The sequence below is a fragment of the Leptotrichia sp. oral taxon 847 genome (assembly GCF_001553645.1).
Classification (GTDB): domain Bacteria; phylum Fusobacteriota; class Fusobacteriia; order Fusobacteriales; family Leptotrichiaceae; genus Leptotrichia.
Window position 1 is genome coordinate 1,787,814 of the sequence record NZ_CP014231.1, and the last position, 115,343, is coordinate 1,903,156.

Sequence of the window (115,343 nt, forward strand, 5' to 3'; positions counted from 1 at the left end):
ATATTAAAATGTTCTAGTGTATCTGAAGAAAGTACGTCTGAAAATCTGGCAAAAAATGAAACAGCAATAAACAATAGTGGAACAGTAAATTCTAATGAAATAACATTAAAATGTTCAAATATAGTTAGAGTCATTGACGGAAATAAGGTTTTTCCAGACAATCCCGAGAATAATGATGCAGTAATATTAAATTGTTCAGATACGACAGTAGCGCCAGTGAACAATGTTGTTGGAACGGTAGGACAATCAGGTGGAAGTACGGGACTGTCAGGAGGAGGTATAGGCGGAGTATCGCCTGTTGTACCTATTATTGGCGGAGCTGTTCCTGCTGTTGGAGCAATTATTGGTGCGACTAGACATCACGGCGGAGGTGGAGGAGGTAATGGCACTTCTAAACCTAAAAAAGGTGGTGGCGGAAACAATAAATTTAAGCCTCAAAAAGGTGGAGATGATAATTCTAACCCTAAAAAACGGAAAAAAGAAGATTCAAAGATACATAATGTGAGAGGAATTGGAATACAACCTGTTAATCCATTTTGGAGAAGTAATCTTCAAGAAGCAGAAGACTCTTATTCAAAAGCAGCAAGAGTGGGATTTCAATGGGTAAGAATCACAGCTTCGTGGAATAGAATTCAATCTCAGAAAAATGGAGGATATGACTGGCAGGATATAGATGACGCCGTTGCTCTTGCAAGAAAATATAACTTGAAAGTTTTAATGCAGATAAGTGGTGCTCCAGAATGGGCAACAGGAGCGGACAGTCTTTCAGCTGCTCAAAAAAATGCATTAAATGCAAGAAAAATGTGGGTTGCTTCGTTTGCACCGCTTCCACAGTATAATAATGAGTTCTCAAATTTTGTAAGTGCATTAGTAAAAAGATATGCTCCAAAGGGAGTAATAGACTATGAATTTTGGAATGAACCAGGAAATCCAGAATTTTGGCATGATACTATTCAAAATCCTAGACCGAATCCTGAACATTATACTGATTTACTAAAAATAGCGTATACAGCAGCGCATGATGCTCATAATGATGTAAATGTTATGGCGGGTGGAATGACAGTAGGTGCTAGTAATAGCGCAACAGGATATGTTGGACCTATGGAATTTTTAGAAAGAATGTACGGAGCTGGGGCGAAAGGCTATTTTGATGGTTTGTCGCACCATCCTTACGGAATTTATGCCAGAACTTTTCGGGATAATGGCTGGGCAAACATGATAGGTGATGTTGTAGCACCTGGAGGAGGAGAAAAAACATTATATCAGATAATGTCAGAACACGGTGATGGAAATAAAAAAATATGGATAACAGAAGTGGGAATAGATGCTGCATATCCAGGTGTTGAAGAAACAAAACAAGCTAATGTGATAAGTAAAATTTTAGATCAATATCAAAAATCAAATATATATGGGCCTCTTATTTTTTATCAGGCAAAAGACAGAAAGCCTTACATTACTTCGGGAATATTAGATAGGGACAGTAATGGTGATGGATGGCTTGACGTAAATATTGATACAAATGGAGATGGTGTTCCTGATGCGAACATTGATACTGATCATAATGGACGTCCTGATATACTGGATGCAGCAGATCCTGAAAATTATTTTGGAATTTGGAAATCAGACGGCACTGAAAAAAAAGCAGTGGATGTAATCCGAAGATTCATTAATAATAATCATCCGGCACCAGCACCTACTCCAGCTCCACTTACAAATGGATGTGATAGTGCAACTGATGCTTCAGGACAATGGAAGAGTGTAAAATGTTGGGAATTTAAAGACAGAAATATTCCTTCTGATTGGGTAAGTAAAAGAATTATCAATCATTTGGGTAGCCATTTGACTTATTTGCCAAGCAGTATCAGTTTAGATGGTGATCACGCAATACTTACTACACGACGTCATTGTGTCAACAGAAAAGGTGATCCTTTAACTGATGCAAATGCCACTACAGGTGTATGTCCTGCAGGTAAAGTTACTCAATATTCAAGTGGTAGACTAGAATCTGGTAATATTGTGGATGCCTCTAAACCGTTCCGTGCAGAAATACGTGCTAAAATGAATTGGAATCATTTGCAAGGAATGCGTACAGCTCTTTGGATGCAGAAACAGCGAAATGATGTGGATACACCTGCCTGCAAAGTTCCTGGTGGAAATGCTCCTTATGGTTCACTATTGATTTTGGAATGGTTTGCGTCTACACCTGATTATGGATGGCCTGCATCTAACATCAGTTGTTATTATAGCCAAACTAATCATGAATGGACTCCTCGTGGATTTACGCATCGTTTAGAAAACCGTGTTGGTTCGGGTTCTAAACCGTTAACAGATGAATGGCACGTTTGGACAATTGAGTATGATGGAACCAAAGTACGTTATTATATGGATGGAAGATTGGCTCCTGTAGTTCATTATCGTATTCAAGATGCTAGACGTATCAGTGTAGTTGACAGTACTCGATACGATCAGTATGGAAGTTATCTTTCAACTATGCCAGATGAAGATTATAGTAAGTTAAATATTCCTTCTTCTTTGGTTAAACAAGGATTCGAAAATGATAGATGGCATTTCATTATTAATGACTATGTAGAATGGGAACCTGGCTTGAATCCGCCTTCTGACGGAGCTCCATTCCCAGTTCAAACCACAGAGATTGATTATGTGCGTTTGTACCAGAAATAGTGATGAAAAGAATAAATAATAAAGTCTTAGTATGGTAATAGATGAGTACTAAAAATTATTTTGAATACATGCAAAGATAGTGAAAGACCACAGTCAATATAAGTTTTAAATTTTTTTCAAACTAGAAAATTTAGCTTTGGATAAAAAAGGGGCTGTCTCACAAGAATAATTTTGTGAAACAGTTTCCTTTTTATTTATTAGAAAAACAAATTTATTTTTAAGAATTTAAAAAATATAAACTGATTAAATATTAATATATTTAGAAGATAAAAAAAGCATATTTGAATTTTTAAAAATTTTTTGAAATATTTCTAGACACGAGGATTCCTATACAGAGAGCTTAACGTATTAAAGGTAATTGAAATTAATATTTTTTTCTTGAAAAATTCTAAGAAATTTAGTAAAATGTATTTGATAAAAAAGATAATTTCAGTTAAAATATAACATTAGATATAACATTATATAATATTTTTTATAATTTTTTATAGATTTTTGGTGTGAAATCATAAAAAAGACATTTGCAAAAAAAAGGAGAACGGAAATATGAAAAAATTACATATTTTAAGTACAATGATGCTATCAACGATTACGGCAATGGGTCAGGAAATTAAAATAAATGGGGGTTGGGATTTTGACAGAGCGTATAAAAATGATTTAACTAAACATCAAAAAGGACTTTCTAACACCAATTATGATTATAAATTTAAAAATGGTCCTGTTGCGGGAATTGAGTGGCTATTTGATAATCAGGGAAGACTCGAATTAGGAATCGGTGCAGAACATAAATTTTCTGTAAAATCTTCAGCCTTAAAAGATAAAAATGAAATGAGAATGTACGAAATAACACCGATGTATCTGACAGGTAAATATAATTTAATAACTTCTAAAGCTGGAAATGACTTACTCTATCTTATTGGAAGAGGGGGATATGCTTATGCCAAAGCTGGAAAAGATAATAAAGAAGATTTAAAAGATAAAAATTTTCGTGGTGGACTTTATTATGCAGGTGGTTTAGGTACTCAAGTTGGACCAATTTCCGTAGAAGCTTTATATGAAAGATCAAATTTACGATACGATAAAGTAAATTTAGGTAATATAAACAGAAATAATATAAGTACCCTAAATAATTTTAAAAAGACCAAAGATAATATAAATACAGTTGGTGTAAGAATAGGATACAGTATTGGAAATATTAAAAATTTACCAAAGAAAAAAAATGATGTTGTGCCTTTTGATCCTTTCAGAACAGATATTTTTGCTAAAACTGGAGATATGCAGTATACTACAGACAAAATTATGAAAAGAAAGTGGAATGGCGGGGAACTTAGATTAAATGTAGGATATAATTTCAAGGACAGATACAATGTTCATCCAAAGCAATTTTTGGGAACGGGTATGAAAAATAATAAATGGCAGTCTGCAAAATCAGATTTTGATGTTAAAGGAATGCCTGTTGTCGGGTTGGAATATTTATTTGATAATCAGGGAGCTGTTGAACTAGGATTGGGTGTAGAGCAAAGATTCCTTGATATTTCTCCTTTTTTTAACAATAAAGAGGAAAAGCACGTTTTAAGAACTTATCCTGCTTACGCTACAACAAAAATTAATTTGGTAAATAATAAGGGAAACAATCTGCTTTACGCTGTTGGACGAGTAGGATATGTATATGGTGAAATAAAGGAAGAAAATTTTAATAAAAAGGATCTTCGTGGTGGGCTTTATTATGCAGGAGGATTAGGTACGGAGTTAGGTCCAATTTCCCTAGAAGCTCTTTATGAAAGATCAAATTTTAAATATGAGCCAAAAGACACAATTAATCCTATAAAAGTTAAAAGTAAAATTGATACATTCGGCATAAGATTAGGATACAGACTGGGAAGTATCAAGAATAAGCCAAAAATAAAAGAGGTAAAAACAGCAGCGTATGCTTATAACAGTGTGCCTGAAGAAGACAGAATAAACATAGCTGGTAATTTAAAAGGAAAAAATGACAATATTTTAACTTCTAGAAGTAGTACTGCAAAAAACAAAAAACATTTTGAAAATGAAATAATAAAAGAAGACGAAGCAACAACCTATAGTTATGATATACCTGAGGAAGATAGAATAGATATAATTAGTAATCTGAAAGGAAACAATAATGTAGAAAACGTAAAATATTCTGAGGATAAAATAAAAGGAGAAAGTAATAAAACTATATCTGAAAAGGATGCTATAGATATAATTAGTAATTTGACACCCAATAGACTATAAGTTATGTTTATTTGATTTCTAAAAGTATCCAAGATATGTAAAAAAACATTAAATATATGTTGAAAAAGTGCTGAAAACTTCTGGCTTTTTCGACTTTTATAAATGTCAGTTTTTAGAGAGGAGAAAAAAATGGCCAGAAAAATCAGTATAGAAGCTGATAGTTTAAAAAAAATATATAAAAAGCGAGAAGTTGTTAAAGATGTCAGTCTTGCTATGGAAAAAGGTGAAGTCGTAGGACTTTTAGGACCAAATGGTGCAGGAAAAACAACAACGTTTTATATGATTACGGGAATTGTCAGACCAAATTACGGTCGTGTGATGTATAACGGAGAAGAAATTACAAATTTTCCAATGTATAAAAGAGCAAGGCTTGGTCTTGGGTATTTGCCACAAGAAGCTTCAGTCTTTAGAAATTTAACAGTTGAAGAAAATATAATTTCGGTTTTAGAGATGCGTGGTGTGAACAAGAAAGAAAGAATTGCTACAACGCAAAGTCTTATTGAGGAGTTTAAATTATCACATGTAGCAAACAGTCTGGGTTACGCACTATCAGGTGGAGAGAGAAGAAGGGTTGAAATTGCTAGAACGATTTCTACAAATCCTGATTTTATATTACTTGATGAACCTTTTGCAGGAGTTGATCCGATTGCAGTGGAAGACATTCAAAATATAATAATGCAGTTAAAAGAGCGTGGACTTGGAATTTTGATAACTGATCACAATGTGCGTGAAACACTTAGAATCACCGAAAGAGCGTATATAATGGCAGAAGGAACAATTTTAATTTCGGGTACAAGTAAGCAAATTGCAGAAGATGAAACTGCGAGAAGAGTTTATTTGGGAGATAAATTTAAGTTGGATTAAATAAGAAAATAGAATAATTATGTAAAAGTTTTTGCTTTTACGGTTAAAAATGTTAAGAATAAAGGAGAAATTAAAAAAAATGACAGGAAATGAATTGAGAAAAAGTTTTATTGATTATTTTAAAACGAAAGAGCATAAACATTTTGAAAGTGCATCGCTGATACCTGATGATAAAAGTTTACTTTTGACAGTCGCTGGGATGGTTCCGTTTAAGCCATTTTTTTTAGGGGAAAAGCAAGCGCCGTTTCCAAGAATAACGACTTATCAAAAATGTATAAGGACAAATGATTTGGAAAATGTAGGAAGAACTCCCAGACATCACACTTTTTTTGAAATGCTTGGAAATTTTTCGTTTGGAGATTATTTCAAAAAAGAAGCAATTGAATGGTCTTGGGAATACATAACAAAAGTTTTGAAATTAGATCCTGAAAGACTTTATGTATCAGTATTTACAACGGATGATGAAGCGTATGAAATTTGGAATAAACATATTGGAGTTCCGGCTGAGAGAATAGTTCGGCTTGGGGAAGAAGATAACTGGTGGGCAGCAGGGCCTATTGGTTCTTGTGGTCCGTGTAGTGAAATTTACTACGATACTCTAAGAATGGGGGAAAATAACGAAGAAATTAATAGTAAGCCGGGAGATGAAGGAGATAGATTTTTAGAAATCTGGAATCTCGTGTTTACTGAGTGGAATAGACTTGAAGACGGAAGTTTAGTGCCGCTTCCACAAAAAAATATTGATACGGGAGCAGGACTTGAAAGAATTGCTTCAGTTGTTCAAAACAAAGATAATAACTTTGAAACTGATATATTTATGCCAATAATAAAAGGAATTGAAACAGTCTTAGGTATAAAAAAAGAAGATTTTGATATCACGGTAAAAGTTATTGCAGATCACATAAGAGCATCAGTATTTTTAATAGCGGATGGAGTTTTGCCGTCAAATGAAGGTCGTGGATATATTTTAAGAAAAATCATAAGACGAGCTTTTGGTGCTGGAATTGTTGCAAAGCAGAATTTAGAAATAACAAAAGATGATCTGTTCTTGTATAAATTAGTACCTTATGTCGTGGAAAATATGAAAGAGGCTTATCCAGATCTGGTGGAAAAACAGGAATATATCGAAAAAGTTTTGAGACTTGAACAGGAAAGATTTGCACTAACACTAAAAAATGGAATTGAAATGTTGGCTGAAGAAATTGAAAAAATGGATAAAGCAGGAATTAAAAAGCTTTCTGCTGATGCTTCATTTAAATTATATGATACATTTGGACTGCCTTTTGAGCTTACAGAATTGATTTTGCAAAATCAAGGGTATGAAGTTTCTGAGGAAGAGTTTAATAAAAAACTGGAAGAGCAAGTACAAAGATCGAAAAATAGTAGAGTTACAGTTTCAGATATGATAAAAGATGAATTTATTGATAAATTTTTTGAAAAACACGGAAAAACTGAATTTACAGGATATGAAAAATATGAGGACAAAGGAAAAATTTTGCATATTGCTAAAAGTGAAGGAATTTCGGGTTATGAAGTAATTTTTGATAAAACGCCGTTTTATGCGGAGTCAGGCGGACAGGTTTCTGATACGGGAACGGTAACTGCTGGAGAATTTGAAGGAAAAGTTGTTGGAGTTGCTAAGAAAAAAGATATTTTTGTTCATCAAATTGAAGTTGTAAAAGGAATTGCACCAGTTGTGGGGACAGAAGCGGAATTGAAAATTAATGTGAAAAATAGAAAGGATATTCAGAGAAATCACACTGCAACACATATTTTACACAGAGTTCTAAGAGAAAATCTGGGAAGTCACATAGAGCAATCAGGGTCGCTTGTGGATGCGGAAAAATTAAGATTTGACTTTTCACATTTTGAAGCAATTTCAAAAGAAATGATTGAAAAAATAGAAAAAGACACAAATGACATAATTTTGGCAAACATTCCAGTAAAAATTGGTTATGAAAATATACAAGATGCTAAAAATAGAGGAGCTATGGCGTTGTTTTCTGATAAATATGGAGATGTGGTTAGAGTTGTGGAAATTCCTGGATTTTCAATTGAATTGTGTGGTGGAACGCACGTTAAATCGACTGGGGAAATTGGACTTTTCAATATAGAATCTGAAAGTGGAATTTCATCTGGAGTTAGAAGAATTACAGCGACAACTGGACATAGAAGTTTAGATTATGTAAATAATTTAGAAGAAAAACTTGCAGAACTTTCAGCACTGCTTAAAACGGATGAAAAAAATGTTGTAGAAATTGCCAAAAAATATGTAAAAGAAGCAAAGGAAATAGTTAAAGAAAAGGAAAAATTACAAAGTAGACTTATAAAATATGAAATGGAAAGTATGTTTGGCGATGTTGAAGAAATCTCTGGTGTAAAAATATTGGCTAAAACATTTGAAGATAAAAGTATTGATAACTTAAAGGAAATTGTGGACAGAGGAAAAGAAAAACTGCAAAGTGGAATTGTAATTTTGGGAGCAAATAATGGTGAAAAAGCAGTATTTGTCGTAGGAGTTACAAAAGATTTGACTAAAAAAGTTAAAGCAGGAGAAATCGTGAAGACAGCAGCTGTAGTTGCCGGTGGAAATGGTGGAGGAAGACCTGATTTTGCACAAGCTGGTGGGAAAAATGGAAACGCAGTAAAAGAAGCAGTTAAAAAAGCTTTGGAATTTACAAAAGAAAAATTGTAAATTGTGTTTCTAAAGAAGAAAAACATTTTGTTATAAAATGGGTTGTAAATTTATAAGTTACTTAAATAGATATATTGAATAAACCTAGAAATGAGAAAAAAATGAAAAAATTTATTGGACTTGATGTCGGTGATGTGAGAATTGGGGTCGCAAAATGTGATCCTTTGGGAATACTTGCAACGGCACTAGAAGTGATTGATAGAAATAAAACCAATCCTGTTTCTCGAATAAAGGAAATATTAAATGACGAAAATACAAAAAAAGTAGTTGTTGGTCTTCCAAAAAGTCTGGACGGAAGTAAAAAAAGGCAAGTTGAAAAAGTCGAAGAGTTTGTGGAAGAATTAAAAAAAGAAATACCTAAGATTCAGATTATTTTTATGGATGAGAGGTACACAACGACGGAAGCTGAGCATTATTTAAAAAATTATTCTAAAAAAAATGGAAGAGAGCGAAGAAAAGTTGTGGATATGGTGGCAGCCTCGATAATTTTACAAAAATATTTAGATACATTAAAATAAAAAAGAAAGGATTTTAAAATGGAAAATAGTAAAAAGCACTATATTTGGCTACTTATTATACTTGTTGTTCCAGCTATCATCTTGTCGATGAACAAAATAAAGCTGGGACTGGATTTACGTGGAGGAACTTCAGTTGTATTGCAAGCACAAGGGAAAATTGACAAAGATACGATGAATAAAGTAAGAGACATTATTGAAAGAAGGGTAAATAGCCTTGGAGTATCAGAACCTGTAATTCAAATAAGCGGGGACGATAAATTAATCGTGGAACTTGCGGGAATTAAAGACCCTAAAAAAGCGGTTGATTTAATAGGAACAACAGCAAAGCTGGAATTTAAAATAAAAGATGCAAATGGAAATTACGGACCAACACTTTTAGAAGGTTCGGCGCTTAAAAATGCGGGAATTGGACAAGATAATTTGAGCCGTCCAGTTGTAACTTTTGAGCTAACTTCTGATGGAGCTGAAAAATTTGCAAAAATTACAAGGGAAAATAAAGGTAAACAACTTGCGATTATGCTTGACGGAAAAGAACAGTCAGCACCTCGAATTAATGAAGAAATTGCAGGTGGGAGTGGAAGTATAAGTGGAAACTTTACAATGGAATCAGCAAACGATTTGGCAAATTTATTAAAATCTGGTGCACTTCCTGTGGAAATAAAAATTGTTGAAAATAGAACAGTTGGAGCAACACTTGGAGTGGATTCAATCAAAAAGACTGAAATAGCTGGAGTAATTGCGATGATAGCAATTTCGATTTTTATGATAGCAATTTATAAAATACCTGGAATTGTGGCAGATATTGCACTACTTATAAATGGATTTTTGGTTATGGCTTCACTTAGTATGGTTGGAGCGGCATTGACACTTCCAGGAATTGCAGGGTTTATTTTGACACTTGGAATGGCAGTCGACTCGAATGTAATTACATATGAAAGAATAAAAGAAGAGATGGCGCAGGGAGATTCCCTTCACGATGCTATAGAAAAAGGATATAGTAACGCTCTTCCAGCGATAATTGATGGAAATATAACGACATTATTAATAGCAGCAGTCCTATTTTTCTTGGGAACAGGACCAATAAAAGGATTTGCCGTAACCTTATCGCTTGGGGTTGTTGTTACAATAATAACGGCGGTATTCGTTTCAAAAGTAATACTTCGTTTTGTAGTAAAAACATTTAATTTGAAAAAAGAACAGCTGTTCTGGAAGGGAGTTCCAAAAAATGACTAAATTTCGAGTGATAAAACATCAAAAATATTATTTATCATTTTCAGCAATAATGGTAATATTGTCCATAATATTTCTTTTTACTATAAAATTAAATTTGGGAATAGATTTTAAAGGTGGAAATCTTATTCAATTAAAATATCCACAAAAAGTGGAACAGATAAAAGTGAATGGAACATTGAATAGTTTGATAAGTGCGATTCCACAACTAAAAACAAAAAGAGTTCAGTTTTCAGAAACAGATAATAGTGTTATAATTAGAACAAGTCAATTGACAGATGCACAAAAAAGTGAAATGTTAACACAGCTTGAAAAAAACACTGGAAAATATGAAATTACAAAAGATGACACAGTTGGAGCAGTAATTGGAAAGGAATTGACTGTAAATGCAATAAAAGCACTTTTAATTGGAAGTATATTTATTGTGATTTACATAACTATAAGATTTGAACTGGTATATGCGATTGCTGGAATTTTGGCACTGCTTCATGACGTAATTATTTCATTTGGACTTATTGCGCTTTTTAGATACGAAATTGATACTCCGTTTGTTGCTGCAATTTTAACGATTTTAGGATATTCAATAAATGATACGATTGTAGTGTTTGACAGAATTCGTGAAAATGAAAAGAAAAACAAAAAAAATAGAGAAAATAAACCTTTTTCAGAAATTGTTGAAACAGGGATAAATCAAGTATTTACTCGTTCAATTTATACTTCGCTAACTACATTATTTTCAGTTATAGTGTTACTTATATTCGGTGGAGACTCGCTAAAAACTTTTAGCATGACATTATTTTTAGGAATGTTGTTTGGTACTTATTCATCAATATTTGTTGCAAGTCCACTAGTATATTTGATGAGAAAAATGAAAAAAAATAAAAATAATGATAAAAAACAGGAAAAATCAACTGGAACAACTAAAACAGTAAACGGATATGACGAAAAGGACAAAGTATTAGTTTAATCATAAAATAGGGGCTTTTTGCTCCTATAATAATTATAGAGGTGAATTTAAAATGCGATGTTGGGCGGAAATAAACATTAAAAATCTATATCACAATATAGACGAAATTGAAAAAGTGGCGCCAAAGGAAAAGATGATAGCGGTTGTGAAAGCAGATGCTTACGGACATGGAATGTTAAAAATATGTGAGTCGTTGATTGAGAAAGGAATCAAGCATTTCGCTGTTGCTACCGCGGAAGAAGCACTGAAAATAAAAGAGTTTGATGAGGATGTGAGCGTTCTTATATTAGGACCGATAGAATATGAATATATGGATAAAATTTCTGAAAAAAATATTTATTTTATGGTTACCGATTTTGAAGAAATCAGATATTTGGAAAAATCTCAGATTCCAACGAATGTTTTTTTAAAAGTAGATACAGGAATGGGAAGAGTTGGGTTTCAAAAATATGAAATTGATGAATTAATAGAAAAACTAAGAAATTGTAAATTTGTCAAACCAATTGGAATTTTTTCACATTTTTCATCTTCAGATACGGATGAAAAATATACTGAGTTTCAAGAGAAAAACTTTGAAGAAATTAGTAAAAAAATAATTTCAAAATTGCCGTCAGTTAAATATAAACATCTGTTAAATAGTTTTGGAAGCTTAAAATTAAAAAATGACAAATATGATTTTATAAGAGTGGGAATAATAATTTATGGTGGTGTTACCGACGAAGAGACAAGACCTTACAAATTTAAGCCTGTGATGTCGCTATTTGCTAAAATTAGCTATATTAAAACATTAAAAAATGACAGCTTTATTAGTTATGGAAATACCTACTTGGGAAAAGCAGGGCAGACTTATGCGACTGTTTCAATAGGATATGCTGACGGAGTGAGACGTGATTTGTCAAACAAAGGGTGTGTCTATTACAAAGGACATAGATGCAATATTGTGGGAAGAGTCTGCATGGATCAGCTTATAGTGCATATTCCAGATGAGTTAGTAAATGAAGTGAAAAAAGGTGATGTAGTTGAGTTTTTTGGAGAAAATATAAGCGTTTCAGAAGTTGCAGAATTATGTAATACGATTTCATATGAAATTTTATGTGGAATCAGTCAGAGAGTTCCAAGAATTTATGTAAAATAGGAGATTTTTATAATGTTGGACGTAGTATTTATAATGATGTTAGTAGTATTTCTTGTATTGGGGTACGGATATGGATTTGCTTTAGGATTTTATGATATGTTTAAATGGGTATTTATTTTATATATTTCAAAATTATTATTTAATACAGTGATTAAAAGATCTAAATCATCGTTATCTAATCAGTTGATCGTCTACATGATATTAGTGTTTTTACTGTATTTGACAATTACAATATTTTTATTTACAAAATCAAAATTTTTGAGAAAAATAAAAATAGATAAAAAATTTGAGGGAGCAGCTGGAATGTTGTTTGCTGGTGTAAAAATGTTTTTAGTTGTACTAATTATTTATGCTATAGTTGTAATAGGTGGAATGAAGAGTAAAAGAGTTAGAATATTGTGCGAAAAGAGTCAAGTAATACAAACTGTATCAGATTTTGCACCCGAATATGTAGATTTATTTCCTAAATTTATGCGATATTCCATTAAAAATTACACAGAAACAAAAAAAGAAAAAGAAAAAATAAAAGAAGTGCTGGATTATTACAGAAGAAATAATAAAGACGGCAGTTTCAAATTTTAAAAAAATAAAGGAAAAAATATGAAAACGATAGATAGATATATTTATAGTTCATTACTTTTACCGTCGCTATTTGGTATTAGTATATTTACGTTTATTATGATGCTAAATGTCGTAATGGAAGTTATGGAGAAATTATTTGCGAGTGATTTACCAGCCATGTCAATAGTGGATTATGTGTGTTATGCTATGCCTGGCGTACTTGTCCAGACTATACCGATGGGAGCGTTTTTAGGAGTGATGCTAGTTTATGGTGGACTTTCTGAAACTAATGAAATTGTTGCGATGGAAGGTTCGGGGATAGGACTTTTTAGAATAATCAGACCAGCGTTTGTTTTTGGAGTTATTCTTACAATAATTGGTTTGAGCTTAGAAATCTATGTAAATCCCAGAGCGCTCGCAAAGATTAACGCACAGACAAAGCAGATATTAGCTTCTAAACCAAATTCCTTGACGGAAGAAAAAATATTTTTGACAAATGAAGAAAAAGGATTCGGCTTTTATATTGACGAAGTAAATAATAAAACTGCAACGGCAAAACATTTTCTGTTTATAAATAAAAGAGGAGATAATCCGTATCCAATAGTATTTTTAGCAGAGAATGCAAAATTTGACCCAGGGATAATAAAATTTAAAAATGTAGACGGGTATTTGTTTCAAAAGGATGGAAGTAGCCACGTTCAAGCAAGATATCAACAGCAGGAAATCCCAATTACTACATTTTTCAGATCAGAAAAAAAACTGAAAGAAAAAAGTAGAAAAGAGATGAATTTGAAAGAATTAAAAAAATATTATAAAACAAATATTAAAGAAAAAGATCTGGAAAAAAAGGAAAATGCACTAAAAGCACTGGTAGAAATTTATCAAAGACTTATCGGACCTCTTGCAAGCACATTTTTATGTTGGCTTGGAGTATTGCTTTCAGTGGGGCATAAAAGAAGTGGAAGAGGAATAAGCTTTGGTGTCAGCTTGATTGTCATTTTTGGATATATTGGTTTAGCTAGTTATGCTAAAATTTTGGTTTTAAAAAATCATATTCCAGCAAATATTGCAATGTGGACACCAAATTTCGTACTTTTTTTACTTTGTATTTATTTTTCTATAAAAAAAATGAAGGGAAATTAAGCCAGAGAAGGAGAAATATTAAATGATAAATAGATTGGATAAATATATAATTGTAAATTATATAAAAAGTTTTTTTTTGGGTATGATGATGTTCTTTTTAATATTTTTACTGGCAGAAAGTATCAATATTACAGGTTGGATTATGGATGGGAAGTTTAAGTTTCATGATGCAATAAAATACTTAAGATATGGAATCCCTGAAATTGTAACAAATACTGCTCCATTAGGAGTGTTATTGGGAAGTCTTCTATGTATAAGTAAAATGGCAAAGCAGCTGGAAGTTACTGCAATGAAGACAAGTGGAATAAGTTTTGCAAGGGTAGTTTTATTTCCAGTAATATTTTCATTTTTGATAAGTGCAGGCGTATTTTGGTTAAATTATAGCTATTTAGGGAAATCGAATACAAAAAAGGAAAATTTAAAAGAACTAAAAGTTAATGAAACAGATGTTCAAAAGTCTAAATCTGAAAGAAATTTTGTTTTTGTAAAAATTGATAAGAATACGGTTCTTTTTAGTGAATTTGCAAGTCGTGCAACAGGTGAAATGAAAGATATTATAATTATAAAGATGGAAAAGGGATTTAAAAAAATAAGAAAAATGTACACGGCAAAAAGTGCAAAAATTAATCCAAAAACAAACAGATGGAGATTTGTTGATTTAAAAGATTATAATCTTGCAACGAATCTGACAACTCCGATAGATAACTCAAAATTGAATTTTACAGCTTCGATGGATTATGTGCTGGCAGGTCCTGTAAAAGTAAAAAATTTGACAATGCCTGAATTACGGGAAAAAGTTGTCTATTTCACAAGGGTTGGAGCTGATTCACTGGATTTACGAATAGAGTTTTATTATAGAATAGCTTTTTCACTGTCATCATTTGTCATGTGCTTTATTGGACTTTCGCTTGGAAGTAGGTATGTCAGAGGTGGAGCTGCGGTAAATATTGGATTATCGGTTATTATTGGATATGCTTATTATGGAGCTAGTACAATTTTACGTTCACTTGCTGTGTCTGGAACTATACCTATTTATTTAGCGTGTTTTTTACCTCTGGTAATATTTTTTGTCATAGGATTAAAATTATTTAAAGATGCTGAATATTAAAGAATGGAAAGGATAAAAAATGACGGAAAAAATTAAAACAAAATCAGGAATAGAAATTATTTTTGATAAATTAGAAAATATTTCAACCTGTTCGGTCGGAGTTTTTGTAAAAACTGGTTCAAGAGATGAAAGTGATAATGAAGAAGGAATTTCTCATCTTTTGGAACATATGATCTTTAAAGGGACTAAAAAGAGAAATTATTTTGAAATATCGAGTGAAATTGATTATTTCGGAGCAAGTATAAATGCACATACGACAAAGGAAGAAACAGTCTTTTATATAAATGCACTGACTGAATTTTTGGGAAAATCGGTGGACATTTTGTTTGATATAGTTACAAATTCGATCATTGATAAGGATGAACTGGAAAAAGAAAAAGACGTGGTTATTGAAGAGATAAAAATGTACAAAGATACCCCTGATGATTTAGTTTTTGAGTTAAATTATGGAGATTGCATAAATGGTCAATACAAAAAGCCGATTATTGGGACAAAAGAAAGCGTGAAAGGATTTAGTTCTGACAAAATAAAAAAATATTACAGTGAAAGATACACAAAAGACAATATTTTTATCGTAGTCTCAGGAAATTTTGACAAGAATGAAATTGTTTCAAAAGTTGACGAATATTTTGATAAATTAGGCGAAAAAAAAGTTGATAGAAGGGATAAAATTGATTTTTCATTTAATGAAGGAAAGAGAATTGAAAAGAAAGACATTAATCAAGTAAATATTTGCATATCTTTCGAAGGGCAAAAATATGACAGCAAAGACAAAGTTTATTTGGATATTTCTTCAAACATTATTGGAGGGTCTATGAGTTCCAGACTTTTTCAACAAATTCGGGAAAAAAATGGACTTGCTTACTCGGTTTACACTTATAATCAATACTATATTTCAGGAGGAGTTTTGTCGACTTACATTGGGACAAATGTTCAAAATTATGAAAAGGCAATAGAGATTACATTAAATGAATTTGAGAAATTGAGAGAAAATGGTATTTCTCAAGAAGAGCTGCAAAAGGCTAAAAATAAATATGTGAGTAAAATTGCGTTTTCATTTGAAAATCCTCGTGCAAGAATGAGTATTCTTGGAAGTTATTATTCCCGTAAAAATAAAATTTTGAAGCCTCAAAAATTAAAAGATGAAATAAATAGTGTAAAGTTAGAAGATATAAATAAATTTTTAAAAAATCAATACATCAAAAAAAATATTACAATTTTAGGAAATATAAAATAAAATTAGGAGATGAAAATGTTACAAAATCAGAGATTATTAGAACAGATAAAAAGTAGTTTTTCTCAAATGGACAAAACAATTTTACTAATAACGTATGCACTTGTAACACTTAGTACAATATTTGTATACAGTGCGACAAGAAAAGGTGGATTTGTTGGGAAAAATATTATGTGGATTACAATAGGGACAATTTTAGTAATTATTATATCGTTTATTGATTATAGGGAAGTAAAAAAATATACTGGTCATATATATGGGATATGTGTAGTTCTTTTGCTTGTTGTAAGGTTTTTAGGAAAGAAGACATTGGGAGCACAGCGTTGGATCTCACTTGGACCTTTCCAGTTGCAGCCTTCAGAATTTGTGAAAATTGCAATTATCATAATGATTGCATGTAGGATTGCAAAAGAATATAAAGATGGAATTAATAATTTAGCAGATATTGTAACAGCGATTTTACCTGTTTCACCGCTTATTCTTTTGATTTTGATTCAGCCAGATTTGGGAACAACTTTAATTACGGTTTCAGCTTATATATTTATGATATTTTTGTATGGCGCGAACATGAAGCCAATTTGGATAATTGGAACAGTTATTTTGCTTTCTGTTTATCCAGTATATAGATTTGTACTTAGCGAATATCAGAAATCAAGAGTGGAAGCATTTTTAAATCCAGAAAAAGACATCAAAAAAAGTGGTTGGCACGTTACTCAGTCTAAAATTTCAGTTGGAGCGGGAGGAGTTCTTGGAAAAGGAGTTTTACAAGGAAGTCAAAGCCGATTAGAATTTTTGCCAGAAGCACAGACAGATTTTATTTTCTCGGTGTTATCTGAAGAATTGGGATTTGCAGGTTCGGTAATGACTTTATTATTGTATTTTGGACTTATATTCAGGACGATGAGAATAACTCGGGTCATTCACGATGAATTTGGGAAATTGATTCTCTATGGAATTTCAGGAGTATTTTTTATGCACGTAATTGTAAATGTCGGAATGACAATAGGACTTGTGCCAGTTACAGGAAAACCGTTGCTTTTTATGAGTTATGGAGGAAGTTCGTTTCTTGCAGCTTTTGTAATGATAGGATTAGTTGAAAGTGTAAAAATTCATGCAGATTAGGAGAAAAATTTGGAAGAAAAAAAAGTGGTTGTAAATTCTGAAATGGAAAATATGCGGCTTGATAGATACTTGCGTAAACAGTTTAAAAATGAATCTCTTAGTAAAATTTTTGCAGCTATTAGAAATGGAGATGTGAAAGTTAATGCCAAAAAATCTAAAGAAAATTATAGACTTTCTTTGGGCGATGTTCTGACAATAAAAATATTAAAAACTTCTGAAAACAATGAAAATAATTTTGAAAAAATTAAAATAAAAAAAGAAGACATGGAAAAATATAAAAAAATGATAATTTATGAAAATGAAGATTTTTTTATTGTAAATAAGAAGGAAAAAATAGCGATGCATAAAGGAACAGGACACAAGTACGGTCTTTCTGAAGTTTTTAAAAAAATTTATGAAAATGAAAATATAAATTTTTCTAATCGCTTGGATTATGATACATCTGGACTCATAATTGGCTGCAAAAATTTGAAATTCTTACGATATATTTCAGAAAAAATTAGAAATAATGAAGTTAAGAAAAAATATTTTGCGATTGTTCAAAATAATAATAGAAATGTTGAAAATCTAAAAAAGGAAAATAAATTAAATTTTAAAATCGAAAATTATTTAACAACGACAAAAAACGGAGTAGTTGTAAGTAGTAGTCCAATTTCAAAGGATTCCAAAAAGAGCATCACATATTTTAAAGAAAAAGAGCTTGCACATTTAAAAAATTCTGAGCTATTAAAAAATAAAAAAATATAGTTTTGGATATTGATTTGGTAACTGGAAGAAAGCATCAGATAAGAGCACAGCTTGCAAGTGTAAGTATGCCAATAATTGGGGATTCTAAGTACGGTAAAAAAGGAGATAGATTTTATTTGTGCTGTTATTTTGTTTCTTTCGACAACTACAAATTTTCAATAGAAAATGAAATTTTTAATGGGATCTAGAAAGAAATTTTCTATTTTCACAAATTAAGAAAGTTTATATAATATGATTTAATAATATTAAAAAAAGTTTTTTCTAATTAAAATAAGGTATCATTTTTATTGTAACGTATGTTATATGTTGTAATTTCAAATAAAATCAATAAAAAATCAATATGTGAGAGGTAAAAAAATGGGATTATTTTCGAGTAGAAAATCAAAAAAAAGTATGTGACACTTACATCCAAATCAAAATTAACACTTGACATCGTCGATAACAACAAATGGCAAAAATGCAAATGTTGTAATGAAATTATTTACAATGAAGATTTAAAAAACAATTTAAATATTTGTCCAAAATGTGGAAATTATTTTAGGCTTACGGCATTTGAGCGAATCGAACTTTTAATTGACCACAATACATTTTTTGAAGAAGATATGACAGTTCATTCAAAAAATATTTTAGATTTTTCAGGGTACGAAGAAAAGTTGGAAGTGGCAAGAGAGAAAAGTAGAATGCTTGACGGAGTAATTAGTGGAATTGGTAAAATAAATGGGATAGAAGTCAGCATCGCAGCAATGGAATTTAATTTTATGGGTGGTAGTATGGGTTCTGTCGTCGGAGAAAAAATAACTCGTGCGTTGGAACGTGGACTTGAGGAAAAAATACCAGTTGTAATTGTCTCAAGCTCTGGTGGTGCTAGAATGCAGGAAGGAATTATTTCACTTATGCAAATGGCAAAAACTTCTGGTGCGGTAAAAAGGTTAAATGAAGCGGGAATTCCTTTTATTTCAGTTCCAGTTGATCCAACTACAGGTGGAGTTACAGCGTCATTTGCAATGCTTGGAGATGTGATTGTAACCGAGCCAAATGCATTAATCGCATTTGCGGGACCTAGGGTAATTGAACAGACGGTCAATCAAAAATTACCAAAAGGATTTCAAAGAGCAGAGTTTTTATTAGAACACGGAATGGTGGATGTTATTTCTGAAAGAAAAGATCTGAAAGAAACAATCTATAGAATAATTGAAAAATTAATATAATTTAATAAGTTTTATTAAGATTAGAGAGGAAAAAATATGAGTAGTTTAAAAGATGAAATAAAAGAATTAGAAAATAACATAGCAGAATTAAAAGATTTTTCCAAAGAAAAAAACATTGACTTTTCGTCTCAAATTTCTGAATTGGAAAAGCAGTTGGAAGAAAAATATAAAAATTTTGAGGAAAATGATATGGATGCGTGGGCTAGAATTCAAATTTCAAGAAATCCGCAAAGACCATATACGCTTGATTACATAAATGAATTGTCACAGGATTTTGTTGAACTTCACGGGGATAGATTATCCAAAGATGATCATGCAATTGTTGGAGGACTATCTACTACAGTGGATGGTCACAAGATTATGATAATTGGACATCAAAAAGGTAGAGACATAGATTCAAATATTTATAGAAATTTTGGAATGGCAAGTCCAGAAGGATATAGAAAGGCGCTAAGACTAATGAGAATGGCCGAAAGATTTAAACTTCCAATTTTGACACTGATAGATACAGCTGGAGCCTATCCGGGAATTGAAGCCGAAGAAAAAGGTCAGGGAGAGGCAATCGCTAAAAATTTGGCTGAAATGTTTGGATTAAAAGTACCTATTGTATCTGTTGTCATTGGAGAAGGAGGAAGCGGGGGTGCACTTGGAATAGGAGTTGCAGATTCTGTACTTATGCTTGAAAATAGTGTATATTCCGTTATTTCGCCGGAAGGATGTGCTTCAATACTTTTCAATGATGCTTCAAAAGCTCCAGAAGCTGCCAAAAATTTAAAAATGGATGCGATAAGTCTAAAAAATTTAGGAATTATTGATGGGATAATTAAGGAGCCACTAGGTGGTGCTCACAGAGATTTTGAAAAAACAGTAGAAAATTTAAGAATGGCTGTTTCGGAAGAATTTAAAAAAATAGATAAATTTTCTATCGAGGAATTACTTGAAAGAAGATATGAAAAATTTAGAAAAATGGGAGAGTTTTTTGAGTAACTGGATTAAAAAATCTATAATTTAAAAAATAAAAATAATTTTAAATTTTAAAATACGTTATTTCAAGAATTACACGATACTACAAACAAAAGTTTTTGTAAAATTTAGTAACAATTTTGACATATCTATGTAGTGATTTACTTTTTTCTATATTTTACAAAAATGAATAATAAAAAATGGGAGAAATAATGAAAGCAGAAATTATTTGCGTTGGGACAGAATTACTTGTCGGAGATATTGTTAATACAAATTCACAATATATATCTAAAAAATTTACAGATACAGGAATAGACTTATATTATCAAACAACAGTTGGAGATAATTATGAAAGATTAAAAGAATGTCTTGATATAGCGTTTAACAGAGTGGATTTAGTCATTACAACAGGTGGACTTGGACCTACAATTGACGATATTACGAAGGAAGTGGTCGCCGATTATTTTGGCGTTGAATTGGAGATGATAGAAAGATACTATGATCTGATTGTGAAAAGATATAGTGAACGAGGATTTTTTGAAGTTGCAAGTGGCGGAGAAAAAGAAGCTTCAATTTTAAAAGGCTCAGTACTTTTGGAAAACGAAGTTGGACTTGCACCAGGATGCTTTTTTGAAAAAAATGGTAAAAAAATAATAATTTTACCTGGACCTCCAAAAGAAATGACTCCGATGTTTGACAATTATGTATTGCCACTTTTAAAACAATATTCAAGTTCAGTTTTACTTATGAAAACTTTGGAAATAAAAGGTGTACCGGAAGGAAAAATTGATGATAGACTAAAAGATTATTTTCAGATGGTTAATCCGTCAGTTGCGCCATACGCCAAAGAAAAATGTGTTCACGTGAGAATTGCTGTAAAAGGAAAAAGAGAAAAAGAAGAGGTCTTATGGGAAAAAGTGGACAAAATAGTAGATGAAATAAAGGATATTTATCCACAGGCAACGGAAATAAAATAATAAATTTATAAAAATAGAAGTAGAGAAAGTTAATAAATATAATATTTTTTGTAAAGAATAAAAGAAAGGAGTGTATGGTATTTACCATACAAGAAAAAAATGTTTTGTACATTAATTTGCTGTATGGATGGGAGATTTATTCACATTCTTAATGAATATATAAGAAACAATTACAAATATAAATATGTGGATACAATTACAGATGCAGGACCTGTAAATAAAATTATTACACATGAAAATTATTTAAAATCTGTGGAAGACAAAACTGTGATGATTTCAGTCAACAAACACAAATCAGATCACATATTTATTGCTGGACATAGTGATTGTGCTGGATGTCCGATAGATGACGAAACTCAAAAAAATTATATAATTCAAGCTACAGAAAAAATGCACTTAGATTTGCCGCATGAATCAGTAACGGGACTGTTTGTTTATGAAAATGGAAAAATTGAGATCTTGTCGGATTTCAAAAAAAGTTAAGAATTTAAAAATTGAAAAATAAAAACCCATTTAAAATTATTCTAAATGGGATTTTTATTAAAAAATTAATAATGATGTTTTGCGTTTAACATTTTTTCAGCATTTTTATAATTTGGCATATACTTTTCCACATAGTTATAAAATCCTTTAGCGTGGTTAGGGTATTTTAAATGAGCAAGTTCGTGTAAAATTACATATTCAATTTCAAATGGAGTATGCTTTATAAGTTCCACATTTAAAGTTACATATTTTTTTATGTAATTACAAAATCCCCATTTTTTGTTTAAAGGCTTTATTGAAAATTTTTTTACGTCTTCATTTAAAATTTTTATCCATTTTTCCAAGAGTTTAGGAAAAATTTTTTTTGCATTTTCAAAATACCACTTTTCCAAAATTTTCTTTTTTTCATCTGAATTATTAAAAATACTACTATTAACCATCAAAATAATTTCATTTTTTTTATCATTATTTAAAGCTACTCGATTAACATTTCCAATTTTTACAGTTAAAATGTATTTTTGTCCCAAAAATTTGTGGGTTTCACCTGTGGTGTATTTAGGTTCTTTTTGTTCTTCTTTTATTTTTTCGAGTTTTTTTAGGACATTTTTTATCCAGTTTTCTTTTGAAATTAGGAAGTTTTTTATATAGTCGCTGTGTAAATTTTCTGGAGCGGAAATATAAATTTCCATATTTGGTTTTATTCTCAAATTTATGTTTTTAACTTTTTTTCTATGAACTTCATACCCTAATATTTTTTCAGTTTTCATAATTTAATTGTCTAAACTTTCTAAATTTTTTTGCTGCAAAATTTTATTGGAATTTTCTAAAACTTCCTTTTGCAGGCGGTAAGTTATTGTTTTTAGTGCTTCTTCAAAAGAGCACCATTTATATGCTTCGATTTCGTTTTTGTCGATAACTACTTCTTCATTGTCCGTTGCTCCAATAAAAAACGTGACTTTTTTTATTGTAGTTTCGTTTGGAATATATTTTATTTCATATTTTTTGTCAGAGACAATATTTATTTTAATTCCAGTTTCTTCCAAAACTTCTCTTTTAGCTGTCTCAATTTGAGTTTCATATTTTTCAATATGTCCTTTTGGAAATCCCCAATTTCCGTTAAACATTTTTACAATTAAAAATTTTTTTATTTTATTGTTAAAAACAATGGCGCCACAAGAATTTTCATATTTAAAATTTTGACACAAATTATATTTTTTTGCCAAATATTTTATTAGTTCCTCTTTTTCATTTTTTAATTCGTCTGAAAGAACAAGTTCGTACAATTCATTTTTTATTTTTCCGATTTCTCTATTTTCAAATTTTAAATTTATCAAGTCAATTCCTGTCAAATCTAAATCTTTTATACTTGGAATATTCCCTTGTTTTTTCAAATTTTCAATTCTATTAAAAAAATCATCTAAAATTTTTTGATTTTCTTCTTTTGATTTTATATTTTTAGAATTTAAATCGGCAGAAAGTAAATTAAATAGCCGCTTTAAATTTTTCTCTTCAAAATTAATTATTAATTTTTTTAAAGCTTTATCAGAAACTTCCTGATAGATTAACATGTGATTTAAAATAATTTTTTTTACTGAATTTATGAATTCTTTTGGTGCTCTCAATTCTCGCAGCTCTTCTTCAGCAATTAGGGCACTTTCTTTTTCGTGTCCATAAAAATGAAATATCCCTTTTGCGTCAATACTTTTTGTATTAATTTTTCCCAAATCGTGAAAAAGTGCTGCAAATCTCGTAATTAAATCTTTGTCGCAAAGGTTCACAACTTTAATTATATGATGGAACAAATCATCGGTATGGTATGGATTATTTTGGTCAAAGTTGTAAGTATAGCGAAATTCGGGAATTATAAATTCTAAAATTTTTAAAGATTTCATTTTTTTTAGAGCCTTCACAGCATATGGAGCAATCAAAATTTGACTTAATTCATCAAAAATTCTCTCGTGAGAAATTTTATTTAAAAATTTTCTTTTTTCGCAAATTGCTTCAGCAGTCTTTTTATCAAGATTAAAGCCTAATTTTGCCATAAATCTGAAAGCTCTTAAAATTCTTAGCGCATCTTCTTCGATTCTCAATTTTGGATTTCCAACAAATCTTATAGTTTTAGTTTTTAAATCCTTTAATCCGTCGAAAAGGTCAATAATTCCAGTTTTTTCACTGTATGCCATCGCATTTATCGTAAAATCCCGACGGGACAGATCATCTTCAATTTTTTTTACAAATTTAATTTCTTTTGGGTATCTGCTGTTATAAACTCCAGTTTCACGACGAAATTTTGCAATTTCATAATCTACGCCATTTAAATGAATCATTAAAATTCCAAAGTGAGCGCCGACTTCTTTTGGTGAATAATCGGAAAAAATCACCTTTAGAGCTGAATATTCAATATCAGTAGCAAAATCGAAATCTCCAGGATCACGATGTAAGATTAAATCTCGTAGTGCTCCTCCAACAAGAAATCCACTTCCATTTGCATTTAACTTTTGCATTATAAATTTTATGTCGTCACTAAAATTAAATTGCATACTAACATATCCTTTCTGTTCTATTAATTAATCACCGTCATATTTTTTTATTTTTTTAAATTTTGCTATATAAAATCCGTCTAAATATTCATTTTCATAAGAAATATAAATGCCGCCAAATTCATCTTTTAAAACTTTGACATTTTCTGGAATTACAACTTCTTCAATTTTTAAATTTTTATATTTTTCCAAAAAATATTTAACATTATTAGTATTTTCATTTTTGGAAAAAGTACAAGTGCTGTAAACAATTTCTCCATCATTTTTTAAGGAATTAAATGCACTTTCGAAAATTTTCTTTTGAATTTTTTTTAGATTTTTAAAATCGCCTGATTCTAATTCATATATTTTTTCAGGCTTTTTTCGGAGTACTCCAAGTCCACTGCAAGGCATATCTAAAAGAATTTTGTCAAATTTTTTATTCAAATTTTCAATTTTTGTGGCATCATTTAACTTCACTTCAAAATTTTGATATGCATATCTATTTTTTAAATCTTGCAGAATTTTAATCTTATGCTCGTGAATGTCAGTAGAAATAAGTAATTTTGGATTAAAAAGCTGTAAAATCGCAAGTGATTTTCCGCCTGGAGCGCTGCAAGCATCTAGAACAATGTCATTTTGAGAGGCTTTGAGGTTTTTTACTGCCAAATACGAAGAAGCATCTTGAATTACTATTTCTCCATTTTTAAAACTTTCAGTTTCAAAAATATTTGCATTGGATAAATAATAAACTTCTCCGACTGAAAATAAAATCTGAGTATCAATTTTGTTTAATAAATTTTCAAATGTTTCTTTTGTAAATTTATTTTTGTCGTATCTCACAGAAAGATAACTTCTCTTTTTATAAGATTTCATAATTTCTAGATAATCATCTGGAAAATCCAACTTTAACTTATTTACAAACCACTGTGGGTATGAGTAAATTATGCTCTCTTTTTTAGTTGGTAAAATTTCTTTGTCAAAATTTTCTTTATTTTTTAAAATATTTTGCAAAGTTGCATTTATGAATCCTACTTGGTGTGAATTAATTATTTTTGCAATTTCTCCTGCTTCAAATACAACTCCCGAATTGTCGGAGTTCATAAAAAAAAGTTGCGCTACAGAAATTCTCAAAAGCTGTTTTATTTTTCTTTTTTTTATATTTTTAGTACATTTTTCAATTAGATAATCAACATAAATTAAATTTTTTATCACAATATTTATAATATTAGTAATAAACAATTTTTCTTTTTTAGAATATTTATTCTTTGTAAAGTAGTAGTTAAGTTGAATATTACTATATTTTTTTTCATATAAAATATCATCTAAAAGATTTACTATATCAAGTTTTATATTATTTTTTTTTGTTTTAATCAATGTTTTTATTTCCTTACTGTTTATATTTCATATTATATTTTTTCTATTTCCATTCCCATTTTTCAAGTTTTACTTTCGTTTCATTTGGGGCAAAAACAATAATTTTATCAGCATTTTCTGAAGGGAAAATTCTTGAAGAAAACACTTCTTCCCCATTATTTACAAAAATTTCTACAGAAGAATTATCGACAAAAATTCTAAGTTCTAAATCTTTTCTATCGTCTAAAAAAACTTTTCTTACGCTTTTGTCAGCTTGTGCTCCGCAACTTCTGTCAAGAACTAACTTTTTAGCTTTAAAGTCAAATTTTACAACAGTTTCACTATCTTTTCCAACTCTCAATTTTAATCCAAAGTCTGAAGAAATATCACTAAATTTGGCAATTAATTCGTAAGTTTTCCCTTTTCCAATTTCTTTTTCTCCTTTAACCAAACCTTCAAATTCAGTTTTTTTACCTCTTATCGAAACCATTTCAGAAATCGGCTCTTGATAAAGCTTTCCATCTCTCACTTTTAACTCTCTTGGCAAAGTCAAGCAATGTATCCATTCATTCTTAACTGTGGGAAAATCTTCGTTTTCAGGAACTCCCATCCATCCCACAACAATTCTTCTTCCTTTGTCATCTTCCATTGATTGTGGTGCGTAAAAATCGTGTCCTCTATCAATTTCCACAAATTCTGAACTAATTTCAAATTCTGGTTTTTCGTAATTTAATTTTCCAAAAAAATATCCTGTCTGATATTTATTGTTGTATAAATCTCCTTGTGGTTCCAATCCTTGTGGCGAAACTACCAATAAATCGACAATTTTTCCAGTTTTTTCATCTTTTAACTGAAAATAATCTGGGCATTCCCACATAAATCCAAAGTCTTTTAATTTTCCGTGATTAGCTCCAGCAATTTCGCCTTTAAATTTCCAATCTTTTATATTTTCTGAAGAATAAAGTACAACTTTTCCTTCCAATTTTTCACTTTGAATTCCAAGAACTGCATAATATTTTCCATCTTTTTCCCAAATTTTGGGATCTCTTATATGTCTTGTATATCCATCTGGCTGATTTATTATGCTTGGCTCCCATCTGTCAAAATGTTCACCATCTTCTGAAACAGCAATACATTGATAAGATTCTCTGTTTCCTTTTTCATCTTTTACATTTCCAGTGTAAAATAAATAAAGTTTTCCGTCAATCACAATTCCACTTCCAGAATATACTCCGTTTTTCGAATACCAAGTATCAGGTCTTAGCGCAGTTTCGCATCTTTCCCAATGCAACAAATCATGGCTTACGCTGTGAGCCCAAGTTTTGTTTTTATGTTCCGTACTAAGTGGATTCCATTGATAAAACATATGGTATTTGCCTTTAAATTGAGAAAATCCGTTGGGATCATTTATAAGTCCCACAATTCCTTGAATATGATATTTTTGTCGCCAGAAGTCACTGTCAACAACATCCTTATTTTTTAAAATAGCTTTTTCTTCATCTTCTTTCACTTGTTTAAAATCCATAATATTTCCCACTTTCACTAATAAAGTCATATTTAATATTTTACCACATTTTATTTGTTTTTCCAAATTTTAATAATTAAAGGGACAGTGTAAAAATTTTATTAGGTGGACAAAAAATAAAAAATAAGTTATAATATAAACAAAATATATGATTGGAGAAAGTTTGAATGGATATACATCATTTGAAAATTTTTTTTGAGGCGTGTCGGGAAAAAAGTTTTACAAAAGCAGCAAAAAAACTGTATATTAGTCAATCAGCGGTGTCTATACAAATAAAAAAATTGGAAACAAAATTAAATATACAACTTATAGAGAGAAATTCAAAAAATTTTAAGTTGACATTTGCGGGAAAAGAATTGTATCGAATGTCAAAAGATATTTTTGATAAAATTTTGAGAATGGAGACAGAAATGCAAAGAATTGCCTATTATGGCAAGGGAAAAATATCAATTGGAGCGACTCACAATATTGGAGAGCCGGTTCTACCTAAAATAATGGTTGAATTTAAAAAAAAATATCCTGAAATAGAGTTTGATTTGTATATAAAAAATAGAGAATCACTTATGCGCCATTTGAAAGAGGGAACAGTTGATGTTGCTTTGATGGAAGAATATTTTATTGAAGACAAGGAGCTTAAAATCATTGAAACTGAAGAATATCCATTTGTAGTTATAGCAGGAACCCAGATTTCCAGTTATGAGGAACTAAAAAATTTAAAATTATTAAAGCGAGATACGATTCTTACAAACAAATATTTAGATTTATTTGAAAAAATTATAGGTTTTAATTTAGAAAATCGCATTATAATTAACGGAAGTATTGAAACAATGAAAAGTATGATAGAAAGCGGAATAGGCTTTGCAGTTTTACCATATTACTGTGTTTATGAAGAAATACTTCGTGGCTCGTTAAAAATTGTTCATAGCTTTGAAAAATGGGAAGAAAAATTTCAAATTGTATATATAAAAGAAAATGGTGAAAAAGAAGGAATAGAAAAGTTTGTAAATTTTGTAAAAGATTATAAAATTAATAGAAATTATTCTGAAGAAAAAGTAAATGATTTGATATTCAAAAATGTTGAATAAATAAAAATAATAAAATTTATCTTGTCGATTGCACAAATATTGTTCTATAAATTTTTTAGATGAAAAATTTTTAATATAATGCAATATGTGATTGTTAGAATAAATTGTTTAATATAATTTATTTAAGAAGTTTTCTGCTTTTAACTTAGTGGGAATAGTTATAGTTCACTTTTTAAGGTAGATTTTAAATTTGGAGGTAAAAAATGTTAAAAGAAAATATAAGAAATTCGTATTTGACTGCTTACGAAACTGTCAAAAACTTTGTGGAAAATGACGAAAACATTGAAAAAACAACTAAAATTTCAGAAGAATTGGCAGCTGCTTACAGAGATGGGAAAAAGTCGTTAATTGCTGGAAATGGTGGAAGTAATTGCGATGCCATGCATTTTGCAGAAGAATTTACAGGAAGATTTAGAAGTGATAGACGTGCTTTGCCATCAATTAGTATAAGCGATAGTTCACACATCACTTGTGTTGGAAATGATTTTGGATTTAATTTTATTTTTGCAAAAGGAGTGGAAGCCTTTGGTCAAAAAGGAGATTTTTTCTTCGGAATCTCAACTTCAGGAAATTCTCAAAATATAATTGAAGCGATGAAAGTGGCAAAAGAAAAAGGTTTAAAAACAGTTGCACTTTTGGGAAAAAACGGCGGGAAATTAAAAGGTTTTTGTGATTATGAATTTATTATTCCAGGAGAAACTTCTGACAGAATTCAAGAAGTTCATATGATGATTTTACACATCATTATTGAAGGAGTGGAAAGAATTTTATTTCCAGAAAATTATTAATAAATTTATTTAGTCAATTTATTTTTTTATTTAAAGCATAAATAAAATATATGTATTTATATAAAACTTATATATTTAAATTATTGAAATTTTGTGATAAATATGGTATATTAATGTTGTAAAATAAATTAAATGGAATGGAGTGAAATATTATGAAATTAGTTAGAAGGATAAGGGAAAGAAAAATAATGACAATTTATTCGTGCAATCCTTTATCATTGCTAATTTTTTAATATTTTTTAGGAATATAATATAAAAGTCAGCAATTTTGAAGTTGCTGGCTTTTTTTCCTTTAATTTAAAAATATTTAAAGAAAAAGGCCTAAAAACTAGGCTTTTTTTATTTAAAAAAAAGTAGGAGGAGAAAGAGATGATAAAAGCAGGAATTGTAGGAGCAACAGGGTATGCAGGACAGCAGTTATTATGGATTTTAAACAATCACAAAGAAGTGAAAGTGGAATTTATTTCATCGCATTCATTTACAGGAGAGAATATTGGAAATATTTATAAAAATTATAAAAAATATTTTGAAAAAAAATTGATTTCGTTGGAAGAAATTAAAGAAAATCTGGATAAAATAGATGTACTATTTTTAGCACTACCTCATGGAATGTCAGAAAAGATAACAAAATCAGCGCTTGAAAACAATGTAAAAGTCATAGATTTGGGAGCAGATTTTAGATTAGATGATTCAGAAATTTATGAAAAATGGTATAAAGTGAAACATAATTATCCAGAAATCAATAAAAATGCGGTTTATGGTCTTCCAGAACTTTATAAGGAAAAAATTAAAAATACGAAAGTTGTGGCGTCTCCTGGATGTTATCCGACTTCAGCAATTTTGGGAGTGGCACCATTATTAAAAAATGAACTTATTGATACGAAAAAAATTGTTGTTGACTCAAAGTCAGGAGTTTCGGGAGCTGGAAGAAATGCTAAATTGGATTTGATTTATGCTGAAGTAAATGAAAATTTTAAGGCTTATAATGTTTTGAAGCATAGACATACATCTGAAATAAAGCAAGAGATGGATAAATTAGCGAATGGGAATATTAATTTAGTATTTACTCCGCATTTGTTGCCGATAAATAGAGGGATTCTTTCGACAATTTATTTGGATGTGAAAGATGAGTTTAAGGAAAGTTTGACAGAAAAAAAAATCTATGAGATTTATAATGAATTTTATAAAAATGAGTATTTTGTGAGAGTTACAAAAGATTTGCCAGAGATAAAAAATGTGAAAAATAGTAATATTTGCGAGATTGGGGTTCGATATGACAAGGAATTTGGGAACATCGTTGTCGTGTCGGCGATTGATAATTTAATAAAAGGTGCTGGTGGACAGGCGGTTCAGAGTATGAACATTTTATTTGGATTTGAGGAAAGTGAAGGATTAGAATTTTTGTCGATGTATTTATAAAAATATTTTGTTAATAAGATTTTATTAATAGGATTTTACAGATAAAAAAGAAAGGAGCGTGTGATTTATAATTTTTAGAAAATAATTGAAAATTATTTATCATACAAAAGTTATATGAAAATAATAGAGAATGGTACGATTACTGACGTTAAAGGGATTAAAGCGACTGGAATATCGGCAAAATTGAAAAAGAGCGGGAAAAAAGATATGGCTTTGATTTATAGTGAAGAAAAGGCGGTTTCAGCTGCAGTTTTTACAAAAAATTTGGCAAAGGCTGCACCAATCATTTTGGATATCAAACATATAAAAAATGAGAATACACAGGCGATTGTGGTAAATAGTGGGAATGCAAATTCTTGCACGGGAAATACTGGACTTGCGAATGCTAAAAAAATGACTGAGCTAGTTGCGAATAAATTGGGACTTAAAGCTGAGGAAGTTTTAGTTCAATCAACTGGGATTATTGGAGTTCAGCTTGATATGGAAAAAATTGAGAATGGGATTGAGAAAGTTGTGGAAAACTTGTCGGAAGATGGCGGAATTGATGCGGCTACTGCGATTATGACGACTGACACTTTTGTCAAGCAGATTTGCTTGGAAATTGAGATTGATGGGAAAAAGGCGAAAGTGGCTGGAATGTGCAAGGGTTCTGGAATGATTCATCCGAATATGGCGACAATGCTTTCATTTGCTGTAACTGATGTGAATATTGAAAAATTACTGTTGCAAAAAATGTTTTCTGAAATTGCTGACAACACTTTCAATATGATTTCAGTCGATGGAGATACGAGCACAAATGATATGGCTTGTGTTTTAGCGAATGGACTTGCAGGAAACGAGAAGATTGTTAATGAAGATTCGGTTGGATATGATGAGTTTAAAAAGGCATTGTATAAAGTGAATGAAGAATTGGCAAAATTGATCGCAAAAGATGGAGAAGGTGCGACAAAATTGATTCAAGTTACAACAAATGGAGCGAAAATGCTGGAAGATGCGAAAAAAGTTTCAAAATCAGTTATCACTTCAAGTCTTTTCAAAGCGGCAGTTTTTGGTGGCGACCCAAACTGGGGAAGAATTTTGTGTGCGGTTGGATATTCAGAAGCTGATTTGATGATTGACAAGGTTAATATTTTCTTAAAAGATGGAAATGATATGGTTCAAGTTGCAAAAAATGGGATGGCACAGGATTTTGATGTTCCAAAAGCTGAGAAAATTTTAAAGTCTGAGACAGTTGAAATAATTATTGAATTAAATGATGGGGAGTTTGAAGCGACTGCTTGGGGATGTGATTTGAGTTATGATTATGTGAAAATTAATGCGGAGTATCATACTTAATAATTTTTAAAATAAAATTTATGATTTTAAGAATTATTTGTTAGTAAGTTTTTCAAGATAAATTTTTAAAAGAATTATTTATAAAATTAAATTTTTGAAAAATTAAAAAAGAAGAAAAATTTTAATAATGAAGAAAGGGAAAATATGATTTCAAATTTAGATAAAGCAAAAATTTTGGTAAAGGCATTGCCGTTTATAAAAAAGTATCATAGTAAAACGATTGTGATTAAATATGGTGGAAGTGCGATGGTTAATCCTGTTGCACGTGAGCAGTTTATTCAAGATGTAGTTCTTATGAAATATGTTGGGATAAATCCTGTGATTGTGCACGGTGGAGGGCCTGAGATAAACGAGATGCTTCAAAAAATTGGGAAAGAGAGCAAATTTGTTGCAGGAAATCGTGTGACTGATGAAGAAACAATGGAGATTGTGGAAATGGTGTTATCTGGGAAAGTCAATAAAGGAATTGTGTCAGACATCAATAAATATGGTGGGAAAGCTGTTGGTCTAAGTGGAAAAGACGGAAATATGGTGTTTGTTGAGAAGAAGTTTGTTGAAGTTAATGGAGAAAAGGTTGATATCGGATTTGTCGGAGAGATTAAGGAAATTAATACGGAAGTTATAAAATTGTTGGAGATAAATGATGCAATTCCTGTGATTTCATCGATTGGAGTAGACAAAAATGGTAAGACATATAATATTAATGCGGATTATGTGGCAGGTGCGATTGCTGGGAAATTACAGGCAGATAGATTGATATTTTTGACAGATGTTGATGGAATTTTGCTTGATTACAATGATAAACAGACACTTATTGATGAAATTGATGTGGAAAATGTGAACGATTTAATCGAGCGAGGAATTATTAGTGGTGGAATGTTGCCAAAAGTTACAACTTGCTTGAATGCGATTGAAAATGGCGTGGAAAATGTTGTTATTCTAAATGGAAAATTGGAACATTCTGTGATTCTTGAGTTGTTTACAGTCGAAGGAGCTGGAACACTTATAAAAAAGGATAATTCTATTGACTAAAAACAGTATTTAAAAGGAGTAATAGAAACGAATGAAATAAAAAAATATAGTGAGAGGAGTGTCTGATATTTTATATAATTATTTATATATTTATTATACGAGAATATTATGAAAAAAAGATGTATTTTATTTTTATTAGGATTAATAATTTCAATAAATGGTCTAGCAGAAACAAATATGGAGTTGGCAAAAAAATATTATGAAAAAGGAGATTATACACAAGCAATTAAATATTATAAATTAGTTGAGAAGGAAAATAGCGATGATTCAGAGTCTGCAATATTTAGGTTAGGATATATTTACCAGAAGCAAAAAAATTATGATGACGCTGAAAAATATTACAAAATATTAGCGGATAAAGGATACACAACAGCAATGATTAATTTATCAAATGTTTATAAAGAAAAAAAAGATTTTGGAAATATGGAATTATATCTTAGGGCAGCGGCAGATAAAGGGAATTTAGATGCTATGTATAATTTAGGAAATTGGTATGGAAAATCAGGATTATTTTCTAAAGCAGAAGCATATTTAAAAACAGCGAGTGAAAATGGACATTTAAAAGCGACTTATAATTTGGCACTTTTATATTCTAGAGCAGGTTCAAAATATTATTCTCAAAGTGAAAAATATTTTAAATTGGCTAGTGAAAAAGGTCTTATAGAAGCAACAAACAATTTAGGAATACTTTATAAAAATAAAAAAAGTATGCTGAAGCTGAAAAATATTTAAAAAACGCATTAGAAATATTAATTCAAAAACCTGATTATAAAAGTGATACTGAAAATTTAGAAGGTCTTATAAATGATAATTTAGGTGATTTATATAAAGAAATGAAAAAATACGATGAATCGGAAAAATATTATAAACAAGCGATAAAAACTAAATTTAAAAAAGCAGAAGAAGATTTACAGGATTTATATAAACTGATGAAAAATAAAAAATAAAGGAGAAAATTAAAAATGTTATTAAATGTGTATAGCCGTTATAATAAAATATTTGAAAAAGGAAAAGGGATGTATATTTACGACAATGAAGGAAATGAATACTTAGACTTTGTATCAGGAATTTCGGTAAATTGCTTGGGACATGCAAGTCCCGTGATTACAAAGGCTTTGACGGAGCAGAGTCAAAAACTGGTGCATATTTCTAATTTGTATTACAGTCAGCCACAATTGGATTTAGCGAATAAACTTACTGAAAATAGTGAAATGGAGAGAGTTTTTTTTACAAATAGTGGAACTGAAGCGATTGAGTTGGCTTTAAAAATTGCTCGAAAATATGGGAATAATTTGTCGTACGATAAAACTGGAAATAAAATTGCTGATAAGACAGAAATAATCTATATGAAAAATTCGTTTCATGGAAGAAGTACTGGAGCGTTGGCAGTTACTGGTCAGCCGAAGTATCAAAAACCATTTGAGCCGTTGATGAAAAATGTTACTGAGTGCAATTTTAATGATGTTAAAGATTTAAAAGCTAAAGTAAGCAAAAAAACTGCTGCTATTATTTTGGAGCCAATTCAAGGAGAAAGTGGACTTGAGAGTGCTACGCCTGAATTTATGGAACCTATAAAAGAATTGAGCAAAAAATATGATACACTCGTAATTTTTGATGAAATCCAATGTGGAATGGGAAGAACTGGGAAATTATTCGCATATGAAAATTTTGATTTAGTTCCAGATATAGTTACAATTGCGAAATCACTTGGTGGCGGAGTTCCAATCGGAGCTTGTCTGACAAAAGGGAAAGCAAATGATGTGCTGGTTCCTGGCGACCACGGTTCAACTTATGGTGGAAATCCTTTGGTTTGTGCCGTTGCAAATGCTGTTTTACACGAATTAATTGACAACAAATTAATTGAAAAAAATGTTGTGGAAAAAGGCCAGTATTCTGTGGAAAAATTGGAAAAATTAAAAGTAAAATTCGATTTTATCGAAGAAATTCGTGGAAAAGGACTTCTTTTGGGAATAAAATTTGATGAGAAAAAAGTTTTGGCAAAAGATGTTGTTTCAAAAGCACTAGAAAATGGGTTGTTGCTAGTTGGAGCTGGAAATAATGTTGTGAGATTTTTTCCGCCGTTTAATGTGACAGATGGGGAAATTGACAAAGCTATTTCGATTTTGGAAAAAGTTTTGAAAAAATTCTAATTTTAGGAATTTTTTATAATTCAATTTTTTGATTTAACGAAAATCAATTCTGATTTTTTCATAATATTTGTTTCATTAAATTTTCAATTTTTAAAATAATATAATTTTCGAGTAATCCTATTTTTAAAAGACAAAAGTTTTTGAAAAAAATTTCTTCTTATAATTGTAAATTAGAAATTATTAAGGTAAAATTATACTAAAAAGAGCAAAAAAATTTAGAGTTAAAGGGGAGACTTTTATGAAAATTTTTAGAAAAATTGCAATCCTTTTTATTTTAGCTAGTTTGACGAATTTCAGTGCGTCAAATATCGAAGGGAAAATCACTCAGATTAGGAAGGATTTTGCAAGTACTAATGCTGTAAAAGATTATGTGATTAAGGAAGTTGAAGATTCGGAGCAGAGTACAGATGGCGGCGTTGTGAAGTATTATTTTCAAAATGGAGTTGTTAAAAAAATTGTGGTTGAACATTTTGGGGAAAGTTGGAATAGTTTGACGGAATATTATGTAAAAAATGGAAAAGTTTATTTTATTTTTGATAAGACTGAAAAATATAATGTGCCATATTATGTGGATTCTAAATGGTATAAAGAAAATAAGATAAAAAATGGAGAAGTCTTTGATAAAAGAAAGTCGAAATTTTCTGAAAAACGATACTATTTTGATGAAAATGAAAAATTGATTCGGTATATTGGTGAGAATAAAAAAATTGTTGAAAATGGACAAAAATTGAGGGAAATTGAAAAAAATGTGTTGAATGAGTATTACAGAATAAAAAAATAACATAGCTAGTTATAAAAGTAAAAATTGTAAAAATTGAATAATAGCAAGGGGTCTTGGCCCCTTGTCGTGGAATAATAAAAATTAAGGAGAATTTTATGATAAAAGGAAAATCATTTTTGAAATTATTAGATTTTAGTAAAGGCGAAATTCAATATTTAATTGATTTGGCTAAAAAGTTAAAAAAAGATAAGAAAAAGGGAATTGAGAAAAAAACATTGATTGGGAAAAATATTGCGTTGATTTTTGAAAAAACATCTACTAGAACGAGATGTGCCTTTGAAGTAGCCGCTTATGATCAAGGTGCAAATGTTACTTATCTTGGACCTTCAACTTCACAGATTGGAGATAAGGAATCAATGGAAGATACGGCGAAAGTACTGGGAAGATTTTATGATGGAATTGAATATCGAGGATACGGTCAAGAATTGGTCGAAACTTTGGCTAAGTATTCAGGTGTGCCTGTGTGGAACGGACTTACAACAGAGTTTCATCCAACGCAAGTTCTCGCAGATTTTTTGACAATCTTGGAAAAAAAAGGAAGATTAAAAGGAATAAAATTTGCATTTTTAGGTGATGGAAAAAACAATATGGCAAATTCTTTAATGATCGGTGCTGCCAAGTTTGGAATGGATTTTAGAATTGTTTGTCCGAAAGAATATTTTCCTGAAGAAAAATTAGTTGAAGAAGCTAGAAAAATTGCCAAAAAAACTAGTGGAAAAATTTTGCTGACAGAAGATAGAATTGAAGGGGTGAAAGATGCCGATGTCGTTTATACTGATGTTTGGGTATCAATGGGAGAGCCAAAAGAAATTTGGAAAGAAAGAATTGATAAATTGTTTCCATATCAAGTAAATTCTGATTTAGTAAAGCATTGTGCAAACGATTACTTGTTCATGCACTGTTTACCAGCGTTTCATGATTTAAATACGAAAGTTGCGAAAAACATTGAAAAAGAATATGGCTTGAAAGAAATGGAAGTTACTGACGAAGTTTTCAGAAGTAAAAATTCTGTTGTGTTTGATGAGGCGGAAAATCGTATGCATACGATAAAGGCTGTGATGGTGGCGACATTGGGAGATAGAGAATATCCGATGTAATTTAAGAAAAAATGTATCTGATATATCGAAAAAATGCAGTGGTTATTTTATATTGACCTTAAATAAAATGGAATTTAAGAGTCAAATGAATAAATCGGAGTTTTATTTAGAACTACAAAAAAGAGAATTATCAAAAAAAATAATGCTTTTTTCAAAATTTATAAAGAAATATGGTAAGAGACTCAATTGTTCCAAAGTTACATGCAGTTTTAGTAATTGGGTATACGAATGAATGGAGTTTACCTAAAACTAAAACACCATATGTAGAATTGCAAGGATTGGTTTCTGTTCCAAGTTATAATGCTGTAACAAATGATTATAGCAGAAATTATGATATATTTTATCGTTCAATTTCAAAAGAAGACTATAAAATATTGAAAAATACAGGTAATTTAAAAGGAACAGGAGAAACGTCAACATCACCTAATTTAGGATTTACAGAGGATTATACTGGAATTCAACTGAAATTTTATACAAAACAAGGAACTATAGGCGAAATGGAAAAAATAGGAATAAGATCAAAAGGTAATGTTGTTAAAGATAAATATCCTGATATGCCAATGCCTGAAAAAAGTCCTGGCCGGGGATATAAATTTGTACGTTTTAAAGAAGAAATGAATAAAGTAACTAGAAAAAAGGTAATAAATATACAATTAGGAAAAGGATTAGAGATTTTTAATAAAAATTAAAAAAAATATGAGATGATAAAGGAAAATAAATAAAATGAATTTAGAAAATAAAAAGAAATTAGATAAATTATTAAATATGATGGAAGAATATTGGGGAGAAAAAATAACTAAAGAAGAATTGGTTAATGAATCTTTTTTTTCAAGAGAAGAAAAAATTAATTTATTAAATGAGGGATTTAAAGAAGCATTTTTTGATAAATCTGGAGAAAAAATTGATTATTTAATAAGTGCTGTCGGAGTATATGAATTAGATTCAGAATTTGTTAAGACTTTTTGTAAATTATCAAAAGAAGAATGGCATGATGAGCATGAAACAATAGCTTCAATTTTTCAATGGATACATTTACCCCAAACAATAGACTGTATATATGAACTAGCAACTTCAAATTTTGAAAAATACCGTTGGGATGATAATTTTGCACTGGTTAGAAAATGCTGCTTTGCTTTGGGAGACATAAACACTCCTAAGGCGAAAGAAAAATTGGAATTATTATTACAAAGTGAAGAAGAGACTATAAGAGAACATGCAATGGAACAGCTGAACAGATGTGACTTTACAAATAAGGATGTCGAATGAAAGGATTAATTATGAAAAAAGAAGAGGAAAGAAATATTTATGCAGTATTTGATGATAAAACAATAAGAGTTTATCAGGCATATAACAATGAAATAGCAGACGAGGCTTTGAAGTTAGGAAGGTTTGGAAGTAAGTTCAGTTTAAACAGAATGACTTGGATAAAGCCGTCATTTCTTTGGATGATGTATCGTTTAAATTTTATTTATGGTTTAAATACTTGTTTTGGCTTGTTTTCATTTTTCCAAAAAAAGTCAAAAACTTTAAATTTTAAATATTTTCACAAAAAAACAGTACCTTTTTAGTACTGTTTTCTATAAGTTGTTTAGTATATCTTTGATTAAATCATCGTCTTCTTTTAGAACGTGTGAATATATATCTAAAGTAGTTGATACTCTTTCGTGCCCTAATCTTCTTGAAAGTGATACTATATTAACACCTTTTGATAATAAAAAAGTTGCATGAGAATGTCTTAAATCGTGAACTCTGATTTTTTTCAAGTTGGCTTTCCGAGAATAGACGTTCACATCGTTTTGAAATTTAGACTTTGTAAACCCCTCAAATAGTCTAGTTTTTGACGTAGGCTTATACAATACTTTGATGTAGTCTTGTATAATGTCTATAACAAATTTAGGACAATCAATAGTTCTTTTGGACTTAGGAGTTTTTGGGGTTGATATGACATCAGTTCTTTTTATTCTCTGGAAAGTTTTATTTATTCTTATTTTACATTTCTCAAAATCTATATCTGATATTGTTAATGCTAACATCTCCCCTATTCTCATACCTGTGTAGAACAGTATATTGAATCCAACCACGGCTTCTTTTTTATGTTTGATTGCTTCTATAAATTGTTTAAATTCGTCTAACGTCCATATGTTCATTTCTCCAGCGTTCTTTTTTCCAATTCTCCCAGCCGCTGAACAAGGATTTTTATTTAAATTATAAAATTTAACTGCATAATTTAATATAGCAACAAGTTGTTCGTGAATAGCCCTTAGATACGTTTGAGCAAGATTCCCTTTTATTAGTTCATTTTGCCATTTTCTAACCAGTAAGGGAGTTATTTCTTTTATCTTATATTTTTTAAAAAACGGTAATATTTTTTTATCAAAAATATATGTTTTACTTTCTATCGTGCTTGGTTTTAATCTATTTTTTTGATCATCCATATAAGATTTATATAGATTTTCAAATGTTATCTCAGTATCGGATACGAAAGAATTTATGTAATTTCTTTCATATTCCATTGCTTCTTGTTTTTTGCTAAATCCCATTTTTTTAACTTTTTTAGAAATTCCGTTTTCTTTTACATAAAAAGAAACATACCATTTTTTGCTTTTTTTATCTTTATATGCTGGCATAAAAATCACTTTCCTATATTGTAACGTTCATTGAAGTATTTGGCATTTACTTTTCCTTGTTGTGTTAAAAATCCTTTTTCTTTCAACTCTCCGTTCAATTTTCTTATAATCTTATATGCCTTACCTTCTTTAACTCCAATTATTTTCATAATATCTTGACATTCATAAAACCATTTTTTCATCATTCCTCCATTCTGTCATATCAAAGTAATTCGATATGACACAATCTTCTAAAATATGTTTAGCAGTTTCTTCAAATGTTGAACTACTAAAACTTTCATCTTCTATTTCTTCTCTGTCAATATAAACTTTTGCTATATATCTTATTTCATTTTCAATTTTGATTTTGTGTATTTCGGCGTGTTTAATCATTGTTATTCTCCAATAGTTCAAGGTTTTCGTAAATATTCCCCAAAACCTCAATATCTTTTGCCCAACTCTCTAATCCTGCATAACTGGTGCTCCTTAATTGTTTTCCCTCGAATCCAGAATCAAACCAAACTACTAAGTATCTTATATTTTTATCTCCTACATGGTAAATATCCCCTTCATAAATTTCTTTGCCGTTTTTATCTTTTACTCCTGTATATTGCATTAATTCCAAATTTTGCATTCTGAAAAAATGATATGTTCCATTTTCTTTAACTGCTATTTCTTTATTTTCTAAACTTAATGATGAAATTTTTACTATTTTCTCGTTTATTTTGTCCCAAGCTCTAAATTTTATTTCTCTACTCATTATCATCCCTCTTTTCATGCCATTCAAGGCTACATTTTTTCATATACTTTGCATATTCTAATGCTTCTTCTTCTGTTTCAAAATAATTCCCAAAACAATATCTTGCTTCATCTTCATAATAATCCCTATCACCAACAATAGAAATCCTACAGTAATCATCTATATAAAAATACTCTTCCCCCGTTTTCGCTCTCCAACGTTTCTTAATACCGTATTTTTCGTTTATCGCTCTTACTTTTTCTTCTATTAATTCTTTTTCTTCTGATGTACAAAACTGAATATCCTCATCTTCTTTTTTAGAAGAACCTCTTATAAATAATTTATCCTGAATTGTATAAAATTCTGGAGAACGAAAAGATTCAACATTCAATTCTTCATCTAAAAATTCCTCTCTCTCAAGTACTTCTTCGTTCTGTTTTGTAATTTTCCAAGCCCATTTATCCCAAACAGGCTTAAATTCTATTTCTAACACACTTTCTCTTTCCATTTTTATTCTCCCTTATTTTATTTTTAATTTGTAACATTCTTCTTTTTCAAAATCTCCAAATACTTCCTGAAATGGCTTTTTATCAATGCTCACTTCACTTATCTGTAATTTTTCTTTCAAACTGTCAGGAAGTTGTGAGTATTCCTCAAAACTAAGCTGAAATGGCTTAAATTTATATATTTGATATTCACTAGGCACATCTTCCAGATTTGGTTTTATTTCACGAGTACTTTTTCTCAAAAAAATTATTCTTCCGCTTTCTGTCTGCACCCCGTTTGATTGTCCTGTTTCAATACCGCAACTTCGCATTGTTTCGGCAACGTTTTTTGAAAATCTATCAAACCCTTTTGAATAAAATTGTTTCAAATTTTTCAATCTTTCAATTTCTCTGTCGATTGCTCCGACAATTTTGTTTGCTCCAGTCCCTTGTCCTAAATAATTTATAAATTTATTATAAATTTGAACAATCGTATCTCCTTCGTTCTCAATTTCTACTGCCAACATCTCCCTTGTATCTTTTAATGTCTGCTCGTCAATTTCGTCTTCTAAAAATGCTCTTTCAATATTTTTTCCTGCTGCACTCAACGGATATAAATTTAATTCTCTACTCATTTTATTTTCTCCTATCTCTATTTTTATAATTTATAATTTTTTTATTTATTTCTATAATTGCTATCAAAAAGGAAAACTTTCGTCCTCATCAGAATCATAATGATTTCTGTTATTATTTTGACTGTTGCCACTGTTTTTGCTGTCAATAAATTCAAATCTGCTTACTAAAACATCAGTTGTATAAACGGTTTGACCGTTCCTTTCGTAACTTCCTGTTCTAATACTTCCTTGAACTAGAATTCTTTGACCTTTTTTGAAATACTCAGCTATTGTTTCAGCTGTTTTTTCCCAAGCAACACAGTTTATAAAGTCAGCTCCTTCTCCGATTCTGTTTACTGCTATTGCAAATCTTGTAAATGCTTTTCCGTTTTTGCTGTAATTTAACTCTACATCTCTTGTTAATCTTCCCATCAATATCACACTATTCATATTTTTTTATTCTCCTTTTTCTCTTTTTAATATTCCACGTGCTAAGTTGCTCACTTCCTCATCAGTTAAATCTTTTATTGATTCGGCTTTATTTATTTCCAAAAAATTATCTATCAACTGCTGATATTTTTGAGTATGTTTTGCTATGTAATCTTCCATATTTTTTCTTTTTTCCTCAGCAGTAGCGGCTTTTTTTGTATGTTGTTTCTTATCTTTGTTAATTGTTGCATTTATTTCATCATCTTCAATGATTTCTAAAGCATTTAAGTAGCAATATCTTTTTAAGTATGTGTGTGTCGAGCCTATCATTTGCAAAGCATTTTGACCTTTCAACGTTATTTCCGCTTTAGGTGATTCAAAAACCACAAGTTCGTCTATTTTTTCGGCATTAATTATAGTTAAAGTTGCCTTTTCTTCTAACAAATCAAATTTTGAAAAAAGTTTTAATTTGCTAAAGATAGTGTTTACTTCTGGTAAAAAATCTTTTAAATCATAATATTTAAAATTAGCAAATTTATTAAATCCGCTTTTTTTTAAGTTCATCTCTTGCAATTCAATTCTTGCTTGTTGTATTTTTTCGTAAATATTCATATCTTTATCCTTTCATTTCTTTCAATTTTTCTATTAAATTATCTAATTTTTCAACGCAATCGTCTTTGTCCAAATATAAATAACTTTCATTTAATTTTTTTCTTCCTTCTCCAGTTTCTCTCCAATGTTCCCACCCTCTTTCATAAGTGTGAACACAAATTTCATTTGTGTGACCAGAAAACTCAACAAAAATTGTATTTTTCTCTCTCGAATTAATCTCAAGAGCTAAATCCATTATTTTCATTACTTTTTCCTTAATTTCTTTTTTCATTTATCCACTAATCCTTTCGTATTTTTTTCTAGCTTTTAACGCTTCTTTTCTGCTATATCCTACCCATTTAATTTCTATTCCAGCTTCTTCAAATTCTAACAAACTTAAAGCTTCTTCTTCGTGATTAACTTCCCCACCTTCCACGATGACCTCTTCCATTTCTACGAATTTTTTATCTGTTTTTGTTATCAAAGTTTTGATATACATTCTATTTTTTTTATCAAAATCTTTTATTTTGTTGCAAATTTGTGCTTTAAATATGTTATAGTATGCAAATATTACAAGTATCTGTTTTAGCGCATTTTCTGTTTCTTTGTATCTAGTTTTTAGATATTTATCAAATTTAATTTTTAAATTTATTAATTCTTTTTGATAAATTTTTGAAAATTCGACGACTACAAATTCATTTTTAAAGTCTTTTATTTTTCGCTGATTTGGATTTTGCAAATCTTCATAATCATATTCCTCTATGAGTCTTGTCAATGTCCTGAAACTTCGTTGTATGATGTCCTCAAGTTCAAAGCTGCACCATAAAGTTTGTTCTTCCGGCAGTTTTGATATTTTAGTATCACCTTTTACAAGATTTTTGTCTGTGATGTTTGGAATACTGAAGTAGTTTCTATAATATTTACACAAATTTGACAACGCCATCATCGAGAAAACTTTTGTCTTTTCGTTTTCATCTAGCACAAATTTTGTGTAATCCATTGCTTTTTCAGTTATTTCCTCTTTAAACTTTTTCTTTTTAATTTTTCTCAAACTACTCATAATTTTCTCCTACTTTCTCAACATCTCTTTAATCATTTCTGGAAAGAACCAAAATAACATTATACACAATATTGGCATAAACGTTTCTCCACCGCCAATTACTCCTAAAAAATATCCTCTTTCTATCGCAGCATATTTATAAGCTGCAATAGTTAATGTGATAGTCAAAATCACTTTTACAGTATTTTTAAATATTCTCTTTTTCATTTTTCCTCCTGTTTTCCTTTATTTTCTATCAAATCAGTTCTTAGCTTCATTAATACAAAAAATGCTTCCGCCTTAGTTTTAAAATAATTTCCTTCTTCTTTTCACTCTTTATCTGATGTTCTGTCTTTATCCACAGTTGAAGAAATAACAAATCTATTTTTGTGAAGATTAATAAACCAGTAAAGATTTTTATAGTCTTCTGAATAAATAAGGCTTGATTCATCATCTAAAATAATACGTATAATACCTAGCATGCCATGTAAACTTTGCACTTCAGGATCTTTAAAAGTTTTTCCTTGTCTCATTAACAAATCAACTTCTCTGTGAAGTATTTCTTCCATTTTTCTAATTTGTTCTTCTGTTTTCATAAATTCCTCCTAAAATAAATTTAATTGTTTCACTTTTTCCTCTTTTAACATTTCTGTAGTCGCTTTTTTATAAAATTCCTTTTCCACTTCAAATCCATAACTGTTTCTTTTTAGTTCTTTTGCCGCTCTTAATGTGCTGCCGCTTCCTGCGACTGGATCAATTACTGTATCATTAATATCCGTAAATATTTTAATTAGTGTTTTTAACAGATTCACTGGCTTTTGTGTCGGATGTACTTTTGGGTATATTGCTTTTGGATCAGGCTTCCATTCAAACCAGTTTTTTATCATTTTGCCATTATTATTGAATTTTGGTAATTTATTTCTGTAAAATACTAGTGCATATTCTGTTGCTCCAACTATTTTCATATTAGCCTTTAACACCTGCGAACTGCTATGCTTTATAAACACTAACGGATAATAGTTGTTAAATCCGTGCATTTTAGCATACTTTACTAACGTGCTGATTTGTTGGAATGCACAGAATATTATCATTGCTGGTGCTTTTCCTTTTTCCTTTGGTTCCTTTATCAGAAGTTTTGAGCAAAAGTGCATATATTCAGCAAGGTTAAAGTTCACATCAGTTTTGAAAAAACTTGAGTTTGCCTTTTTGCTTTCGCCTTTTTTGTTATCTCCGTCAACATACCACTCTGGACTGCTTGCAAAAGCATTATTTCCTAAATTATATGGAATATCTGCTATTACAAGCTGTGCCTTTTTAGGTATGTGATATTTTTTATAGTTTTGAAAATTATCATTATATAGTTCACATTTTATTTTTTTAACATATTCTCCGTCCATATTCCTCCTATTTTTTTATCTCAAATCAGCAATTTAGACTAGCTTAAATGCTTTTTGATAAGCTCTTTTGTTACTCAGATATGTTCTTTATACTGATTTTAAGATTATTTTATATTGACTTAATTGTGGTGCCTGCGAAAAATTGTAATAAAATATAATAAAACAACATATATTGGAGAATATAACTAATATAACTATATACCAGAAAGGAAACGCCTTGTGCGGTGTATATAGTCAAAAACAAGCACCACGATTAAATCAATACCGATATTTAGGTATAAAAAAATCACAGATATAAAATCTGTGATTAACAATCGTTATTCATCTTTTTTAGATTTGATATAGATTCCAAAACCTGTACCGCCAAGAAAACCTACAAATATTTTTAAAATATCAATCAGTATTTCTTTGTTACCAGTAAGCAAACACAGCGCAACTAGTATCAAGAAAAATATCATACTTAAGATAGAAACAATAAATATTTTTTTATCTCTATCTCTTGTGATTTCAGTTGAATTTTTTATCATCAAAAGTTCTTTTTGGTAATCTTTTGCTTCCTGATCAATATAATTATTGATAAGTTTCTCTTTATCTTCCTTTGATAAATTTCTTAATACTTCTTGCGGTAAAGGACCTGAAAATTCACTACGGCTCATTTGTGTCTGAGTTAATTGCGCCATTATCTCAGGGATGTTTTCAGGAATGCTTTCTGTCTCTTTTTTATTGGCTATATTCTTTTTATTATCTGACATTATTTAGCACCTCTTTAAAGGTATTTTGAAATTTGTTTCTAGTTCTATTTTCATATTTGTTCACAACTTTTAAAGTAGAAGTTTCAATGTCAACAATAACTTTAAATACAGAGAAACCAATTTTTTTGTTTAATTTTCTTGTCAATTCACTAACTCTAATGTACTCATCTAAAAAAGATTTTGTGTATAACCGTACTTTTCGTTCATAAATTGCCATTTTCTTTCCTCCATATATGCTACATAATAATTATACCAAAAAAGAGTATGAAAAACAATTATTAATCACAAATTATTTTATTGCCATTGTCCAAGATAACTAATATCTTATCCAAACTCACTAACTATCGCTAATGAGCTTGTTAAAACATCAATTACTTTTTAAACATTTTTTTTATTTTATTGATAATTTTCTTCGCTTCTTTTTCTCTTACTTTGCTACTATTATCATTCACCAACGCTAGTGCTTCAAATTTATGCTTCATTTTCTTTACCTCCTACTTTCTTCATCTCAAAATAATTTATTCTCGTTTCCCCTGTGTCATACCAGTCAATTCCACCATTGCAGTCTTTATAAGGTACACTGACTTCCTCTTCCTCTTCAAAGCTGTAATTCTCGAAACATTTTTTTATAACTTTCTGTTCTTTCGAATCCCATCCATTTTCTGCAAATTCTTCAAGAGTTTGTTCAAGCTGTTCATCAGTAAATTCAATTGTACCTTCGTCGTAATTTTTGATGAGAGCACCGTTTGAAATCTGTCTCTGTATTTCGTCAGAGACAATATCTTTTATTTCTTCTTCTGTCATTTTCATCACTCCTATTGTTATTGTAACTTTAATTAAATTTTGTATCTAAAATTTAATTACAAGTTTTTTCAAAAAAAAATAAAATTATTTGTTTTTCCTATTTACAAACATATTGTAACTTATTTTTAGTTACAAGTCAAGTATTTTTTTGAATTTTTTTAAATTTTTTCTAGGAAGTACGAAAAAATGTGGTAAAATAATAATGTAAACTAATGAACGAAGGGAAGTTGAATCCATGAGTTATCAAATAGAAAAATTTTTGACAGAATTTTTGAATAAGAAAAATATGACTTTAACAGAATTTTCAAAAAAAATGGAAGTTACACATGTTTATGTATCCAACATAAAAAACGGTAAAAAAACAGCTTCCAAGAAATTTGTTGAAAACTTAATAAAGAAATTTCCAGAGTGTGCAAAAAAAGAGGAAGAATTAATAGCTATGTTAGAAAAAGATAAAAAAATTGAAAAATTAAAAAAATTAGAAAAACAAAGAAGGGAAACAATTGGCAAAAGCGAAGAACTTGACAGGATTTCAAGATTAAACAAGAGGGAGAGAGTACAACTAGATGAAGTTATGAATAGTGCAGCCTACTTTTTTAACGATAACAGTGTAAGCGACGAAGATAAGAAAAAATTATACGATAGTTTACAAGAACTTTTTTTTGATGCTAAAATGAAAAATAAGAGGAAATAGAGGATTCGTATGAAGAAACATAAAAATATGAAGCGTAGAGTAAAGAACTTAATAGAAAAATACAATACGAGCAATCCGTATTTATTGTGCAAAAAATTAAATATTGAAATAAAGTACAGTTGCTTTAAAGATATAAAAGGTTTTTTCAGAAGGATATTAAGAAGAAAATATATTGTCATAAATGAAAATTTGGATGAATATTCACGTTTAGTTGTTCTGTGCCATGAGTTAGGACACGCACTCTATCATAGTTCAAAAAATACACTTCTTTTGAAAAATAATTTTCTGTGTTATGCTCCGGAATTAGAAAACGAAGCAAATGAATTTGCTGTAGAATTGATGAGGTATCAAGAAGAAGTTAGCTATGAAACTGCTAGAAATTGTGATTTGGGATTGCAGGTATTGGAAGAGATGAAAAAATATAAATAAAATTTAGGGGTTAATTTTGGTTTCAAAACATAAAAAGATGGAGGAATCAAAATGAAAAAATTATTTGTAATTTTAACATTAGCATTTGTTAGTGCTAACACATTCACAGAAACATTACATTTTAAAAATTGTAAGGAAGCTAGATCAAAAGGCTATAAAAATATCAAAAAGGGTGAGCCTGGATATGCAAGACATTTAGACAGGGACAGAGATGGAATCGCTTGTGAAAGTAAATAAATTTTTAAAAACAGGAAATGGCAAAAAAATTATTCATATATTTTTATCAATATTTGCTGGTTCGATAATTTATATATTATTTCGAGAAAAAAATCTGTTAATGTTTAAATGGTTTAAATTTTTGAAATTGGATTTTATAATAAATTTTTTGAGAGATAATTTTTATAAATACAGAATATATATTCCCAAAAGTGTCTTATTTTCTTTACCTGACGCTTTCTGGGTATATTCATTTACAATGTTTTTAAGTATTTATTTTAAAAATAGAATTATACTTTCATCAATATTTGTTGGAAGTATAATAACAGAAATATCACAACTTTGGTTTGTAACTGGAACATTTGATATATATGATGTTATATATATGTTTCTATTGTATTTAATTGCAATGTATTTTATAAAAAAATTTGAGGAGGAAGAAAAAATATGAAAAAGAAAATAGGTTTATTGATTGGATGTGCTTTGTTTGTAATTTTAGCAGTTGGAAGTGTTGGGGGTAATGATTCAAAATCAGATTCAAATTCTGGCACAAATAATGCAAGTACTGAGAAAAAGGCGGTTACGTATGAAAAAATAACGGCTAAACAATTAGTTAGTGATTTGGAAGGAAATGCTTTAAAAGCTGCTCAAGCTCATAAGGGTAAAGATTATGAAATTACAGGAGTTTTAGGTAATATTGACGCACAAGGAGACTATGTAACGATCGAACCTTCAGGTGATGACCTTACACTTACAGGAGTTCAGGCATTTGTAAAAAATGATGATCAAAAAAAAGCGATTGCTGAACTTTCTAAAGGCGATAAAATAACTGTAAAGGGTAAAGTTAAAGACGTTGGAGAGGTTATGGGATATTCAGTTGATATTGCTGAAATATCTAAAGCTACAAGTAAAAAATAATAAATTTATAAAGAAGCTGGGAAATGCTTCTTTTTTGTTGCTTTTTGTAAAAATTTAAAAAAACACTTGACTTGTAACTAAAAATAAATTACAATATATAGGAGGTGAGAATAATGACAATGAGCGAATATCATAAAAATGTTTATGCAAATATAGAATTTGCAAGGAATCAAAAAGGTTTAAGCAAAGGAGAGTTAGCTAATAAAATTGGAATATCAAAGTCAGCGTTATCTTTTGTTTTGAATAGATTAAAAAACGGAAAAACTATAAATACTAAAACTCTTGAAAAGTGGGCAGTTGCTTTAAATGTACCTTTCTCATTTTTTTTTGAAGTTAAATGTAACTAAAAATAAATTACAGAAAAATATTGAGAGAGGAGGTGTGAGATGAAATACGGAATAGACAAATGCAATTTTATATTCGTGTTATGTGCTTATCAGGCATTTAAAGTGATAAAAAAGGGAGTGAATGTTCAAAATATATTAATAGGCATCGGATATATAACGGTTGCTACAGTATATTTTAAATACGAAAGCAAAATAAAAAAGGTAATATATAAAATACTGCCTTTTCTAATATTTTATGTTTTATTTGGAGTTCTTTTTGAAAGTTTTATCGTAACCTTTTTTGAATAAATAAAATAAAAATATTTTTGTTAAGTCAAACAATCTTTCGGATAATAAATCTGATAAAAAAAAGAAAGCAAGAAAATTTAAAAATAAAGTTAGGAGGCACGAGATGAACGAGAAAATAAATTCTTATGATTATAATGACAGAATTGACAAAGTAAGAAAACTTACAAAAGAATTTAGAGAAATTATAGAGAAAAAATTCCCAGAAATAACGGAAATAGATGTTGAATTAATAACCGAAACACTGGGAATTGAATTGAAACATTATTTTAGGAAATTTTAAATTACATACCAGGAAACCATTCTTTGGCTTCTTTAAGCATTTTGTAGGCTTTTTTCATAGCGGTATTATTTTCTAAAAAATCCATACCTTCTAAAGTTAATCTAGGATTATTGATACCGATATGTATATGACCGCTTATTGAAGTTATTGTTGAAATACCTGTTATATAATTTTTTTCTTTGAGTTGTTCTAACATTAAAATTAGTCTTCTTTCGGAAATGCCTAATTTTTTTAAGTTTAGAGTTTCATCAAAATTAAAATTATTTTCTTCGTAAGCAACATCAATGGCTTTTAATATTCTAAAAATAGTTGTATCTAAAGACATTAAGTAACACCTCCTTTCTTGTGAATTTAATTTTATTTGGTGATATTATTATAACTCAAAAGGGGGTAAAAATGAAATAAGGAGGTTAGAAATGCAAACAAGAGGTACAAATCCTAAGCCGACAACTTCCAAACCGTCGAATCCGATGGTGCAACGATTATATATTGAACCAGAAAAAAATATAAAAAGAATACATGATATAAGTCTAAAAGTTTTGAAGATAATTGAAGATGAAAGAGTAACTGAAGATGAGTTTTATATAATAGAAAAAATGATAAAAAATGAGTTTAAAAGATTAAAAGAATAAAGCAAAAAAAGCACTCCGAAGAGCGCTAACAAAAATTTATAAAATACTATATTTTGTGTTAATTATAACATAAATTGTTAAAAAACACAAGATGTAGGGAGAGGGAAGAGATGAGATTTTCAACATATTTAAACAATGCGAAATGCATGGAGTGGCAAATAAAAGCTACTCAAGGGATTTTATTTTCTTTGCTTTACGAGGCACCTGCTTGGGCAAAAGAAGAAATTATTGAGAATAAAACATATTATTTTGTATCAAGAAATTTGATATTAGATGAACTGCCAATGTTTTTTGAAAAGTCTGATACTGTTTACAGAAATTTGAAAGCACTACAAGAAAAAGGACTTATTGAATATATTAAACAAGGTAAAAGGGATTTAATAAGAATTACTGCAAAAGGTAAAACTTGGAATGAATTTAAAGAAAATAACTCGGAAAAAAATCCGTCTTTTGAAGAAAACTCGGAAAAAAATCCGAGCAAATTCGGAAAAAAATCCGAAAAACAAGAAAATAACTCGGAAAAAAATCCGACAAATAATAATACTATATATAATTATAATAATACTAATATATTAAATAATAATATACATGTGAAAAATGAATTTTCACAATCGTGCGAAAAAATAAAAAACAAATGGATAAAAATTGCTTACGAATTTGATTTATCAGGTAAACAATTAAAAATAACTGACAAGCGAAAGAGAGCTATTAACAATTTGCTAAAAGAGTATTCGCTGGAAGAAATGTTACGGGCTATGGGAAAAATCCGTACATCTAATTTCTTGCAAGGAAACAATAAAACAGGGTGGCAAATATCATTCGACTGGTTTACTAACAAATCGAATTTTTTAAAAGTGCTTGAAGGAAATTATGACGATAAAGCAGGTATTAATAATTCTGAAAAAGAAAAAAAATCCAAAAATTATCAAGAAAAAGACTTTGTTGGAGTAACTAACGAAAGCATTGCAAATTTATTAGGAGGATTGACGGGAAATGAATAATCAAGAATTTAACGAAGTATTTAAACTGCTTTTAGCAGCTTATCCAAACACAAAAGACAAGGAAAGTGTCGCAACTATTTATTTTTTGACAATTGCAAATGAGTTGACTAAAAAAGAATTTGCAGAAGCAGTTGTTAAAATCTTAAAAACGAGAAAAAGCGGATTTATACCACAACCAGCTGAAATTTTAGAAGTTGCTAAAAAAACTGCTAACATCGAACATCAAGTGATTTTAGCAAAAAAAATGTTGATTGAAGGGGTTAGAAAAGTCGGCAGTTCAGGAATGGTGGCTTTTGAGGACAAAGGTCTTCACGCTGTAATTGATTTCCTTGGTTGGCGTAGAATTTGCACAATGGACAAAGTTGAATTTGATAATTTTTTAAATTTTCAGTTTGACGGAATTTACAAGGATTTTTTAGAAAATCCATACAAAACAAAAAATTATTACACAGGTACATACAAAATTATTGGGCAAACACAACCAAAGCTCGTTACTTATGCAAGTGTTGGTGTAAAAAATACTAAAAATCTTAAATTTGTTAAACTAGAATATAAGCCACAAAATGAAGTTAGAGCAGTTGATTTTAGTGAACTTAGAGAAAAAATGCTGATAGGAGGATAAATAGAAATGACAAAAGAACGATTGAAATTGATGAAGCAAATCAGTTCTGAAACGGCGAAAAAAGTCGAAGAAAAAGTTGTAAATATAACGAATTTTGAAATTGATTTTTTTGTTGAGCATTTGAGAAATGAATTAAAAAAAATGAGACATGGAGGAATAAATGCTAAAAGAAAATGTAAAAGCGAAAGTAATAGTGATAGATTTTGAAAATAAAAAAGGTTGGAAATTGTATCACAATGAGGACTTGTATGGAAACACAGAGATTGCAGATGACAGATTCTGGAACGATGTGCAGGAAGGGTATTACAAGTTCGGCAAGGGCACAACTTTAATTGCTGATATTAAATGCCCCTGGAGAATAGAAGAGCCTTTAAAAATTTTGAAAGTACATGAGGTGATTTACAGTGATTAAGCTGGAATTATCCACAATGCCGCCATCTGTAAATTCTTTATGGATAAATAAACCGAGTGGAAGATACAAGTCCAAAAGGGGCAAAATCTTTGAAAATTTAGCTTGTGGCGAACTTAAAAAGCAATTTAGGTATAAACCTTTGGCTAACAGTTTGAAAGTCCGCATAAGGCTTTATTTCAAAGATAAGAGAAAAAGGGATATAGATAACTACAATAAGGCGATTTTGGATTCAATGACTAAAATTATTTATGAAGATGATTCGCAGATTGAAGAACTAAATGTTAAAAAATTAGTTGGCTGTGGATTTAATAAAGTAGAAATTGAAGTGGAGGGAATTAAATAATGGATAAAATATTATATCTTGTATCATTTAAATATGGAGATAGATTTGGTGATACAAATTCTGGAAATTGCACGGTTTTTATTAAAAAAGGGGACTATTCGGAAAGCGAAGTTCTCGAAATGTTTATTGAAGGCATAAAAACGAATTTTGGTTTTGAAAACGAAGAAATAGTGATAACAAATATAATTAACTTGGAAAAAATAAGAAGGGAACTGGAAGAATAATGGAACAATGGAACAAATTGGTTGGATCAGTAAAAGAATTTTATATTGCATTTGGGCAGCAGGAATTTTTGGAAAAAGAAATGACTGACGAGAGAATGAAGTTAAGAGAAAAATTATTTGAAGAAGAATTAAAAGAATATGAGGTGGCAGAAAAAAATAATAACAAGGTTGAAATGCTGGATGCAGTATGCGACATGTGTTATATCTTAATAGGGACATTGTTAGAAAAATGTAAAGGCGATGTTAAGGCTGTTACAAATATGATTTATTTTGGATGTGATGATAAAAGCGAATTTATTTTTGAAAAAGTCTTTAAAAATGAATTTAATGATATTTTTGTAAGAGCATTCGAGGAAGTCCACAGAAGCAATATGTCAAAACTGGAAAATGGGAAAGCAATTTTCAGGGAAGATGGAAAAATATTGAAAGGTAAAAATTATTTTAGACCAAATCTGGAAAATTTTTTTTAATAACTTATGTATACACAAGTTAAAGTGCATAAAAAAAATTAGGAGGAATATTAATGAATGAATTAATGAACATAGAAAGCAGAAACACATTGACAAGTTTGGAAGTAGCACAAATAGTAGGAAAAGAACATAAAAATATTTTAGCTGATATTAGAGATGAAATCAGTAAATTAGGAGAGGAAAGAGGTCGGCTAATTTTTCAGCCAACCACCTATATAGATAATTTTAACAGAAGTCAACCGATGTTTCTTTTGAATTACAAAGGAGTGCTGCAACTTGGGGCAAGATATAATGCTGAAACAAGATTTAGACTTATTGAAAAGATTGAACAACTTCAAAAACCAATGACAATAGAAGATATGATCATATTGCAGGCAAATGAAATGAAGAGTGTTAAACATAGAATTGACGTTGTAGAAAACAAAGTTGACAATGAGATAAGAATAGACCATACGGAACAAAGAAAATTGCAGAAAACAATAGCAACAAGAGTTTATCAAAGACTAGATGTGATAGATGCTGACAGAAATTTAATGTTTCCAGCAATTTACAGAGATTTAAAGGACAGGTTTGGAGTTGCAAGTTATCGTGATATTAAGAGAAAAGACTTAACCGAGGCATTGGCATATGTACAGAACTGGATAGAAAAAGCGGAATTGAGGAACTGATATGGAAGAGATTGATTAAATTAATAAAAGGACAATGACAACTGAATAATAACTGTGATAAATAATTTTGAAATTTTTAGATTTTTAGGTATAATAAATATTATCAGAAACAGGAGGTAATTAATGAAATATAAGAAATTTAGAATAAGAAATTATAAGGCGATTAAAGATCTAACAATAGAATTGGATAATCAAAATTTGGTTCCAATAATAGGTTTAAATGAAACGGGAAAGAGCTCTATCTTACAAGCAATATTTGCATTTGATTGCTTTAATGACAAGCAATATAGTGGCGAGTTTATAAATTATGACTATATAAAAAATAAATTCGAAAATAAACAAAATCCTATTATCGAAGCCGAAATAGAAAATATAAATAAAAACGATTTGATAGAGAACGCAATAGGATATATAATTACGCAAAAAGAAGATTATTTTATTTCTAACAGCCGATACAAAGATAATAGTGAATTTAAAAAGCATCAATATTTAAATTTTATTCGAGATAAATTATTGAATTTTATGGAAAATGTATTTTTTAATATAAAAGAAAATAATTTAAAAATCGCAAGAGAATTTTCAATTACTCAAAATGGTATGTACAATAATAGATATTTAATTTCACAATTAAAAATCAAGGAGTTTAATGAAACAATATCAGTAAATGGTTATTCAATCGAAGAGCTCTTATTTTATATACCAAAAGAAGAAATAGAACAATTAATAGGAGAATCAATTTTAAAATATTTACCTCATATAGTATATATTGATGATTTTAAAGATGCGATTCCAAATAGAATCAAAGAAAACGATGATTGGTATTTGTACATCAAGGAAATATTTTCTAGAAATAAAATGAATGTAAATGACTTTTTGAATAGCACTTTATCAGATAAAGGGACAATGCTGGAAGATATAAAATATGAACTTAATGAAAATCTAGCCAATTTATGGGATAAAATGCACGAAAACAGAATAAAAGAAGAATTTAAAACTATAGAAATTGATTTAAAATACGGAGATAAAGAATTTCAATTTTTAATAAATGATTTGAGAGAAAAAAGAGAAAACGGAAGACCAAGAACAGTGGTATTTCCAGTAAATATGCGTTCTAAAGGATTTCAGTGGTTTTTCAATTTTTTCATTAAAATGAAATATAATTGGAAACATATAAGTGATGAAAATTATGGGAGTATAATTTTATTGGATGAGCCAGGAGTATATTTACATACAACTTTTCAGTCAGAATTAGTAAAAATATTGAAAGAATTATCGTTAGAAAACAAAATATTCTATACAACACATTTAGAAAATATGGTTAATCCAAAAGTAATAAAAATAAATCAAGTTCATATAGCAAAAAGAAAAAATGAAAAAGTGATATTAGAAAGAATCACTAAAATTGAAGACAATAAAAATTTAGGAGAAATGACACCGATAATAAATGCTTTAAAAATAGATAATTTTCCATTATTACATTTTAATGAAAAAATTATAATAACAGAAGGGATGACAGATAAAATATTTCTAGAGATGCTAAAAGAAATTGAATTGCTGGATACCAATATAAAGATTATTCCTGGTGTAGGAGTTACAAATCTTAGTATTTTAATAGGTTTATTTAGTGGAATAACAGATAATTATACTGTAATTTTTGATAATGATGATGAAGGAAGAAAATTTTTTGAAAAATATAAAAATGAATATGGTGAAAGAGAAAGCAAGAAATGGATATTGCATAAATCAAGGGATAAAGAAAAAAAAGATATTGTATTAGAGAGTTATTACAGTCCCAAAATAAAAGAAATTTTAGAAAAATATCCAAATGGAATAAAGACAGGATTAATAGAGTTTTATTACTATGCAACATCCGAAGAAAAAGAAATATTTTATAAAGAATTAAAAGATTTAAATAGAAAAGGAGAGGATATCCATATTCTTATAAATCAAATAAAATCAAAATTGAAGTAAATTGAAGTCACAGTTATTAATTTAGCTGTGATTTTTTTATGCAAACAGCAAATAAAATATAAAAATAGTAAAATTTATATAATAAGAACGATAAAAATGTATCATAAGTGTGAAAAAACACTAAAATTATATTTTAAAGTTTTAAAATGGAGGGAAAATGGAAAATAAAATAAATAAAATTACGAGAAAGAAAATAAGTTTTGTAAAAAGGAAATTAAGAGAAGGTGAACATTTATCAGAAAGTGAAATATTTTTTTGTCAGTATAATCCGAAATATTTTGAAAATATAAAATTCATAAGAAGGAAAGGATTAAAAAATGGCAGACGCTCAAATTTTAAAAGATGAGTTAGTGGTAACAATAGCTGTTGAAAAAATTTATCCTGGTCTGAAAGAACGTCTTGAAGAGCATTTAAAAAAACTCAAAATTAGAGTTATTCCGATCAAAAAACTTACAAAAGCACAAAACGGATTAATTCATGTGCTTTTAAAACAGTTTGCAGATGAGCTTGGATGGACAATGCAGGATATGAAAGAATATCAAAAAGAACAATTTGCATTAAGTAAAGATTTAGAAAAGTTTTCGACAGCAAGTTGTGATATAGAAACGGCAAGCGATTTTATAGCGTTTATAATAGAACAGGCTCTAGAAAATGAAATAAATTTATATATACTTGGAAAACACGATAAAAGATATAAACATATACTGGAAATTGACAATATAACACAAAGATATGTGATTGCCTGCTTGAGAAAAAGAGTTTGCTGTATCTGCGGAAAAGAGCATAATGAGTACAACGAAATACAGCTGGATCATTACGATACTGTAGCAAATACTGTCGGAACTTATGAAAATGATGACGGATTACACGGTAGGTTTTTACCTTTGTGCAGCTATCATCATTTTGAAAAACATTCAAAAAGTTTAAAAGAATTTGAAGAGGAGTATCATATAGAAGGCGTTTATCTGAATCCCCAATTAGTTTATGATTTATTACCAGTTTATAAAAATCATTTTAAATTATTTAGAAAAAGGCTTAAAGATGGGTATTATAGGGGGATTATTAAGGAGGTGGAATAATGGAAATAATAATAAGAATCATAAACACTTTAATCACAGCAACAGCTACTTTAATGCTGGTAAGATACATCTATGGATTAGTTATCGTATTTAAAGATAAAGTAAGAACATTTAAATTCAACATAAGCAATTTGATAGTGCTTTTAATTGCTATGATTGTAAATCTATCCATGATTTATGGATTGATTTGGATTATAAAGTTTTTTGCGATTAGAGTATAAAAAAACAACGGAGGTAATATGAAAATTTATTATAAAAAAATGGATGAATATGAGTTTAAAAAACTAAAAAGATTAAGAAAATCAGCGAAGAGAAAATTAGAAAAAATTGAAGAAAAAATAAACAAAGAAGAACATATAAGAGCAACTATGATAACAATTGAAGCAACGAAAAAATCAGAAATTGCTAGGATTAAAGAAATGTTATATGAATCTGATAAAAAGAACACGTTTTTGGATATGGAACACGAAGAATATGAGGATAAATTGAAAGAAGTTCTTCGAGAATATTTAGAGTTTTTAGAAGAAAGTTATTTATAAAAGACTTGAAAATATTGATAAAATAAGGTATAATAAGGAGGTAAAGTTGAACGAAAGAAAAGAACTTACACAAGAAGATATTAACGAACTTTTAAAGGACAAAGAAGTTTTGTATTTGTTGCAAGATCTAAAAACAGCAAAAACTTTTGAGGATAATATCAAAATTACTTTGTACATAAAAAAAGGTGAAATAAAAGATAAAGAATATAAAACAAAAAAATATCATAGGGGCAAATAAACCTCAGATGAGTGAGCCACTGAATAGATAGATTAGAAATAGTCTATTTGTTTGGTGGCTCTTTTTTTGTCTAAGAATCAAAGAAAGGGGGGCAAGATGAAGATTGAGAAAATAAATATTAACGAAATAATAGAATATTCTGGAAATGCAAAAGAACATCCAGAATGGCAAATTGAACAGATTAAAAACAGTATTCAAGAATTTGGATTCAATGATCTGATTGCAATTGATGAAAAAGGCATAATAATCGAAGGACACGGAAGATATTTGGCTTTAAAAGAATTAGGTTATACAAAAATAGAAATAATTAGATTAAATCATTTAACGGAGGAGCAAAAAGCAGCTTATGCTATAGCGCATAATAAACTTACAATGAACACTGAATTTGATATTGAAAAGTTGCAGTACGAATTGAATAAGTTGGAAGTAAATGATTTTGATTTAAGTATGCTTGGTTTTGAACAGTCTGAACTTGATGAGATTTTGCAAGAGGAAATGGAAGAGCTAGAAATTGAAGATGAAGATACAGATGATACGGAAGTCAAACGTACTAAATTAATTTGTCTCTGCTGTCAGCATATAGCATTAAAGAGCGAATTCAAGGAGGTAATGGATGGCGAAGATACATAATGACAAATACTATACTCCTGATTCGGTTGTGCAAAAAGTTATTAAAGTTTTGGAAAAAGATGTGATGTCTATAAAGGAATTCTCAAGGATTATAGAGCCAAGTGCAGGTGCTGGAGCATTTCTTAAAAGACTTCCTAATAGTGCGATTGGGTATGATATAGAGCCACAAAGTGAAAATATCATAAAAGGCGATTATCTTAAACAGAATATTCCGTATACGAAAAACAGCCTTGTAATTGGGAATCCACCTTTTGGAAGCAGTGGAAATTTACATACAGAGTTTATAAAGAAAAGTATGGAACACTCTGACTATGTAGCATTCGTACTTCCAGGCGATATGTATAAGAAAGATAAGTTTGAAAATATAGAACTGTATAAATCATATATGTTGCCAGCAGTCAAATACAGCGGAGTTAAGTTAAGATGCTGTTTCAATATTTATCGCAAAAGAAAAGGTAAGTTAAAAGAAAAAAATATCAAAGATGTTGAAATTTTAACATTTTCAAAAACTAAGAGCACTACAAAACAGCAGGAATTGCATTGGTTAAATATAAAGTCTGATTTCAGATTCATAGCATTTGGAACAATAAGATTGTTGAAAAGTACAGATAAAAGAGTTCGTGCAAAAGAAATAAAAATAATCTTAAAGAAAAAAGTTAATTTAAAACCAGCCTTGGGAAAATATTTAAAGAACAGATCTAAAGTTGCAGTGTCAACTCCGAATGTAAGCAAAAAAGAAATCGTTGAGTTAATATATGATAATTTTCCACAATTAAGGGAATAAATATGACTAAAAAATTGCTACTGAACGAATGGGAAGAACTTGGAGGAGAAAATGCTGCAAAAGGGACTTTGAAGAAACTGGCTGATAAATATGGTGTTCCCGGAGGAACTGTAAGGCGTTGGAAAAGTGAATATTTAAAAAAAAATAAAGCGAACGTTCACAGCAAAAAACGAACGAACGCTGAACGTTCAAGTAAACGTGATATTCAAATAAAAAAGGATATTCTCAACGATGTCCCAAGAGAAGAAGTGATGGCGAAAAATGGCATAAGCGAACGAACATATTCAAGAAAAGAAAAAAGTATAAGACAACTTCGCTTAGAAAAGACAGAAAAACAATTGGATGAAATAATTGAGAAAGTTTATGCGGATATGAGCGATATGCTGAAAAATATTGAAATTTCAAAACGTAACTTGGTAATAAGAATGGCTAAGGAAATTTCAAAAGATGATTCGCTAGATGTAAAAAGACTTCAAGTAATTGATAAAGCATATATTGCTATAAAAAAAATGGGAAATGATTTAATGCGGACTGGTAAGATGTTGACTGCTTACGAAGTGCTTGAGATTGATAAACAGCTTGCCGAGGAAGCGTTACAAAAAGAAAAATTAGAAATCGAAAAAGCTAAAATCAAAAAAGATGATGATAAGGATTCAGAAAAAGAAAAAGAAGTAATTCAGCTGCTAAGAAACATAACTAAAAAGGTGGAAAATAATGAATAATTTAACTCCAAAGCAATATGAAGTGCTAGAAATATTTAATAAAGAACAGCCGAGAATAACAATTTTAACAGGAGCAAAAAGAAGTGGAAAAACATTTTTAAATAATTTCCTGATGTTATCACATATAGCAACATTAGCTAATCAAAATTTTAATTTTATCATAATTGGAGCAACAAGCGGAAGTATTTGGCGGAACGTTTTAAATGACTGGGAAGTTATGTTGGGAAAACAATTTAAGCCAAAAAAAGATGGAAGTTTTAAATTATTTGGAAACAATATTTATTTATTCGGTGGAGAAAAGGCAGACAGTTGGAAGAAGATGAGAGGGATGACTTCTCACGGGACTTATATAAATGAGGCAACAGCATTACATCAAACTTTTATTACTGAAGCATTTTCAAGGACTTCAGGGGAAGGTGCAAAGATATTTATTGATACCAATCCTGATAATCCAGCGCATTTTGTTAAAAAGGATTATATCGACAACGCTGGAGATAGATTGGAAAATGGCAAATTAAATATTCTAGTTAGCAATTTCAAATTAGACGATAACATTTTTCTCAATAAGGAATATGTGGATTCTATCAAAAAGACAACTCCACGAGGAGCAACTTACGATAGAGATGTTTTAGGATTGTGGGTTGCACAGGAAGGTGTTGTGTTTGCTGATTTTTCTGAAAAAGAAAATGTGATTAATAATATAGAAAATATCGAAATAAAAGAGTATTACATCGGAGTTGACTGGGGATTTGAGCATTATGGAACATTGGTAGTTATTGGAGTGGATTTTGAAGATAATTATTATATTGTCGAAGTAATAGCAAAGCAACATAAATATTTTGATTATTGGAAAATGCTAATTTTACAGAAATATAAAGAATATAGGGCCTCAAGAGTATTTTGTGATAGTGCTAGAGCTGAATACGTACAAGGACTTTTGGATTTTGGAATAAATGCAGAAAATGCTAAAAAAGATGTAAAAGAAGGTATTGATTTAGTTGGGGCTATGTATAAAAGGAATAAGCTAAAAATTACAAAGAAAGCCTTCAAAGGAAAGTTTGAGAGTGAGATATACTCGTATGTTTGGGGTAAAAATGATGAACCGCTTAAAGAAAATGACGATGTAATGGATGCGATAAGATATATTTTGTATAGCTTGAAAAAAGATGAAGGCGGAATTGCTTATTTATATTAGAAAGGAGGGCTAATGAATAAAGAAGAAAGAACGAGAGTAAAAACTTATTATGACAGAGAACAATATAGTAAATCCAATTTGGGTAAGAATATGCCGGGATTGTTTGAAGGAACGGTTGAAATTTTTAATCCGATTAGAGATATTGTTAAGGCCCTTTCAAATACAGCTTTAAAAGATTTAGACATAGATAACGATAAATTGAAAGAAATTTGGGAAATTAATCAAATGACAACATTTAGTAAAAAGATAGCTAAAGAGATGTACTTAAATGAAGAAGTATTCGTTGAGGTTATATTAACACCTGATGAGCAGATTAGGTATCTTTTGCATAGTGTAGATGACATCGAATACGTTGAAGTGTTCGGGGAGATAAAAAGGTTTAAGGTCGAAGGAGAACAAATTTACTACGACGAAAATGGCGAAGAACAAAGCAGGGAATATTCAAGAGAGTATATAAAACTCGATAATGGAACTGTTAAAAGGGTTGAGAAAATAGAAGGGGATGTTATTGAAACACCTTTTATTTTAGAAAAGATACCTGTTTCGAGATTCAAGAATGATAGCAATATTATCGAAGCCTTGAACATTATAGATAAAATCAATGAAACAGAATGTTATATTGGGAAAATCTTTGGAATACATGGTGATCCGTTACTGCATGCAGATAACATTAAGCAATTTGCAGACGTAAATACAAGTAATTCTAAAATTAAGAAAAATGCACAACTCTTAGAAGAAGCAAGATACAAGAGAAAGAGAATCATTAACACTTATAATACAAAAGATTTACAGGCTAATTTTAAATATATCGAGTTGACAAATCCACTTATTAGTGAAATGCAAAATGATATAGCGAGGTTAGAAAAGAGATTATCTAATTTGTTTCCAGAGTATCTTTTGGTAGATACGACAACACAAAATGTTAGCGAAGAAACTTATTTGTTAAAAAACAATGGGCTTAAGACTAAAGTCGCGAGTTTTAGAGAAGATTTTATAAAAAGTTTGCTGGAATTAGACAAAATAGCGTTGGAATTATCAGGAAGTTCTGAGGAATTAACTGAAACAAGTTACACATATTTTGATACTTTTTTAGAAAACGAAAAGAGTGCCAAATTAACAACTTTATCATTAGCTCTTGATGTAATAAACAAAGCAAAAGATGTTGATGAGGAGTATAAACTTAAAGATTTAATAAATAAAATAACGGACGACACTTTACAAGATTTGAGTGGTTTGTATGATTAAGATAAATTTTGAATGGAATCATAGAGTTGAAAAAAGATTATTTATTTTTTTAAAAAAGATAGCTTTTTCGATTTTTAACGATAAAAAAATAAATGTTAATTATTCAAATTTGTTAAAGATATTTATTAATTATAGTGTGAATTTTGAAAAAGAGTATAAAAACAAAAAGAATATTGATATCGAAAAGCATTTAGAATTAGCAAAAAAACAAATAAAAGAAATTAAAGAATGGCAGAATAATTTAAATAATTATGTTGAAAATAATAAACAAAAATCAAATTTAAAGGATATATTAAAAAATAATGTAAAATTCAGAGCAAGAAACATGCTTGGAAATTACTATAAAGATTTTTTAAAAGAAATAATCGCTGGAGAAAGTGAATATTTCGAATGGAATACAATGGGAGATGAAAGAGTTAGACCAACGCACGAAGCAAGAGATGGAAAAATTTATAACTGGGATAATGTTGAAATAGTCCCTGGAGAAGAGCCGGGTTGTAGATGCTGGGCTACTGTTTATTTCCCTGATTCGCAAGAGGAAATTAATGACATAAATCAAAATTCTTGAGAGTTGAAGTATTATAAATCATTTATGAGTTATTTGATGTCAAATCTCAAAAATTTTATAGAGTATCAATATTCTAAATCATTTATGAGTTAGAACAAATAATCTAAAGGAGTGAAAAATGTTTTTAGGACAGGATTTGTTAAAAAGAATGAAATTAAATTATGACACTACAACAGAAACAACAGGTGGTGTAGGAGCAGGTAATACTGGTGAAAATAATGGGACACAATCAAATGGTGAAGCTAATGAAACAATAGAAAACTTAAAGACCCAAATTGAAAAGATAACAAATGATACTAATAAAGAAATTAATTCTTTAAAATCACAATTAGGTCATGCAAACAAGCAAATTGAAGATTATCAAAAAAATGGGAAAAGTGCTGAGGAACTAGCAAAAATGGAAAAAGAAAAATTAGAACAAGAACTCGCTGAAGCTAAAAAACAATTGAATTTAACAGTATTGAGAACTAAAAAAGGTGAGTTAGTTGCACAATTGAAAATTAGTCCACAGTTTGCTGATTTAGTACAAATTACACCAGATATGACGCTTGAGAAATTAGAAACAGCTGTTAAAGATGTAGCAGCAAAAGAAAAAGAGTTTACAACAGAATTTTTGAAAAAGAACTCTATAACAAACGGAGGTTTTAATTCAAAAGATAAGAAAAAAAACGAAAAAGATTTTGTTGATAGAATGATTGAAAAAAATAAAAATAACGAAACAGATCTTACAAAATTTTAGGAGGTTGGGATGTTAAAAAGAACGGTGATGCACAAGGAAAAGTTAAATGTGCAAATTAAAATATTAAAATCTGATTTTGCTAACTATATTTACAAAGATAAAAATACAAACAAAGAATATTTGTTAGCTGGAGCTTTGGTTAAAGCAAAAAATGGTGAAGATTTAAGAGAAACAGGGGCCTTTGTAATACCGAGTGGAACTGGTACTAGAGCCGATGGTGTGTTAGTCCATGATGTTGAATTTAAATACTACAACGACAATGAACAAGCGACAGTTGCAATCGAAGGTGTGGCTTATTTGGATAAATTAATCGAGGTAGGGAAAGAATACACTGCACCAGTCACAATAACAAAAGCGGAATTACCAGAAGGTGTGACTTATATTTATAAGGATAGAAAATAGGAGGTTGAAATGGCAATAAGTTTAACGGATTTATTAAATGCGAAAAGTTTAAATAAGTATTATGCAGGAGTGAAGGGCACTACTTTAGTAGAAGCAATGTTTCCAGCTGGGTTCTCAAATAATTTTGATGTAAATGTTTTTGGGAGTTTAGATGGTGGAACAGTTGAAGTATTGCAAAGCAGTCAGCTAGATGCAGATGTAATGTTTAGAGATTGGGATTTGAAAACAGTAACTAAAGGGGATAAACAATTTTTCAGAGAAGCCATGACATTAGATGAAAAGCGTAGAAAAGAGTTGTTGGAAATTTTAAACACTGGGAATCAAACGGTAATTGATAATTATTCAAAACAAATTTTTGATAAGTTTGCAGGAGCAAAAGGATTTTTGGCAAGTCCTCGAGCAATCGCATCTTATGCAGCAGCTCAATTTTTATCAACAGCAAAAGTTACATTTCCAAATGAAAATGGTGGCGGTCAAACGATTAATTATAAATTAGCTGACAAATATAAAGAAACGTTGGCTGGGACTAATATTTGGAGTACAGCGACTGCTAAACCGCTTGAAGATTTAGAGAGATGGAAAGAAATTGCTGAAGAAGACGGCGGAACGGTTGAAATTGCTTTGATGTCAAAAGCTACTTTTAATCTGTTGAAAAAACACGATACAGTAAAGGCATTATTTAAAAATACAATTGTTACAGTTACACCAGCGTTGGTTAAAGCAACAATTGAAGAAGTAATTGGAATGACTATATTAGTTTGGAATGAAAAAATAAAAGTTGGGAAAACAACGAGAAATGTATTCCCTGATAATGTAGTAACATTAATTCCAAATGGTCAATTAGGGGTAATGGAATATGGGCCTACTCCAACAAAAACTGATGAATTGTTCGGAATGTTAGGAGATAGAGAAGTAGTTGATATTGCTGGAACATTCTCGACTGTTGAGGTTGTAGCAGAATCAAAATCAGCTGGAGTTGTAAATAATGTGAATGTAGTCATTGAGGACTTAGTAGCCCTAAATCCATCTATTATGGATAGCATGTTTATAGCAACGGTAGGGTAGGTGAATCAGATGGCAAAAGAAGACAAAAAGAATGATATGAAAGCTATTGTTGCCGCGATAGCTTTAACGCCTTTAAGATACAATGATGTTAGGTACGAAACAGGCGATAAAATAGAATTGTCAGAATCAGAGTTTGAGGTTTTAAAAGAAGGTAAACTTGTAAAAAGAAGAGTTGAAGAATAATGTCTGAAGAACTTTTGGAAGAGATAAAAAAGTATATTCCTGAAACTTCTGATTATGATTTACAGATAGTTGAGCAATTTTATAAAGTTGCTGAAGAAAAACATAGTACAGAAAGAGAGAAGTTGCTCAAGATATTTTTGTTCGGTTATTTATTAACTTCGTTAAATGATTTTGATTTTACGAAAGTCCAAATTTCAAATATTGTTGTCGAAGAAGCAAATGGAAATAATCCTTATCTTAGGATGTATCAGCAATTATTAAAAACTCTTGATGTTGAAGAAAATGAAAGTGTAACTATATCAATATTTTAAAGGAGTTGAAATGTTTAATTTTAAAAATAAAGAAAAAGAAGAAATATTACTTGTTGAGTTGAATCATATACTTTTAAATGTTGGTGACAATGAATTAGATTTGACTCAACGAAGAGTAAATATTGCAAAACAGGAGATAGAAAAAAGAAAATTAAAAATAGAGATTATAAATTTAGGTGATAAAGATGCCTTGCAAACTAACAGTGAAACAGAAACCAAAAAACAAAAATTTGGAGAAGTTGTTGGCAATGAATCCTCAAAAGATAGAAGTGGGAACGGTAACGAATTATAGTGTCAAAGATGGATTTGATGCCTTTGGATTATCAAATGTATTGGATAGTGGTTCAAGTCGTGGAGTTCCTGGATGGAATTATAATCAAAAAGCTTTTGAACAATTTAATCCAATGGCTGCTAGATACTTTAAAGAAGGAGTTGCAAGGATTATAAACGGAAGTTTTGATGTTGCAGCAATGACGAATAAAATTGGAACTGAAGCTAGTACAAGATATAAATCAATGATTGAAAGGATAAAAAGCCCTCCAAACAGTCCTGTGACAATCGCAAGAAAAGGATTTAATAATCCAATGATTGAAACTGGGCATTTTAAGAGCAATATTGCGGCTAAAATTAACGGGGGGAGAATTGTTGGCAGGGGTGGTGGATAATGGATAGGAAAACAAAATCAGCTATTAAAAAAACTTTGAAAGTTATAGAAAAACTGTCAGATGACGTGATTGTGTATTCAGAAAATTCTGAGATCGAATTCGACGAAATGGGCAATCCTATTCAAAACAAAATAGAAAAGACGGTAAAAATGGCTATACTGACACCTAAACATAATTCATCATTTCCACAAAGTATGGACGGGAGTTTTTTATCGAATAAAAAAGAGGGATATTATATTTTGAATGATAATCAGGATTTTAAAGTATCGGAAGGTATAAAAATAAAGCATAAAGATGTGATTTACAGGGTTGTGAATATCGAGGAAAATTATGGGGAATTTTTGAGAATGGAGCTGAACATAGATGACAAGCGAAATTAGAAAAGAAGTTGTGAATGATATTAAGGAATTTTGTAAAAAATTTGGCATAAATCAAGTTATTAACGAGGAAAAACGTGATGAGATTTCAGCTGAACAATATGAAAAACTTAAATTTCCGCTTGTTTTCTATAATTTGTATATTGAAGATGCAAGAAGCCCTATTCCTTTTGGAAACGATAAATATTGTTATGATGAGGAAATACAGGCACTTTTGACTTTGGAATCACGAGAGAAGCATAATGATTTTGATATGCTTTACATGTTTTTGGCAAATACAGACGCAACAAATGATTACTTTGATGACAGAAAACATCAAAGGAAGATACGGAAAGTATACAAGATACAGGAAACGCCTTTTAATTTTATGGGCAGAAAATATTATAAACAAGTTCTGCAATTTAGCTATTTTGCAGAGCATTATATAAATAAAGATTTTAAGGAGGAATAATGAAAATATTTATAAGCCAACCAATGAGAAATAAGAGCCACGCTAACATAGAGCAGGAAAGAGAAAAGATAGTTAGCCGTTTGAAAGAAGAATATGGGGAAATAGAGATTATAGACTCAGTTTTTCCGATGATACCAGGCAAAAGAAATAGTTCCTTGCGATACTTAGCGAAGTCGCTGGAATTAATGTGCAATGCAGATATAGTAGTTTTTGCACAAGGCTATGAATATGCTAGAGGGTGTAAAATTGAATATGAATGTGCTGTTAAGTATGGATTGGCGGTAAAAATTTTATAAAAAATTCACTTTCTAAGATTTACAGGTGCAAAGGAGCAAACAAAAAAACATTGACGCACAGTATAAAATAAATACGAATAATAGATTAAAGATAAAAAAGGAATTGTTAAGACAAATAAGTTTATACAAAAAAATTAAGGAGGAATAATGGCAATACAGAGAAATGATTTAAATACTTTGAATAATGTACAAATTAAGTCAGAAAATAACAGAGCATTTTATGCTGATGTTAGAAGTTTGATGTTTTTTACAAAAGATTTTGCAATATCGCCAACATTTATTACAGAACCTGGCGATTTATTGGAATTAAACATCAGCGGATTAAATGAAAATCATAATTTTTATAAATTAATAGCTAGTGCATATTCGCAAGCGTATACACCGTTAAATGTAGTTGTTTACGGAAATAATACGGCAGCAACATTTACAGAGCTTATGAATACATACATAGACCACGAGAATGCTTTTGAAGTCACTAACTGGATTACTAATATGGATATTGTTTCTGAGAAAACATATATTAACGGTATAGTATCTTATGCAAAAACTGATAAGGATAAACAATTTTTTATAGCTGTTGATTATGAAAAAGTAGGAAGTGCAGCTGAAGCTGTAAAATTGCAAACAGAAAATAACGTGAATAACGTTGCGTTTGTAATCGAAGGAGCTAAAAATTTAGCTAAAGGAAATTGGCTTACAGGGGCCTTGGCTGGTGGAACAATAGGATATAAAGATTTAGGAAGTTATATTGTCCATTCGACTCAAATAACTGGTTTTGTCCAAGAAAATTTTACAAAAACTGAGCAAAAATCTTTTTGGGACGCTGGATTAAATTACTTATCTAAACCAACTCAAGGTTATTTTCATATTGTAAATGGACTTAATTCTGATAATAAAACATTTATCGAATTGAAATTAATTGAAATTTGGTTGAGAGATGGTTGAGAGATGGTTTAAAAAAAGATTTAACAATATTCCAGGTAAGAAAAGACAAAATACCTTTGAATGATATTGGTAGATTAATGATTGAATCAATCATAAGAGAACGTTGCAGACAAGGAGCGAATGCTGGGATGTTTATGGTTGATAGTAATGGAAGTTATTTCGGGACAATAACTCAAAAGGATAAAAATGGTAATGAGTTTAGTATAAAATTAGGGCATTTGACAGTTGATGAACTAACACAAGAATCGATTAGAGAAGGTAAGTTTAAATTTGATTTAAGAGTGACTTATTTAAACGGTGCAAGAAATGTGGCATTAACAGGAACAATTACAACAGACGGAGAAATTGTATTCGATAAATAAAGGGGGTAAATATAAATGTCAACAAAACAATATAATGTGGATAACGTCAAAATTGTATTAACTGCTGCAGGTATTCCTTATGCAATTACTTGCAGACATGAAGATGGTTTTGAGGATGATCCAAACACAGAAAGCTCGAGCTCAACAATTGCGAGTTGTGGGCAAAAGGTTGTTAACGTATCAGTCGACGAGAGTGTATCTATCACATTAAGTCTGCTATACGGAAGTAGCGAGCACAGAACAATGGAAAGATTGCATAAATTGTGGAAAGGAAACAAAGGGTTATTTCCAATGTTTATGGTAATAACTGATACAAATACAAATGAAACTTATATATATAATGGTGTTTCATTTAAGAAAAAAGCTGCATTAAAATATGCAAACGAAAGTGGAACTGAAGCTAGAGCGTGGGAGTTTGAAGCGGAAAGCAGAGAACTTGTAATTTAATTGGAGAAAAAAGACAACTAATATGAAAAATATAATAGTTGTCTTTTATACAAAATATAAGGAGAAAAAAATGGATTTAGAGAGAAAATACACTGAAGCAGAAAAAGAAGCTATCAATATGTCAAGAGAAATGGCAGGACTAGGACCGTTGGAGCAAGAAGAAAAAAATGAAACAATAGGAGCAGCGGAGGTAAAAACTGTTGAGCCCCAAATAGTTGCTGAAACGGCCGAAGAAATAAAAGAAAGAAGAAATAAAAATGAGAGAAGGAGAATAAAACAGCAAGGAGGATTAAGACCAAAACAGATATTTAAATACACTTTGATTAGCTGGGATGGGAAACCGAAAGATGTGGGTTGCACATATCCGACTACAAGACAAGCGTCGAAATATTCAAAAATGGATTTTGATCCTGTTACTGGGAAAGGAGTACTTAATTTTGGTGATATAGTCGATTGTTTTTATAATGATGACCTGTTGCCACGGTTTGACTTTGAGGACTTTCCATCAAGTGAAATTATTGGATTAGGTGTGTTTTTATCGGAAGTGGTAAGAAATCCCTTCCTTAAATAAGAATCCAGCATTTTTTCATGAAGGGAAAATATATTTTAATAAAGATGAAATGCTAAAAGATATAACTGAAATTGAAAATTTAGCATTTCAGTTAGAAATAAATGAGAATTTTAAAAGTTTTAATTCTTTTGTTTTTTTAAAAAGATATAACGAAAATAAAATCTCTGAAAAAGAGTTCGAAACTTTTTTGAAAATGTGCTTTTATGATACAGAAATTCAAAAAGCAAAAGAAAGAGAACGGAAAAAGATTAAGAAAGGAAGATAAATGGCTAGTGGAGTAGGAGTTACTTATGAGTTAGAGTTTGTTATTAAAGATAAAAACGCAAAGCAATGGATACAATCAATGCAAAAAGAAGCTGAAAAACTAGCTAAAACATTAGACAAAGTTAGTTTAAATAATTTTAATAAGCAAATACAGAATATGCAAAAGCATTTGCAAGCACAAGGGGATAAACTTAAATCTCAAATGAAAACGGCTCAAGAAATGATGAAAACGCTTGGAACTGGTAAAACTGTAAAAAGTGGGTTGGATAATGTAAAAAAAGAAACACAAGAGGCTAAAAAGAAAATGGATGATTTGAATAAAGCTAAAGAAGCAGTTGGAAAGTCGGTTAAGAATCCTCTTGGAAACGTGGCTAAAGGTGCTGACAGTGCAATGAAAAAAGTTAAAGGGCTTTTAAATAAAGTTCGTGATGGAGCATTGTATAAGGCAGGAAGTTTTATTACACAAGCTGGAATGGAAGCGTTGCAGGAATATGGACAAACTGATTATGAATTACGTGGCGCTTCTGCCAAAACAGGTGGATATGGTGTTGATTTAAAAGAGTATAGGCGACTAACTAAAAAAGTTGGAGGAGATACAAAATTTAATAACTTAGATGTTGCACAAGCTATTAATTCAGGAGCAACTTTAGGAATTAAAAAAGACGAAATGAAACAAATAATTCCAGCAGCTGCAAATTTAGCGCAAGCGTTCAATTCAGACATAACACCAGCTCTTGAAATGGTTAAAATGCACATGAACTCTTATCAGTTATCTGCGAAAGAGGTCCAAAAAGTTACTGATATGATAGCTGTTACATCAAAAAATACAGCGGCTGATTTGCCAAGATTGGCTGAAGGATTTAAATACGTCGGAGCGTCCGGAAAAGCGTTAGGAGTACCACTTGAAACTGTTTATGCTATGTTAGGTAAAATGAATGATAACGGATTAACAGGGTCAACAGCAGGTACTGGATTAAATCAAATGTTTGAAAGTTTGAAAGATTTAAAAAAACGTGGAAAACTTGAAGATTTAATTGGTAAGGTTACAGATGAAAAAGGTAATTTACAAGATATGGTTTCGATTGTTGAAAGATTAAAAGGTGTAACTGACAAAATGGGTAACGCGGATAAAGCTGGAGTATTAAAAGCTATATTCGGAGTACAAGGAGGTAGAGCCGCCAATACGCTATTGAATGGAAGTATAGAAGACTTGAAAAAGCTTCAAAATGAAATAAAAAATAGTAGTGGGGTAGCTAAGCAATTGAGTGACTTTATGATGCAAGGAAGTGCAGGAGCGGTTGAAACTTTAATGGGAACAATGTCAAGTACGTTTGCAGCGGTATTTGACTCATTAGAGCCTTTATTAGTTCCTGTTGCAGGGTTATTCATGGGAATAGCTGAAGCAATTGGACAGGTAGCAGAAAAAGCGCCTTGGCTATTGCAATTAGTTTCTATTTTGGGAGCTTTAGTAATTGGAGAAATGGTATTTAATAAAATGAAATCAAGCATTGGGCCTTTCATTTCTGGGATAAAAGAAGCTATTGCAAGTGTTAGCTTATTAAAAATAGTTCTTTACGGACTATTGGCGATTGGTTTAGTAGTTATATTTAATATGTTTAAGCAATGGCAAGATTATTTGCAACAAAATGCTGACGTAAACAAAGTGTGGACGGCTACATTACAAAGTTTAGGGAGTGCATTAGGAGCAATCAGCGACTTGATAATGGCTGTTGTAGGTGCGTTATTTGGATTTAGTACAAAATCAAAAGATGCAAAGGATAAAACGCAAATTTGGGGAATGACAGCTGATGAAGTTAAGCAAAAATTGGAATCTTTCAAAGAAAAAGTTGATGCATTTGCTCAAAAAGTGCAAGAGATGACTAAATGGGTAGAGCAAAATAAAGAAACAGTGAGACTTTGGGGAACTGTATTTTTAGGATTAGCAGCTGGAATTGGAATTTTATGGGCTTTAGTTGCAGCGCAATCAGCCTTTAATGCAGTAGCTGCCTTAAATCCATATGTTTTAATTGCAACAGCTATAATTGCAGCAATAATGGCAATAGTAGCTGTGATAATGTATTTGTGGAACACAAACGAAGGATTCAGAAATGCAATAATAACAGCTTGGAATGCAATTGCTCAATGCTGGTCTTTTGTAAGTTCTGTATTTTCAGGAATGGTAGGTGGCATTATTAATTGGATGACACAATTGTGGGCACAAAGCGAAGTGTTTAGGGAACTTATAACTACCACTTGGAACCTTATTGCAGCGATTTTTCAATTGGTCGGAGCTATAATTAGCGGAATTGTTATGGCAATTATTAATGCTGTATCGAGTTTTATTGGAGCGATAATAAATGCTTATAATACAAATTCAACTTTTCATGCAGTTGTGTCAGCTGCTTGGAGTGCAATAGGGGCGTTAATTCCTGCTGTAATTGGAATGATAGTTGGAGGTCCAGTTGGAATGTTTATAGGCGCATTAGTAAGTTTATACGCTCATAATCAAACTGCGAGAAATTTAATAAATGCAGCCTGGAACGCAATTAAATCAGCTGTATCATCAGCAATATCAGCAATAATAAGTAGGATTCAATCCGCTATATCTGCTGTGCAAGGGTTAATAAATGCTTTTCAATCGGCTAGTAAATTAGATTGGGACGGAATAAAAGCTGGTGGAGCACAATTTGTAGGAGGAATCAAAGGGATTGTTACAGGTAAACACGCGGTAGGAACTAATAATTTTCAAGCACAAGGTGGCGGAGGAATGACTACTATCGACGAGCACGGAGATGAAGCTATTTGGTTACCTAATGGTTCTATGATTGCGAGAAATACAACAACTAATGATATACTGAACAATTTAAAATCTATTAAAGCTAATACTCGTGGTGGGTTGAAAGAAAGTGGGACAGTCGTTACAAATAATAATCATTTTGTATTTAATGTTAGTGGAAATGATGAAACACTAAATGAATTAAAAAATGAACTTGAAAAATTAGGAATAGTTTAGGAGGTATAGAATGCAAGTATTAGATTTTTTAAAAAAAGCAATCGTAGGGTTTGAAGCACAAAAAGATAGACTTGAAAAAATGTATTTAAAATATTTTGGCATAAAACCTAATGGATTTTTAGGAACTATACCTCTTTTAGTAATTTCGACTGATTATAGTCAAGACAATGAAATAACAGGCTACAAATCGTATTTAAAAGATAATTTTAATGAAAATATGTTTGTAAATCCGTATACATTAAAAATTGAGGTGATTTTACACGGCAAAGAGTGGAAAGATGAACTTGAGAAATTAGTTAAAGAATCAAAAAAAAGGAATTACACAACATTTATGTATACTAAATTCGATAAGGTGTATGCTCCACTCGCAATAACTAGTGTCAGTTACTCAGAAAATTATCAAAATTATACTAGCATAAAAGTTTCAATAAATTTAAAAGAAGTAAATTTGTTAAAATTTACTACAACTGACGGAAAGACTACAACGAGTGCTTATGATCCAGGAACTAATACCCAAAATCGAGAAATGTCTGAAGTTTCAATGAGCGAATCAATGAAAGGTGGACTTGGAGATGATCCTAGAACAGGAGATATTAAAGCATGAGAAAATTATATAGTTTTGATATTTTATATAAGAAAAATAAAAAAAGTAGTTATAGAATTTTATTAGGCGATGGAGAAAAAACGTTGTTAGTTACATTGGAAATTTACAATATAAAAGAACTTTGGTATTTAGATATAAAAACTGATAATGAAAATTTACATATGGGTCAGAGAATTAATGCATACGAAGATTTGTTCTTATTGTGCAGAAGACGATATAAAGAATTTCCAAATGTCAAAATGATAGCTTTGCCAATCAATTTGAATGGCTTTGATGTTGAGTTTACAACAGAAACAGCTGGAATATTACAGGATATTATGGTGGTGGTTTAATGGCTGAGAACATAGGAAATGCAAAAAATAACGGAGTAAATAATAATAATTACTATATTTTGTGGGACAGATATGCAAAAGTAACTTTTAAAGTAAAAAATGGAGATGAAACAGAGGAGATCGAATTTGAAAGATTTCAAGTTGAAAATGGAGTTGATTATTCGCCAGATTTCGAGATACAAACTGAATTTGATATAACAGAAAGCACTAATATTGCTAAAATAGTTATTTATAATTTAACAGATGAAATGATTAAAAAATTAAAAAAAGGTATCGAAGTAGTTATTGAAGCTGGGTATTGGAATGATGGAGTAAATAAGGATATTGGTGTTATTTATAAAGGGATTATTGAGAGTTTGAAAGGAAGTTGGAGCAACGCTGATAAGAAATTTGAAATAACTTGTAACACTTTTAATGATGAATACAAGGATACAAAAATAAATCTTAAAACTGGAAAAGGAACAAAAGCTAGTACAATAATAAAATTAATTTTATCAAATTTGGATAAATTAAAAGCTGGAACAATAGAGCTTGGTAAGGATATTGATTATAAAGATGGAAAAACAATGCATAACAACGTAAAACACATCTTTAAAGAAATAGCAAAAGACACTAAAAGCGTTTTTTTTATAACGAATGGAGTTGTTACTTTTCAACCGCGAGATAAGATAAATAGAGGTATTTTAGAATTTGATCCAAATAGATTTCAGGATGTAAAAGAAAATGATGGTACTTATACACTAAAGAGTATATTTGATCATAGATTCCAAGAAGGTTTTAAGATTAATTTAGATTTAAAAAAGGAATTTGAGCAACTTGAAATCAAAGGAGAGTATCTTATCACAAAAGGTAAGCATGTTATTAATTTTAAAAGTGATGCATATACAGAGTTAGAAATAAAAACTAAATTTGATGATGAAGAAACTAAAAAAGCTAATGAAATCGAGATTGTTTCTGGGAAAAAAGGAAAAAATGAGAAAGCATCTAAAAATAGAAAGGCAAAAGAAAAAGACGATAAAAAGAGTGAGGAAAATAAAAAAGATGCTAAAAAAACTACTACAAAAAGTAGCGGAAATAAAAAATAAAAAGACTGGGATAGAATAGTTAGAATATATGGAGTAGGAGGTAAAAGTGAGAAAAAAGACAGTGGGAGACCATATTGAATCAATGATAAGCGGTAGCTTTGATAATTTAAATACCCTTGCAATAGCCAAAATTGTGGAAGCAGACAATTCAAATATGATTTGCAGTATACAAATGCTTGATATTCCTGAACTTTTTGGCACTCGTGATGAAGTAGAAGTAATTGAAAATGTGCCGATTGCTCCAATATTTTGGAGTAACAGATGTAAAATAAATGCTCCGTTATCTGTAAATGACAAGGTTTTGGTAGCTTTTTGTCAGCATGATACATTCAATGCACGAAATGCTTCTGAACCTTGCGAGCCGAACTCCAGTGCTAAATTTGACATAAATAACGCTATCGTAGTTGGACAGATAACAAGTGATGCAGAAAAGAATGTATCTAATGACTTCTACATTGCTTACGGCGGAACGCTTGTAACGATAAATGATAGTGGAGTTACCGTAAAAGGCAATTCCATAAATATAAGCGGAGCAGTGAGCATTAAAGGTGATTTGGAAGTTAGTGGAGACGCTAAGATTGGTGGTAAATCATTCTTAACTCATACTAATGGCGGTATGCCGTTGGATTAGGATATAAATAAGGACAATTACAATTAAATATAATAACTGTGATTTGTGATATTTTGATATTAGTCAAAAAAACTCTAAATTTCTGTTGCACTTTTGCTACTTTTAAGATATAATTTAGTTGTCAAATGATAACTAGAGGAGGTAGCGATATGGAAAAAATAATAAATGTTGCTCAATATATTTTTAATGAATATAAAAGAGTGACAGGAGAAATTATTGATGAAATGAAATTACAGAAGTTGCTGTATTTTTCCCAAAGGGAAACAATTGCTATTTTAAATGAACCTCTTTTTAATGAGACATTTGAAGGCTGGAAGTATGGACCCGTGTCAAGAGAGGTACGAACTTCTTACACAACAGATGGAATAAACTATGAAACAGAAGACATAAAAAGTGAAAGTAAATACATAATAAACAATGTAATTCAAGAATACGGAGCATTAGCATCGTGGAAGTTAAGTGCATTAACACATAAGGAAATTTCTTGGCTCAATTCTCGAAAAGGGCTTAAAAAAGAAGAAAACGGAAGGATTAAAATTCAAACTGAAGATATAAGAGAAGACGCAAAGAAAGTAAGGCCTTATGACTATGTGTGGGATATGTACTATGATGAATTTGACGACTATGAAGCGGTGGTTTGATGGTAGGAAAAATAGTTAGATGTTTAACTCAATATTACAATACAAGATTACATAGAAATTCAATAAAATCAAGACCTGCTTTAGTATTAAGAAGTCCTCAAAATGATGATTATGTAGTTCTTCCTATTTCAACTATTCCAAACAGAATAAATGTAAATCCAGTATATGATATAGAAATAGATCCATCAAAATTTCCTAAAATAAACTTGACTAGATTATCGTATATTAGGACACATAGAATGGTTTCAATACCAATGCAGCAGATAGATACAAGTGTTATAATAGGAGATTTGAAATCAGATTACGAAGAACTATTTTTAGAAATAGCGGAAAAAGTAGAGCAGTTTCATAATGAAGTTATGGAAGGGTTGTTAGAATAGCAATTAAAAATATTTAAAATCACAGTTATTAATTTAGCTGTGATTTTTTTGTTACAAATTTTTTAGAAAGGCAGTTGATATGAAAAGTGTTGAAAGTTGGCAAACCGAAAAAGACGACAACAAAGAAATTGATGTTGTGATGGGAAAAAACATAGCATTAAGTTCTGAAATAGAAAAAATAAGGCTAAGGCTTGAGAATAAGTTAAGATTGTTCTTTAATGAGTGGTTTTTGCACAAAAATGAAGGTATTTATTGGCTTAAAAGAAATGAAAATAATGGGCAAATAGGAAATTTGTTGGAAAAATTTAATATAGAGGCCCAGGTTAAAGAGACTATTTTATCGGATGAAGATGTGGCAGAAATAACAAAGTTCGAAAGCAATTTTGAAAATAGAAATGGAAACTATAATTTTAAAATGGAAATGTTATTGAAAAACGGAAAGACTTTAGCATTTTAGAAAGGAGGAACAATGGATTTTGGAGTAACAGAAAAAGGATTTGTGTTAAAAAGTTTTACAGATATTATGAAAGATATAGAAAATAGGTACAAAGCAAGATTACAAGATAATAATTATATTTTAGATTTTAATACTCCTGAAGGGATTCATTCTGAAGCGATAGGCTATGAATTATCACAAATATGGGAAGAATTGTTAGAATTTAATAATCAAATGAATCTAAATACAGCAACAGGAATATATTTAGATTATTTTGGAACTTTACTGAGAACTCCACGAAAATCAGGGGCTTACACAACTGGACAGGTAAAAATAACTGGAGAAAAGAATAGAGTTATACCAGCACAGACTATTATAAAATATGCTGAAAAAGAATACAGACTACTGTCTAATGTTACATTGGATAAATTAGATAACAATGAATATTATGGAATAGGATTTATTCAAGCACTTGAAATTGGAAAAGAAAGTAATATCACAAGCGATGTTTTGTTTACAACTGAATATGATGGAGTTGCTAAAATTACAAATGATGTTGATGTTATTGGCGGCGCAGATGATGAGAGTGACAGCCTTTACAGGGAAAGATTGAAGCGAAAACAAACCATTGAGCAGACCGCAACACATTCAGCATTATATAATGGATTGATGGCTTTAGAAAATATTAAAAACGTGTTGATATTAGATCCTGAAACTGAGCCAACTACCGAAGCTGGAACAGTTAAAATATTTTTGGAAGGAACGCCAGATGATAAAATTTTTGAAACTATTTTGGATTTAAAAGCAGATGGAATACTGACTATTGGAGATTCCAATGCGCAAACATTTGAAAAGAAGTTAAAAAGAGGTGCATTTGAAAGGAAAATAATATATAACATCATAAAATATAGTACTTTATTAATAAAAGTTGAAGTATTAGAAACTAAAAATTTAAATGAAAAAGATAATCGTTGGACAAAACAGATACAGCAAGAAATACTAAATTATATTAATAATTTAAAAACAGGAGAATCTATTAGTTATTTAAAGACATATTCTGAAGTATTAGGAATTGACGATATAAGAAAAATAAATCTAAAAATGGGATTAACTGAATCCAGTGTCGCAATACAAAATTTTGACAAAATATTTACAGTTCCAGTCGGTCAAAAATTTCAAATTAATGAAAATAATATTGAGGTAGTTTATGTATAAAAATAGCGAAGATTATACGGATGAAATAATAAGTAGATTCCCACATATGTATAGAAGAGACAGAGAAAGCAATAATTATTTTTTGTTGAATTTATATTTAGAAGAAATCAGACAAGCGAGTAAAGGAATATATGAGCTTTTGAAATCTTTAAACATTATGAAAGCGGAAGGTTATGCATTAGACAAATTTGGAATATCTTTTAATTTAAAAAGAAATATGAATGAAAATGATGAAAATTATCGAAAAAGAATACTTGCTGAGATTTCAAGGAAAAGTAAAAATGCAACTTTTGAAACAATCTTAAACGTGCTCAAGATTATAATTGAAAATTATGAGCAAAATATTTTTATTTTTAAAGAAGGGATTATAAAAGATAAAGTTAAAAACATAGATTTTAAAGTTAAAAATGGAAGTTTTAACGGAAATTTTGAAACACAATTTTATAAAGAAAAAGCAGGAAGCATTTACATTATATTGAATAAAAGACTGTCTGCATATATAAAAAAGAGTATCTTAAATATCTTGCTTGAAATAAGAGCGAAAGGTGTGGAAATAACTGTTGATTTTAAATATAAGGTGCAAACAGCTAATTATATTTCAAATGGGGCCTTTGTTGGAGTGAAAAGAATTTTAAAAATAGAGGATAGCTTTTATGATGAGATTTTGCAACAAAAAAGTTATGAGAGTAATTTAGCAAGAATAAATGTAATTACACAAGAAGGAGTAAGATAGATGTTAAAAAAAATAAAGGATTGGATAGGAACGAATTTAGATGTTTACAAAGTTGAAAGTGCAAACGATGTTGGTGCTGGATTGGTTAGGCATATTTGGAAAGGTGAAGAAACGGCAACCCAAGTTGGAACAACATTGACAGCACAAATCATGAATGATTTGCAAAAAGGATTGGTTCATACTTTAGATACAACTAGAACTGTAGGAACTAACAAAGATATTTACGAAGTTACATTGACTGGTATCGAAGAATTTGGCGTATTTGACGGATTAAAATTATTAATTAGAATTGATGGAGAAAATCAATTTGAGGATGTATTTTTAAAATTAGGCGGAACAGAATATCAAATCTATCAATTAAAGAACAATTTGTTGGATAAGGTTGATAAAGGGATTTTAAAAGATAAAAAAGAATATTTATTGAACTTTAAAAACAATTCTTTTGTTTTATCAGATAGTACTTTATACGGATCGCAAAAAGGTACAGCATTAGAAGGGAATCGTTTAGCTGAGATTCTAGGACTAGAATTTGGCGGAAACATACAGGACATTGGCAATAAAACGAAAGGTAAGTTTTATTATGACAGTGTAACGAAATATTACTATGAATGTATTGAAGACAACAGTCTGACATACAACGACACCGGGAAATTTAGAGCTATATCGAATAAGCCGATTATGGACAAATTAGAAAATTTGTTTGAAATTGAAACAAAAACTATAACTATTCCAAATGGTACTATAAAATTTACAAAAACAGGAAAGGTTGTTAACGCTTTTGTTCATCTTCAAAATTATAAAACACTAATGTCTTACAATGATAACGATTTAATTTCTAGTTATCCTCCAAATTTTGCTCCTAATCCAAATTATTTTAATAATGAATTTGCAATTATAAGTTCAGAAAAAAATAACATTAATGGAAATACTCGTTTAATTTTAAGAAAAGACGGCGTTGTAATTTGGGGAACTTCGGCAAGACAATACTATGAGCTTAAAGGTTCTGCGGTCTATTGTATCTAAAAAACCAGCATTCAGCATTCATATTTTTAAATTTTGTGCAAATTTATAAGTTAGCACAGAATAAAAATCATAAAAAAATAAAGAAATGGAGTGATAAAAATGACAATAGTTTACATTTATTTAATTGCAACAATGGAATGTATAGCAAAGCCAGTTACGACTGGGATTGATAAATTCAAAGAAAATCCAAACTTGTTTTATCCAGATTGGGACAAAGAAACTATGAAATTCTCAACATCGTTACTTTCAAATCCAGTTTTGGACAAAAAAACTGGAGAACTTAGAGAAATGACTGAAGTTGAAAAAATAAAAGCTGGTAAAACAGCTCTAAGTGATGGGAGTTATTTGGATGAAGTTAACGAAACAATAGTTACTATTGCAAAGCCAAATGAGTGGAGCGTATGGGACAAGGATAGCAACACTTGGAAAGTTAACAATGATTTGCTAAACGCAAAGTTAAAAGAATTGAGAGAAAAGGCGTTAAAGGACTTAGCAGAAGCAAAATCAAGCTTTTTGAACCAGCCGCTTGAAATCGAAAAAGATAGCAAAAAATACACATTTGAGAACAACGAAAGAAATAGAAACAGTTTGTCTCTTAAAATGTCTTTGATGTGGACTTTAGAACAAGACAAGATTGAAAAAGTAAAAGTCTTAAATGATAAAAAAATGGTTGAATTTATTGAGTTGAATAGAACTGAATTAAAAGATTTAGCTACAAAAATACAAGACATAATTGAAGTTGCAGACATGGGAGAACAAATGGCGGTTGTTGGAATCAGTAGATACACTATTGATCAGATGTTAGAACTAAATGTTAATGATTTTTTTCAAAATTAATTAAAAGGAGTGATGAATAATGAATATAGAAAAACTTATATGTACAGAAATTGAATTAGACGGTAAAAAATATAAAGTTGTTGGGATAAAATTTGAAAAAGATAACATAATATTAAATGTTGAAGAAGTAAAGGAAGTGGTATAGATGAATTTTGGGAAAGCATTTGAAGAAGTAAAAAAAGGAAAAGCAATGAGATTGCCGCAATGGAGCAAGGATGTAGTGATAAAAGCACAATTTCCTGATGAAAACAGTAAAATGACAGCTCCATATCTATATGTGGAATCCAGATACGGTAGAGTGCCTTGGAAAGAAACTATGATTGAATTATTTAGTGAAGAATGGGAAGTGATGTAGATGGACAGATTTGAGAAAATATTTGATTATTTACTAAAAGTTGAGGGTGGATATTCAAACGACAAAAATGATAGAGGAGGAAAAACAAAATATGGTATTATAGAATCAGAAGCTAGAAAATATGGGTATAAAGGTAATATGAGAGATATGCCGCTTGAGATAGCAAGAGATATTTATAATAAGAAATACTATCATAGAAATGGGCTTGATACTTTAAAATCAGACAAGATAGCGTTATCAGTATGTGATTTTATAGTAAACGCTGGAAAATGGGGAGCTAAAAAAGCACAGGCTGCACTGAATGAACTGGGATTTGATTTGAGAGTGGACGGAATTTTAGGAGAAAAAAGTTTAGTTGCGCTTAATGAAGTTGATGAAAATAAATTTTTGGAAAAATATCACGATTTGCAGAGAAGATATTATAAAGTAATAGCAGCAAACAGACCATCGCAAAAAGTTTTTTTAAAAGGGTGGCTCAACAGAGTGGATAGAAAAGAAAATTATTTAAAATCAATCTAAAAACGGCTTTAATACAAGCCAAATAAGAACGTAAAAAAATATTTTTGATAAATAGGTTGCCTAACGGGTCAATTTGTCTTAAAACACTTGTTAAGTGGCTTAGAATGAATATTAAGAAAAATAACAAAATAGGAGTGATAAAAATGGATAAAATGGTAGAAATATGGATAATTAATAAGGCAGCAGAGATGGTTGTTACTAAAATTTACAAAAATGAAATTGTAAATAAGGCAAAAAAAGGAGCAGAAAAATTTGATGTTATAGCAAAAGATTTTTGGGAAAAATTGGAAAACTATGTCTTAAAGGAAAAAGAAATTGACAGAAAGTGGATTCCAAATTTTATTGAAGAAATTGGAGAGAATACAATTTTATCTTGTATCAAAGAATTGAAAACTAAGCTAATTCCGTCTGAGTTTATACAACAAATATTTGATTTTGAGAAAAAGAACGATAAAAAGAATATATTGTAGGAGCATAAATGATAGAGGACTTAAAAATAATAATTGACAATCACGGACTTTTCTTGATCTTATTTTTTAGCGGAGTATTATTTGGTGTAGTAGCTCAAAAAATGGTTGATAACAAGCCTGTAAAGCCGTATATGAAAAGAATAGCGGTTGCTGGAATGACTATGTCAATAACATTGTCTTTAAACAAAATAATAGGACATTTTTCAGCAGAATACCTGTATCCGTGGAGTCCAGTTTTTGGATTTTTTGGAGAGGCATTGCTGGAAACGATAAACCAAAAAAGATATGGCATTAGTACAGGCTTTTTAGAATTACTGCTGGAAAAGCTGGGGTTTGTCAAAAAGGATAAAGGTGATGATAATGGAAAAACATCGCAAAAGTAGAAAATTAGCGTTTATTATGCTAGCCATTATATTTTTAAATTCAGTTTTAACATTGAAGTTAAGAAATTATCAAAGACAGCAGAATTTAAATTTATTAAGAAATAGATTAAAAAGTGAAAGTAATAGAGAGATTTTTGACAGTATAGAAAGAAAGTCAAGAACAGAGGATATGTTGCTATTAATCGGAACAAATATGGCGGCATTGATAATTATTGCTGGATTTGACAGACAAAGAACGGTTGATGAAGATAAAGAGAAAAAGATAGTTGTCAAAGTGTTTAGGAGATAGCCAGAAATGGCTATCTTTTTTTGTGAATAAAAAAGTCACAATATTTTTTAAATATATTGACAAAAAACTGCCGTTATAGAGAAATAAAAAAAACAGCAACTAAATATATGAAATAAAAATTGACAAATAAGAAAATAATATTATATTTTTAATAGAAAATACAGGATAAAGTAAAAGAGGCTGAAATATGCCTCTTTTTGAATTTTAGTACCTTTTCAGTACTTTTATACTTTATAAATACTTTAAAAATCCATAAATGAAATGTTTAGATTAAATCCAACTATTATAGATGATGTACCGAAGTGGCTGGGCCAGTAAGCAAGGACAGGAAAGAATATTGGCAATTGACCTGAAAAGGGAAGGATTTGATGAAATAGTGAAAAATGCTGTACTTTCATCTTTTAGAGAAGTTTCTGATTTATCTAAGGAAAAATGGAAAGAAAAATTGGAAAATTCAGAAGTAAGATGTCAATGGGATCCAGACAGGGATATTTATGGCAATCCAATAGGAAGAAGAGCGATACAGTTAGGCATAAAGGGAAAAACAGTAAAAAAATATGTAAATGAGTGGATTGTAAATATAACGGATATAACTGATAAAGTTATTGAGATAAGAAACAGTATTCAAAATGGGAGTTTTTCAGAATCTATGCTTCCTCAAGAGAAAAAATATATATTGTTTAATTATACTTCCAAATAATCGTTGTTTTAAAAGACAGCGGTTATTTTTAAATATTGATTTTTTTAAAATAAAAATTGTAAAATATTGAAATTTTCCTTAAAAAAAGGATTTTTAAAGGTTGAGTGAAAACTTTTTGATGGGAAAAATTCAAATGAAATGTATAATATTGAACTAAAACAATATATTTCATAAAAAATGACATTTACTCTTGCATATTTTATTCATATATTAGAGATGGTTTAAAAATTTTAGGGGCAGATTTTTTAATTTCAAATTTTTTAGCTTGTTTTTGATTACAAGATGTTATTTTGTTTAATATTATTTTTTTATTTTTTACATAAGGGGAAAGGACCGCCATTTCCCCTTATAATCCCCACGCTCGTCTAAGCATTTTTTTGAAGCAAAGCCGAAACTCGCACTAAACGTGCTCAAACAGTCGTCTTTACTCCAAAAAAATCACGACACCTTTTATATAACAGTAAAATTTAAACCGTCGGAGCATTTTTATGTGCTGACAAAACTGTCTGAGCACAATCAGTGCGAGTTTTTTGGCAGTGCATAAAAATGTCGAAGACTAGCCGGGGTGCAGGGGTGCGGCGATGAGCACTTCTGCTTAAAAAATAAAAAAAATTTTAGTAACTTTCTGGATTGAATGAAAAACTTAAAATAAGATTTTTTATTTACCCTTAACTATTTTACTCTGTCATATATTAGAAAAAATATTTATATTTAGTACTAGATGTGGTATAATAATTAAAATATTTAAAATGTTATCAAAAATTAATAAATTTATTTAAAAATTTTTTCAAAAGATGAGAATTTTTTGTTATAATAGAATTGAGAGTGAAAACAAATTTAATTAAAAATTTGAAAGGAAAGTAAAAAAATGGAAGAGATTAAAAAAGAACTTATTATAATAACAGGAATGAGTGGAGCTGGGAAATCGGAAGTAATTAACTTTTTTGAGGACAGAGAATATTTTTGTATTGACAATTTTCCTATAAATCTTTTTCAATATTTGAATGAAATTTTCTTGAGCAGCGAAAAAAGAAATAAAGTTGCTGTTGTGATAGACGTGCGAAATCAAGAGTTTATGGGGCAGCTTACAGAACAGTTAAAAATATTGGACGAAGAAGAAATATCCCATACAATGATTTATTTGGATGCGAGAAACGATGTGCTGCTTAGCAGATATGAGTTGTCCCGAAGAAAACATCCATTAAATTTGTACGATACTTTGCTTTCTAATATAAAGGCAGAGAGAAAGATGCTTAAAAACTTTATGTCTTTAGCGGATTTGGTAATTGATACCAGCACTCTTAAAGTAAAAGATTTGCAAAAACTTTTGGAAAAAGAGTTTTCAGGAAAATTGAAAAAAATAAATATAAATTTAACTTCGTTTGGATTTAAGTACGGAATACCGCTAGATTTACATTTGATGTTCGATGTGAGATTTCTTCCAAATCCTTATTATATCGATAATTTAAAGAAAAAAACTGGAAATCATATAGATGTTCAAAATTATGTGATGGGACTTTCTGAAAGTCAAAAATTTTATGAGATGCTACTGCAAATGCTTATTTATTTGATACCTTGCTATGAAAAAGAAGGAAAATCACATCTTAGAATAGGGATAGGATGCTCAGGAGGACAGCATCGTTCTGTAACTTTTGTAAATAAACTTTTTGAAGATCTTACAAAAAGAGAAGATTATAAAATTGGTAAATACCATAGGGAAGTTGGGGAAAAAACGGAAATTGAATAAATTTTATAATAAAAAATTCGGATTAAAATTTAAAATTAAATTTTATTTGTAGTTTTGTAAAAAATTTTTTTAAAATAAAAAATGACAAAATTTGATATTTTTTAGTGAAGAAATCGGGGGATTATCTGGGAATGAAATAAGTTTATTTGAAAAATTGGAAAGGCAAGAGATGGAAGAGATAACTTCACCTGTAAGATATAAGGATATTCCTAAAAATCCTGGAGTTTATTTGATGAAAAATTCTCGTGGGAAAATAATTTACGTCGGAAAAGCAAAAAATTTGCAAAATAGGGTAAAGTCATATTTTATGAATATTAAGTCGCATAATGCGAAAACGCTGGAACTCGTGAAAAATATAAAAGATATTGAGTTTTTTATTTGTAAAACTGAAGTTGAAGCGCTTATTTTAGAAAATAATCTTATAAAGAAAAATATGCCAAAATATAATATTTTGTTGAAGGATGAGAAAACTTATCCATACATAAAATTTACAAAAGAAAAATTTCCTAAAATAGAAGTCGTGAGAAGTACAAGAAAATTAAATGAAAATGCAAAATATTTTGGACCATATCCAATGGGAATTTATTTTGCGCTAAAGTCTTTGATAAAGATATTTCCTGTAAGGGATTGTGCTAGAAATATGGACAAAGTAACTAAACCATGTTTAAAATATCATATGAAAACTTGTCCTGCTCCCTGTAAATTTAAAAATATTTCTTCTGAGTACAATGCAAATGTTAAAAATTTTCAAAATTTTCTATCTGGAAATAGTGATGAAGTGTTAAAAAGGCTGGAAAATAAAATGAATGAGCTGAGCCAGAATATGGAATTTGAGCGGGCAATTGTCGAGCGGGAAAAAATAACCGTATTAAAGAAAATGCTGCAAACTCAGATTATTGAATACAGCCGTGAAATAGATGAAGATATATTTGTATTTACACAAAAACTGGAAAATATATTTTTATGCGTGTTAAATGTGCGGGATGGTAAGATTATTGGGAAAAATCATATTGTTATAAAAGAAGTCGCAGGAAATCAAGAAAATATTTTTGAGCGCCTGATTACAGCTTATTATGAAAAAAGGAATATTCCAAAAAATATTATCTTTGATGAAAAATATTTGGAAAAGGAAGAACTTATTAAAGAATGGGCTAAAATTGAGAAAAAGAAGGAAGTTAAGATGTATTTTCCAAAAATTCAAAGTCGCAGAAAACAACTTTTGGAAATGGGATATTTGAACTTGAATGAAGAAGTGGAAAAGTTTTTTAGAAAAAAACGGTTAGTGCGTGAAGGATTGTTAAATTTAAAAAGAAAACTTAGATTAAAAAAAATGCCGCATAGGATTGAATGCTTTGATATTTCTAATATTCAGGGAGTTGACGCTGTTGCTGCGATGACAGTTGCGATTGATGGAGAAGTTACGCCAAAAGAATACAGACATTTTAAAATTACAGTAAAAGATACGCCGGATGACTTTGCTATGATGAGAGAGGCTCTTACAAGAAGATATTCTAAATTAGACGTGGAAGAATTGCCTGATCTAATTTTAATTGATGGGGGAAAAGGGCAGCTGGGAATAGCAGTAGATGTCTTGGAAAAATTGAAAAAATTTGAATATTTGGATATAATCAGTATTGCAAAAAGAGAAGAAGAAATTTTTAAAAGTTACGAGAGCAAGCCATATATTTTTGAGAAAAGCGATGAAACTTTGAAAATTTTACAAAGACTTAGAGATGAATCACATAGATTTGGAATAACTCACCACAGAAAATTACGAAGTAAAAGAAATGTTAAAAGTGCGCTAGATAGCATTCTAGGAATTGGACCAAAAAGAAAAAAAGAATTGATTAAAAAATTTGGATTAATAAAAAATATAAAAAATGCGAAAATTGAAGAACTTATGGAAGTTGTTCCGGAAAATGTGGCGATTTTGATTAAAGAAAAACTGTAATTTTTGAAAATTTTAAAAGGAGGAAAAGATTTGAAAAAAGGAATAATTCTTATACTTTTGAGCTGTAGTCTAACTAGTTTTTCAATGTTTGACAAAATAAAAAAGGAAATTAAGTGGGCTAGTGAAGAAGAGCCAAAATTTAAAAAAGTAAAAGTTAACATTGACGGAGAAGAAAAAATGCGAAAAGTGATTCCTGGAAGATATGAGATAAAATTATTTGAAATAACATATCCAAGTGATTTATTTGGGAAAAACAAATTTTATAACGAATTTAACATTTTTTTAAAAGGAATTGAGCCAATTAAGACGAAAAATGGGGAGACAAAAGTTGTAAATATAAGGGCAACTAGAAAATATTCACTGCTTCTGGAGAAACGATTTTATGAAGAAATGCAGCAGATAAAAGAATATTTGCTATCTGATGAAGAAAAAATATTGGAGCTTCCAGCCTCTTCATTGGAAGATTATTACAGACAGCAGTTAACTTCGATGTCAAGTGGAATGGGTGCAACTGAATATGCCGGAACTGATCAGGAATTTTTAAATAGACAAATTTATGTCTTGTATCAACTTTTAGATAAGCCAAAATTTAATCCAAACAATGTATATTCTGAGCTAGACAAGGAATTTCTGATTGAAGAGCTGAAAAAAAATCGAAAAGAAGTTGTTGAAAATTTTGAAAATTCAAAAGTGGAATATTTTATAAAGGAAAGTTATGAAAATTCGGGAATTGGAAAGTTGCAAGATGATTCGATTTATAAATTCGATAAAGATGTCGTAATTTCGGATAAATTGGAAGATCAGGCAATTTTACCAGAACTTGAAAAAAATGTCTATTTGACTGGGTTTCCTGAAAATGTCATAAAAGAACTTGCAAAAAATAAATTAAAGTTAAAAAGAACGCCACTACTTTTGGAAAATAGTGATTATCACGGGTATATGTTTAATGAAGATAACACAGTCGTGTTTATTGGTGGAAAGGAGCCGAAATATTATTACAAAGACTATAAAATTAATGTTGTGAAAAAACCAATTGAAGTTTTGGATTTGCTGAAAACTGATTCTAATTACTATGTTTCAGATTTTTTCTAAAAAATAAGTAAATTTTGTGAATGAAATAATTTTAACAGGAGGAAAAATGAGTGATTATATTTTGGAAATGAAAAATATTCGGAAAGAGTTTCTGGAAGGGAAAATTGTTGCGAATGACGACATTACCTTGAAAGTTAAAAAGGGAGAAATTCACGCAATAGTTGGAGAAAATGGAGCTGGAAAGTCGACACTTATGAAAATATTGAATGGGCTTTACGCGCCAACTTCAGGTGAGATTTTTTACAAAGGTAAAAAGACTGAAATAATCAGTCCAACAATGGCAGCAAAACTTGGAATTGGAATGGTTTATCAGCATTTTATGCTAGTTGACACTTTAACGGTTGCAGAAAATATGGTGCTTGGATTTGAGCCAAAAAAAGGCGGAATATTTTTTGACTTGAATAAAGCTAGGGAAAAAGTTCGGGAAGTTTCTGAAAAATATGGTTTAAATATTGATCCTGACGCAAAAGTTTCAGATTTATCGGTTGGAATTCAACAGAGAATAGAAATTTTGAAAGTTTTGTTTAAAGGAGCAGAACTTCTAGTATTTGATGAGCCGAGTGCCGTACTTACGCCGCAAGAAGTAAAAGAGCTTTATGAAATTATGAGAAATTTGGTAAAAGAAGGAAAAACTATAATCTTTATTTCGCATAAATTGCAGGAAGTGCTGGATTTGTCGGATAATATCACGGTTATCAGAAGAGGAAGCGATGTTGGAAGACTTGCAACAAGTGAAGCAACTAAAGAAAAAATTGCAAATCTTATGGTTGGAAGAGTCGTTTTGTTTGAAGTAAAGCGTCCTGAAGTAAAACTTGGGAATGTGCTTGTAAAAGTTGAACATTTAACTGTAAAAGATAAAAAGGGCGGAAAAGATGGAATTGAAAAAGTCAGCGATGTTTCTTTTGAAATAAGGGAAGGAGAAGTTCTAGGAATTGCAGGAGTTCAAGGAAATGGACAAACTGAGTTAATTGAAGCTCTGGCTGGGCTTGTAAAGATTGATGATGGAAAATATTCGATAGGAAATAAGAGTTTGGAAAATCAGACACCAAAGGAAATTAAAAACTCGGGATTTGCACATATCCCAGAAGACAGACATAAAAGAGCTGCAATTGACAATTTTACCATGGAGGAAAATATGGCGCTTGGACTTCAAGATGAATATTCAAAAGGGTTTTTGATGAATTATGGAGAAATTGAAGCTAAAACTAAAAAATATATTGAAAAATATGATATTCGTCCGAATAATGGGAAAATTAAATTTGGCGGACTTTCTGGAGGAAATCAGCAAAAAGTCGTAGTTGCACGGGAATTAGAGCGGGAAAATAAGTTTATAATTGCGGCACAGCCAACCCGAGGAGTCGATATTGGTGCGATTGAAATGATACACAACACGATTTTGCAGGAAAAAACTAAAAAGAAAGCAATCTTGGTTGTTTCAGCTGAATTATCGGAAATAATGGCATTAAGCGATAGAATTGCAGTTATGTATTCAGGAAAAATTGTAGGAATTTTGAACAGAAGTGAAGCAACAGCGGAAAAAATTGGGATATTAATGGCAGGAGGGAAATTAAATGATGAAAAGTAATGAGATAAAATCAAAAATAATAGATTTTATTCCAACAATAGTTTCAGTTTTTATTGCTCTAATTATCGGTGGAATAATAATGATTTCAAAAGGATTAAATCCATTTGTGGCATATTTTGATATGGTAAAGGCAGCTTTTTATCAGAGTTCACCTCGTTCACCATTTTTTAGTGGACTTGCCAAAACTTTATTTATAGCGACACCGCTTATTTTTTCGGCACTGTCGGCAATGGTAGCTTTTCGTGCAGGGCTTTTTAACATAGGAATGCAAGGGCAAATGATTGCTGGAGGACTGACTGCAGCATTTTGGGCTGTTGCGTTTAAAAATCAGTTTTTGGGAAATGTTGTAATTGTAATAATTGTTGCGATGGTTGCAGGATTTATTTGGGCGGGGATCGCAGGGTTTTTAAAATCTAGATTTGGCGTAAATGAAGTAATTAGTACAATAATGTTAAATTATATAATTGTTGAAATTCAGAATTTTTTGATAAATGGACCGTTAAAAGATCCGTTATCACAGATTCCTCAAACTGTAAAAGTTGTGAAAAATGCAAGACTTCCACTGCTTTTTGCAAAAGTTACAAAACAAAATTTAAATTTTGGATTTATCTTGGCAATCTTATTAATTATCGCACTTTACTGCTTTTTCAAATATTCGAAAAAAGGTTATGAGATAAAAGCTGTTGGACAAAGTGAAACAGTCGCTGAAAATGCTGGAATTAATCCAAAGAAGATAATGTTTTTAGCAATGGGAATCGCAGGAATTTGTGCTGGACTTGGTGGTGCGGAAAGAGTTTTAGGTGGAGCATCCCAGTATGCCTATACAGAGTTAATTATGGGAGACTACGGTTTTACTGGACTTGCGGTGGCTTTACTTGGAAAAAATAATCCTTTTGGAATTTTAGTTGCGGGAATTTTTTATGCGGCGCTTGAAGTTGGTGGACAGATGTTGCAGCAAAGATATCAAGTTGATAAGGACATTGTATATATAATTCAAGCATTAATTATTATATTTGTAGCATCAGAAAATTTATTTAAGTTTTTTATAAAAAAAAAGAAAAAGTAACTAAAAATTTTAAATATTAAAATTTAAATTTAAAAGGAAGGAAAAAATAAGAAAAATGAAAGAAATAGGGAATTTAATACAGCAAACAATAATTATTGCGCCACCAATTTTAATAACAGCGGTTGGAGCGTGTATTTCAGAACGAAGTGGTGTTGTAAATATTGGTCTTGAAGGAATTATGTTAAGTGGAGCTTTTGCCGCAGCAGTTGTAAATATAGCCACAAGTAATCCATATTTAGGAATTGTGGCAGGAATGGCCGTAGGGGTTTTAATCTCGTTAATTCATGCAGTAATTAGTATAAATTTAAAAGGAAATCAGATTATAAGCGGAGTTGCAATAAATTTATTTGCAGTCGCAGTAACTTCATTTTTAATAAAGGCACTATATAACACAGCTGGAAGTACTCCAATGGCAAAAGATGCCGCTGGAAATCCAATTCTTGCAAACCAGCCTCTGATGTTAATTATTATTTACGCAATCGCAATTTTGACACATTTTTTTCTGTATAAAACAGTTTTAGGACTTAGAATAAGAACGGTTGGAGAGCATCCACTTGCAGCGGATACAGTTGGAATAAGTGTCTACAAGATAAGATATATAAGTGTACTTTTGTCGGGAGCACTCGCAGGACTTGGTGGAGCATATTTGACAACTGTACTGCTTCCATCATTTTCAAATAATATGTCAGCAGGTCGTGGATATATCGCATTGGCGGCGATGATTTTTGGAAAATGGAATCCAATTGGAGCAATATTAGCAAGTTTACTATTTGCCTTTGGTCAAGCATTTGCTGATTATGCCAAAGCGACAAGAATTCCAATACCTCAGCAATTTTTGACGATGATACCGTACATTTTGACAATATTGGCATTAGTAGGATTTGTTGGAAAAGCTAGAGCGCCGAAGGCATCTGGTTTGCCGTATGAAAAATAAAAAATAAATTTTTAGAAAAGAGGTTGAAAAATGGGATTATTTGATAATGGAAAAAAGGTAAAAGAAAAAAATTTAGAGTCTGTAACTTCAAGTTCTGTCACTTCAGAAGAAGATGATTTAAACGGAGTGAGTATAATATCAATGGAAACTTCAATAAAAGGAACAATTGAAACAAATTCAATGTTTCAAATCGACGGAGTTTTAGAAGGTGATATTAAAGCTAGAAGTTTAGTTCACATTGGTACAGAAGGAAAAGTTAGAGGAAATATTACAGCAAACTCAGTTTTTATCGAAGGCGAAGTTTCTGGAGATATAGTTGCTGATAAAGTTGAAATCGGCTCAAAAGGAAAAGCTAGATCAAACATTACGTCATTAACATTGGTCATTCAAGAAGGTGGAATGTTTGAAGGAAGTAAAAAAATGAAAGTTGATTTGATAAAAGATGAATCAAAAGTAGAAGTTTTAGAAAGTAACGAACAATAAATAAAATATTTTAGTAGAAATATTGTGAATTAAAAAATCTGTTTCATAGATTGTTAAATAATTTATGGAACAGAATTTTTTGTGTAAAAATTTTTATAGACTGGAGTATAAAAAAATGGTAATATTAGATGATGAAGAATATAATAAAGTTTGGGATATATAGAAAAAAATTGATTGAAGAATTTAAAAAAGCTGATTTAGAGGGATTTAAATTGATTGAGGAAAAAAATTAGAGAGGAACATTAAAGAAAATGAAAGACAACAAAATAAAGATTACTGGAGCTAGAGAGCATAATTTACAAAATATTGATATTGAGATTCCAAAGAATGAGCTGGTTGTAATTACTGGGGTTTCTGGGAGTGGGAAGTCTTCACTTGCGTTTGATACGATTTATTCAGAAGGGCAGAGAAGGTATGTTGAGAGCTTGTCGGCTTATGCGAGAATGTTTATTGGGCAGATGAAGAAACCTGAATTAGATAGTATTGAAGGGCTTTCTCCTGCAATTTCGATTGAACAGAAAAGTGTGTCGAAAAATCCGCGTTCGACTGTTGGTACAACTACTGAAATTTATGACTATATGCGGCTTTTGTGGGCACATATTGGAGAGGCACATTGTCCGATTTGTCATAAAAAAGTAGAAAAACAGTCGATTCAGGAAATTGTCGATAATTTGATGAGTTCTAGAAAAGAAAAGGATAAAATGATAATTTTGTCACCAGTTGTGATTGATAAAAAGGGAACTCATAAAAATTTGTTTTTGAATTTGCAGAAAAGAGGGTTTCAAAGAGTTCGAGTGAATGGTGATATTCTTGACTTGGGTGATGAAATTGTTTTGGATAAGAATAAAAGGCATCATATTGAGGTTGTTGTTGATAGGGTTGTGTTTAAGGCGGATAATAAGGAGTTTTTGAGTCGATTGACAGAGGCGATTGAAACTGCGAGTGAGCTTTCTGATGGGAAAATAATTGTGAATATTAATGGGGAAGATAACAAATTTAGTGAGAATTTTTCTTGTCCAGACCATCCAGATGTTGTATTTCCAGATGTTGTGCCAAGACTTTTTTCGTTTAATGCACCATATGGAGCTTGTGAAGTTTGTAATGGGCTTGGTTCGAGATTGGAAGTTGACGAGAACAAATTAATTGTTGATGAAAATTTGTCAATTAATGAAGGCGGGATAATTTTTCCAGGAGCGACGACTAAAAAGGGCTGGAACTGGGATTTATTCATAGCGATGGCAAAGGCACATAAAATCGACTTGGATAAAAAGGTTTCTAAATTGACTCGAAAAGAAAAAGATGTGATTTTTTATGGAAGTGATAAGCAATTTAAATTTTCTTGGAGCGGAGACAGTTTTAGCTATAATGGAAAACGAGGATTTGAAGGGATTGTGCATGGAATTGAACGAAGATACAAGGAAACTGCTTCTGAATCAGCAAGAGAAGAGATGGAAGCAAAATATATGACAGAGAGAACTTGTAAAACTTGTCACGGGAAAAGACTTAAAGATGTTGTATTGGCAATAACGGTTAATGATAAGAGCATTATTGACTTGACTGAAGTGAGTGTTGTTGATGCACTTGATTTTTATGAAAAAATTCAGCTTACGGAAAAACAAATGCAGATTGCAGCTGAAATTTTGAAGGAAATAAAAGAACGGCTAAAATTTATGATAAATGTAGGACTTGATTACTTGAGTCTTGCGAGAATGACGAAAACGCTGTCTGGTGGGGAATCTCAGAGAATTAGACTTGCGACTCAAATTGGAAGTAGGCTTACTGGCGTGATTTATGTGCTTGACGAGCCGAGTATTGGACTTCATCAGAGGGATAATGATAAGTTACTTGCGACTTTGAAAGATTTGCGTGATATTGGGAATAGTCTAATTGTCGTGGAGCATGATGAGGATACGATGAGAGAGGCGGATTATCTGATTGACATAGGTCCAGGTGCTGGAATTAATGGAGGAAAGGTTGTAGCACAAGGAACGCCAAAACAAGTTATGAGAAACAAAAAATCATTGACAGCACAATATTTGAACGGAAAAATTAAAATTGAAGTGCCTGAAAAAAGAAGGAAAGCAACAAAAGAGATAGTTTTGAAAAATGCAAAAGGAAATAATTTGAAAAATGTGACGGCACATATTCCACTTGAAGTTTTAACGGTTGTAACGGGGGTTTCAGGAAGTGGGAAGTCGACATTGATTAATCAGACATTGTTCCCGGAGCTTCACAACAGGCTGAATAAAGGGAAACTGTATCCGCTTGAAAATGGTGGAATTGATGGACTTGAAAACTTGGAAAAAGTGATCGATATTGACCAGTCGCCGATTGGGAGAACGCCGAGATCGAATACTGCAACATATACGAAAATTTTTGATGATATTCGTGATTTATTTTCACAGACAAACGATGCGAAAGTGCGTGGATATTCGAAAGGAAGATTTTCATTTAATGTAAAAGGTGGACGATGTGAAGCGTGTAGCGGTGCTGGAATTAATAAAATTGAAATGAATTTCTTGCCAGATGTTTATGTGGAATGTGAAGTTTGTAAAGGAAAACGATACAATCGAGAAACATTAGAAGTTCAGTACAAAGGAAAAAGTGTCGCAGATGTGCTAGAAATGACAGTTGAAGAAGCATACGAATTTTTCAAAAATATTCCGTCACTTGAGAGAAAACTGCAAACATTGATGGATGTAGGAATGAATTACATTCAATTAGGACAACCTGCGACAACTCTTTCAGGTGGAGAAGCTCAACGGATAAAACTTGCGACTGAATTATCAAAAATGTCAAGAGGAAAAACCATTTACATTTTGGACGAACCTACAACAGGACTTCACTTTGAAGATATCAGAAAATTATTAGAAGTGTTAAACAGATTGGTTGATAAAGGGAATACAGTCTTAGTAATTGAGCATAATTTAGATGTGATAAAAGTCGCTGATCATATTATCGATATAGGGCCTGAAGGTGGGCAAAGAGGTGGGAAAATAATTTTTGAAGGAACTCCAGAAGAAATTGCTAAAAGTAAAAAGTCTTGGACTGGGAAGTTTTTGAAGAAATATTTGTAATATAAAAAAAGATAATATAAATTGGTAATTCGAGGAAAATTAGACAAAAAATTTTTTGTTTGTATCAGTAAAATTTTGGTTTTTATTTGAAAGAAGTTGTAATTTTTGTACTTATTTTATATTATTAATTTTGAGTATTATAAAAAACAAATTTTAGAAAATTTAAGTTTAAAAGGAGATCAACTATGATTTGTCAAGCCCTTTTTAAAAAAAATTTTTAAATTTTTGATCTTGAATTTTGGGCGAATTTAAATTAACCTATTGAAAATAGATTTTCTTAAATATTTTGTATAGTTTTTTTTAAATAAGTTGCTCAGCGTCAAATGAAATATTATCTTTCATAAGTTTGTAAATAACTCTTACAAGCTTATGGGCAACATGACCCAGTGCCTTGTAATGATTTTTCCCCTGTGAACGTTTAAGAGCATAGTAATTACTGAAAACTTCATTGTTTCGGACAGCATTCCAGGCAGTGTAGATTAGGGAATATCGTAAATATTTTGAGCCACGTTTTGACATTCGGCATGATAAGGCTCTGAACTGCCCTGACTGTCTGACTTTAGGATCTAAGCCTGCAAATGCTAATAGCTTTGAAGGGGAACGGAATCTTGATATATTTCCGATTTCTCCCAGAATGCAGGCACAGGCAACATTGCTTATGCCGGGAATAGACAGAATAACAGGTTTAAGCTTTTCAATGATGGCATTGATCTGCTTTTCAGTATTCCTTATCTGCTCTTCCAGCAGCTCAATAGAGGAAATCAGCTGTGAAATATGAAAACTTAAGGAAATGTCCTCAAAACCGACAGAAGATCTAGCCTGACTTTTGATAATATAGGCAGTCTTTTCACAGAAATGCCCCCTGGAATTAGTTTTTAAAATATTTGTTAAAACATCAATTCCTAAGGCGGCTATTTCTTCTGAAGAAGGATATTTCTTCAAAAGGGCATAGACAGCTTTAGAGTGGATGCCTGAAGGCAGCAGGTACTGAAGCTCAGGGAATATGGAATCGAGATTTCTGGTCAGCAGAATTTTGCATTTACTTTTCTGTTTGACAAGGGAATCTCTGATTCTGTTGAGTTTTTTCAATGAAAGATATTCAATATCGCTCTGTGTAACGAGAGAGTATTCACGGGAAAGCAGCATTTTAGCGATATTGATGGAATCAATTCTGTCGTTTTTAGAATCCCTGCCATAAGATTTTCTAAAATTGGCGACATTTGAAGGATTGACCAGAGTGACATTAAACTTTCTGTTAAAGAAGAAATTAACAAAATTGTCAGAATAGTGTCCAGTAAATTCAAGAGCAATAACAATGTCGTCTTTAGGGATGGACTTTATTTTATCAATTAAGGAAAGAAAGCCCTCAAGACTGTTTTTGAACATAAAATTAGAAAAAACGATATTTCCATTGTCAGAAACAAGGGAAGCAACGTGGTTGAGCTTGGCGATATCAATGCCTAAAAAAAACATAAGATCACATCCTTTAAGAAGAAATAGGGGAACTGTAGGAACCGCAAAGTTTTATCAGGCGCATTCTTGCTAAACATAAAAATTTAAAAACTTATCCAACTATAAGGGTTAAAGATAAAACAGCGGCAATAATCTCCTTTGAAAAGTAGCGAGAGCTCCTTAAGAAAAATAAAAAGTCCGCAGTTTCCCTAAAATAATTATACAAAATAAGGGAAGAGAAAAGCAATAGGAACAGAAAAGAAAAAAATAAGAAATATAAAGAAAGGAGTGTGTGGTATTTTATATAATTATTTATATATTTATCATACAAGAATATAAAATGGAAAAAATAAAACATGAGAAATACAAGATTTTAAAAAGAAATATTATTGAAGATTCTGATTTTACAAAGGAAACAATGTTTATTCTGATTTGTGCAATGATTATAGCTTCAATAGGATTAAATACAAATTCTGTTGCAGTAATTATTGGAGCAATGTTGATTTCACCACTAATGTCGCCAATTCAGTCACTAGGATTAGGATTATCAAATGGAAATTTAAAAAGAGTTTATGTATCACTTTTTAGATTGGGAATTTTTATATTAATAAGTGTAGTAAGTTCCACTTTTTATTTTTTAGTAAGCCCTATAAATGATGCAACACCACAGATACTAGCAAGAACTTATCCTACTTTATGGGACGTTTTAATCGCAATTTTTGGTGGAACTGCAGGAGTAATTGGAAAAACTGAAGAAGATGGTGGAAATGTAGTTCCTGGAGTAGCTATTGCAACAGCATTAATGCCTCCTTTGTGTGTAGTAGGATTTGGGATTGCTCATGGGAATCTGAAAATTTTTCTTGGAGCAGGATATTTGTTTATAATAAATGTATTTTTTATAATGATAGCAACATTAGTTGGTTTGATAGTTTATTCTGGAAATATTTTTGAAGCAAGAAATAAAATTTCAATAAAAAAACAAATAATATTTTATATAGTAAGTTTAATCATAATTATTCCAAGTATATATACAGCAACAACTTTAGTTCAAGATACAGCGAGAGAAAATTCATTAAAAAAATTTATTTCAAGGGAATTAAAAAATCATTATGTTTTTGATAATTCTATTAATAAAAAAGATAAAACTGTTACTTTAAAAATTGTAGGAGATGCCTTTAAAAAACAGGATATTGAGAAATTAGAAAAAAAACTGGAAAAATATAAATTGAAAAACTATAAATTAAAAATACAGCAGTTATCCAATGAAAAGTATTTAACAGCACAGGACTTATCAAAATATCTGAACGAAGAAAAAATAAAAGAAAATGCTGAAGATGTTTCATTACCGATTGAAAATAAAAATCAAGAAATTTTGGAAAATGATTTAAAAACTGTTGAAAATATTTTATATAAAAATTTTTCAAATAATATTAGTGAAGTTAAAATTGGGAAATTGATAGATGCAAATAATAATGAGAACTTTGTTGTTTTAGTTGTTGGGAATGAAACAATGACAGATGAAATTGCTGAAAAAATAAAAAATCTTGAATTTGATACGGATAAGAAATATGAAATTATTGTAGAAAAATCAAAATCTATTTCAATGAATGAAGAAACATCAAATTAGAAAAAAATACTTGAAAAAAAATAAAAAAATTTATTATTATTATTATAGTTAAAAATTTTATTGAGAGAATATTAACTTTAAAGTTTTTGAAGAAGTATTTATAATGCAATTAACTTAAATATTTTGAGTTTTTGACTGGCTAAATTTTCTAAAAAAATTTTTTCTAAAAAAATGAAATTATTGATAAAAAATAGTTGAAATAATAAAAAAAATGCGGTATTATAAGAGTAGAAGGATTTTAAAAAAAATTGTATTTTAGTAAAAAAAATCTGATGTTAAAGCGTTAATTTAAAATGAAAAGAGGTAAAAAATGAAAAAGTCATTTTTAAAATTAATATTTCTTGTAGTAATTGTAATTGCTGGAATTATGTCTTGTGATTTTTTGGCAAATAAAACATTTAAAGTTCCAAATTCTATGATTACAAAGGAATTAAATAAAAAATTTCCAATTGAAAAAAATTTTTTGCTTGGAAAAGTTGGACTTAAAAGTCCTGTGATAAGCTTTGCAGGCGATAGACTTTATTTTTCGGCTGATTACGATGTTTCACTTTTAGCAGGAAAAGCAAAAGGTGCAATATTTTTAAATAGCGGTGTTAAATTTGATCCAAAAACAAATAAACTGTATTTAGTGGATTTGGATATTACCAAAATTACTGATGAAAAAGGAAATAAAGTAGATGATTCGGTTATGGCACAGTCGTTAAAAGCACTTGTTTCAAATTATTTGGAAATTAATGAAGTTTACACTTACGACGAAGACAAAAAAGTAAAAGTGAAAAATATGTATATAAAAGACGGAAAATTATTTGTTCAAACTTAAAAAACTTTTGTTTTTTAAACTAAGAGTGTCCAGAATTTTGTGTAAACTCAAAATATAATATATGGTACAGGATGGTAGTTTTATCATCCTGTTTTTAAATTCTTCCTTCAAAATAAATACTTAACTGAGAATATATTTCTCCCCAGCCCGGTATTCTTCCAGTCCATTTCTTTGTTGCTTCTTTTAAACTTAAATATACTGACTTCATCAATGCTTCATCTGTCGGATAAAGTGATTTTGTCTTTGTATACTTTCTTAACTGTCTGTTTAAGCTTTCTATCGGGTTTGTCGTATATGTCAGCTTTCTTATCTTTGTATCATTTTTTAGGGATAATCTGAGGCTCAAACTCAGCATTTCTATCTCTAGGAATATCTAAGTCAATATTGCCCGTACTCACTTCTTCAATTTCAGCTTCAAGCATAGTTTGAATAGTCTCAGAAAGCAAATCTTTAAGCATATCCTTAATATCATTTGTATCTTTAATATTGTAATCCTTAATTAATGTTTTAAAAATTTCGTTGTCAATTTTCTTTTTAGCCATAATAAAAACCTCCAAATATTATACAGTTATTTTACCATATATTATTTAGAGGTTTACACAAAAATTTTTACACACCCTGAATACTTTTCTTAATTAGCTAAATACATATCAGCTAACTCTAAGTTGCAATAACCTTTTCTAATTTTTACAAATAAAGTAAAATATCTAGGAGTAAATAAATTTAAATATATGACATTTTAATCATCCTTTCTTTTTAAAATCATCAAATTAATTAATATTATTTAAGATACCCTTTATCCCTGTATTCAAAATATTCTTTTGGTATTTCATCCTTAAAAAGTTTCATAACAAAATCATATAACTCTTTCTCTGTACCTTCTAAATCTTCGCTAACTTTATGTACTACTTCATATCTAGTTATTATCGTTACCATATCTTTTGGACTATTTGAAGAATAATCAAAACCATCTTTCAATTTTTCCTGTTCATGTCCATGTTTGTTTAACAAATCTGTTAAGTTTTTCGTTTTAAAAAATACTTTGGTCTCCAATGTGTTATCAGGATTTATAAAGTACAGCTCAAGTTTTAGTACCTCCATTGTATCTTTTTCAACATATCCTACTGATGATACTTTTCCAAACAAAAATTTCTTTTTATTTTTTAGTTTCAGTGGTACATTAGAATAAAAAATATCCAAAAAATTTGCATCTGATAAATTATCTAAGGTTATATCTTTGTAAATAGAAAAAATTTGACCATTAGTTTGTATTAATCTAGAATTATCAACTTTTTCTAAAGTTTTAAAATACATCAAAAATAAATATTTCGTTGGTTTAATAGAATGTAATGAATATTCGAGTATCCCAGTATTACACGAGGTATCTCCAATAGTCATATTTCTTTTATTTAAAAATTTTATTACATCTGGCCTACTATTATATTCTTCTATTGTCATCGGAGATTCACTTGTTTCTTCTGGTTCTTCAGTAAATCCACATACTGATACAGAAAAAAATATTAATAATATTACTAATTTAATTAATTTAATATTCATTGCGATACACACCTCTCAATCTTAATTTATGTTCTATTCTTAACATATTTTCTGTGATGTCGCCATCTAAATTATATTTTCCTTTACCATCTAAACTTGGTCCTGTACTTTTTTTAGCGTCATCTTCAGTTTTTCCACCTATACCAACTGTTCAATCTTCTTATATTCTACCTCTATTATTTGCAAAATTTGTTGAAAGTTCACATTTACAGTTTCTTTCGCTTGTTCAACTCTATCTTTAATCGGACTGTTCATTCCAAAATTTATAATCATAATATGGTTCAAAATTTTCTCCATTTACATGTTTTTTATAATACTCTTCTAACCATTTTTCTTGAGGATATATTTTATCACGATATTCAAAATATTCTTTTGGAATTTTATCTTTAAACGCGTCCATAATAATATTATATATTTCTTTTTCCATTCCATCTAAGTGATTTGAAGTTTTATGTAAATTTTTATATCTTGTAAATAATGTTACCATATCTTTTCTAAAATAAGACATACCGATTTCATTCTGTATTTGACTTTCATTATACTTAAACAATAAATCATATAATTTACAATTTTTATAATATATTTCTTTTTCTTCCATATTATTTGAGTTAATATAAAATAATTCTAGTTTTAATTTTAATCTATCATTTTTATCATAAAAATGACTAGCCGTAACTTTTCCATATAAAAATTTCTTCCCATTTTTTAATTTTAAAGGTACTGCTGAATAGTATTCATCTAAAAATTCTGGAACAAAAAAATCATTTAATACACTGTCTTTAGTAATTCCATAATTTTGACCATAAAACATTTCCTTATGATAATCATCTATATTGTAAGATTTAAAATACATTAAGATTTCATGCCTAAAATTATTACTTTTCAGAGAATATTCGATCATAGTTGGAAATCCATAAGCTGCTGAAAAATCTGTTTTCCTATTTTCATTGTATTTATTCATAATCTTTAGTACTTTTTTATTTTCAATAGAAATATTTAAATTATCACTTTTAATATCCTCGTTGGAGAATATAAAATTAAAAAATATGATATATAGTAGTATACTTTTTATTATTATAATCTTCATACTATCACCTACCTATTTAATATCTATAATATCTGCTTCTAAGTAACAATCCATGCTCTTTTCTTAACATATTTTCAGTTATATCGCCTGCTGAATTATATTCTCCTGTTAATCCAGGTCCTAAGTATTTTCCATAAAATATAAATTCATTTTTTACTGTTTCTTCTGTTGATTTTCCTATTCCAACTGTTGCATATTCCTCTTTCTTTCCATATTTTGCGCTTCCTTCCGTCGGAAGACCAAGAGCTGCCAAATCAGTGTATGTACCGTCTAATTCCTTTATTCCCCAATGGTCTCCCATTATTCTGCCTGCTTTATTTAATTCATAATGGGTCACCCACAACGGTTTTCCTTTAGAATCATATGCATGTGTTCCTTTTAATACACGGTACACATGTATTAATTCATGACCAACTGTGATATAAAGTTTTTGATTAGCTTCTACTATTGTCATACTTTTCAATTTATCCCAAACAAATGGGGAAATTTTTTGATTCTCATCTATCATTACAACTTTATTTTGTGCTGCCGCTTTTGATCCTTTCTTGCCACCAAACCATTTATTTGGATCTTTTCCGTTTGTAACAAATATTTTTGAGTCATCTTTTATCAAATAATCTACTAATTCATTACTTTTCACAAATTTTTCAGCATTATCCGATAATTTTCGTTTCTTACCGTCAATATAAATAAAATCTATTTCATAAGCACAGCTTTCTTTATCATTTATTCTTTTACATTCTTCTACATATTTTCTACCTTTATCTTTTTTAATGTCTAAATCGTATCCAGTTAATTCTTCAAAAACTTTTAATAACTTCTCTCTTTCTGAATCGGTAAGATTTTTATCCAAAAATATTCTATCTCCAACATGAGTATCCAATTTACTGGTATCAATAGCACCATCAGATTTCATAGAAATAGTAGTCTTGTCATCCTTATACTTATCCTGGAAATATGAATTAGTTGCTCTTCCTGTACTTTCTAGTCCTTTTTCTTCAGTTCCTGTTTCTATTTGTCTTCCTTTGGCTCCATTTATAATATGACTCCCTTCTTCCGAAATTGTTCCAATAAGCCCCGATTTTGTACTATTTTCTTTGGCATTTATATTTATTATCATCGTATGAACTCCGGTAGATGAAACATAAGCAGTTCCTGCTTTGTCTTTTAATTCAGGAGTTTCTTCGGGTGTACTAAATTTAATTTCAGCCTTATAACCTAAATCAGAATATGCCTCTTCAAAAGCTGATTTAATCTCATTTTGAGTACTTGCTACTTTCAACCTTTCACCAGCAATATTTTCTACAGTCTCAGAAAGTCTAGTTTCTCTCAACTGTCCAAAGAAATTTCTGTTGTCATCTCCTGGGTCATGAATTGAATTATCAAGTGCCTTTGTAATATCCTTTATTTCATCTTTAGCCTTATTCAAATCTTCTTTCAACTTACCAGGATTAGTAGCATACTCAATAGTCTGGCTCTCAACATTAACATTTGTAGAATGATGATCATCTCTTGTAACTTCATTAGCTTTTGTAACATCCCTATTTATTGGACTTCCAGAAGTTTCGCCTATTTCTACATTTCCAACTACCGTATTTCTAGTAATTCCTTGTTTATCCCTGTCATCTTGATTAAATCCAATGTTTGTAACTCTAGGAGACTTTCCTAATGAAGTCCCTACTGAAATTCCAGTTGTTGTCATTGTATCGTAGTTTTGAATATCGTGGCCAACATATTTATCAACTTTAAATGTAGTACCATTTTCACTCTGTTTTCCAATAATAGCTCCAGTATTTTCAACTGTTCCAACATGAAGATTACTTCCTTCACCAACAATAAAGCTGCTTTGATTATCTACAAATGCTCTACTTCCGCTTGTTCTGCTTCCATTTACATTTAAAGAACTAGGAACTCCATTTGCACTTATTCCTATGCTTGAACTGCTTGAGCTGTAGCTGTTATGAAGTTCTACAGCTTATTTCTGAATATTTGCCACGTTGTTGCTTTTTACAACAACAATTATTATAATAAACATGTAATTTTACTTTTACTTACTATTTTTTTTTGATATTTTTTTCGAGCTAACCTAATTTTATCTATTATATTTTTATATTTAAAATTTTTCTTTGAAGAATCCCAAATCACAATATCATCTTCATTTTTTATTAAATCTGGATAATCGTATATTGAAACATCAAAAAAAATTGTTTTATTTATAACATATAGTTTTTTAGTTTCGATTCTATTTAATCCTTCTAATTTATAAGAATTAGAATCATATAAAACTTCCTCTTTATTTTTAAAATTTCCATCATTACAAAGAAATTCTGATAAATATTCAATCTCAGAACTAACATTATCTTGTATGTAATCTACCCAGTATCCATCTAATTCTAAGTCATCTTCTAACCAAAAAAATTTTAAAATTTTTTTTTCCTGATCAGCATACCTAATATAATTGCCTAAAAAATCTGATAAATCATCAAAAGTTAAATCAATTGTATTATTAAAATTTTCCATATCTTGTATCAAATCCCTTTCTATAATTTTTTTATCTACCAAGAAAATTATTTCCCTGTAGGATGTGCTGGAATAATATGAGCTCTTCCTTTAGAATCATAATGTATAGTAAATCTTGAAGTAGGCATACTTTTACCAGTTTGATCTTTATAAATACCTCTATATTTACCCTTCGTATCAATTATTTCTTTTTGCCCACCATTTATTTTAGTTCCTTTTCCACTATATTCTTTTAGAATTTTTCTAGCATCTTCTATCTTCAATTCACCTTTTCCATTTTTATAATTTCTATGACTAGGATCATGTTTCCCTTGTCTATCTACATTTAATTCAGGCTGTTTTTTAGTACTATTATTTGCATTAGAATTTTTTTGTGGATTAGATTTTGGCTTATTATTGTTATTCTTTCCTACTCGTCCATTTAAAAAAACTCCAGTTATTGTTGGAATTATTTCTGCCGTCCAATTGGATTGTCTAAAGTCAATTTTTATTGGTTGGTTGCTATTCTTTTGCATATTCGCAGCTGTATAAATATCTGACATAACTAATTTGATTCCGTTATTTGAAAAAATTTTAGAAACTGCTATCAAATCATCATAACTTCTTAAACTTACAATTTCTATAGTTCTATTATCGTAAATTTTATATTTTCCTCCAAATTTTATACCAGCTTGTTCTATTTGTTTCATGATAGATTCTATTTGTTTATTATAAGAAGGTCCTATTTCTGAACGTTGCTTTTTCAATTTTAATGAAACTATTAATATTGCAAATCTTCGAGAATTTTGATCATAATCATCATCAATAATTTCTCTATCCCCTACATTCTCCCCAAAATCAACATTGGAATAATCCTTCCCATCTGAATGAATACTAATAGGTGTATTGTCATCCTTGTATTTCTCAGTAAAATACTCATTTGAAGCTCTTCCTGTACTTTCAAGCCCTTTTTCATCTGTTCCTGTCTTTCTCTGTCTGCCTTCAACTTTTCCTATTACATGGCTTCCTTCTTCAACTATTGTTCCGATAAGTCCAGCCTTTGTCGTATTCTTTGAATCTTGTGCATTGATTATTATTGTCTTAACTCCATAATCATCTACATATGCTGTCCCTGTTTTGGGATTTCCATCTTCATCTAATAATTGTGGAGAGTTTTTAGGATCTGAGAATATAATCTCTATATCATATCCTAAATCCTTGTAGGCATCCTTAAAAATACCTGCTATTTCAGTATCTACTGTCTTACCTATCAATCTTTGGCTTGTTATGTTATCAATAGTTTTATTCAACCTTACTTCTGATAACTGTCCAAAGAAGTTTCTATTATCATCTCCCATATCGTGAATTGATTTATCAATTGCCCACTTTATGTCGTTTATTTCCTCTTTGGCTTTCCCAATATCCTCTTTCAGCTTAGCTGGATTAGTGGCATACTCAATAGTCTGGCTCTCAACATTGATATTTGTACTGCTGTGAGTGTCCTTTGTAACTTCATTTGCTCTTGTAATATCTCTGTTTATTGGACTTCCAGAAGTTTCTCCTATCTCAACATCTCCAATTACAGTGTTTCTTGTGATTCCTTGCTTGTCCCTGCTGTCCTGATTAAATCCAACATTTGTAATTCTCGGTTTTCCTGTTGAAATTCCTATTGATCCGCCTGTTGTCTTCATTGTGTCGTGATTCTGAATATCTTTTCCAACATAGCTGTCAATCTTGAATGTGGAGTTTCCTTGCTTGCCAACTACAGCTCCTGTATTTTCAAGCGTTCCAACATGAAGACTGCTTCCTTCTCCGACAATGAATGTGCTTTGGTTGTCTACGAATGCTCTATCTCCATTTGTTCTGCTTCCGTTTATGTTTACAGAGCTTGGCACTCCGTTTGCACTTATTCCAAGGCTCATTCCACTTGAGCTTCCAATTGTCGTGCTTGTGTTCTGTCTTGAAATAACTTCCACTTTTCCAATGTTTCCAGTTACTTTTCCGCCTTCCTGGTTAAAGCCGTTTAGTACCATTGAGCCAGTATTGTTGTGAACTTCATTTACATTCTTGAAATTCCCGTTTGCATAAATTGTTTCAACTGTATTCTGGTTACTTTGGCTAGCTGAAATACTTCCATCATTTCCTGTTACTTGAGTTTTATGACCATATCCTACAGTTGCACTAGATTACAAATAAATTCTATTTTCAGTTTTAATTTTTTCTTATATCAATAGTTTTATTTTTTTTGTCAAATATATACATAAAATTTTTATCTCTTGCGTTTCCTTCGCTTAAAATTTCAAAAGTTTTAATATCAACATTTTCTAATTTAGTTATTTTATATTCATAAGGAAAAATTTCGCTTTTGATAATTACGTAAATACCATTTTTATCTTTTAAATAATATATATTTATATAATCGTTTTCCATTTTAAAAATTTCAACTGTTTTGGGATTTACATTTAATTCATAATCATAAAAATAAAGACTATTTTTATCTTTTGTATATCCTTCTTTTAAAATTTCGAAGGTTTCAGTGTCAGCACTTTTTAACTTAGTTATTTTATATTTTTCTGATACAGTATCTATTATATAAACTCCGTTTTTATCTTTTAAATAATATTTACTATCAAAGCTTTTTTCAAAAATTTTGACAGTTTTTACGTCTATATTTTTTATTTTACCACCATCAAAATAAAAATAATTTTTATCTTTTGAAAAATCAGAACTTAAAATTTCAAAACTATTCATATCTGCTTCTTCTATGATAAATGAGTTATAATAGATATTGTTTTTATCTTTTGCATATCCATTTTTTAAAACTTCAAAAGTTTTTATATCAATATCTTCTAATTTTGAATAAGGATTCCGTTCCCAAACTTTTATAAAATAAATCCCATTTTTATCACTAAAATAAATCCCGTATTTATCTTCATTTTCATCTTGATTTAAAACTTTAAATGTATTTTTATCAATTCCTTCTACTATCCAATTATATCTATAAATATTATTTTTATCTTTTGAAAATCCATGATTTAAAGGAATAAAGGTTTGAGGATCAGCACCAATAATATAATTTCCATAACGATAAACAGCATATTTGTCTTTCGCATATATTCCATCTATAACTTTAAAACTTTTCACATCTGCATTAGTAGTGAATGGATATTCCAAGTCTCTTGTTACAGAAACGCCGTTATACATAACAATACCATTTTCAATAGTGTATTTTGAAAATATGTTGTTAAAATAAAAAATAGAAATTATTAAATAAATAAGACAATTTCTCATCTTTTCTTGTATGATAAATGGAGCTATCTCATAATTCAAAAATTACAAAGTAAAACAAATATTATATATATTATTATTGTAAAAATAAATTTTACTTATAGTTTCATTTTGAAACAGCCCTAATATTTAAAATACTTCTCCTTTCTTTATTTTATCGTTGTTTATTTTTTTTATTATTTCCTTTGACATTTCATTAAAAAAACTTTTTCCATTTCCATCATAAATATCCATACTATCTTGTTCTCTTATATTAAGCCTATAAATACTTCCTGAAAATCCTGGTTTAGCTAAATAAAGATTATTTAAACTAAACCAACGCCCTACATCAATTAATTCGTTATTATAATTTTTATCATGAAATTCTGGATATATATTTTCAAGAAAAATTTGAACAGTATGCCCTGTTTCATGAAAAAGAAGTCCATCTTCGACTCTATTTGGATTAGAAAATATTATATTGTAATCAGGAGAATAAAATGCTTTTGGTAAATTAACTGGTATTTCCTGATTTATTTTTTTATAATAATTTTCAATTTTCTCAATTTTTGGTATAATTAATTTTCCGTTATTATCAATATTAATAGAATTTCCATTAAATTTAGTTTCAGAAGTATAATTTTTATATAAAAATTTATCTAATGTTTTTTCGAGTGCTGATTCTATATGCTCATAAATTTTTAGATTTCTATCTTTTAATTTTGGAATTCCGCTAACAAATCTTGAATTGCTATCATCGATTATCTGAGTATCTTGATTATAATTGATAATAGCTTGTACAATCCATTCTTTTCTAAAATTTTGGAATTCTTGATTTTTTAATATTTTTTCTTCGTATACTAATGTATAAATTGAAGCAATCGTATCTTCAACTTCTTTCTTTTTTTCTTTATCCGTGTATTTTGGAACTTGTCCACGTTCTCCACCTCTTTCACCCCACACCGTATTTTTTTTAATATATTCTTTTAAATATTTATTAATATTTTCAAAATTTAATTCTTTTTCTCCTTTACTATTTATTGTATAAAATTTATCCTCCTTATTTAAACTATTGTTTAATTTATCAATGTCAATTGATTTTTTTATCTCTTGCCTTTTATCATCCATATCTGAAAAATATAATTTTTGAACTTCTTCATAAAATGTATAAATTGTATTTTCTTCTTGTGTCAATATTAATCCTTGATTTACTTTATTTTGTATATCAATTATTTTTTCATATGTTAAAGGTTCTTTTTCTAAATTAATATTATATTTTTTAGCAAACATCTCAATTATTGAATTAATTTTTTCTTTTCCACCAAATATCGCAAAATCAAAATCTTCAATAAATTTTTCAGGGTTAGTTGCATATTCTATTGTTTGAGATTCAACATTAATATTTGTACTGCTGTGAGTATCTTTCGTTATTTCATTAGCTTTTCCTAAATCCCTGTTTATCTCATCTCCTGAAGCATTCTGTATCTCAACGTTTCCTACAATAGTGTTTCTTGTAATTCCTTTCTTGTCCCTGCTGTCCTGATTGAAGCCTGCACTTGTGATTCTTGGTTTTCCTCCAAGTGAAGCTCCTATTGAGCCTCCAGTTGTTGTCATTGTATCTTCATTGTAGATATTTTTTGCTATATAGTTGTCAATCTTGAATGTTGTGCTGTTATCACTCTGTTTTCCAATTACTGCACCAGTATTTTCAAGTGTTCCAACCTGAAGATTACTTCCCTCTCCAACAATAAATGAACTTTGATTATCTACAAATGCCCTGTTTCCATTAGTTCTGCTTCCGCTTACATTTACGGAACTTGGCATTCCATTTGCACTTATTCCTACGCCTATTCCACTTGAGCTTCCTGTTGTCGTACTTGTGTTCTGTCTGCTTTCTACAATCAGTTTACCGATATTACCTGTTACTTTTCCGCCTTCCTGATTAAATCCAGATAATGTCATTGAACCTGTATTATTATGGACTTCATTTACATTCTTGAAGTTTCCATTTGCATAGACAGTTTCAACTGTATTCTGATTGCTTCTGTTTGTGGAAACATTTCCGCTAATTCCGTTTGGCTTTATTTGTCCGTTTGAGCCTATTCCGGCACTTACTCCTGCTCCAAAGCCTGAACTTTCAGAACTGTATCTATTTCTTAACTCAACTGCTTCCTTTTGAATATTAGCAACATTATTGTAAATGAATGTTCCACCCTGAGCCTGTGTTCCCTGATACGTTATGTTGTTTACATTGTTGTAGGTAATGCTAGAATTTTCATTTAAAGGCTTCATTGTCGTAACAGCCGCACTTTCAATATGTGAAGCTGTACTGGATTTTGACTTGTTAAATCCTGCACGTATATTTCCGCTTACATAAAAGTCGTTATTTACCTTGAAATCTCCTTTTTCAATGTCATTCATTGTGGCTCTTGTGCCATTACGTCTTGTAATATTTTCCGAAAGCCCCTTAATTGTACCAGTTGCGGCATTTATCGCTTCCATAGCTCCGCCTGCCGTATCGCCATTCTTAATCTGACTTACAGCTTGGCCAACCTGTTTTGCCCTGTCCAATGCTGGGCTGTTTATTCCCGCTGATATTGTAAATCCGCTGCTCTTACTTGAAGTATGTACATCCCTTGTGTCAATTCTTGCCCCGTATTTTACATCGCCATTATTGATTTGAATATTTCCATATTCAAAGTTTGTGGCTGTAATTTCTGCTCCTCTGTTTAAGACTGAGCCGTCTCCAACTTGCAGGTTGGATTTTGCATTTACTGTAGTCTTTTCATCGTATGTGTTCTGCGATTTTCCATACCCTGCTGATATTGTGCCGTGACTTATTCCGCCAGTAAATCCTTTATTTTTGTTCTTTTCATAGTAGCTGTTGTGCAGTTCCCTTGAGTCAGTTGTAACTTTTCCACCTACAAAAGTGTTTTCTCCAAGAACAATGTTACTTCCAATTCCTTCAACATTTCCTGTAATTACAGCATTCTTTCCAAGCTGTAAATTACTTGCAACGTTTTCTTCCTGATGAGATTTTACATGGCTGCTGCTTGAGGCAAAAGTGCTTTTATTGCTTTGTCTTGATTCAATATCATAAGTGTTGATTACTGATTCGGCCCTTACATTTCCAACTGCAAGCCCTGTCGTGTCTTCAGCTATGAATGATGAGCCTCTTAGATTAAGGTTCCCAATTCTTCCTTCTGCTGAATTTGCGACTGCTCCACCGCCAAAATGTGTTGTTTCTGCATATTTTGAATAGTTGCTTCCGCTTATTCCAAGCGTGCTCTGCCCTGACAATGATAATGCGCTTGCATTGAAGCTGTTTACGTCAAGTGCCAGATGATCAGTCTTTAGCATTCCGCCTACAGAGTTATAGCTGTCAGCCTTGATAAAAGTTGTACCTTTTGAAGTGATTCCACCAATTGAGGCTATTTCCTCACGCTGAGATTTATCGTACTCCCCATAGTTAAATCCAGTTGTTCTTTTTGTGGTATTGTTAATCACATTCCCCTTTTCAGAAATCAGGGCAACCGCCTCTTCACCGTTAATTCGTCCGCCGATATTTTCAATATTTCCAACAGAACTTATATATGTCTTGTCTCCTGAAATTTCTGAAAGCAGGTTGTTAGTCGTCTCATTTCTTACAGTATTCGCTTCAACATAAGTAACTCCGCCATTACCCCATTTTGTACCATCATTTACAAAGTCCTTGGTCTTGACATAAGTTCCGTTTATTCCACCAACCCTGTTTCTAGTATCATCGCTTATGCTTTCCCTAGTCTTGCTGCTTAGATAAACTTGTGGAGCAAGGACTTCAACTCCATTTACATTTTTTGTTACATACCAGACAATATCCTCGTTCAAGTTATTTATCTGATCTTGAGTCAGTTCCTGCCCTACTGTAAGTCCAAGCCTTGTACCTTCAGTTGCGGCATTGTCCATCATTGACTGGATTAACTCCTGATTAGATTTTCCATTTATGAATGCAGTTCCCAGCTTTTCAGCTAATGCTCTAGTTAATAACTGGTTTTCATAATACGCATCTCCAAGCCGTCTTGTTCTGTCCCATATTTCAGAATAGCCAACTCTTGAAGTGAAGTAGTCGCTTCCGAAATATTGCCCAAGACTTATGTATCTGCTTCTAGTTTCCAGCAAATATTTAGAACTTGGATTCATATTTGTTGTAAACATTGCACTTGAAAGTATTGGATTTACGTCTATTCTTCCGGTATTTTTAATATCCTTAATCCCTGAATTGTTTCCTGCAATCTGAATTGCCCTATCAAATCCATTGTTTACAGGATTATTTAAGTTTGTGCTTCCATTAACCTGTGAATTTCCGCCAAAGCTGCTGTTTAGTTTAGATAGCAAGGTATTTCCTGCAGCCTGAACCTGCCCGTTGGTAGAACTTGTCCCTTTATTCATTCCAACTGAAGTTGAAGAAATCAAGGCTCTGCCAGTCGCTCCGCCATTATTTAATACTTTACCATTTCCAGCTTCAATAGGATTCTTTATGATATTTGGAGCATTTACATTTACTACTGCCCCTTCAATGATGGAAGGCTGTCCGCTTTCATATCCGATGCCGCCATTCTCCAAGTATCTGCTGTAAGTTCCGTTTGCGGAGCTTCTTCTGCTCCCATGTCTATATGTTAAATACAGTTTTTCCTGTCCATTCTTTAACTGGACTGCATTTCCCAATGTTACAGAATTTTCAAAATTAGCTGCATTTATATCAACCAGTCCGCCACCAGAAATTATGCTGTCCCTATTTTTAAAATTACCTGAATTTATTGTAATATTTCCACTTGCTAAAACCTTACCATATTCAGTTGTTGCCCTGCTATCTATTTTTCCTGTCAAAGTATTTCCAGGTACTTCCGGAGTATTTGTTCTAGTAAGCTTTCCTCTCTGTCCCAATTTTGCTCTGGCAAGATCAGCGTACTGAGAAAACAGCAGAGAATTTCCAGAATGTTTTGCAATCATGCTTTCAAGCCAGCTTCTCTGATGCCTTTTTACGCTGCCCCTGTCCCTGCTTCTATGTTGAAAGTCAGGCTCATTGACTATCCATCCATTCAGAACTTCAGCTTCAGATAATCTTCTGCCATCCCAAGTTTCATAATACTTCTCATAATTTCCTAAACCTGTAACTCTACCAATATTCTGAAAATCATTTGAAGTAACAAAAATATCCCCAGTTGACTGAACAGTTCCAACGTTATTAGTGATTTTAGAAGCATTCAGGTCCATATTTCCACCAAGAATCTCACCTTCATCATTCAAAATTTCAGAACCTTTGATTATCAGAGCATTTCCACCATAAATACTTTTATCTTTATTATTCAAGACCTTACTTTTAGCATTCATCTCAAGATAATTGTCGAAAGCAATCAAATCATTGTTTGTGATGTTGTTTCCATTAATTTTACCATCATTTCCAGTAATCATATTATTGTTTACAACATTCCCACGGCCATCAATAATCACAGCACTTGAAGCCAGTTCCTTATTATTTGTAAAATCATTAGAACTTATTTTAATAAGCCCCGCCCCTGTCGTATTTCCATTGTTTGTAATGTTGTTTCCTGAAATTTCAAGCAAACTTTCTCCATGCAGATTTCCAACCAGATTTAGATCCTGGTCAGTTGTAAGAACCGTCTTATTCCCTTTTATTGTTCCAGTATTATCAAATTTTTTCGCATTTTGCATAGAAATTTCTCCAGACAAAATCTCTCCAATATTTGTAATGCTCGAATTATTTAGCAGTATTTTACCATTTGAAGCCATTTTCCCTGAATTTGAAACTGTCGCATTATTTGAATTTATGCTGTTTACTGCCAGCATTTCTTTTGTATTCGTTAAAGTATTTGTCGTTAAATCAATGTCATTTGCTGAAGAAATATTTCCATTATTTTTAGTGTCATTAACTCTTGCCCTAATGTTGTCAGCTGATATTTTACCGCTATTTGTGAATTCCAAACCAGTTATATCAAGATTTTTACCCTCAATATTTCCGCTGTTAGTCATCGAATCCGAAGTCGTAATGTTCCCATTTGTCGCCAGAACTCCTGAATTTTCAAGTCTTTGCGATGTAACATCACTTCCTGCGGCAATTTTTCCAATATTTTTAACATTCTTAACATCCAGTGTTCCATTAGTCAAAATTTTCCCAGAATTATTGACATTTTTCCCTGAGATTTTCCCAACAGCTGTAATATCTTTAGTATTTTCAATATCCGCCGTCTTCAAATCATTTCCAACTTCAACTTTTCCATCGTTTTTCAAATTATCAGTTTTAAGATTTTTAGAATACATGCTTCCTGAATTTTGAGTATCTTTCCCTGAAATATCCTCATTTACAGCAATCTTTCCAGTATTCTTAATATTTTTTGAAACAGTCAAACTTTTTCCTGATTCTAAATCCCCACCATTTTCAAGTTCTCCTGAAACTGTAATTTTTCTGTTTGCCCTAACTTTTCCTGAAGTTTTTAAATCATTTCCTGATATTGATCCTACAGCCTGAATTTCTCCAGTATTTTTAATATTTCTAGCTTTTACATTTTCATTTGAAGAAATTTTACCATCATTATCCAAATCTTCAGATTCCAAGTTTTTAGCAGAAATTTTTCCCGAAGTTTTCAAATCATCTGTAGATACATCTCCAGCAGCTGAAATCTCTCCTATATTCTTAACTTTTCTAGCTTTTACTTTTCCATCTGCCAAAATTTTTCCATCATTTTCTAAATCATGGGATTCAAAATTTTTGGAAATAATTTTTCCTTTTGAAACCACATTCTTACCAGAAAAATCACCATTTGTCGCTATCTCTTTAGTGTTTCTTACATTTCCCGAAACCTTTATATCTTCTACAGCTTCCAAATCCCCATCATTTTCAAGCTTCCCTGAAACTGTAACTTTTCTATTAGATTTTATGCTTCCTGAAGTTTTCAAATCATTTGTGGAAATATTTCCAGCAGATGATATTTTACCAGTATTCGTAACATTTTTAGCCCGAAGATCTTCATTTGTAAAAATTTCTCCATCATTTTTAAGATCATTTACTCTTAAATTTTTAGAAACTATTTTCCCGCTTGAAACAGCATCTTTTCCTGATAAATTTCCGCCAGCATAAATTTTACCGCTATTTTTAATGTTACTTGAAACCGTAATATCTTTAGCACTCTGTAAAGTCCCGTCATTATTCAAATCCCCTGAAATATCAAGAGCTTCATTTGTTCTAATGCTTCCACTTGAAACCATACTGTCGCTTGATATTTTTCCGACGGCTGAAATTTCTCCAGTATTTTTGAAATATTTTGTTTTCAAATCCGCATTTGTAAAGATTTTTCCATCATTCTGCAAATTACTTGTTGTAAAATTATTTGCAACAATTATACCTGATGAAACTGCATTTTTACTTGACA

Annotated in this window: 134 protein-coding genes and 2 pseudogenes (2 of these 136 cut by a window edge); 105 read left to right on the top strand and 31 right to left on the bottom strand. The window is 30.2% G+C overall.

Going from position 1 to position 115,343, the window contains the following annotated elements; all coding sequences use genetic code 11:
• From AXF11_RS08330 to AXF11_RS08415, 19 genes are all read left to right on the top strand, one after another.
• Positions 1 to 2,682, top strand: partial view of a cellulase family glycosylhydrolase gene (locus tag AXF11_RS08330; protein WP_231724683.1) — the 3' portion only. The gene continues 504 nt to the left of window position 1, outside the view; 2,682 of the gene's 3,186 nt are visible here — the last part of the coding sequence; the start codon falls outside the window, past its left edge; it ends in the stop codon at positions 2,680 to 2,682.
• 543 nt (positions 2,683 to 3,225) lie between these two features.
• Entirely contained in the window at positions 3,226 to 4,935 is a 1,710-nt protein-coding gene (locus AXF11_RS08335) for a hypothetical protein (protein ID WP_068157030.1), read from the top strand.
• 129 nt (positions 4,936 to 5,064) lie between these two features.
• Positions 5,065 to 5,799: an LPS export ABC transporter ATP-binding protein gene (gene lptB / locus AXF11_RS08340; RefSeq protein ID WP_068157033.1), complete on the top strand. Its 735-nt coding sequence runs from the start codon at positions 5,065 to 5,067 to the stop codon at positions 5,797 to 5,799.
• 79 nt (positions 5,800 to 5,878) lie between these two features.
• Positions 5,879 to 8,494, top strand: coding sequence for an alanine--tRNA ligase (gene alaS, locus AXF11_RS08345; RefSeq protein ID WP_068157036.1), 2,616 nt, complete (start codon positions 5,879 to 5,881; stop codon positions 8,492 to 8,494).
• 101 nt (positions 8,495 to 8,595) lie between these two features.
• Positions 8,596 to 9,012 (top strand): Holliday junction resolvase RuvX, encoded by a 417-nt coding sequence (ruvX, locus tag AXF11_RS08350; protein ID WP_068157039.1) that lies wholly within the window; start codon positions 8,596 to 8,598, stop codon positions 9,010 to 9,012.
• An 18-nt stretch (positions 9,013 to 9,030) separates the two neighbouring features.
• Positions 9,031 to 10,245 (top strand): protein translocase subunit SecD, encoded by a 1,215-nt coding sequence (gene secD, locus AXF11_RS08355; RefSeq protein ID WP_068157042.1) that lies wholly within the window; start codon positions 9,031 to 9,033, stop codon positions 10,243 to 10,245.
• Positions 10,238 to 11,209 carry a protein translocase subunit SecF gene (gene secF / locus AXF11_RS08360; protein WP_068157045.1) on the top strand — a complete coding sequence of 324 codons (972 nt, stop codon included), beginning with the start codon at positions 10,238 to 10,240 and terminating at the stop codon, positions 11,207 to 11,209. Before secD ends, secF begins: the two co-directional genes overlap by 8 nt.
• A gap of 52 nt (positions 11,210 to 11,261) precedes the next feature.
• Positions 11,262 to 12,344, top strand: a complete 1,083-nt coding sequence (gene alr, locus AXF11_RS08365) for an alanine racemase (protein ID WP_068157048.1) — start codon at positions 11,262 to 11,264, stop codon at positions 12,342 to 12,344.
• Between the two features lie 12 nt (positions 12,345 to 12,356).
• The gene (locus AXF11_RS08370; protein ID WP_068157051.1) at positions 12,357 to 12,926 is read left to right on the top strand and encodes a CvpA family protein; all 570 of its coding nucleotides are present in this window, start codon (positions 12,357 to 12,359) and stop codon (positions 12,924 to 12,926) included.
• An 18-nt stretch (positions 12,927 to 12,944) separates the two neighbouring features.
• The gene (locus AXF11_RS08375; RefSeq protein ID WP_068157054.1) at positions 12,945 to 14,048 is read left to right on the top strand and encodes an LptF/LptG family permease; all 1,104 of its coding nucleotides are present in this window, start codon (positions 12,945 to 12,947) and stop codon (positions 14,046 to 14,048) included.
• A 22-nt stretch (positions 14,049 to 14,070) separates the two neighbouring features.
• Positions 14,071 to 15,156: an LptF/LptG family permease gene (locus AXF11_RS08380; RefSeq protein ID WP_231724684.1), complete on the top strand. Its 1,086-nt coding sequence runs from the start codon at positions 14,071 to 14,073 to the stop codon at positions 15,154 to 15,156.
• Positions 15,157 to 15,175: 19 nt separating this feature from the next.
• Entirely contained in the window at positions 15,176 to 16,393 is a 1,218-nt protein-coding gene (locus AXF11_RS08385) for a M16 family metallopeptidase (RefSeq protein ID WP_068157056.1), read from the top strand.
• 15 nt (positions 16,394 to 16,408) lie between these two features.
• Positions 16,409 to 17,512 (top strand): rod shape-determining protein RodA, encoded by a 1,104-nt coding sequence (gene rodA, locus AXF11_RS08390; protein WP_068157059.1) that lies wholly within the window; start codon positions 16,409 to 16,411, stop codon positions 17,510 to 17,512.
• A 9-nt stretch (positions 17,513 to 17,521) separates the two neighbouring features.
• Positions 17,522 to 18,259, top strand: coding sequence for a pseudouridine synthase (locus tag AXF11_RS08395; RefSeq protein WP_231724685.1), 738 nt, complete (start codon positions 17,522 to 17,524; stop codon positions 18,257 to 18,259).
• A 2-nt stretch (positions 18,260 to 18,261) separates the two neighbouring features.
• A complete protein-coding gene (locus AXF11_RS10925; RefSeq protein ID WP_231724686.1) occupies positions 18,262 to 18,447 on the top strand; it encodes a hypothetical protein in 186 nt (61 codons plus the stop codon).
• Positions 18,448 to 18,654: 207 nt separating this feature from the next.
• Complete coding sequence (gene accD, locus AXF11_RS08400) at positions 18,655 to 19,467, top strand: acetyl-CoA carboxylase, carboxyltransferase subunit beta (protein ID WP_231724687.1); 813 nt, start codon at positions 18,655 to 18,657, stop codon at positions 19,465 to 19,467.
• A gap of 36 nt (positions 19,468 to 19,503) precedes the next feature.
• Positions 19,504 to 20,454, top strand: coding sequence for an acetyl-CoA carboxylase carboxyltransferase subunit alpha (locus tag AXF11_RS08405; protein ID WP_068157066.1), 951 nt, complete (start codon positions 19,504 to 19,506; stop codon positions 20,452 to 20,454).
• A 188-nt stretch (positions 20,455 to 20,642) separates the two neighbouring features.
• Entirely contained in the window at positions 20,643 to 21,407 is a 765-nt protein-coding gene (locus AXF11_RS08410) for a molybdopterin-binding protein (RefSeq protein ID WP_068157069.1), read from the top strand.
• Between the two features lie 99 nt (positions 21,408 to 21,506).
• The gene (locus tag AXF11_RS08415) at positions 21,507 to 21,890 is read left to right on the top strand and encodes a carbonic anhydrase (RefSeq protein WP_231724688.1); all 384 of its coding nucleotides are present in this window, start codon (positions 21,507 to 21,509) and stop codon (positions 21,888 to 21,890) included.
• A 65-nt stretch (positions 21,891 to 21,955) separates the two neighbouring features.
• Here AXF11_RS08415 and AXF11_RS08420 read toward each other — a convergent pair whose 3' ends face one another.
• The 4 genes from AXF11_RS08420 to AXF11_RS08435 are packed head-to-tail and all read right to left on the bottom strand — an operon-like array spanning position 21,956 to position 27,290.
• Positions 21,956 to 22,657 carry a M48 family metallopeptidase gene (locus AXF11_RS08420; RefSeq protein WP_068157072.1) on the bottom strand — a complete coding sequence of 234 codons (702 nt, stop codon included), beginning with the start codon at positions 22,655 to 22,657 and terminating at the stop codon, positions 21,956 to 21,958.
• A gap of 3 nt (positions 22,658 to 22,660) precedes the next feature.
• Positions 22,661 to 24,430, bottom strand: coding sequence for an NUDIX domain-containing protein (locus AXF11_RS08425; RefSeq protein ID WP_068157076.1), 1,770 nt, complete (start codon positions 24,428 to 24,430; stop codon positions 22,661 to 22,663).
• Positions 24,431 to 24,457: 27 nt separating this feature from the next.
• Positions 24,458 to 25,786, bottom strand: a complete 1,329-nt coding sequence (rsmB, locus tag AXF11_RS08430) for a 16S rRNA (cytosine(967)-C(5))-methyltransferase RsmB (protein ID WP_231724689.1) — start codon at positions 25,784 to 25,786, stop codon at positions 24,458 to 24,460.
• Between the two features lie 43 nt (positions 25,787 to 25,829).
• The gene (locus AXF11_RS08435) at positions 25,830 to 27,290 is read right to left on the bottom strand and encodes a glycoside hydrolase family 32 protein (RefSeq protein ID WP_068157082.1); all 1,461 of its coding nucleotides are present in this window, start codon (positions 27,288 to 27,290) and stop codon (positions 25,830 to 25,832) included.
• 167 nt (positions 27,291 to 27,457) lie between these two features.
• On the opposite strand from AXF11_RS08435, the gene AXF11_RS08440 reads away from it, so the two are divergent.
• The 13 genes and pseudogenes from AXF11_RS08440 to AXF11_RS10630 form a co-directional block, all read left to right on the top strand.
• Positions 27,458 to 28,375, top strand: coding sequence for a LysR family transcriptional regulator (locus AXF11_RS08440; protein WP_068157085.1), 918 nt, complete (start codon positions 27,458 to 27,460; stop codon positions 28,373 to 28,375).
• A gap of 203 nt (positions 28,376 to 28,578) precedes the next feature.
• Positions 28,579 to 29,163 carry a D-sedoheptulose 7-phosphate isomerase gene (gmhA, locus tag AXF11_RS08445; RefSeq protein ID WP_068157088.1) on the top strand — a complete coding sequence of 195 codons (585 nt, stop codon included), beginning with the start codon at positions 28,579 to 28,581 and terminating at the stop codon, positions 29,161 to 29,163.
• A 369-nt stretch (positions 29,164 to 29,532) separates the two neighbouring features.
• Positions 29,533 to 30,582 (top strand): N-acetyl-gamma-glutamyl-phosphate reductase, encoded by a 1,050-nt coding sequence (gene argC, locus AXF11_RS08450; protein ID WP_068157091.1) that lies wholly within the window; start codon positions 29,533 to 29,535, stop codon positions 30,580 to 30,582.
• 114 nt (positions 30,583 to 30,696) lie between these two features.
• Positions 30,697 to 31,917, top strand: a complete 1,221-nt coding sequence (argJ, locus tag AXF11_RS08455) for a bifunctional ornithine acetyltransferase/N-acetylglutamate synthase (RefSeq protein WP_068157094.1) — start codon at positions 30,697 to 30,699, stop codon at positions 31,915 to 31,917.
• A 144-nt stretch (positions 31,918 to 32,061) separates the two neighbouring features.
• Complete coding sequence (gene argB / locus AXF11_RS08460) at positions 32,062 to 32,949, top strand: acetylglutamate kinase (RefSeq protein WP_068157096.1); 888 nt, start codon at positions 32,062 to 32,064, stop codon at positions 32,947 to 32,949.
• A 108-nt stretch (positions 32,950 to 33,057) separates the two neighbouring features.
• Complete coding sequence (locus tag AXF11_RS08465; protein WP_068157098.1) at positions 33,058 to 33,681, top strand: tetratricopeptide repeat protein; 624 nt, start codon at positions 33,058 to 33,060, stop codon at positions 33,679 to 33,681.
• A gap of 68 nt (positions 33,682 to 33,749) precedes the next feature.
• Positions 33,750 to 33,896 carry a tetratricopeptide repeat protein gene (locus AXF11_RS10725; protein ID WP_257720986.1) on the top strand — a complete coding sequence of 49 codons (147 nt, stop codon included), beginning with the start codon at positions 33,750 to 33,752 and terminating at the stop codon, positions 33,894 to 33,896.
• A gap of 15 nt (positions 33,897 to 33,911) precedes the next feature.
• Positions 33,912 to 35,099: an aspartate aminotransferase family protein gene (locus AXF11_RS08470; protein WP_068157101.1), complete on the top strand. Its 1,188-nt coding sequence runs from the start codon at positions 33,912 to 33,914 to the stop codon at positions 35,097 to 35,099.
• Positions 35,100 to 35,337: 238 nt separating this feature from the next.
• Positions 35,338 to 35,880 carry a hypothetical protein gene (locus AXF11_RS08475; RefSeq protein ID WP_068157104.1) on the top strand — a complete coding sequence of 181 codons (543 nt, stop codon included), beginning with the start codon at positions 35,338 to 35,340 and terminating at the stop codon, positions 35,878 to 35,880.
• Between the two features lie 95 nt (positions 35,881 to 35,975).
• A complete protein-coding gene (gene argF, locus AXF11_RS08480) occupies positions 35,976 to 36,977 on the top strand; it encodes an ornithine carbamoyltransferase (protein WP_068157106.1) in 1,002 nt (333 codons plus the stop codon).
• 170 nt (positions 36,978 to 37,147) lie between these two features.
• Positions 37,148 to 37,666, top strand: a complete 519-nt coding sequence (locus AXF11_RS08485) for a hypothetical protein (RefSeq protein WP_068157109.1) — start codon at positions 37,148 to 37,150, stop codon at positions 37,664 to 37,666.
• 34 nt (positions 37,667 to 37,700) lie between these two features.
• Entirely contained in the window at positions 37,701 to 38,243 is a 543-nt protein-coding gene (locus AXF11_RS08490) for a hypothetical protein (RefSeq protein ID WP_068157112.1), read from the top strand.
• Positions 38,240 to 38,434, top strand: a pseudogene (locus AXF11_RS10630) (DUF4291 family protein); the annotation flags it as partial. The gene AXF11_RS08490 and the pseudogene AXF11_RS10630, both read left to right, overlap by 4 nt.
• A gap of 120 nt (positions 38,435 to 38,554) precedes the next feature.
• Here AXF11_RS10630 and AXF11_RS08500 read toward each other — a convergent pair.
• The 16 genes from AXF11_RS08500 to AXF11_RS08575 all read right to left on the bottom strand — a co-directional run bounded on the left by AXF11_RS08500 (position 38,555) and on the right by AXF11_RS08575 (position 46,439).
• Positions 38,555 to 39,604, bottom strand: a complete 1,050-nt coding sequence (locus AXF11_RS08500) for a tyrosine-type recombinase/integrase (RefSeq protein ID WP_068157115.1) — start codon at positions 39,602 to 39,604, stop codon at positions 38,555 to 38,557.
• 5 nt (positions 39,605 to 39,609) lie between these two features.
• Positions 39,610 to 39,786, bottom strand: coding sequence for a transcriptional regulator (locus AXF11_RS08505; RefSeq protein ID WP_082729403.1), 177 nt, complete (start codon positions 39,784 to 39,786; stop codon positions 39,610 to 39,612).
• Entirely contained in the window at positions 39,767 to 39,976 is a 210-nt protein-coding gene (locus tag AXF11_RS08510) for a hypothetical protein (protein WP_068157119.1), read from the bottom strand. Before AXF11_RS08510 ends, AXF11_RS08505 begins: the two co-directional genes overlap by 20 nt.
• On the bottom strand, positions 39,969 to 40,343 hold the full coding sequence (locus tag AXF11_RS08515) for a YopX family protein (protein ID WP_068157120.1): 375 nt from the start codon (positions 40,341 to 40,343) through the stop codon (positions 39,969 to 39,971). Before AXF11_RS08515 ends, AXF11_RS08510 begins: the two co-directional genes overlap by 8 nt.
• Positions 40,336 to 40,830: a hypothetical protein gene (locus tag AXF11_RS08520; RefSeq protein ID WP_068157122.1), complete on the bottom strand. Its 495-nt coding sequence runs from the start codon at positions 40,828 to 40,830 to the stop codon at positions 40,336 to 40,338. Before AXF11_RS08520 ends, AXF11_RS08515 begins: the two co-directional genes overlap by 8 nt.
• A 12-nt stretch (positions 40,831 to 40,842) precedes the next feature.
• Positions 40,843 to 41,442 (bottom strand): hypothetical protein, encoded by a 600-nt coding sequence (locus AXF11_RS08525; protein WP_068157125.1) that lies wholly within the window; start codon positions 41,440 to 41,442, stop codon positions 40,843 to 40,845.
• 63 nt (positions 41,443 to 41,505) lie between these two features.
• A complete protein-coding gene (locus AXF11_RS08530) occupies positions 41,506 to 41,871 on the bottom strand; it encodes a single-stranded DNA-binding protein (protein ID WP_068157129.1) in 366 nt (121 codons plus the stop codon).
• 6 nt (positions 41,872 to 41,877) lie between these two features.
• Complete coding sequence (locus tag AXF11_RS08535) at positions 41,878 to 42,462, bottom strand: ERF family protein (RefSeq protein ID WP_068157131.1); 585 nt, start codon at positions 42,460 to 42,462, stop codon at positions 41,878 to 41,880.
• A gap of 4 nt (positions 42,463 to 42,466) precedes the next feature.
• Positions 42,467 to 42,733 (bottom strand): hypothetical protein, encoded by a 267-nt coding sequence (locus tag AXF11_RS08540; protein WP_068157134.1) that lies wholly within the window; start codon positions 42,731 to 42,733, stop codon positions 42,467 to 42,469.
• Positions 42,734 to 43,501 carry a hypothetical protein gene (locus tag AXF11_RS08545; RefSeq protein WP_068157137.1) on the bottom strand — a complete coding sequence of 256 codons (768 nt, stop codon included), beginning with the start codon at positions 43,499 to 43,501 and terminating at the stop codon, positions 42,734 to 42,736.
• Positions 43,502 to 43,510: 9 nt separating this feature from the next.
• On the bottom strand, positions 43,511 to 43,708 hold the full coding sequence (locus AXF11_RS08550; RefSeq protein ID WP_068157139.1) for a hypothetical protein: 198 nt from the start codon (positions 43,706 to 43,708) through the stop codon (positions 43,511 to 43,513).
• Positions 43,709 to 43,809: 101 nt separating this feature from the next.
• Positions 43,810 to 44,076, bottom strand: coding sequence for a hypothetical protein (locus AXF11_RS08555; RefSeq protein ID WP_068157142.1), 267 nt, complete (start codon positions 44,074 to 44,076; stop codon positions 43,810 to 43,812).
• A gap of 9 nt (positions 44,077 to 44,085) precedes the next feature.
• Positions 44,086 to 44,877, bottom strand: a complete 792-nt coding sequence (locus AXF11_RS08560) for a DNA-methyltransferase (RefSeq protein ID WP_068157145.1) — start codon at positions 44,875 to 44,877, stop codon at positions 44,086 to 44,088.
• Between the two features lie 317 nt (positions 44,878 to 45,194).
• On the bottom strand, positions 45,195 to 45,629 hold the full coding sequence (locus AXF11_RS08565; RefSeq protein WP_068157150.1) for a hypothetical protein: 435 nt from the start codon (positions 45,627 to 45,629) through the stop codon (positions 45,195 to 45,197).
• Positions 45,619 to 45,846, bottom strand: a complete 228-nt coding sequence (locus tag AXF11_RS08570; RefSeq protein WP_068157154.1) for a hypothetical protein — start codon at positions 45,844 to 45,846, stop codon at positions 45,619 to 45,621. Before AXF11_RS08570 ends, AXF11_RS08565 begins: the two co-directional genes overlap by 11 nt.
• A 254-nt stretch (positions 45,847 to 46,100) precedes the next feature.
• Positions 46,101 to 46,439 carry a hypothetical protein gene (locus tag AXF11_RS08575; protein ID WP_156440404.1) on the bottom strand — a complete coding sequence of 113 codons (339 nt, stop codon included), beginning with the start codon at positions 46,437 to 46,439 and terminating at the stop codon, positions 46,101 to 46,103.
• A 229-nt stretch (positions 46,440 to 46,668) separates the two neighbouring features.
• Between AXF11_RS08575 and AXF11_RS08580 the strand changes: the two genes are divergently transcribed.
• The 8 genes from AXF11_RS08580 (at position 46,669) to AXF11_RS10635 (ending at position 49,605) form a co-directional block, all read left to right on the top strand.
• Positions 46,669 to 47,127: a helix-turn-helix domain-containing protein gene (locus AXF11_RS08580; RefSeq protein WP_068157159.1), complete on the top strand. Its 459-nt coding sequence runs from the start codon at positions 46,669 to 46,671 to the stop codon at positions 47,125 to 47,127.
• A 9-nt stretch (positions 47,128 to 47,136) separates the two neighbouring features.
• Positions 47,137 to 47,556: an ImmA/IrrE family metallo-endopeptidase gene (locus tag AXF11_RS08585; RefSeq protein WP_068157162.1), complete on the top strand. Its 420-nt coding sequence runs from the start codon at positions 47,137 to 47,139 to the stop codon at positions 47,554 to 47,556.
• Positions 47,557 to 47,607: 51 nt separating this feature from the next.
• On the top strand, positions 47,608 to 47,793 hold the full coding sequence (locus AXF11_RS08590) for an excalibur calcium-binding domain-containing protein (protein ID WP_068157166.1): 186 nt from the start codon (positions 47,608 to 47,610) through the stop codon (positions 47,791 to 47,793).
• Complete coding sequence (locus AXF11_RS08595; RefSeq protein WP_068157168.1) at positions 47,780 to 48,223, top strand: hypothetical protein; 444 nt, start codon at positions 47,780 to 47,782, stop codon at positions 48,221 to 48,223. The genes AXF11_RS08590 and AXF11_RS08595 overlap by 14 nt, the downstream gene beginning before the upstream one ends.
• Complete coding sequence (locus AXF11_RS08600; RefSeq protein ID WP_082729404.1) at positions 48,220 to 48,690, top strand: OB-fold protein; 471 nt, start codon at positions 48,220 to 48,222, stop codon at positions 48,688 to 48,690. The genes AXF11_RS08595 and AXF11_RS08600 overlap by 4 nt, the downstream gene beginning before the upstream one ends.
• Positions 48,691 to 48,803: 113 nt before the next feature.
• Entirely contained in the window at positions 48,804 to 49,037 is a 234-nt protein-coding gene (locus tag AXF11_RS08605; RefSeq protein WP_068157173.1) for a helix-turn-helix domain-containing protein, read from the top strand.
• 39 nt (positions 49,038 to 49,076) lie between these two features.
• A complete protein-coding gene (locus AXF11_RS08610; protein ID WP_068157175.1) occupies positions 49,077 to 49,325 on the top strand; it encodes a hypothetical protein in 249 nt (82 codons plus the stop codon).
• Between the two features lie 103 nt (positions 49,326 to 49,428).
• Positions 49,429 to 49,605, top strand: a complete 177-nt coding sequence (locus AXF11_RS10635; RefSeq protein WP_156440367.1) for a hypothetical protein — start codon at positions 49,429 to 49,431, stop codon at positions 49,603 to 49,605.
• Between the two features lies 1 nt (position 49,606).
• Here the strand turns inward: AXF11_RS10635 and AXF11_RS08615 are convergent, their stop codons facing one another.
• Positions 49,607 to 49,930 (bottom strand): YjcQ family protein, encoded by a 324-nt coding sequence (locus AXF11_RS08615; protein WP_068157178.1) that lies wholly within the window; start codon positions 49,928 to 49,930, stop codon positions 49,607 to 49,609.
• 91 nt (positions 49,931 to 50,021) lie between these two features.
• On the opposite strand from AXF11_RS08615, the gene AXF11_RS08620 reads away from it, so the two are divergent.
• The 63 genes and pseudogenes from AXF11_RS08620 (at position 50,022) to uvrA (ending at position 95,607) form a co-directional block, all read left to right on the top strand.
• Positions 50,022 to 50,237, top strand: coding sequence for a hypothetical protein (locus tag AXF11_RS08620; protein ID WP_068157181.1), 216 nt, complete (start codon positions 50,022 to 50,024; stop codon positions 50,235 to 50,237).
• A gap of 110 nt (positions 50,238 to 50,347) precedes the next feature.
• Positions 50,348 to 51,238: a hypothetical protein gene (locus AXF11_RS08625; RefSeq protein ID WP_068157184.1), complete on the top strand. Its 891-nt coding sequence runs from the start codon at positions 50,348 to 50,350 to the stop codon at positions 51,236 to 51,238.
• Entirely contained in the window at positions 51,231 to 51,860 is a 630-nt protein-coding gene (locus tag AXF11_RS08630; RefSeq protein WP_068157188.1) for a hypothetical protein, read from the top strand. Before AXF11_RS08625 ends, AXF11_RS08630 begins: the two co-directional genes overlap by 8 nt.
• Positions 51,861 to 51,866: 6 nt before the next feature.
• On the top strand, positions 51,867 to 52,067 hold the full coding sequence (locus AXF11_RS08635) for a hypothetical protein (RefSeq protein WP_068154613.1): 201 nt from the start codon (positions 51,867 to 51,869) through the stop codon (positions 52,065 to 52,067).
• On the top strand, positions 52,021 to 52,272 hold the full coding sequence (locus AXF11_RS08640; RefSeq protein ID WP_068154615.1) for a hypothetical protein: 252 nt from the start codon (positions 52,021 to 52,023) through the stop codon (positions 52,270 to 52,272). Before AXF11_RS08635 ends, AXF11_RS08640 begins: the two co-directional genes overlap by 47 nt.
• On the top strand, positions 52,265 to 52,615 hold the full coding sequence (locus AXF11_RS08645; protein WP_068154617.1) for a RusA family crossover junction endodeoxyribonuclease: 351 nt from the start codon (positions 52,265 to 52,267) through the stop codon (positions 52,613 to 52,615). Before AXF11_RS08640 ends, AXF11_RS08645 begins: the two co-directional genes overlap by 8 nt.
• On the top strand, positions 52,615 to 52,839 hold the full coding sequence (locus AXF11_RS08650) for a hypothetical protein (protein WP_068154619.1): 225 nt from the start codon (positions 52,615 to 52,617) through the stop codon (positions 52,837 to 52,839). The genes AXF11_RS08645 and AXF11_RS08650 overlap by 1 nt, the downstream gene beginning before the upstream one ends.
• A complete protein-coding gene (locus AXF11_RS08655) occupies positions 52,839 to 53,309 on the top strand; it encodes a hypothetical protein (protein WP_068154622.1) in 471 nt (156 codons plus the stop codon). Before AXF11_RS08650 ends, AXF11_RS08655 begins: the two co-directional genes overlap by 1 nt.
• Positions 53,310 to 53,362: 53 nt before the next feature.
• Positions 53,363 to 53,977 carry a Rha family transcriptional regulator gene (locus AXF11_RS08660; protein WP_068154623.1) on the top strand — a complete coding sequence of 205 codons (615 nt, stop codon included), beginning with the start codon at positions 53,363 to 53,365 and terminating at the stop codon, positions 53,975 to 53,977.
• 123 nt (positions 53,978 to 54,100) lie between these two features.
• Complete coding sequence (locus AXF11_RS08665) at positions 54,101 to 55,948, top strand: AAA family ATPase (protein ID WP_068154626.1); 1,848 nt, start codon at positions 54,101 to 54,103, stop codon at positions 55,946 to 55,948.
• Positions 55,949 to 56,105: 157 nt separating this feature from the next.
• Positions 56,106 to 56,294: a hypothetical protein gene (locus AXF11_RS08670; protein ID WP_068154628.1), complete on the top strand. Its 189-nt coding sequence runs from the start codon at positions 56,106 to 56,108 to the stop codon at positions 56,292 to 56,294.
• Positions 56,266 to 57,027: a putative HNHc nuclease gene (locus AXF11_RS08675; RefSeq protein WP_068154629.1), complete on the top strand. Its 762-nt coding sequence runs from the start codon at positions 56,266 to 56,268 to the stop codon at positions 57,025 to 57,027. The genes AXF11_RS08670 and AXF11_RS08675 overlap by 29 nt, the downstream gene beginning before the upstream one ends.
• Positions 57,027 to 57,248, top strand: coding sequence for a hypothetical protein (locus AXF11_RS08680; protein ID WP_068157191.1), 222 nt, complete (start codon positions 57,027 to 57,029; stop codon positions 57,246 to 57,248). Before AXF11_RS08675 ends, AXF11_RS08680 begins: the two co-directional genes overlap by 1 nt.
• Before the next feature lie 18 nt (positions 57,249 to 57,266).
• The gene (locus tag AXF11_RS08685) at positions 57,267 to 57,566 is read left to right on the top strand and encodes a hypothetical protein (protein WP_068157194.1); all 300 of its coding nucleotides are present in this window, start codon (positions 57,267 to 57,269) and stop codon (positions 57,564 to 57,566) included.
• A 46-nt stretch (positions 57,567 to 57,612) separates the two neighbouring features.
• Positions 57,613 to 57,804 (top strand): hypothetical protein, encoded by a 192-nt coding sequence (locus AXF11_RS08690; RefSeq protein ID WP_068157197.1) that lies wholly within the window; start codon positions 57,613 to 57,615, stop codon positions 57,802 to 57,804.
• A 96-nt stretch (positions 57,805 to 57,900) separates the two neighbouring features.
• Positions 57,901 to 58,434, top strand: coding sequence for a ParB/Srx family N-terminal domain-containing protein (locus AXF11_RS08695; protein ID WP_068157199.1), 534 nt, complete (start codon positions 57,901 to 57,903; stop codon positions 58,432 to 58,434).
• Complete coding sequence (locus AXF11_RS08700) at positions 58,418 to 59,218, top strand: SAM-dependent methyltransferase (RefSeq protein ID WP_068157203.1); 801 nt, start codon at positions 58,418 to 58,420, stop codon at positions 59,216 to 59,218. The genes AXF11_RS08695 and AXF11_RS08700 overlap by 17 nt, the downstream gene beginning before the upstream one ends.
• A gap of 2 nt (positions 59,219 to 59,220) precedes the next feature.
• A complete protein-coding gene (locus tag AXF11_RS08705) occupies positions 59,221 to 59,940 on the top strand; it encodes a hypothetical protein (RefSeq protein WP_068157206.1) in 720 nt (239 codons plus the stop codon).
• Complete coding sequence (locus tag AXF11_RS08710; protein WP_068157209.1) at positions 59,933 to 61,135, top strand: PBSX family phage terminase large subunit; 1,203 nt, start codon at positions 59,933 to 59,935, stop codon at positions 61,133 to 61,135. Before AXF11_RS08705 ends, AXF11_RS08710 begins: the two co-directional genes overlap by 8 nt.
• A 12-nt stretch (positions 61,136 to 61,147) precedes the next feature.
• A complete protein-coding gene (locus AXF11_RS08715; protein WP_068157212.1) occupies positions 61,148 to 62,380 on the top strand; it encodes a hypothetical protein in 1,233 nt (410 codons plus the stop codon).
• Positions 62,373 to 62,948, top strand: a complete 576-nt coding sequence (locus AXF11_RS08720) for a minor capsid protein (RefSeq protein WP_068157215.1) — start codon at positions 62,373 to 62,375, stop codon at positions 62,946 to 62,948. The genes AXF11_RS08715 and AXF11_RS08720 overlap by 8 nt, the downstream gene beginning before the upstream one ends.
• A 118-nt stretch (positions 62,949 to 63,066) precedes the next feature.
• Entirely contained in the window at positions 63,067 to 63,687 is a 621-nt protein-coding gene (locus AXF11_RS08725; protein ID WP_068157218.1) for a hypothetical protein, read from the top strand.
• Between the two features lie 9 nt (positions 63,688 to 63,696).
• Entirely contained in the window at positions 63,697 to 64,089 is a 393-nt protein-coding gene (locus AXF11_RS08730; RefSeq protein WP_068157221.1) for a hypothetical protein, read from the top strand.
• A 9-nt stretch (positions 64,090 to 64,098) separates the two neighbouring features.
• Positions 64,099 to 65,154 (top strand): major capsid protein, encoded by a 1,056-nt coding sequence (locus AXF11_RS08735; protein WP_068157224.1) that lies wholly within the window; start codon positions 64,099 to 64,101, stop codon positions 65,152 to 65,154.
• 9 nt (positions 65,155 to 65,163) lie between these two features.
• On the top strand, positions 65,164 to 65,337 hold the full coding sequence (locus tag AXF11_RS10640) for a DUF7210 family protein (RefSeq protein WP_156440405.1): 174 nt from the start codon (positions 65,164 to 65,166) through the stop codon (positions 65,335 to 65,337).
• The gene (locus AXF11_RS08740; RefSeq protein ID WP_068157227.1) at positions 65,337 to 65,648 is read left to right on the top strand and encodes a hypothetical protein; all 312 of its coding nucleotides are present in this window, start codon (positions 65,337 to 65,339) and stop codon (positions 65,646 to 65,648) included. Before AXF11_RS10640 ends, AXF11_RS08740 begins: the two co-directional genes overlap by 1 nt.
• A 10-nt stretch (positions 65,649 to 65,658) precedes the next feature.
• Entirely contained in the window at positions 65,659 to 65,940 is a 282-nt protein-coding gene (locus AXF11_RS08745) for a hypothetical protein (protein WP_068157229.1), read from the top strand.
• On the top strand, positions 65,891 to 66,313 hold the full coding sequence (locus AXF11_RS08750; protein ID WP_156440406.1) for a hypothetical protein: 423 nt from the start codon (positions 65,891 to 65,893) through the stop codon (positions 66,311 to 66,313). The genes AXF11_RS08745 and AXF11_RS08750 overlap by 50 nt, the downstream gene beginning before the upstream one ends.
• On the top strand, positions 66,313 to 66,693 hold the full coding sequence (locus AXF11_RS08755) for a hypothetical protein (protein ID WP_068157236.1): 381 nt from the start codon (positions 66,313 to 66,315) through the stop codon (positions 66,691 to 66,693). The genes AXF11_RS08750 and AXF11_RS08755 overlap by 1 nt, the downstream gene beginning before the upstream one ends.
• On the top strand, positions 66,677 to 67,141 hold the full coding sequence (locus AXF11_RS08760; protein WP_068157240.1) for a hypothetical protein: 465 nt from the start codon (positions 66,677 to 66,679) through the stop codon (positions 67,139 to 67,141). Before AXF11_RS08755 ends, AXF11_RS08760 begins: the two co-directional genes overlap by 17 nt.
• Positions 67,141 to 67,437, top strand: a complete 297-nt coding sequence (locus AXF11_RS08765; RefSeq protein WP_068157244.1) for a DUF4406 domain-containing protein — start codon at positions 67,141 to 67,143, stop codon at positions 67,435 to 67,437. Before AXF11_RS08760 ends, AXF11_RS08765 begins: the two co-directional genes overlap by 1 nt.
• A gap of 147 nt (positions 67,438 to 67,584) precedes the next feature.
• Positions 67,585 to 68,382, top strand: coding sequence for a hypothetical protein (locus AXF11_RS08770; RefSeq protein ID WP_068157248.1), 798 nt, complete (start codon positions 67,585 to 67,587; stop codon positions 68,380 to 68,382).
• Positions 68,379 to 68,744, top strand: coding sequence for a hypothetical protein (locus AXF11_RS08775; protein ID WP_068157249.1), 366 nt, complete (start codon positions 68,379 to 68,381; stop codon positions 68,742 to 68,744). The genes AXF11_RS08770 and AXF11_RS08775 overlap by 4 nt, the downstream gene beginning before the upstream one ends.
• Positions 68,745 to 68,759: 15 nt before the next feature.
• Entirely contained in the window at positions 68,760 to 69,191 is a 432-nt protein-coding gene (locus tag AXF11_RS08780; RefSeq protein ID WP_068157252.1) for a phage protein, read from the top strand.
• Between the two features lie 70 nt (positions 69,192 to 69,261).
• Positions 69,262 to 69,762: a hypothetical protein gene (locus tag AXF11_RS08785; RefSeq protein WP_068157254.1), complete on the top strand. Its 501-nt coding sequence runs from the start codon at positions 69,262 to 69,264 to the stop codon at positions 69,760 to 69,762.
• Between the two features lie 49 nt (positions 69,763 to 69,811).
• Positions 69,812 to 70,027: a hypothetical protein gene (locus AXF11_RS08790; RefSeq protein WP_068157257.1), complete on the top strand. Its 216-nt coding sequence runs from the start codon at positions 69,812 to 69,814 to the stop codon at positions 70,025 to 70,027.
• The gene (locus tag AXF11_RS08795) at positions 70,028 to 73,039 is read left to right on the top strand and encodes a phage tail tape measure protein (RefSeq protein ID WP_068157261.1); all 3,012 of its coding nucleotides are present in this window, start codon (positions 70,028 to 70,030) and stop codon (positions 73,037 to 73,039) included.
• A gap of 10 nt (positions 73,040 to 73,049) precedes the next feature.
• On the top strand, positions 73,050 to 73,643 hold the full coding sequence (locus AXF11_RS08800) for a phage baseplate protein (RefSeq protein WP_068157265.1): 594 nt from the start codon (positions 73,050 to 73,052) through the stop codon (positions 73,641 to 73,643).
• Entirely contained in the window at positions 73,640 to 73,975 is a 336-nt protein-coding gene (locus AXF11_RS08805; protein ID WP_068157268.1) for a hypothetical protein, read from the top strand. The genes AXF11_RS08800 and AXF11_RS08805 overlap by 4 nt, the downstream gene beginning before the upstream one ends.
• A complete protein-coding gene (locus AXF11_RS08810; RefSeq protein WP_068157270.1) occupies positions 73,975 to 75,060 on the top strand; it encodes a hypothetical protein in 1,086 nt (361 codons plus the stop codon). The genes AXF11_RS08805 and AXF11_RS08810 overlap by 1 nt, the downstream gene beginning before the upstream one ends.
• Before the next feature lie 46 nt (positions 75,061 to 75,106).
• Positions 75,107 to 75,691: a hypothetical protein gene (locus AXF11_RS08815; RefSeq protein WP_068157273.1), complete on the top strand. Its 585-nt coding sequence runs from the start codon at positions 75,107 to 75,109 to the stop codon at positions 75,689 to 75,691.
• Between the two features lie 149 nt (positions 75,692 to 75,840).
• The gene (locus AXF11_RS08820; RefSeq protein WP_036060578.1) at positions 75,841 to 76,332 is read left to right on the top strand and encodes a Panacea domain-containing protein; all 492 of its coding nucleotides are present in this window, start codon (positions 75,841 to 75,843) and stop codon (positions 76,330 to 76,332) included.
• Entirely contained in the window at positions 76,332 to 76,712 is a 381-nt protein-coding gene (locus tag AXF11_RS08825; protein ID WP_068157276.1) for a type II toxin-antitoxin system PemK/MazF family toxin, read from the top strand. Before AXF11_RS08820 ends, AXF11_RS08825 begins: the two co-directional genes overlap by 1 nt.
• Positions 76,713 to 76,791: 79 nt before the next feature.
• On the top strand, positions 76,792 to 77,169 hold the full coding sequence (locus AXF11_RS08830; protein ID WP_068157279.1) for a hypothetical protein: 378 nt from the start codon (positions 76,792 to 76,794) through the stop codon (positions 77,167 to 77,169).
• A 12-nt stretch (positions 77,170 to 77,181) separates the two neighbouring features.
• Positions 77,182 to 78,363, top strand: coding sequence for a baseplate J/gp47 family protein (locus tag AXF11_RS08835; RefSeq protein WP_068157282.1), 1,182 nt, complete (start codon positions 77,182 to 77,184; stop codon positions 78,361 to 78,363).
• Entirely contained in the window at positions 78,356 to 79,096 is a 741-nt protein-coding gene (locus AXF11_RS08840; RefSeq protein WP_068157285.1) for a hypothetical protein, read from the top strand. Before AXF11_RS08835 ends, AXF11_RS08840 begins: the two co-directional genes overlap by 8 nt.
• On the top strand, positions 79,097 to 80,119 hold the full coding sequence (locus AXF11_RS10930) for a hypothetical protein (RefSeq protein ID WP_068157289.1): 1,023 nt from the start codon (positions 79,097 to 79,099) through the stop codon (positions 80,117 to 80,119).
• Between the two features lie 99 nt (positions 80,120 to 80,218).
• Positions 80,219 to 80,956, top strand: coding sequence for a hypothetical protein (locus tag AXF11_RS08850; protein ID WP_068157292.1), 738 nt, complete (start codon positions 80,219 to 80,221; stop codon positions 80,954 to 80,956).
• A gap of 19 nt (positions 80,957 to 80,975) precedes the next feature.
• Positions 80,976 to 81,101 carry a hypothetical protein gene (locus AXF11_RS11025; RefSeq protein ID WP_257720971.1) on the top strand — a complete coding sequence of 42 codons (126 nt, stop codon included), beginning with the start codon at positions 80,976 to 80,978 and terminating at the stop codon, positions 81,099 to 81,101.
• Positions 81,102 to 81,311 carry a Thoeris anti-defense Tad2 family protein gene (locus AXF11_RS08855; RefSeq protein WP_068157295.1) on the top strand — a complete coding sequence of 70 codons (210 nt, stop codon included), beginning with the start codon at positions 81,102 to 81,104 and terminating at the stop codon, positions 81,309 to 81,311.
• Positions 81,312 to 81,830 carry a glycoside hydrolase family 108 protein gene (locus AXF11_RS08860; protein WP_068157298.1) on the top strand — a complete coding sequence of 173 codons (519 nt, stop codon included), beginning with the start codon at positions 81,312 to 81,314 and terminating at the stop codon, positions 81,828 to 81,830.
• A 104-nt stretch (positions 81,831 to 81,934) separates the two neighbouring features.
• Entirely contained in the window at positions 81,935 to 82,300 is a 366-nt protein-coding gene (locus AXF11_RS08865; protein WP_068157301.1) for a hypothetical protein, read from the top strand.
• A gap of 8 nt (positions 82,301 to 82,308) precedes the next feature.
• Positions 82,309 to 82,683, top strand: coding sequence for a hypothetical protein (locus tag AXF11_RS08870; RefSeq protein WP_068157307.1), 375 nt, complete (start codon positions 82,309 to 82,311; stop codon positions 82,681 to 82,683).
• Positions 82,661 to 82,972 carry a hypothetical protein gene (locus AXF11_RS08875; protein WP_231724690.1) on the top strand — a complete coding sequence of 104 codons (312 nt, stop codon included), beginning with the start codon at positions 82,661 to 82,663 and terminating at the stop codon, positions 82,970 to 82,972. Before AXF11_RS08870 ends, AXF11_RS08875 begins: the two co-directional genes overlap by 23 nt.
• A 285-nt stretch (positions 82,973 to 83,257) precedes the next feature.
• A pseudogene (locus AXF11_RS08880) lies at positions 83,258 to 83,672 on the top strand (DUF4291 family protein); the annotation flags it as partial.
• A gap of 868 nt (positions 83,673 to 84,540) precedes the next feature.
• On the top strand, positions 84,541 to 85,419 hold the full coding sequence (rapZ, locus tag AXF11_RS08885) for an RNase adapter RapZ (protein WP_068157319.1): 879 nt from the start codon (positions 84,541 to 84,543) through the stop codon (positions 85,417 to 85,419).
• Between the two features lie 169 nt (positions 85,420 to 85,588).
• Positions 85,589 to 87,370 carry an excinuclease ABC subunit UvrC gene (uvrC, locus tag AXF11_RS08890; RefSeq protein WP_068158350.1) on the top strand — a complete coding sequence of 594 codons (1,782 nt, stop codon included), beginning with the start codon at positions 85,589 to 85,591 and terminating at the stop codon, positions 87,368 to 87,370.
• A 30-nt stretch (positions 87,371 to 87,400) separates the two neighbouring features.
• Complete coding sequence (locus AXF11_RS08895) at positions 87,401 to 88,462, top strand: hypothetical protein (RefSeq protein WP_068158352.1); 1,062 nt, start codon at positions 87,401 to 87,403, stop codon at positions 88,460 to 88,462.
• 46 nt (positions 88,463 to 88,508) lie between these two features.
• On the top strand, positions 88,509 to 90,047 hold the full coding sequence (locus AXF11_RS08900; protein WP_068157322.1) for an ABC transporter ATP-binding protein: 1,539 nt from the start codon (positions 88,509 to 88,511) through the stop codon (positions 90,045 to 90,047).
• On the top strand, positions 90,034 to 91,113 hold the full coding sequence (locus AXF11_RS08905) for an ABC transporter permease (protein WP_231724692.1): 1,080 nt from the start codon (positions 90,034 to 90,036) through the stop codon (positions 91,111 to 91,113). The genes AXF11_RS08900 and AXF11_RS08905 overlap by 14 nt, the downstream gene beginning before the upstream one ends.
• 55 nt (positions 91,114 to 91,168) lie before the next feature.
• A complete protein-coding gene (locus tag AXF11_RS08910) occupies positions 91,169 to 92,047 on the top strand; it encodes an ABC transporter permease (protein ID WP_068157324.1) in 879 nt (292 codons plus the stop codon).
• 30 nt (positions 92,048 to 92,077) lie between these two features.
• Entirely contained in the window at positions 92,078 to 92,530 is a 453-nt protein-coding gene (locus AXF11_RS08915) for a bactofilin family protein (RefSeq protein WP_068157328.1), read from the top strand.
• 251 nt (positions 92,531 to 92,781) lie between these two features.
• Positions 92,782 to 95,607, top strand: coding sequence for an excinuclease ABC subunit UvrA (uvrA, locus tag AXF11_RS08920; protein ID WP_068157331.1), 2,826 nt, complete (start codon positions 92,782 to 92,784; stop codon positions 95,605 to 95,607).
• Between the two features lie 300 nt (positions 95,608 to 95,907).
• Here the strand turns inward: uvrA and AXF11_RS08925 are convergent, their stop codons facing one another.
• On the bottom strand, positions 95,908 to 97,080 hold the full coding sequence (locus tag AXF11_RS08925) for an IS110 family transposase (protein WP_068156953.1): 1,173 nt from the start codon (positions 97,078 to 97,080) through the stop codon (positions 95,908 to 95,910).
• Between the two features lie 319 nt (positions 97,081 to 97,399).
• On the opposite strand from AXF11_RS08925, the gene AXF11_RS08930 reads away from it, so the two are divergent.
• Both AXF11_RS08930 and AXF11_RS08935 read left to right on the top strand, forming a co-directional pair.
• A complete protein-coding gene (locus AXF11_RS08930; protein ID WP_068158359.1) occupies positions 97,400 to 98,686 on the top strand; it encodes a TIGR00341 family protein in 1,287 nt (428 codons plus the stop codon).
• 310 nt (positions 98,687 to 98,996) lie between these two features.
• A complete protein-coding gene (locus tag AXF11_RS08935; protein ID WP_068157332.1) occupies positions 98,997 to 99,506 on the top strand; it encodes a DUF1439 domain-containing protein in 510 nt (169 codons plus the stop codon).
• Between the two features lie 94 nt (positions 99,507 to 99,600).
• Here the strand turns inward: AXF11_RS08935 and AXF11_RS11085 are convergent, their stop codons facing one another.
• The 9 genes from AXF11_RS11085 to AXF11_RS08980 all read right to left on the bottom strand — a co-directional run.
• On the bottom strand, positions 99,601 to 99,861 hold the full coding sequence (locus AXF11_RS11085; RefSeq protein ID WP_068157334.1) for a transposase: 261 nt from the start codon (positions 99,859 to 99,861) through the stop codon (positions 99,601 to 99,603).
• On the bottom strand, positions 99,824 to 100,048 hold the full coding sequence (locus AXF11_RS08945) for a hypothetical protein (protein ID WP_068157336.1): 225 nt from the start codon (positions 100,046 to 100,048) through the stop codon (positions 99,824 to 99,826). Before AXF11_RS08945 ends, AXF11_RS11085 begins: the two co-directional genes overlap by 38 nt.
• A gap of 238 nt (positions 100,049 to 100,286) precedes the next feature.
• Entirely contained in the window at positions 100,287 to 101,063 is a 777-nt protein-coding gene (locus AXF11_RS08950) for a hypothetical protein (protein WP_068157338.1), read from the bottom strand.
• Positions 101,064 to 101,301: 238 nt separating this feature from the next.
• Positions 101,302 to 102,150, bottom strand: a complete 849-nt coding sequence (locus tag AXF11_RS08955; RefSeq protein ID WP_068157341.1) for a hypothetical protein — start codon at positions 102,148 to 102,150, stop codon at positions 101,302 to 101,304.
• Between the two features lie 16 nt (positions 102,151 to 102,166).
• Positions 102,167 to 103,852, bottom strand: coding sequence for a M91 family zinc metallopeptidase (locus tag AXF11_RS10660; RefSeq protein ID WP_068157343.1), 1,686 nt, complete (start codon positions 103,850 to 103,852; stop codon positions 102,167 to 102,169).
• A 320-nt stretch (positions 103,853 to 104,172) separates the two neighbouring features.
• Positions 104,173 to 104,712, bottom strand: coding sequence for a hypothetical protein (locus tag AXF11_RS08965; RefSeq protein ID WP_068157345.1), 540 nt, complete (start codon positions 104,710 to 104,712; stop codon positions 104,173 to 104,175).
• Between the two features lie 5 nt (positions 104,713 to 104,717).
• Entirely contained in the window at positions 104,718 to 106,682 is a 1,965-nt protein-coding gene (locus AXF11_RS10480; RefSeq protein ID WP_082729405.1) for a polymorphic toxin type 50 domain-containing protein, read from the bottom strand.
• A gap of 178 nt (positions 106,683 to 106,860) precedes the next feature.
• Positions 106,861 to 107,853: a DKNYY domain-containing protein gene (locus tag AXF11_RS08975; RefSeq protein ID WP_197416821.1), complete on the bottom strand. Its 993-nt coding sequence runs from the start codon at positions 107,851 to 107,853 to the stop codon at positions 106,861 to 106,863.
• Between the two features lie 213 nt (positions 107,854 to 108,066).
• Positions 108,067 to 115,343: the 3' portion of a two-partner secretion domain-containing protein gene (locus tag AXF11_RS08980; protein WP_068157348.1), read on the bottom strand. Its footprint extends 1,252 nt past the window's final position; 7,277 of the gene's 8,529 nt are visible here — the last part of the coding sequence; the start codon falls outside the window, past its right edge; it ends in the stop codon at positions 108,067 to 108,069.

Coding starts and splice junctions, on each gene's coding strand:
- AXF11_RS08335 (WP_068157030.1), top strand. CDS start 3,226: ATGAAAAAATTACATATTTTAAGTACAATGATGCTATCAACGATTACG.
- lptB (WP_068157033.1), top strand. CDS start 5,065: ATGGCCAGAAAAATCAGTATAGAAGCTGATAGTTTAAAAAAAATATAT.
- alaS (WP_068157036.1), top strand. CDS start 5,879: ATGACAGGAAATGAATTGAGAAAAAGTTTTATTGATTATTTTAAAACG.
- ruvX (WP_068157039.1), top strand. CDS start 8,596: ATGAAAAAATTTATTGGACTTGATGTCGGTGATGTGAGAATTGGGGTC.
- secD (WP_068157042.1), top strand. CDS start 9,031: ATGGAAAATAGTAAAAAGCACTATATTTGGCTACTTATTATACTTGTT.
- secF (WP_068157045.1), top strand. CDS start 10,238: ATGACTAAATTTCGAGTGATAAAACATCAAAAATATTATTTATCATTT.
- alr (WP_068157048.1), top strand. CDS start 11,262: ATGCGATGTTGGGCGGAAATAAACATTAAAAATCTATATCACAATATA.
- AXF11_RS08370 (WP_068157051.1), top strand. CDS start 12,357: ATGTTGGACGTAGTATTTATAATGATGTTAGTAGTATTTCTTGTATTG.
- AXF11_RS08375 (WP_068157054.1), top strand. CDS start 12,945: ATGAAAACGATAGATAGATATATTTATAGTTCATTACTTTTACCGTCG.
- AXF11_RS08380 (WP_231724684.1), top strand. CDS start 14,071: ATGATAAATAGATTGGATAAATATATAATTGTAAATTATATAAAAAGT.
- AXF11_RS08385 (WP_068157056.1), top strand. CDS start 15,176: ATGACGGAAAAAATTAAAACAAAATCAGGAATAGAAATTATTTTTGAT.
- rodA (WP_068157059.1), top strand. CDS start 16,409: ATGTTACAAAATCAGAGATTATTAGAACAGATAAAAAGTAGTTTTTCT.
- AXF11_RS08405 (WP_068157066.1), top strand. CDS start 19,504: ATGAGTAGTTTAAAAGATGAAATAAAAGAATTAGAAAATAACATAGCA.
- AXF11_RS08410 (WP_068157069.1), top strand. CDS start 20,643: ATGAAAGCAGAAATTATTTGCGTTGGGACAGAATTACTTGTCGGAGAT.
- AXF11_RS08415 (WP_231724688.1), top strand. CDS start 21,507: ATGTTTTGTACATTAATTTGCTGTATGGATGGGAGATTTATTCACATT.
- AXF11_RS08420 (WP_068157072.1), bottom strand. CDS start 22,657: ATGAAAACTGAAAAAATATTAGGGTATGAAGTTCATAGAAAAAAAGTT.
- AXF11_RS08425 (WP_068157076.1), bottom strand. CDS start 24,430: ATGCAATTTAATTTTAGTGACGACATAAAATTTATAATGCAAAAGTTA.
- AXF11_RS08435 (WP_068157082.1), bottom strand. CDS start 27,290: ATGGATTTTAAACAAGTGAAAGAAGATGAAGAAAAAGCTATTTTAAAA.
- AXF11_RS08440 (WP_068157085.1), top strand. CDS start 27,458: ATGGATATACATCATTTGAAAATTTTTTTTGAGGCGTGTCGGGAAAAA.
- gmhA (WP_068157088.1), top strand. CDS start 28,579: ATGTTAAAAGAAAATATAAGAAATTCGTATTTGACTGCTTACGAAACT.
- argC (WP_068157091.1), top strand. CDS start 29,533: ATGATAAAAGCAGGAATTGTAGGAGCAACAGGGTATGCAGGACAGCAG.
- argJ (WP_068157094.1), top strand. CDS start 30,697: ATGAAAATAATAGAGAATGGTACGATTACTGACGTTAAAGGGATTAAA.
- argB (WP_068157096.1), top strand. CDS start 32,062: ATGATTTCAAATTTAGATAAAGCAAAAATTTTGGTAAAGGCATTGCCG.
- AXF11_RS08465 (WP_068157098.1), top strand. CDS start 33,058: ATGAAAAAAAGATGTATTTTATTTTTATTAGGATTAATAATTTCAATA.
- AXF11_RS08470 (WP_068157101.1), top strand. CDS start 33,912: ATGTTATTAAATGTGTATAGCCGTTATAATAAAATATTTGAAAAAGGA.
- AXF11_RS08475 (WP_068157104.1), top strand. CDS start 35,338: ATGAAAATTTTTAGAAAAATTGCAATCCTTTTTATTTTAGCTAGTTTG.
- argF (WP_068157106.1), top strand. CDS start 35,976: ATGATAAAAGGAAAATCATTTTTGAAATTATTAGATTTTAGTAAAGGC.
- AXF11_RS08485 (WP_068157109.1), top strand. CDS start 37,148: ATGGTAAGAGACTCAATTGTTCCAAAGTTACATGCAGTTTTAGTAATT.
- AXF11_RS08490 (WP_068157112.1), top strand. CDS start 37,701: ATGAATTTAGAAAATAAAAAGAAATTAGATAAATTATTAAATATGATG.
- AXF11_RS08500 (WP_068157115.1), bottom strand. CDS start 39,604: ATGCCAGCATATAAAGATAAAAAAAGCAAAAAATGGTATGTTTCTTTT.
- AXF11_RS08505 (WP_082729403.1), bottom strand. CDS start 39,786: ATGAAAAAATGGTTTTATGAATGTCAAGATATTATGAAAATAATTGGA.
- AXF11_RS08510 (WP_068157119.1), bottom strand. CDS start 39,976: ATGATTAAACACGCCGAAATACACAAAATCAAAATTGAAAATGAAATA.
- AXF11_RS08515 (WP_068157120.1), bottom strand. CDS start 40,343: ATGAGTAGAGAAATAAAATTTAGAGCTTGGGACAAAATAAACGAGAAA.
- AXF11_RS08520 (WP_068157122.1), bottom strand. CDS start 40,830: ATGGAAAGAGAAAGTGTGTTAGAAATAGAATTTAAGCCTGTTTGGGAT.
- AXF11_RS08525 (WP_068157125.1), bottom strand. CDS start 41,442: ATGAGTAGAGAATTAAATTTATATCCGTTGAGTGCAGCAGGAAAAAAT.
- AXF11_RS08530 (WP_068157129.1), bottom strand. CDS start 41,871: ATGAATAGTGTGATATTGATGGGAAGATTAACAAGAGATGTAGAGTTA.
- AXF11_RS08535 (WP_068157131.1), bottom strand. CDS start 42,462: ATGAATATTTACGAAAAAATACAACAAGCAAGAATTGAATTGCAAGAG.
- AXF11_RS08540 (WP_068157134.1), bottom strand. CDS start 42,733: ATGAAAAAAGAAATTAAGGAAAAAGTAATGAAAATAATGGATTTAGCT.
- AXF11_RS08545 (WP_068157137.1), bottom strand. CDS start 43,501: ATGAGTAGTTTGAGAAAAATTAAAAAGAAAAAGTTTAAAGAGGAAATA.
- AXF11_RS08550 (WP_068157139.1), bottom strand. CDS start 43,708: ATGAAAAAGAGAATATTTAAAAATACTGTAAAAGTGATTTTGACTATC.
- AXF11_RS08555 (WP_068157142.1), bottom strand. CDS start 44,076: ATGAAAACAGAAGAACAAATTAGAAAAATGGAAGAAATACTTCACAGA.
- AXF11_RS08560 (WP_068157145.1), bottom strand. CDS start 44,877: ATGGACGGAGAATATGTTAAAAAAATAAAATGTGAACTATATAATGAT.
- AXF11_RS08565 (WP_068157150.1), bottom strand. CDS start 45,629: ATGTCAGATAATAAAAAGAATATAGCCAATAAAAAAGAGACAGAAAGC.
- AXF11_RS08570 (WP_068157154.1), bottom strand. CDS start 45,846: ATGGCAATTTATGAACGAAAAGTACGGTTATACACAAAATCTTTTTTA.
- AXF11_RS08575 (WP_156440404.1), bottom strand. CDS start 46,439: ATGAAAATGACAGAAGAAGAAATAAAAGATATTGTCTCTGACGAAATA.
- AXF11_RS08580 (WP_068157159.1), top strand. CDS start 46,669: ATGAGTTATCAAATAGAAAAATTTTTGACAGAATTTTTGAATAAGAAA.
- AXF11_RS08585 (WP_068157162.1), top strand. CDS start 47,137: ATGAAGAAACATAAAAATATGAAGCGTAGAGTAAAGAACTTAATAGAA.
- AXF11_RS08590 (WP_068157166.1), top strand. CDS start 47,608: ATGAAAAAATTATTTGTAATTTTAACATTAGCATTTGTTAGTGCTAAC.
- AXF11_RS08600 (WP_082729404.1), top strand. CDS start 48,220: ATGAAAAAGAAAATAGGTTTATTGATTGGATGTGCTTTGTTTGTAATT.
- AXF11_RS08605 (WP_068157173.1), top strand. CDS start 48,804: ATGACAATGAGCGAATATCATAAAAATGTTTATGCAAATATAGAATTT.
- AXF11_RS08610 (WP_068157175.1), top strand. CDS start 49,077: ATGAAATACGGAATAGACAAATGCAATTTTATATTCGTGTTATGTGCT.
- AXF11_RS10635 (WP_156440367.1), top strand. CDS start 49,429: ATGAACGAGAAAATAAATTCTTATGATTATAATGACAGAATTGACAAA.
- AXF11_RS08615 (WP_068157178.1), bottom strand. CDS start 49,930: ATGTCTTTAGATACAACTATTTTTAGAATATTAAAAGCCATTGATGTT.
- AXF11_RS08620 (WP_068157181.1), top strand. CDS start 50,022: ATGCAAACAAGAGGTACAAATCCTAAGCCGACAACTTCCAAACCGTCG.
- AXF11_RS08625 (WP_068157184.1), top strand. CDS start 50,348: ATGAGATTTTCAACATATTTAAACAATGCGAAATGCATGGAGTGGCAA.
- AXF11_RS08630 (WP_068157188.1), top strand. CDS start 51,231: ATGAATAATCAAGAATTTAACGAAGTATTTAAACTGCTTTTAGCAGCT.
- AXF11_RS08635 (WP_068154613.1), top strand. CDS start 51,867: ATGACAAAAGAACGATTGAAATTGATGAAGCAAATCAGTTCTGAAACG.
- AXF11_RS08640 (WP_068154615.1), top strand. CDS start 52,021: ATGCTAAAAGAAAATGTAAAAGCGAAAGTAATAGTGATAGATTTTGAA.
- AXF11_RS08650 (WP_068154619.1), top strand. CDS start 52,615: ATGGATAAAATATTATATCTTGTATCATTTAAATATGGAGATAGATTT.
- AXF11_RS08655 (WP_068154622.1), top strand. CDS start 52,839: ATGGAACAATGGAACAAATTGGTTGGATCAGTAAAAGAATTTTATATT.
- AXF11_RS08660 (WP_068154623.1), top strand. CDS start 53,363: ATGAATGAATTAATGAACATAGAAAGCAGAAACACATTGACAAGTTTG.
- AXF11_RS08665 (WP_068154626.1), top strand. CDS start 54,101: ATGAAATATAAGAAATTTAGAATAAGAAATTATAAGGCGATTAAAGAT.
- AXF11_RS08670 (WP_068154628.1), top strand. CDS start 56,106: ATGGAAAATAAAATAAATAAAATTACGAGAAAGAAAATAAGTTTTGTA.
- AXF11_RS08675 (WP_068154629.1), top strand. CDS start 56,266: ATGGCAGACGCTCAAATTTTAAAAGATGAGTTAGTGGTAACAATAGCT.
- AXF11_RS08680 (WP_068157191.1), top strand. CDS start 57,027: ATGGAAATAATAATAAGAATCATAAACACTTTAATCACAGCAACAGCT.
- AXF11_RS08685 (WP_068157194.1), top strand. CDS start 57,267: ATGAAAATTTATTATAAAAAAATGGATGAATATGAGTTTAAAAAACTA.
- AXF11_RS08695 (WP_068157199.1), top strand. CDS start 57,901: ATGAAGATTGAGAAAATAAATATTAACGAAATAATAGAATATTCTGGA.
- AXF11_RS08700 (WP_068157203.1), top strand. CDS start 58,418: ATGGCGAAGATACATAATGACAAATACTATACTCCTGATTCGGTTGTG.
- AXF11_RS08705 (WP_068157206.1), top strand. CDS start 59,221: ATGACTAAAAAATTGCTACTGAACGAATGGGAAGAACTTGGAGGAGAA.
- AXF11_RS08710 (WP_068157209.1), top strand. CDS start 59,933: ATGAATAATTTAACTCCAAAGCAATATGAAGTGCTAGAAATATTTAAT.
- AXF11_RS08715 (WP_068157212.1), top strand. CDS start 61,148: ATGAATAAAGAAGAAAGAACGAGAGTAAAAACTTATTATGACAGAGAA.
- AXF11_RS08720 (WP_068157215.1), top strand. CDS start 62,373: ATGATTAAGATAAATTTTGAATGGAATCATAGAGTTGAAAAAAGATTA.
- AXF11_RS08725 (WP_068157218.1), top strand. CDS start 63,067: ATGTTTTTAGGACAGGATTTGTTAAAAAGAATGAAATTAAATTATGAC.
- AXF11_RS08730 (WP_068157221.1), top strand. CDS start 63,697: ATGTTAAAAAGAACGGTGATGCACAAGGAAAAGTTAAATGTGCAAATT.
- AXF11_RS08735 (WP_068157224.1), top strand. CDS start 64,099: ATGGCAATAAGTTTAACGGATTTATTAAATGCGAAAAGTTTAAATAAG.
- AXF11_RS10640 (WP_156440405.1), top strand. CDS start 65,164: ATGGCAAAAGAAGACAAAAAGAATGATATGAAAGCTATTGTTGCCGCG.
- AXF11_RS08740 (WP_068157227.1), top strand. CDS start 65,337: ATGTCTGAAGAACTTTTGGAAGAGATAAAAAAGTATATTCCTGAAACT.
- AXF11_RS08745 (WP_068157229.1), top strand. CDS start 65,659: ATGTTTAATTTTAAAAATAAAGAAAAAGAAGAAATATTACTTGTTGAG.
- AXF11_RS08755 (WP_068157236.1), top strand. CDS start 66,313: ATGGATAGGAAAACAAAATCAGCTATTAAAAAAACTTTGAAAGTTATA.
- AXF11_RS08760 (WP_068157240.1), top strand. CDS start 66,677: ATGACAAGCGAAATTAGAAAAGAAGTTGTGAATGATATTAAGGAATTT.
- AXF11_RS08765 (WP_068157244.1), top strand. CDS start 67,141: ATGAAAATATTTATAAGCCAACCAATGAGAAATAAGAGCCACGCTAAC.
- AXF11_RS08770 (WP_068157248.1), top strand. CDS start 67,585: ATGGCAATACAGAGAAATGATTTAAATACTTTGAATAATGTACAAATT.
- AXF11_RS08780 (WP_068157252.1), top strand. CDS start 68,760: ATGTCAACAAAACAATATAATGTGGATAACGTCAAAATTGTATTAACT.
- AXF11_RS08785 (WP_068157254.1), top strand. CDS start 69,262: ATGGATTTAGAGAGAAAATACACTGAAGCAGAAAAAGAAGCTATCAAT.
- AXF11_RS08790 (WP_068157257.1), top strand. CDS start 69,812: ATGCTAAAAGATATAACTGAAATTGAAAATTTAGCATTTCAGTTAGAA.
- AXF11_RS08795 (WP_068157261.1), top strand. CDS start 70,028: ATGGCTAGTGGAGTAGGAGTTACTTATGAGTTAGAGTTTGTTATTAAA.
- AXF11_RS08800 (WP_068157265.1), top strand. CDS start 73,050: ATGCAAGTATTAGATTTTTTAAAAAAAGCAATCGTAGGGTTTGAAGCA.
- AXF11_RS08805 (WP_068157268.1), top strand. CDS start 73,640: ATGAGAAAATTATATAGTTTTGATATTTTATATAAGAAAAATAAAAAA.
- AXF11_RS08810 (WP_068157270.1), top strand. CDS start 73,975: ATGGCTGAGAACATAGGAAATGCAAAAAATAACGGAGTAAATAATAAT.
- AXF11_RS08820 (WP_036060578.1), top strand. CDS start 75,841: ATGGAAAAAATAATAAATGTTGCTCAATATATTTTTAATGAATATAAA.
- AXF11_RS08825 (WP_068157276.1), top strand. CDS start 76,332: ATGGTAGGAAAAATAGTTAGATGTTTAACTCAATATTACAATACAAGA.
- AXF11_RS08830 (WP_068157279.1), top strand. CDS start 76,792: ATGAAAAGTGTTGAAAGTTGGCAAACCGAAAAAGACGACAACAAAGAA.
- AXF11_RS08835 (WP_068157282.1), top strand. CDS start 77,182: ATGGATTTTGGAGTAACAGAAAAAGGATTTGTGTTAAAAAGTTTTACA.
- AXF11_RS08840 (WP_068157285.1), top strand. CDS start 78,356: ATGTATAAAAATAGCGAAGATTATACGGATGAAATAATAAGTAGATTC.
- AXF11_RS10930 (WP_068157289.1), top strand. CDS start 79,097: ATGTTAAAAAAAATAAAGGATTGGATAGGAACGAATTTAGATGTTTAC.
- AXF11_RS08850 (WP_068157292.1), top strand. CDS start 80,219: ATGACAATAGTTTACATTTATTTAATTGCAACAATGGAATGTATAGCA.
- AXF11_RS11025 (WP_257720971.1), top strand. CDS start 80,976: ATGAATATAGAAAAACTTATATGTACAGAAATTGAATTAGACGGTAAA.
- AXF11_RS08855 (WP_068157295.1), top strand. CDS start 81,102: ATGAATTTTGGGAAAGCATTTGAAGAAGTAAAAAAAGGAAAAGCAATG.
- AXF11_RS08860 (WP_068157298.1), top strand. CDS start 81,312: ATGGACAGATTTGAGAAAATATTTGATTATTTACTAAAAGTTGAGGGT.
- AXF11_RS08865 (WP_068157301.1), top strand. CDS start 81,935: ATGAATATTAAGAAAAATAACAAAATAGGAGTGATAAAAATGGATAAA.
- AXF11_RS08870 (WP_068157307.1), top strand. CDS start 82,309: ATGATAGAGGACTTAAAAATAATAATTGACAATCACGGACTTTTCTTG.
- AXF11_RS08875 (WP_231724690.1), top strand. CDS start 82,661: ATGGAAAAACATCGCAAAAGTAGAAAATTAGCGTTTATTATGCTAGCC.
- rapZ (WP_068157319.1), top strand. CDS start 84,541: ATGGAAGAGATTAAAAAAGAACTTATTATAATAACAGGAATGAGTGGA.
- uvrC (WP_068158350.1), top strand. CDS start 85,589: ATGGAAGAGATAACTTCACCTGTAAGATATAAGGATATTCCTAAAAAT.
- AXF11_RS08900 (WP_068157322.1), top strand. CDS start 88,509: ATGAGTGATTATATTTTGGAAATGAAAAATATTCGGAAAGAGTTTCTG.
- AXF11_RS08905 (WP_231724692.1), top strand. CDS start 90,034: ATGATGAAAAGTAATGAGATAAAATCAAAAATAATAGATTTTATTCCA.
- AXF11_RS08910 (WP_068157324.1), top strand. CDS start 91,169: ATGAAAGAAATAGGGAATTTAATACAGCAAACAATAATTATTGCGCCA.
- AXF11_RS08915 (WP_068157328.1), top strand. CDS start 92,078: ATGGGATTATTTGATAATGGAAAAAAGGTAAAAGAAAAAAATTTAGAG.
- uvrA (WP_068157331.1), top strand. CDS start 92,782: ATGAAAGACAACAAAATAAAGATTACTGGAGCTAGAGAGCATAATTTA.
- AXF11_RS08925 (WP_068156953.1), bottom strand. CDS start 97,080: ATGTTTTTTTTAGGCATTGATATCGCCAAGCTCAACCACGTTGCTTCC.
- AXF11_RS08930 (WP_068158359.1), top strand. CDS start 97,400: ATGGAAAAAATAAAACATGAGAAATACAAGATTTTAAAAAGAAATATT.
- AXF11_RS08935 (WP_068157332.1), top strand. CDS start 98,997: ATGAAAAAGTCATTTTTAAAATTAATATTTCTTGTAGTAATTGTAATT.
- AXF11_RS11085 (WP_068157334.1), bottom strand. CDS start 99,861: ATGCTGAGTTTGAGCCTCAGATTATCCCTAAAAAATGATACAAAGATA.
- AXF11_RS08945 (WP_068157336.1), bottom strand. CDS start 100,048: ATGGCTAAAAAGAAAATTGACAACGAAATTTTTAAAACATTAATTAAG.
- AXF11_RS08950 (WP_068157338.1), bottom strand. CDS start 101,063: ATGAATATTAAATTAATTAAATTAGTAATATTATTAATATTTTTTTCT.
- AXF11_RS08955 (WP_068157341.1), bottom strand. CDS start 102,150: ATGAAGATTATAATAATAAAAAGTATACTACTATATATCATATTTTTT.
- AXF11_RS10660 (WP_068157343.1), bottom strand. CDS start 103,852: ATGACAACAACTGGAATTTCAGTAGGGACTTCATTAGGAAAGTCTCCT.
- AXF11_RS10480 (WP_082729405.1), bottom strand. CDS start 106,682: ATGGTACTAAACGGCTTTAACCAGGAAGGCGGAAAAGTAACTGGAAAC.
- AXF11_RS08975 (WP_197416821.1), bottom strand. CDS start 107,853: ATGTATAACGGCGTTTCTGTAACAAGAGACTTGGAATATCCATTCACT.